Origin of the sequence: Polaromonas sp. YR568 (assembly GCF_943369675.1) — a bacterium.
Classification (GTDB): domain Bacteria; phylum Pseudomonadota; class Gammaproteobacteria; order Burkholderiales; family Burkholderiaceae_C; genus Polaromonas.
On the sequence record NZ_CALROB020000015.1, the window covers coordinates 1 to 107370 of the forward strand.

General features: G+C 65.0%; 103 protein-coding genes and 1 tRNA gene. 65 read left to right on the forward strand and 39 right to left on the reverse strand.

All coding sequences use genetic code 11. The features are described from left to right. The first annotated feature begins 56 nt into the window (after positions 1 to 56). The 11 genes from ACLV8F_RS09990 to ACLV8F_RS10040 all read left to right on the forward strand — a co-directional run bounded on the left by ACLV8F_RS09990 (position 57) and on the right by ACLV8F_RS10040 (position 12439). The gene (locus tag ACLV8F_RS09990; protein ID WP_411884072.1) at positions 57 to 542 is read left to right on the forward strand and encodes a tripartite tricarboxylate transporter TctB family protein; all 486 of its coding nucleotides are present in this window, start codon (positions 57 to 59) and stop codon (positions 540 to 542) included. A gap of 13 nt (positions 543 to 555) precedes the next feature. After that, the gene (locus tag ACLV8F_RS09995; RefSeq protein WP_411884073.1) at positions 556 to 2067 is read left to right on the forward strand and encodes a tripartite tricarboxylate transporter permease; all 1512 of its coding nucleotides are present in this window, start codon (positions 556 to 558) and stop codon (positions 2065 to 2067) included. 118 nt (positions 2068 to 2185) lie between these two features. Further along, positions 2186 to 3166: a Bug family tripartite tricarboxylate transporter substrate binding protein gene (locus ACLV8F_RS10000; protein WP_411884074.1), complete on the forward strand. Its 981-nt coding sequence runs from the start codon at positions 2186 to 2188 to the stop codon at positions 3164 to 3166. Between the two features lie 255 nt (positions 3167 to 3421). Next, positions 3422 to 5032 (forward strand): ABC transporter substrate-binding protein, encoded by a 1611-nt coding sequence (locus tag ACLV8F_RS10005; RefSeq protein WP_411884075.1) that lies wholly within the window; start codon positions 3422 to 3424, stop codon positions 5030 to 5032. 58 nt (positions 5033 to 5090) lie between these two features. After that, positions 5091 to 6056 carry an ABC transporter permease gene (locus ACLV8F_RS10010; RefSeq protein WP_411884076.1) on the forward strand — a complete coding sequence of 322 codons (966 nt, stop codon included), beginning with the start codon at positions 5091 to 5093 and terminating at the stop codon, positions 6054 to 6056. A 46-nt stretch (positions 6057 to 6102) separates the two neighbouring features. Further along, a complete protein-coding gene (locus ACLV8F_RS10015; RefSeq protein ID WP_411884077.1) occupies positions 6103 to 7017 on the forward strand; it encodes an ABC transporter permease in 915 nt (304 codons plus the stop codon). Between the two features lie 28 nt (positions 7018 to 7045). Then, on the forward strand, positions 7046 to 8137 hold the full coding sequence (locus ACLV8F_RS10020) for an ABC transporter ATP-binding protein (RefSeq protein ID WP_411884078.1): 1092 nt from the start codon (positions 7046 to 7048) through the stop codon (positions 8135 to 8137). Next, the gene (locus ACLV8F_RS10025) at positions 8134 to 9117 is read left to right on the forward strand and encodes an ABC transporter ATP-binding protein (protein WP_411884079.1); all 984 of its coding nucleotides are present in this window, start codon (positions 8134 to 8136) and stop codon (positions 9115 to 9117) included. The genes ACLV8F_RS10020 and ACLV8F_RS10025 overlap by 4 nt, the downstream gene beginning before the upstream one ends. Next, a complete protein-coding gene (locus ACLV8F_RS10030) occupies positions 9114 to 9809 on the forward strand; it encodes a GntR family transcriptional regulator (protein WP_411884080.1) in 696 nt (231 codons plus the stop codon). The genes ACLV8F_RS10025 and ACLV8F_RS10030 overlap by 4 nt, the downstream gene beginning before the upstream one ends. 73 nt (positions 9810 to 9882) lie before the next feature. Next, the gene (locus ACLV8F_RS10035; protein ID WP_411884081.1) at positions 9883 to 11493 is read left to right on the forward strand and encodes a gamma-glutamyltransferase family protein; all 1611 of its coding nucleotides are present in this window, start codon (positions 9883 to 9885) and stop codon (positions 11491 to 11493) included. 76 nt (positions 11494 to 11569) lie between these two features. Next, positions 11570 to 12439 (forward strand): DMT family transporter, encoded by an 870-nt coding sequence (locus tag ACLV8F_RS10040; RefSeq protein WP_411884166.1) that lies wholly within the window; start codon positions 11570 to 11572, stop codon positions 12437 to 12439. A 128-nt stretch (positions 12440 to 12567) separates the two neighbouring features. Here ACLV8F_RS10040 and ACLV8F_RS10045 read toward each other — a convergent pair whose 3' ends face one another. Continuing rightward, entirely contained in the window at positions 12568 to 13587 is a 1020-nt protein-coding gene (locus ACLV8F_RS10045; RefSeq protein WP_411884082.1) for a M48 family metalloprotease, read from the reverse strand. 33 nt (positions 13588 to 13620) lie between these two features. Continuing rightward, positions 13621 to 14226, reverse strand: a complete 606-nt coding sequence (locus ACLV8F_RS10050; protein ID WP_411884083.1) for an SH3 domain-containing protein — start codon at positions 14224 to 14226, stop codon at positions 13621 to 13623. Positions 14227 to 14263: 37 nt separating this feature from the next. On the opposite strand from ACLV8F_RS10050, the gene ACLV8F_RS10055 reads away from it, so the two are divergent. The 9 genes from ACLV8F_RS10055 (at position 14264) to ACLV8F_RS10095 (ending at position 23235) form a co-directional block, all read left to right on the forward strand. Further along, positions 14264 to 15058: an SDR family oxidoreductase gene (locus ACLV8F_RS10055; protein ID WP_411884084.1), complete on the forward strand. Its 795-nt coding sequence runs from the start codon at positions 14264 to 14266 to the stop codon at positions 15056 to 15058. Positions 15059 to 15076: 18 nt separating this feature from the next. Beyond that, positions 15077 to 15451: a hypothetical protein gene (locus ACLV8F_RS10060; protein ID WP_411884085.1), complete on the forward strand. Its 375-nt coding sequence runs from the start codon at positions 15077 to 15079 to the stop codon at positions 15449 to 15451. A gap of 39 nt (positions 15452 to 15490) precedes the next feature. Then, positions 15491 to 16534 (forward strand): LacI family DNA-binding transcriptional regulator, encoded by a 1044-nt coding sequence (locus ACLV8F_RS10065; protein WP_411884086.1) that lies wholly within the window; start codon positions 15491 to 15493, stop codon positions 16532 to 16534. A gap of 120 nt (positions 16535 to 16654) precedes the next feature. Next, a complete protein-coding gene (locus ACLV8F_RS10070) occupies positions 16655 to 17674 on the forward strand; it encodes a Bug family tripartite tricarboxylate transporter substrate binding protein (RefSeq protein ID WP_411884087.1) in 1020 nt (339 codons plus the stop codon). Between the two features lie 2 nt (positions 17675 to 17676). Then, entirely contained in the window at positions 17677 to 18957 is a 1281-nt protein-coding gene (locus tag ACLV8F_RS10075; RefSeq protein ID WP_411884088.1) for a glucarate dehydratase family protein, read from the forward strand. A gap of 79 nt (positions 18958 to 19036) precedes the next feature. After that, a complete protein-coding gene (locus tag ACLV8F_RS10080) occupies positions 19037 to 20212 on the forward strand; it encodes an ABC transporter substrate-binding protein (protein ID WP_411884089.1) in 1176 nt (391 codons plus the stop codon). Positions 20213 to 20382: 170 nt separating this feature from the next. Next, positions 20383 to 21477 carry an ABC transporter ATP-binding protein gene (locus tag ACLV8F_RS10085; RefSeq protein WP_411884090.1) on the forward strand — a complete coding sequence of 365 codons (1095 nt, stop codon included), beginning with the start codon at positions 20383 to 20385 and terminating at the stop codon, positions 21475 to 21477. Between the two features lies 1 nt (position 21478). Then, positions 21479 to 22369 (forward strand): ABC transporter permease, encoded by an 891-nt coding sequence (locus ACLV8F_RS10090; protein WP_411884091.1) that lies wholly within the window; start codon positions 21479 to 21481, stop codon positions 22367 to 22369. Further along, positions 22366 to 23235, forward strand: coding sequence for an ABC transporter permease (locus ACLV8F_RS10095; protein WP_411884092.1), 870 nt, complete (start codon positions 22366 to 22368; stop codon positions 23233 to 23235). Before ACLV8F_RS10090 ends, ACLV8F_RS10095 begins: the two co-directional genes overlap by 4 nt. A 308-nt stretch (positions 23236 to 23543) precedes the next feature. Here ACLV8F_RS10095 and ACLV8F_RS10100 read toward each other — a convergent pair whose 3' ends face one another. Beyond that, complete coding sequence (locus ACLV8F_RS10100; protein WP_411884093.1) at positions 23544 to 23981, reverse strand: hypothetical protein; 438 nt, start codon at positions 23979 to 23981, stop codon at positions 23544 to 23546. A gap of 150 nt (positions 23982 to 24131) precedes the next feature. Beyond that, positions 24132 to 25031, reverse strand: a complete 900-nt coding sequence (locus ACLV8F_RS10105; RefSeq protein WP_411884094.1) for a DMT family transporter — start codon at positions 25029 to 25031, stop codon at positions 24132 to 24134. Between the two features lie 130 nt (positions 25032 to 25161). Here ACLV8F_RS10105 and ACLV8F_RS10110 point away from each other — a divergent pair, with 130 nt between their 5' ends. The 4 genes from ACLV8F_RS10110 to ACLV8F_RS10125 all read left to right on the forward strand — a co-directional run bounded on the left by ACLV8F_RS10110 (position 25162) and on the right by ACLV8F_RS10125 (position 30179). Next, complete coding sequence (locus ACLV8F_RS10110; protein WP_411884095.1) at positions 25162 to 26157, forward strand: quinone oxidoreductase family protein; 996 nt, start codon at positions 25162 to 25164, stop codon at positions 26155 to 26157. A 117-nt stretch (positions 26158 to 26274) separates the two neighbouring features. Further along, positions 26275 to 27741, forward strand: a complete 1467-nt coding sequence (locus ACLV8F_RS10115; RefSeq protein WP_411884096.1) for a DUF1800 domain-containing protein — start codon at positions 26275 to 26277, stop codon at positions 27739 to 27741. 15 nt (positions 27742 to 27756) lie between these two features. Beyond that, positions 27757 to 29118, forward strand: a complete 1362-nt coding sequence (locus ACLV8F_RS10120; RefSeq protein WP_411884097.1) for a DUF1501 domain-containing protein — start codon at positions 27757 to 27759, stop codon at positions 29116 to 29118. Positions 29119 to 29360: 242 nt separating this feature from the next. After that, the gene (locus tag ACLV8F_RS10125; RefSeq protein WP_411884098.1) at positions 29361 to 30179 is read left to right on the forward strand and encodes an NUDIX hydrolase; all 819 of its coding nucleotides are present in this window, start codon (positions 29361 to 29363) and stop codon (positions 30177 to 30179) included. Between the two features lie 30 nt (positions 30180 to 30209). Here the strand turns inward: ACLV8F_RS10125 and ACLV8F_RS10130 are convergent, their stop codons facing one another. Genes ACLV8F_RS10130 through ACLV8F_RS10140 form a run of 3 tightly spaced genes read right to left on the reverse strand, consistent with a single transcriptional unit; the run spans position 30210 to position 33945 of the window. Beyond that, positions 30210 to 31868, reverse strand: coding sequence for a Na/Pi cotransporter family protein (locus ACLV8F_RS10130; RefSeq protein ID WP_411884099.1), 1659 nt, complete (start codon positions 31866 to 31868; stop codon positions 30210 to 30212). After that, on the reverse strand, positions 31865 to 33082 hold the full coding sequence (locus ACLV8F_RS10135) for an AGE family epimerase/isomerase (protein ID WP_411884100.1): 1218 nt from the start codon (positions 33080 to 33082) through the stop codon (positions 31865 to 31867). The genes ACLV8F_RS10130 and ACLV8F_RS10135 overlap by 4 nt, the downstream gene beginning before the upstream one ends. Then, positions 33082 to 33945, reverse strand: coding sequence for a hypothetical protein (locus ACLV8F_RS10140; protein ID WP_411884101.1), 864 nt, complete (start codon positions 33943 to 33945; stop codon positions 33082 to 33084). The genes ACLV8F_RS10135 and ACLV8F_RS10140 overlap by 1 nt, the downstream gene beginning before the upstream one ends. 117 nt (positions 33946 to 34062) lie before the next feature. Between ACLV8F_RS10140 and ACLV8F_RS10145 the strand changes: the two genes are divergently transcribed. The 8 genes from ACLV8F_RS10145 to ACLV8F_RS10180 all read left to right on the forward strand — a co-directional run bounded on the left by ACLV8F_RS10145 (position 34063) and on the right by ACLV8F_RS10180 (position 43351). Then, complete coding sequence (locus ACLV8F_RS10145; protein WP_411884102.1) at positions 34063 to 35106, forward strand: sugar-binding transcriptional regulator; 1044 nt, start codon at positions 34063 to 34065, stop codon at positions 35104 to 35106. A gap of 119 nt (positions 35107 to 35225) precedes the next feature. After that, positions 35226 to 36623, forward strand: coding sequence for an NAD(P)H-dependent oxidoreductase (locus tag ACLV8F_RS10150; protein WP_411884103.1), 1398 nt, complete (start codon positions 35226 to 35228; stop codon positions 36621 to 36623). Next, a complete protein-coding gene (locus ACLV8F_RS10155) occupies positions 36620 to 37645 on the forward strand; it encodes a thiamine pyrophosphate-dependent dehydrogenase E1 component subunit alpha (RefSeq protein ID WP_411884104.1) in 1026 nt (341 codons plus the stop codon). Before ACLV8F_RS10150 ends, ACLV8F_RS10155 begins: the two co-directional genes overlap by 4 nt. Next, positions 37638 to 38636 (forward strand): alpha-ketoacid dehydrogenase subunit beta, encoded by a 999-nt coding sequence (locus tag ACLV8F_RS10160; protein WP_411884105.1) that lies wholly within the window; start codon positions 37638 to 37640, stop codon positions 38634 to 38636. The genes ACLV8F_RS10155 and ACLV8F_RS10160 overlap by 8 nt, the downstream gene beginning before the upstream one ends. A gap of 2 nt (positions 38637 to 38638) precedes the next feature. Beyond that, positions 38639 to 39928 (forward strand): acetoin dehydrogenase dihydrolipoyllysine-residue acetyltransferase subunit, encoded by a 1290-nt coding sequence (locus ACLV8F_RS10165; protein ID WP_411884106.1) that lies wholly within the window; start codon positions 38639 to 38641, stop codon positions 39926 to 39928. Between the two features lie 8 nt (positions 39929 to 39936). Further along, positions 39937 to 40710, forward strand: coding sequence for a 5'/3'-nucleotidase SurE (surE, locus tag ACLV8F_RS10170; RefSeq protein ID WP_411884107.1), 774 nt, complete (start codon positions 39937 to 39939; stop codon positions 40708 to 40710). Positions 40711 to 40726: 16 nt separating this feature from the next. Then, positions 40727 to 42334, forward strand: a complete 1608-nt coding sequence (locus ACLV8F_RS10175) for an alkaline phosphatase D family protein (RefSeq protein WP_411884108.1) — start codon at positions 40727 to 40729, stop codon at positions 42332 to 42334. A 54-nt stretch (positions 42335 to 42388) separates the two neighbouring features. Then, positions 42389 to 43351 carry a tripartite tricarboxylate transporter substrate binding protein gene (locus ACLV8F_RS10180; RefSeq protein WP_411884109.1) on the forward strand — a complete coding sequence of 321 codons (963 nt, stop codon included), beginning with the start codon at positions 42389 to 42391 and terminating at the stop codon, positions 43349 to 43351. 18 nt (positions 43352 to 43369) lie between these two features. On the opposite strand, the gene ACLV8F_RS10185 is transcribed toward ACLV8F_RS10180, so the two are convergent. The 4 genes from ACLV8F_RS10185 to ACLV8F_RS10200 form a co-directional block, all read right to left on the reverse strand. Beyond that, positions 43370 to 43957 carry a hypothetical protein gene (locus tag ACLV8F_RS10185; RefSeq protein WP_411884110.1) on the reverse strand — a complete coding sequence of 196 codons (588 nt, stop codon included), beginning with the start codon at positions 43955 to 43957 and terminating at the stop codon, positions 43370 to 43372. Positions 43958 to 43970: 13 nt separating this feature from the next. Beyond that, entirely contained in the window at positions 43971 to 44474 is a 504-nt protein-coding gene (gene lspA / locus ACLV8F_RS10190) for a signal peptidase II (protein ID WP_411884111.1), read from the reverse strand. Continuing rightward, on the reverse strand, positions 44474 to 47305 hold the full coding sequence (gene ileS, locus ACLV8F_RS10195) for an isoleucine--tRNA ligase (protein ID WP_411884112.1): 2832 nt from the start codon (positions 47303 to 47305) through the stop codon (positions 44474 to 44476). Before ileS ends, lspA begins: the two co-directional genes overlap by 1 nt. 107 nt (positions 47306 to 47412) lie before the next feature. Then, positions 47413 to 48444 carry a bifunctional riboflavin kinase/FAD synthetase gene (locus tag ACLV8F_RS10200; protein ID WP_411884113.1) on the reverse strand — a complete coding sequence of 344 codons (1032 nt, stop codon included), beginning with the start codon at positions 48442 to 48444 and terminating at the stop codon, positions 47413 to 47415. 161 nt (positions 48445 to 48605) lie between these two features. Between ACLV8F_RS10200 and ACLV8F_RS10205 the strand changes: the two genes are divergently transcribed. Continuing rightward, positions 48606 to 49163, forward strand: a complete 558-nt coding sequence (locus ACLV8F_RS10205) for an HNH endonuclease (RefSeq protein ID WP_411881733.1) — start codon at positions 48606 to 48608, stop codon at positions 49161 to 49163. 119 nt (positions 49164 to 49282) lie between these two features. Here the strand turns inward: ACLV8F_RS10205 and ACLV8F_RS10210 are convergent, their stop codons facing one another. Both ACLV8F_RS10210 and ACLV8F_RS10215 read right to left on the reverse strand, forming a co-directional pair. Continuing rightward, the gene (locus ACLV8F_RS10210; RefSeq protein WP_411884114.1) at positions 49283 to 50398 is read right to left on the reverse strand and encodes an acyl-CoA dehydrogenase family protein; all 1116 of its coding nucleotides are present in this window, start codon (positions 50396 to 50398) and stop codon (positions 49283 to 49285) included. Between the two features lie 36 nt (positions 50399 to 50434). Beyond that, entirely contained in the window at positions 50435 to 51616 is a 1182-nt protein-coding gene (locus tag ACLV8F_RS10215; protein WP_411884115.1) for an acyl-CoA dehydrogenase family protein, read from the reverse strand. A 155-nt stretch (positions 51617 to 51771) separates the two neighbouring features. Between ACLV8F_RS10215 and purN the strand changes: the two genes are divergently transcribed. Both purN and ACLV8F_RS10225 read left to right on the forward strand, forming a co-directional pair. Beyond that, positions 51772 to 52368 (forward strand): phosphoribosylglycinamide formyltransferase, encoded by a 597-nt coding sequence (purN, locus tag ACLV8F_RS10220; protein WP_411884116.1) that lies wholly within the window; start codon positions 51772 to 51774, stop codon positions 52366 to 52368. A 173-nt stretch (positions 52369 to 52541) separates the two neighbouring features. After that, the gene (locus ACLV8F_RS10225) at positions 52542 to 53096 is read left to right on the forward strand and encodes a fasciclin domain-containing protein (RefSeq protein WP_411884117.1); all 555 of its coding nucleotides are present in this window, start codon (positions 52542 to 52544) and stop codon (positions 53094 to 53096) included. Positions 53097 to 53157: 61 nt separating this feature from the next. Here ACLV8F_RS10225 and mdeB read toward each other — a convergent pair whose 3' ends face one another. Continuing rightward, entirely contained in the window at positions 53158 to 55815 is a 2658-nt protein-coding gene (mdeB, locus tag ACLV8F_RS10230) for an alpha-ketoglutarate dehydrogenase (protein WP_411884118.1), read from the reverse strand. Between the two features lie 114 nt (positions 55816 to 55929). Between mdeB and ACLV8F_RS10235 the strand changes: the two genes are divergently transcribed. Continuing rightward, positions 55930 to 56397, forward strand: a complete 468-nt coding sequence (locus ACLV8F_RS10235) for an Lrp/AsnC family transcriptional regulator (RefSeq protein ID WP_411884119.1) — start codon at positions 55930 to 55932, stop codon at positions 56395 to 56397. A gap of 26 nt (positions 56398 to 56423) precedes the next feature. On the opposite strand, the gene ACLV8F_RS10240 is transcribed toward ACLV8F_RS10235, so the two are convergent. Then, the gene (locus tag ACLV8F_RS10240; RefSeq protein WP_411884120.1) at positions 56424 to 58262 is read right to left on the reverse strand and encodes a 7TM diverse intracellular signaling domain-containing protein; all 1839 of its coding nucleotides are present in this window, start codon (positions 58260 to 58262) and stop codon (positions 56424 to 56426) included. An 89-nt stretch (positions 58263 to 58351) separates the two neighbouring features. After that, on the reverse strand, positions 58352 to 58816 hold the full coding sequence (locus ACLV8F_RS10245; RefSeq protein WP_411884121.1) for an Lrp/AsnC family transcriptional regulator: 465 nt from the start codon (positions 58814 to 58816) through the stop codon (positions 58352 to 58354). Positions 58817 to 58996: 180 nt separating this feature from the next. On the opposite strand from ACLV8F_RS10245, the gene ACLV8F_RS10250 reads away from it, so the two are divergent. Both ACLV8F_RS10250 and ACLV8F_RS10255 read left to right on the forward strand, forming a co-directional pair. Beyond that, entirely contained in the window at positions 58997 to 60049 is a 1053-nt protein-coding gene (locus ACLV8F_RS10250) for a 1-aminocyclopropane-1-carboxylate deaminase (RefSeq protein WP_411884122.1), read from the forward strand. Positions 60050 to 60054: 5 nt separating this feature from the next. Next, positions 60055 to 60294 carry a hypothetical protein gene (locus tag ACLV8F_RS10255; protein ID WP_411884123.1) on the forward strand — a complete coding sequence of 80 codons (240 nt, stop codon included), beginning with the start codon at positions 60055 to 60057 and terminating at the stop codon, positions 60292 to 60294. Positions 60295 to 60362: 68 nt separating this feature from the next. On the opposite strand, the gene ACLV8F_RS10260 is transcribed toward ACLV8F_RS10255, so the two are convergent. Beyond that, positions 60363 to 60662, reverse strand: a complete 300-nt coding sequence (locus tag ACLV8F_RS10260) for a hypothetical protein (protein ID WP_411884124.1) — start codon at positions 60660 to 60662, stop codon at positions 60363 to 60365. A gap of 235 nt (positions 60663 to 60897) precedes the next feature. Between ACLV8F_RS10260 and ACLV8F_RS10265 the strand changes: the two genes are divergently transcribed. Continuing rightward, positions 60898 to 62268: an esterase-like activity of phytase family protein gene (locus ACLV8F_RS10265; protein ID WP_411884125.1), complete on the forward strand. Its 1371-nt coding sequence runs from the start codon at positions 60898 to 60900 to the stop codon at positions 62266 to 62268. A 90-nt stretch (positions 62269 to 62358) separates the two neighbouring features. Here ACLV8F_RS10265 and ACLV8F_RS10270 read toward each other — a convergent pair whose 3' ends face one another. Together ACLV8F_RS10270 and ACLV8F_RS10275 are read right to left on the reverse strand one after the other, a co-directional pair. Beyond that, positions 62359 to 63975: a peptide chain release factor 3 gene (locus tag ACLV8F_RS10270; RefSeq protein ID WP_411884126.1), complete on the reverse strand. Its 1617-nt coding sequence runs from the start codon at positions 63973 to 63975 to the stop codon at positions 62359 to 62361. 129 nt (positions 63976 to 64104) lie between these two features. After that, the gene (locus tag ACLV8F_RS10275; RefSeq protein WP_411884127.1) at positions 64105 to 64353 is read right to left on the reverse strand and encodes a DUF1653 domain-containing protein; all 249 of its coding nucleotides are present in this window, start codon (positions 64351 to 64353) and stop codon (positions 64105 to 64107) included. Positions 64354 to 64421: 68 nt separating this feature from the next. Here ACLV8F_RS10275 and ACLV8F_RS10280 point away from each other — a divergent pair, with 68 nt between their 5' ends. After that, complete coding sequence (locus tag ACLV8F_RS10280) at positions 64422 to 65675, forward strand: RsmB/NOP family class I SAM-dependent RNA methyltransferase (RefSeq protein WP_411884128.1); 1254 nt, start codon at positions 64422 to 64424, stop codon at positions 65673 to 65675. A 199-nt stretch (positions 65676 to 65874) separates the two neighbouring features. Then, the gene (locus tag ACLV8F_RS10285) at positions 65875 to 67074 is read left to right on the forward strand and encodes a fatty acid desaturase (RefSeq protein ID WP_411884129.1); all 1200 of its coding nucleotides are present in this window, start codon (positions 65875 to 65877) and stop codon (positions 67072 to 67074) included. A gap of 201 nt (positions 67075 to 67275) precedes the next feature. Here the strand turns inward: ACLV8F_RS10285 and rpmG are convergent, their stop codons facing one another. From rpmG to trxB, 3 genes are all read right to left on the reverse strand, one after another. Then, positions 67276 to 67443 carry a 50S ribosomal protein L33 gene (rpmG, locus tag ACLV8F_RS10290; protein WP_007863188.1) on the reverse strand — a complete coding sequence of 56 codons (168 nt, stop codon included), beginning with the start codon at positions 67441 to 67443 and terminating at the stop codon, positions 67276 to 67278. Between the two features lie 11 nt (positions 67444 to 67454). Beyond that, positions 67455 to 67688: a 50S ribosomal protein L28 gene (rpmB, locus tag ACLV8F_RS10295; protein WP_411881953.1), complete on the reverse strand. Its 234-nt coding sequence runs from the start codon at positions 67686 to 67688 to the stop codon at positions 67455 to 67457. A gap of 174 nt (positions 67689 to 67862) precedes the next feature. Beyond that, on the reverse strand, positions 67863 to 68807 hold the full coding sequence (trxB, locus tag ACLV8F_RS10300; protein WP_411884130.1) for a thioredoxin-disulfide reductase: 945 nt from the start codon (positions 68805 to 68807) through the stop codon (positions 67863 to 67865). A 174-nt stretch (positions 68808 to 68981) separates the two neighbouring features. On the opposite strand from trxB, the gene ACLV8F_RS10305 reads away from it, so the two are divergent. The 3 genes from ACLV8F_RS10305 to lolA all read left to right on the forward strand — a co-directional run bounded on the left by ACLV8F_RS10305 (position 68982) and on the right by lolA (position 72744). Continuing rightward, complete coding sequence (locus tag ACLV8F_RS10305; RefSeq protein WP_411884131.1) at positions 68982 to 69659, forward strand: Crp/Fnr family transcriptional regulator; 678 nt, start codon at positions 68982 to 68984, stop codon at positions 69657 to 69659. A 92-nt stretch (positions 69660 to 69751) separates the two neighbouring features. Next, positions 69752 to 72091, forward strand: coding sequence for a DNA translocase FtsK (locus ACLV8F_RS10310; RefSeq protein WP_411884132.1), 2340 nt, complete (start codon positions 69752 to 69754; stop codon positions 72089 to 72091). Positions 72092 to 72099: 8 nt separating this feature from the next. Next, a complete protein-coding gene (gene lolA, locus ACLV8F_RS10315) occupies positions 72100 to 72744 on the forward strand; it encodes an outer membrane lipoprotein chaperone LolA (protein ID WP_411884167.1) in 645 nt (214 codons plus the stop codon). Positions 72745 to 72759: 15 nt separating this feature from the next. Here lolA and ACLV8F_RS10320 read toward each other — a convergent pair whose 3' ends face one another. Continuing rightward, positions 72760 to 73140, reverse strand: coding sequence for a nuclear transport factor 2 family protein (locus ACLV8F_RS10320; RefSeq protein WP_411884133.1), 381 nt, complete (start codon positions 73138 to 73140; stop codon positions 72760 to 72762). A 122-nt stretch (positions 73141 to 73262) separates the two neighbouring features. On the opposite strand from ACLV8F_RS10320, the gene ACLV8F_RS10325 reads away from it, so the two are divergent. From ACLV8F_RS10325 to ACLV8F_RS10350, 6 genes are all read left to right on the forward strand, one after another. Then, on the forward strand, positions 73263 to 74564 hold the full coding sequence (locus tag ACLV8F_RS10325; RefSeq protein WP_411884134.1) for a replication-associated recombination protein A: 1302 nt from the start codon (positions 73263 to 73265) through the stop codon (positions 74562 to 74564). Between the two features lie 265 nt (positions 74565 to 74829). Beyond that, a complete protein-coding gene (locus ACLV8F_RS10330) occupies positions 74830 to 75759 on the forward strand; it encodes a branched-chain amino acid ABC transporter permease (protein ID WP_411879065.1) in 930 nt (309 codons plus the stop codon). Between the two features lie 32 nt (positions 75760 to 75791). Next, a complete protein-coding gene (locus ACLV8F_RS10335) occupies positions 75792 to 76910 on the forward strand; it encodes an ABC transporter permease subunit (protein WP_411884135.1) in 1119 nt (372 codons plus the stop codon). Between the two features lie 11 nt (positions 76911 to 76921). Then, positions 76922 to 77689 (forward strand): ABC transporter ATP-binding protein, encoded by a 768-nt coding sequence (locus ACLV8F_RS10340; protein WP_411884136.1) that lies wholly within the window; start codon positions 76922 to 76924, stop codon positions 77687 to 77689. A gap of 14 nt (positions 77690 to 77703) precedes the next feature. Further along, positions 77704 to 78423 (forward strand): ABC transporter ATP-binding protein, encoded by a 720-nt coding sequence (locus tag ACLV8F_RS10345; RefSeq protein ID WP_411884137.1) that lies wholly within the window; start codon positions 77704 to 77706, stop codon positions 78421 to 78423. A gap of 166 nt (positions 78424 to 78589) precedes the next feature. Beyond that, positions 78590 to 78964 carry a DUF2845 domain-containing protein gene (locus tag ACLV8F_RS10350; RefSeq protein WP_411884138.1) on the forward strand — a complete coding sequence of 125 codons (375 nt, stop codon included), beginning with the start codon at positions 78590 to 78592 and terminating at the stop codon, positions 78962 to 78964. A 169-nt stretch (positions 78965 to 79133) separates the two neighbouring features. On the opposite strand, the gene ACLV8F_RS10355 is transcribed toward ACLV8F_RS10350, so the two are convergent. After that, positions 79134 to 80072 carry a Bug family tripartite tricarboxylate transporter substrate binding protein gene (locus ACLV8F_RS10355; RefSeq protein ID WP_411884168.1) on the reverse strand — a complete coding sequence of 313 codons (939 nt, stop codon included), beginning with the start codon at positions 80070 to 80072 and terminating at the stop codon, positions 79134 to 79136. Positions 80073 to 80316: 244 nt separating this feature from the next. Beyond that, complete coding sequence (locus tag ACLV8F_RS10360; protein ID WP_411884139.1) at positions 80317 to 81369, reverse strand: CDP-6-deoxy-delta-3,4-glucoseen reductase; 1053 nt, start codon at positions 81367 to 81369, stop codon at positions 80317 to 80319. A 61-nt stretch (positions 81370 to 81430) separates the two neighbouring features. On the opposite strand from ACLV8F_RS10360, the gene ACLV8F_RS10365 reads away from it, so the two are divergent. Both ACLV8F_RS10365 and ACLV8F_RS10370 read left to right on the forward strand, forming a co-directional pair. Then, on the forward strand, positions 81431 to 82357 hold the full coding sequence (locus ACLV8F_RS10365; RefSeq protein WP_411884140.1) for an NAD-dependent epimerase/dehydratase family protein: 927 nt from the start codon (positions 81431 to 81433) through the stop codon (positions 82355 to 82357). Positions 82358 to 82507: 150 nt separating this feature from the next. Then, positions 82508 to 84097 (forward strand): methyl-accepting chemotaxis protein, encoded by a 1590-nt coding sequence (locus tag ACLV8F_RS10370; RefSeq protein WP_411884141.1) that lies wholly within the window; start codon positions 82508 to 82510, stop codon positions 84095 to 84097. Positions 84098 to 84103: 6 nt separating this feature from the next. Here the strand turns inward: ACLV8F_RS10370 and ACLV8F_RS10375 are convergent, their stop codons facing one another. Beyond that, complete coding sequence (locus ACLV8F_RS10375) at positions 84104 to 85153, reverse strand: S1C family serine protease (protein WP_411884142.1); 1050 nt, start codon at positions 85151 to 85153, stop codon at positions 84104 to 84106. A gap of 204 nt (positions 85154 to 85357) precedes the next feature. Next, a tRNA-Leu gene (locus ACLV8F_RS10380) sits at positions 85358 to 85442 on the reverse strand. Positions 85443 to 85481: 39 nt separating this feature from the next. Here ACLV8F_RS10380 and cysM point away from each other — a divergent pair. The 3 genes from cysM to ACLV8F_RS10395 all read left to right on the forward strand — a co-directional run bounded on the left by cysM (position 85482) and on the right by ACLV8F_RS10395 (position 87304). After that, positions 85482 to 86384, forward strand: coding sequence for a cysteine synthase CysM (gene cysM, locus ACLV8F_RS10385; protein ID WP_411884143.1), 903 nt, complete (start codon positions 85482 to 85484; stop codon positions 86382 to 86384). Positions 86385 to 86468: 84 nt separating this feature from the next. Then, the gene (locus ACLV8F_RS10390) at positions 86469 to 87002 is read left to right on the forward strand and encodes an NUDIX hydrolase (RefSeq protein WP_411884144.1); all 534 of its coding nucleotides are present in this window, start codon (positions 86469 to 86471) and stop codon (positions 87000 to 87002) included. Between the two features lie 74 nt (positions 87003 to 87076). Further along, entirely contained in the window at positions 87077 to 87304 is a 228-nt protein-coding gene (locus tag ACLV8F_RS10395; protein ID WP_092130867.1) for a sulfurtransferase TusA family protein, read from the forward strand. Positions 87305 to 87323: 19 nt separating this feature from the next. On the opposite strand, the gene galU is transcribed toward ACLV8F_RS10395, so the two are convergent. Beyond that, on the reverse strand, positions 87324 to 88241 hold the full coding sequence (gene galU, locus ACLV8F_RS10400; protein ID WP_411884145.1) for a UTP--glucose-1-phosphate uridylyltransferase GalU: 918 nt from the start codon (positions 88239 to 88241) through the stop codon (positions 87324 to 87326). A 125-nt stretch (positions 88242 to 88366) separates the two neighbouring features. Here galU and ACLV8F_RS10405 point away from each other — a divergent pair, with 125 nt between their 5' ends. Then, complete coding sequence (locus tag ACLV8F_RS10405) at positions 88367 to 89383, forward strand: NAD(P)-dependent oxidoreductase (RefSeq protein ID WP_411884146.1); 1017 nt, start codon at positions 88367 to 88369, stop codon at positions 89381 to 89383. Positions 89384 to 89442: 59 nt separating this feature from the next. On the opposite strand, the gene ACLV8F_RS10410 is transcribed toward ACLV8F_RS10405, so the two are convergent. From ACLV8F_RS10410 to ACLV8F_RS10420, 3 genes are all read right to left on the reverse strand, one after another. After that, the gene (locus ACLV8F_RS10410; RefSeq protein ID WP_411884147.1) at positions 89443 to 92391 is read right to left on the reverse strand and encodes a valine--tRNA ligase; all 2949 of its coding nucleotides are present in this window, start codon (positions 92389 to 92391) and stop codon (positions 89443 to 89445) included. Between the two features lie 70 nt (positions 92392 to 92461). Continuing rightward, positions 92462 to 92683, reverse strand: a complete 222-nt coding sequence (locus tag ACLV8F_RS10415; RefSeq protein ID WP_411884148.1) for a DUF2783 domain-containing protein — start codon at positions 92681 to 92683, stop codon at positions 92462 to 92464. Beyond that, the gene (locus ACLV8F_RS10420; protein WP_411884149.1) at positions 92680 to 94428 is read right to left on the reverse strand and encodes an FAD-dependent oxidoreductase; all 1749 of its coding nucleotides are present in this window, start codon (positions 94426 to 94428) and stop codon (positions 92680 to 92682) included. Before ACLV8F_RS10420 ends, ACLV8F_RS10415 begins: the two co-directional genes overlap by 4 nt. Positions 94429 to 94728: 300 nt before the next feature. On the opposite strand from ACLV8F_RS10420, the gene ACLV8F_RS10425 reads away from it, so the two are divergent. The 7 genes from ACLV8F_RS10425 (at position 94729) to queF (ending at position 100761) form a co-directional block, all read left to right on the forward strand. After that, entirely contained in the window at positions 94729 to 95151 is a 423-nt protein-coding gene (locus ACLV8F_RS10425) for a rubrerythrin family protein (RefSeq protein WP_411879083.1), read from the forward strand. A 91-nt stretch (positions 95152 to 95242) separates the two neighbouring features. Next, a complete protein-coding gene (locus ACLV8F_RS10430; protein ID WP_411884150.1) occupies positions 95243 to 96592 on the forward strand; it encodes a (Fe-S)-binding protein in 1350 nt (449 codons plus the stop codon). A 17-nt stretch (positions 96593 to 96609) separates the two neighbouring features. Further along, complete coding sequence (locus tag ACLV8F_RS10435) at positions 96610 to 97200, forward strand: DUF3501 family protein (RefSeq protein ID WP_411884151.1); 591 nt, start codon at positions 96610 to 96612, stop codon at positions 97198 to 97200. 77 nt (positions 97201 to 97277) lie between these two features. Beyond that, positions 97278 to 98054 carry a peroxide stress protein YaaA gene (gene yaaA / locus ACLV8F_RS10440; protein ID WP_411884152.1) on the forward strand — a complete coding sequence of 259 codons (777 nt, stop codon included), beginning with the start codon at positions 97278 to 97280 and terminating at the stop codon, positions 98052 to 98054. A gap of 21 nt (positions 98055 to 98075) precedes the next feature. Continuing rightward, positions 98076 to 98900: a 2OG-Fe(II) oxygenase gene (locus tag ACLV8F_RS10445; RefSeq protein WP_411884153.1), complete on the forward strand. Its 825-nt coding sequence runs from the start codon at positions 98076 to 98078 to the stop codon at positions 98898 to 98900. A 119-nt stretch (positions 98901 to 99019) separates the two neighbouring features. Further along, positions 99020 to 99916, forward strand: a complete 897-nt coding sequence (locus ACLV8F_RS10450; RefSeq protein WP_411884154.1) for an alpha/beta fold hydrolase — start codon at positions 99020 to 99022, stop codon at positions 99914 to 99916. A 17-nt stretch (positions 99917 to 99933) separates the two neighbouring features. Beyond that, entirely contained in the window at positions 99934 to 100761 is an 828-nt protein-coding gene (queF, locus tag ACLV8F_RS10455) for an NADPH-dependent 7-cyano-7-deazaguanine reductase QueF (RefSeq protein ID WP_411884155.1), read from the forward strand. Positions 100762 to 100780: 19 nt separating this feature from the next. Here queF and ACLV8F_RS10460 read toward each other — a convergent pair whose 3' ends face one another. The 8 genes from ACLV8F_RS10460 to ACLV8F_RS10495 form a co-directional block, all read right to left on the reverse strand. Beyond that, a complete protein-coding gene (locus tag ACLV8F_RS10460) occupies positions 100781 to 101641 on the reverse strand; it encodes an enoyl-CoA hydratase-related protein (RefSeq protein ID WP_411884156.1) in 861 nt (286 codons plus the stop codon). A gap of 14 nt (positions 101642 to 101655) precedes the next feature. After that, entirely contained in the window at positions 101656 to 101985 is a 330-nt protein-coding gene (locus ACLV8F_RS10465; RefSeq protein ID WP_411884157.1) for a hypothetical protein, read from the reverse strand. A gap of 92 nt (positions 101986 to 102077) precedes the next feature. Then, complete coding sequence (locus tag ACLV8F_RS10470) at positions 102078 to 102731, reverse strand: plastocyanin (RefSeq protein ID WP_411884158.1); 654 nt, start codon at positions 102729 to 102731, stop codon at positions 102078 to 102080. Between the two features lie 14 nt (positions 102732 to 102745). Further along, positions 102746 to 103123 (reverse strand): DUF6632 domain-containing protein, encoded by a 378-nt coding sequence (locus ACLV8F_RS10475; protein ID WP_411884159.1) that lies wholly within the window; start codon positions 103121 to 103123, stop codon positions 102746 to 102748. 150 nt (positions 103124 to 103273) lie between these two features. Then, complete coding sequence (locus tag ACLV8F_RS10480; RefSeq protein WP_411884160.1) at positions 103274 to 103744, reverse strand: tetratricopeptide repeat protein; 471 nt, start codon at positions 103742 to 103744, stop codon at positions 103274 to 103276. Between the two features lie 116 nt (positions 103745 to 103860). Beyond that, positions 103861 to 104613 (reverse strand): alpha/beta hydrolase, encoded by a 753-nt coding sequence (locus tag ACLV8F_RS10485; RefSeq protein WP_411884161.1) that lies wholly within the window; start codon positions 104611 to 104613, stop codon positions 103861 to 103863. Positions 104614 to 104656: 43 nt separating this feature from the next. Beyond that, positions 104657 to 105409 (reverse strand): anti-sigma factor domain-containing protein, encoded by a 753-nt coding sequence (locus tag ACLV8F_RS10490; protein ID WP_411884162.1) that lies wholly within the window; start codon positions 105407 to 105409, stop codon positions 104657 to 104659. Beyond that, on the reverse strand, positions 105406 to 106017 hold the full coding sequence (locus ACLV8F_RS10495; protein WP_411884163.1) for an RNA polymerase sigma factor: 612 nt from the start codon (positions 106015 to 106017) through the stop codon (positions 105406 to 105408). Before ACLV8F_RS10495 ends, ACLV8F_RS10490 begins: the two co-directional genes overlap by 4 nt. Positions 106018 to 106325: 308 nt before the next feature. On the opposite strand from ACLV8F_RS10495, the gene ACLV8F_RS10500 reads away from it, so the two are divergent. Further along, positions 106326 to 106898 carry a DUF3455 domain-containing protein gene (locus tag ACLV8F_RS10500; protein ID WP_411884164.1) on the forward strand — a complete coding sequence of 191 codons (573 nt, stop codon included), beginning with the start codon at positions 106326 to 106328 and terminating at the stop codon, positions 106896 to 106898. Positions 106899 to 106915: 17 nt separating this feature from the next. After that, on the forward strand, positions 106916 to 107370 hold a 455-nt coding region (locus tag ACLV8F_RS10505), incomplete at its 3' end, for a hypothetical protein (protein WP_411884165.1).

Genomic DNA, 107370 nt, shown 5'->3' on the forward strand with positions numbered 1-107370 from the left:
GGATTGAATGCACAATCCACCGATTCTTTCTTTTTAAATGTATTGAGGAGACAGCCGTGAATATCAAGAGTCAGAAAGACTTTTTCTCCGGCCTCATGTTCATGGGCGTCGGCGTGGCGTTCGCATGGGGTGCGACCACCTACAGCGTGGGCGAAGGCGCCCGCATGGGCCCGGGCTACTTCCCGCTCATGCTGGGCATCCTGATGGCCGTGCTGGGCGCCGCCATCACCTTCAAGGCGCTGGTGGTGGAAACCGTGGGCGGCGACAAGATCGGCAAGTGGGCCTGGAAACCGCTGTCCTTCATCATCCTGGCCAACCTGGTGTTCGGCGTCCTGCTGGCCGGTTTGCCCAGCATCAAGCTTCCCGCCATGGGCATGATCGTCGCGATCTATGCGCTGACCTTCATCTCCAGCATGGCCGAAACCGGCTGGAAGGTCAAAAACACCTTCATCCTGGCAACGGTGCTGGCCATCGGCAGCTACCTCGCCTTCGTCGTCCTGCTCAAGTTGCAGTTCCCGGTCTGGCCGTTCTTCATCGGCTAAGGAGATATAAAAAATGGAATTGCTTTCCCACCTGTCGATAGGCTTCGGCGTCGCGTTCACGCCCATCAACCTGCTGTACTGCCTGATCGGCTGTATCCTGGGCACGCTGATCGGCGTGCTCCCGGGCATCGGCCCCGTGGCGACCATCGCCATGCTGTTGCCCGCCACCTACGCGTTGCCGCCCGTATCGGCCCTGATCATGCTGGCCGGTATCTATTACGGCGCCCAGTACGGCGGCTCCACCACCGCCATCCTGGTGAACCTGCCGGGAGAATCCTCCTCGGTGGTCACCTGTATTGACGGCTACCAGATGGCCCGAAAAGGGCGGGCCGGGCCCGCGCTGGCCGCGGCCGGGCTGGGTTCCTTTTTCGCCGGGTGCGTGGGCACGCTGATCCTGGCCGCCTTCGCGCCGCCGCTGACCGAATTGGCCTTCAAATTCGGCCCCGCCGAATACTTCGCGCTGATGGTGCTGGGCCTGATCGGCGCCGTGGTGCTGGCTTCGGGTTCGCTGCTCAAGGCGATTGCCATGATCGTGCTGGGCCTGCTGCTGGGCCTGGTCGGCACCGACGTGAATTCCGGCGTTGCCCGCTTCAGCTTCGACATCCCCGAACTGACCGACGGCATCGGCTTCGTGACCATCGCCATGGGCGTGTTCGGTTACGGCGAAATCATCAGCAACCTGGCGCAGCCCGAGCATGAGCGCGAGGTGTTCACCGCCAAGGTTTCGGGCCTGTTCCCGACCAAGGAAGACTTCAAGAACATGGCGCCCGCCGTGCTGCGCGGCACCTTCCTGGGCTCGGCCCTGGGTATCCTGCCCGGCGGCGGCGCACTGCTGGCGGCTTTCGCCGGCTACGCGCTCGAGAAGAAGATCAAGATGAAGCCGGGCGAAGTGCCATTCGGCCAGGGCAACATCCGCGGCGTGGCCGCGCCCGAGTCGGCCAACAACGCCGGCGCGCAGACCTCCTTCATCCCGCTGCTGACGCTGGGCATTCCGCCCAACGCCGTGATGGCGCTGATGGTGGGCGCGATGACCATCCACAACATCCAGCCCGGCCCGCAGGTCATGACCAGCAACCCCGAACTGTTCTGGGGCCTGATCGCCTCGATGTGGATCGGCAACGCGATGCTGGTGATCCTGAACCTGCCGCTGATCGGCATGTGGATCAAGCTGCTGACCGTGCCTTACCGCTACCTGTTCCCGGCGATCGTGCTGTTCTGCGCGATCGGCGTGTACTCGACGAACAACAACACCTTCGACATCTGGATGGTGGGTATCTTCGGCGTGGTCGGTTACCTCTTCGTCAAGCTGGGCTGCGAACCCGCGCCGCTGCTGCTGGGTTTCATCCTGGGCCCCATGATGGAAGAAAACCTGCGCCGCGCGCTGCTGCTGTCGCGCGGCGACTGGAGCGTGTTCGTGACGCGTCCGCTGTCGGCCGGCCTGCTGGGCGCCGCCGTGCTGCTGCTGGTCATCGTGCTGCTGCCCAGCATCAAAAACAAGCGGGAAGAGGCTTTCGTCGAGGAGTGATCCCGGCGCGGCTTGCACAAAAGTGCAGGCAGGCAAACCGCAAAAGGCACCCTCGGGTGCCTTTTGTTTTGCCTGTCCGCAAACGAATGGGCAGGCAAAACCGTTGCACAATCCCTGGATGAAACGTACACATATCATTCACCTCGCGGCGGCTTTTTCGGCGGCTTTTTCCCTGGCATTCACGGCACCCGCCGCGGCCCAGAACTACCCCTCCAAACCGATCCGCATGATCGTGCCTTTCCCGGCCGGCGGCGCGACCGACATCCTGGCGCGCGCGCTGTCGCAAAAGCTCGGTGAAAAGATCGGCCAGACGGTGGTCGTCGACAACCGCCCGGGCGCGGGCGGCACCATAGGCGCCGATGCGGCCTCCAAGGCGCCGGCCGACGGCTACACGCTGCTGCTGGCCACCTCGAGCACGCACAGCATTGGCCCGGCCATCAACCCGAAAATCCCTTACAACGCCGAAACCGACTTCACCCCCATCGCCTACGTGGCGAGCTCGCCCAACGTGGTGCTGGTGCCGAATTCGTCGCCATCGAAAACCATGCGTGATTTCATCGAGCATGCGCGCAAGACCCCGGGGCGGCTGAACTACGCCTCCAGCGGCAACGGCACCATCGTCCACCTGACCAGCGAGTATTTCAAGGCGCAGTCGGGCACTTTCATCCTGCACATTCCCTACCGCGGCACGGCGCTGGCCATGCCGGACCTGATCAGCGGCAAGGTCGACGTGCTGTTCGATTCCTTCGTCACCGGCATGCCTCACGTCCGGGACGGCAAGCTGCGGGTGCTGGCCGTCACCACGCTCAAGCGCACCTCCCTGGCGCCCGACATGCCGACGGTGTCTGAAACCCTGCCGGGCTTCGAGTCGGTCACCTGGTTCGGCGTGTACGGCCCCAAGGGCATGCCGCCCGAGCTGACGGCCAAGGTCAACCAGGCCCTCAACGCTGCGCTCGCCGATGCCGACGTGAAGGACCGCTTCGCCCGGCTGGGCGCAGAACCCACGGGCAGCACGCCGGCGGCCTTCGCGGCCATGGTCAGGGCCGATACCGCCAAGTGGAAAAAAATCATCGCCGAACGGAAAATCACCGCGGATTGATGAGAAGCCGGCGCCGGGGCCTGTTAACGCCATCAATAGCGTTAACAGGCCCTCGCTGTTTGTGAAGATGCATGCACATGATCAGTGCCCGCGCACGCCGGAACGGCGCGGGCGCGCGGCAGGGCGGGGCGGTTTCAAAGTGCAAAACGGAATAAATCCAATAAAAACAGGCGCTTGAAATAAACATGCGGTAGCGGCGCCGGACTGGCACATTGCATGCATCGCAAGGTCATTCTCAACCTTGCGGAGCTTTCCATGCTTTCAGTCTTCAAGCACGTCCATCGCATCGCGCTGGCCCTTCCGCTGGCCGCGGCATTCGCCCACGGGGCCATCGCTGAAACCGTGGCCCGCTACGGGATCTCCATGGCGGACATCCCGCTGACCACCGGGCAGCCCGACCGCGGCGCGGGGGCTTACCAGTTCACCGGGCACACGATTTACGACCCGCTGGTCGCCTGGGAATCGAACATCGGCACACGTCCCGGCAAACTGGTGCCGGGCCTGGCGACCGAATGGAAGAGCGACCCCAAGGACCCGAAAAAGTGGACCTTCAGCCTGCGCAAGGGCGTGAAGTTCCATGACGGTTCGGACTTCAATGCCGATGCCGTGCTGTGGAACCTGGAGAAGGTGCTCAACGACAAATCGCCGCAGTTCGATGCGAAGCAAAGCGCCCAGGTGCGCCCGCGCATCCCGTCGATCGCCAGCTATAAAAAAACCGGCGAGCTCACGGTCGAGGTCATCACCAAGGACGTGGACGCGCTGTTTCCGTACCAGCTGCCGTGGTTCCTGATTTCCAGCCCCGCGCAGTGGGAAAAAATGGACAAGGACTGGGCCAAGGTGGCCTTCCAGCCGTCGGGCACCGGCCCCTTCAAGCTCGACAAGCTGGTGCCGCGCGAGCGCGCTGAACTGGTGAAGAACGCGGGCTACTGGGACACCAAGCGCCTGGCCAAAACCGACCGCATCATCCTGCTGCCGATTCCTGAAGCGCTGACGCGCGCCAACGCCTTGCTCAGCGGCCAGGTGGACCTGATCGAGACGCCGCCGCCCGACGTGCTGGAGCAGCTCAAGAAGGGCGGCTTCAAGGTGGTGAGCAACGTGACGCCGCACGTGTGGCCCTACCACTTCAGCACCCTGCCGGGCTCGCCGTGGACCGACATCCGCGTGCGCAAGGCCGCCAACCTGGCGATCAACCGCGACGAGGTGGTCAAGCTGCTGAACGGCCTGGCAACGCCGGCCAAGGGCCAGATCGACGCGTCCAGCCCGTGGTTCGGCAAGCCGGCCTTCGACATCAAGTACGACCTGCCGCAGGCCAAGGCGCTGATGGCGCAGGCCGGTTACTCCAAGGCCAAGCCGCTGAAGGCCAAGGTCATCATCGCGCAGGGCGGCACCGGGCAGATGCTGTCGCTGCCCATGAATGAATACATCCAGCAAAGCCTTGCGGAGATCGGCATTTCGCTGGAGTTTGAAGTGGTGGAACTGGAAAACCTCTACCTGCACTGGCGCAGCGGCGCCAAGGCCGACATGAGCGCCGGCAAGGGCATCAGCGCCATCAACCTGGGCTACGTCACGTCCGACCCGTTCTATGCGCTGACGCGCTTCGTCGACAGCCGCTACATCGCGCCCAACGGCGTGAACTGGGGCAATTTCTCCGACCCGAAAGTGGACGCGACCGTGGACAAGATCCGCACCACGTTTGACGTGAAGACGCAGGACGCCCTGCTGGCCAGCATTCACCAGACCATGGTGGACCAGGCGCTGATGCTGTGGGTGGTGCATGACGTGAACCCGCACGCGCTGTCGCCCAAGGTCAAGCAGTTCGTGCAGGCCCAGCACTGGTTCCAGGACCTGACCACCATCGGCATGTGACCGGCCCCGGCCCGGGCGCTGAAGTGCCCGGGCCGCCTCTTTCCTTTTGAAGCCCCGCATGTTCGCCTACCTGCTTCGCCGCCTTTTTTATACGCTGCCGATCGCGCTGGGCGTGACGCTGCTGTCTTTCCTGCTGGTCTACATCGCGCCCGGCGATCCGCTCAACGCGATTGCGCCGGCCGATGCGCCGGCCGAAGTCGTGACGGCGCTCAAGGCCGCCTACGGCCTGGACAAGCCCCTGCCCGTGCAGTACGGGCTGTGGCTGGCGCGCGCGGTGCGCGGCGACCTGGGCGTGTCCATCGCCTCGGGCCGGTCGGTGCGCACCGAAGTGTTGTCCGCGGTGAAAAACACCTTGATGCTGGCCGCCTTCGCCGCGCTGCTGGGCATGGTCTCGGGCGTGGTGCTGGGCGCCATTGCCGGCAACCACATAGGCGGCTGGGCCGACCGCCTGGCCAGCGGGCTGTCGGTGCTCGGGGTCAGCGTGCCGCACTACTGGCTGGGGCTGGTGCTGACGATTGTTTTTTCCGTCTGGCTCGACTGGCTGCCCGCCATGGGCGCCGGGCCGGGCAGTTCCGCCGACGGCGGCAACGGCTGGGCCTGGGACTGGGCGCACTTCAGGCACCTGGTGCTGCCCGGCGTGACGCTGTGCGTGATTCCCATGGGCATCGTGACGCGCACCGTGCGGGCCCTGGTGGCGGAGACGCTGCAGCAGGAGTTCGTGATGGCGTTGTGGGCGCGCGGCCTGGGCCGCGTGGCGGTGTTCCGGCACGTCGCCAAAAATGCCCTGCCGACGATCCTGGCGGTGGCCGGCCTGCAGCTGGGTTATTTGATGGGCGGCTCCATCCTGGTGGAGACCGTTTTTGCCTGGCCGGGCACGGGGTTTTTGCTGAACACCGCGATTTTCCAGCGCGACATTCCGCTGCTGCAGGGAACCATCCTGGTGCTGTGCATGTTTTTTGTGGCGCTCAATTTGCTGGTGGACGTGCTGCAGCCGCTGATAGACCCGCGCATGCGCCGCGCTTGAGGCGGCGCGGAATTTTGCAAGTTCTCCCCGTTTCACAAGGACCCTGATGCCGGTGACTGTTTCCCATCCCTTGCCTGCGGGCGCGGCCGCGCCGGCCTTTGTGCTGCCGCCGCAGGCGGCCAGCGCGGGCTACTGGCTGTCGGTGTGGCGGCGCCTTCGCCGCGACCCGCTGGCCATGGCGTGCGCGGCCATCCTGTTGCTTATGGTGCTGGCGGCGGTCTTTGCGCCCTGGGTCGCGCCGGCCGATCCTTTCAAGACCAGCATGCTCAAGCGACTGCTGCCGGTGGGCAGCGCGGGCAACTGGCTGGGCACCGACGAGCTGGGCCGCGATTTGCTCAGCCGCCTGATTTACGGCGGGCGGCTGTCGCTCACCATGGGCATCGTCCCGGTGGCGCTGGCCTTTGTGATCGGCACCGCCATCGGCGTGACGGCCGGCTTCCTGGGCGGCAAGGTCAACATGGCGGTCATGCGCACGCTGGATGTGTTTTATGCGTTCCCCTCGGTCCTGCTGGCGGTGGCGATCTCGGGCGCCATGGGGCCCGGCATGAGCAACAGCCTGGTGGCGCTGACCATTGTTTTCATTCCGCAGATTGCCCGGGTGGCCGAAAGCGTGACGACGCAGGTGGCCAGGCTGGACTACATCGATTCCGCGCGCATGAGCGGCGCCGGCGCGCTGACCATCATCCGCCTGCAGGTGCTGGGCAACGTGCTGGGCCCGGTGTTTGTCTATGCCACCGGCCTGATCAGCGTCTGCATGATCCTGGCGTCGGGCCTGTCCTTCCTGGGCCTGGGCGTTCGCCCGCCGGAAGCGGAATGGGGCCTGATGCTCAACACCTTGCGCTCCGCCATCTTCAACAACCCGGTGGTGGCGGCCTTGCCCGGCGCGATGATTTTTATCACCTCGATCTGCTTCAACCTGCTGGCCGACGGCATCCGCTCGGCCATGGACTTGCGCCGCTGAACCGCATGACCTTTCCAGTGACCCCCGCATGAACCTTCCCACACCACTGATGCCGGGCACGGCGCTTCTCCCGACACCCGACCGGGGCGGCCCGGCGCAGCCTTTGCTGGCGGTGCGCCACCTGGTCAAGCACTTCCCGGTGCGCGATCCCTTCTGGGTGCGCCCGCGACGCGCCGTGCATGCGGTCGACGGCGTGAGCTTTGAGGTCGCCAAAGGCGAAACGCTGGGCATCGTCGGGGAGTCGGGCTGCGGCAAGTCCACCACCGCCCGCCTGGTCGCGCGGCTGCTGGCGCCCGACGCCGGCAAGCTGGTGTTCGACGGCGAGGGCGTGGCGGAGTTCGGCGGCGTGTCCCTGCGCGACTACCGGCGCGGCCTGCAAATGGTGTTCCAGGATTCCTTTGCGTCGCTGAACCCGCGCATGACGGTGGAGGACACGATTGCCTTCGGCCCGCGCGTGCACGGCCTGGACGCCGCCGCCGCGCTGGCGCGCGCCCACGACCTGCTGGAGCGCGTGGGCCTGCGCGCCGCGCAGTTCGCGGCCCGCTACCCGCACGAGCTGTCGGGCGGCCAGCGCCAGCGTGTGAATATCGCCAGGGCGCTGGCGCTGGAGCCGCGCCTGCTGATCCTGGACGAGGCGGTCGCGGCGCTGGACAAATCCGTGCAGGCGCAGGTGCTCAACCTGCTGCAGGCGCTCAAGGCCGAGCATGGGCTGACCTACATTTTTATTTCACACGACCTGCACGTGGTGCATTACCTGTGCGACCGGGTGATGGTGATGTACCTCGGCCAGGTGGTGGAGGTCGGGCCGGTGGAGCAGATCTACGCCGCGGCGCGCCACCCTTACACGCAGGCGCTGCTGTCGGCCGTGCCGTCCATGGACCCGGCGCGCCGCACCACCCGGGCGCCGCTGGCCGGCGACCCGCCCAACCCCATCAGCCCGCCCGCCGGTTGCCGCTTTCGCGACCGCTGCCCGAAAGCCGAAGCGGTGTGTGCCAACGCGGCCCCGGTGCTGGGCGCATGGTCGGCGGCTGCAACAACGCATGAGGTCGCCTGCCACATGGCGGTGGCGGGGTCCGGGCATTCGGCCGCGCCGGCTTTGCCGGTGCAGGGGGCCTTATGACAATGCCGCCTCTCCTGTCGGTGCAGGACCTGAACGTCACCTTCAAGGGCGAGCGTACCGTGCAGGCCCTGCACGGCGTGAACCTGGAACTGGCGCAAGGCGAGACGCTGGGCCTGCTCGGCGAATCGGGCTCGGGCAAAAGCGTCACGCTGCGCACGTTGCTGCGGCTGAACCCGCCCAAAACCACGGATGTGCAAGGCCGCATCCTGGTGGACGGCCAGGACGTGCTGGCCCTGCAGGGCGCGGCGCTGAACCGCTACCGCGGCGCCGTGGTGTCCATGGTGTTCCAGGAGTCGGGCCTGGCCTTTGACCCGGTCTACACCATGGGCCAGCAGATGGTCGAGATGATCCGCGCCCACGAGGCGGTGGACACCAAAACCGCCAGCGCGCGCGCGCTGCAGATGCTGGAGCGCGTGCAGATTCCGCAGGCGGCGCGGCGCATGCAGGCCTATGCCCATGAGCTGTCGGGCGGCATGCGCCAGCGCGCCATGATCGCCCTGGCGCTGTGCTGCAAGCCCCGGCTGCTGCTGGCCGATGAACCCACCACGGCGCTGGACGCGACGGTGCAGATCCAGATATTGCTGCTGCTGCGCGAGCTGCAGCGCGAACTCGGCATGTCGGTGATTTTTGTCACCCACGACATAGGCGCGGCGGTCGAGATCTCGGACCGGCTGGCCGTCATGTACGCCGGCCGCATCGTCGAGCAGGGCCGTGTGGCCGACGTCATCGCGCGGCCCGAGCACCCTTACACCCGCGGCCTCATGGGCTCCACCGTGATGCCCGGCATGCGCGGCCGGCCGCTGCCGGCCATTGACGGCGCGCCGCCCGACCTGGCCCGGCTGCCCGCCGGCTGCGCCTTTGCGCCGCGCTGCAATGCCGGCAGCGAGGTCTGCCGCGCGCGCGCGCCTGAACTGGCGCCGCACGGCACGCACCAGGCGGCTTGCTGGCATCCGGCGACACCGGCGCCGATATTGCCATGACGGCCATGACCGCGCATCCGCTGGCGGGCCAGGGCAGCTTGTGCGAGCGGGTCTTCAGCCGCCTGGCCGATGAAATCGTGCTGGGCCAGTTGCCGCCCGGCACGCACCTGGATGAAAAAGCCATTGCCAGCCGCTGCGGCGTGTCGCGCACGCCGGTGCGCGAGGCGCTCAAGCAACTGGCCGCCACCGGTCTGGCCAACTACCGCCCGCACCGGGGCTCGGTGGTGCGCAGCCTGACCTCCGCCGACCTGGACCTGATGTTCGAGGCCATCGCCGAACTCGAGTCCTCCTGCGCGCGTTATGCCGCGCTGCGCATGACGCTGCCGGAGCGCGAGGCTTTGCGCGCCTGCCACGCGCTGGGCCGGCAGGCCGCGCGCGAGCGCGACATGGAACTGTATGACCGCGCCAACCGTGAATTCCATGCGCTGGTGTTCGCGGGCGCGCACAACCCTTTCCTGCAGGAAACCACGGGCGCCCTGCGGGACCGCGTGATGCCCTTCCGGCGCGGCCAGTTCGCGCGGCACGAGCGGCTGGAAGAATCCGTCCTTGAGCACAGCCGCGTGGTCAATGCCATCCTGGCGGGCGATGCCGAGGCGGCAGGGCAGGAGATGCGCAACCATTTGCTGTCGGCGCGCATGGCGGCCGCGCGCCTGTCGGCCGCCGCCGCGGCTGGCGCTCCCGGCGCCCTCTGACGCCTGGCCGCCCGGGCTGCCCGCGGGCCTCCCGGCGCCGTCCCTTTTGTTTTAAACCCTGGATAATCCCGCCATGAACTTCAACTTCGGCAACCCCTACACCTCCACCCGCCTGCCGCTGTTCGCGCGCAACGTCGTTTCGACCTCGCACCCGCTGGGCGCGCAGGCCGGCCTGCGCATGATGCTCAAGGGCGGCAACGCGGTCGATGCAGCCATCGCGGCGGCTGCGGCCATGACCATCGTCGAGCCCGTCAGCAACGGCCTGGGCAGCGATGCCTTCTGCATCCTGTGGGACGGCAAGGAGTTGCACGGCCTCAATGCCTCGGGCCGCGCGCCGCAGAGCTGGACACCCGAGTACTTCCAGCGCAAGTACGGCGCCGATGCACAGACGCCGCCCAAGCGCGGCATGGATTCCGTCACCGTGCCGGGCGCGGTCGCCAGCTGGATGGCGCTGAGCGAGCGCTTCGGCAAGCTGCCCTTTGCCGACCTGATGGAGCCGGCCATTGAAATCGCCGAACGCGGCTACCTGCTGCCGACCGTGGTGCAGCAGAAGTGGGCGGCCGCGACGGATGAACTGAAATCGCTGCCGGGCTTCGCGCAGTCCTTCCTGCCCTGGGGCCGGGCGCCGAATGTGGGCGAGCTGTTCCAGTTCAAGGCCGCGGCCAAAGCGCTGCGCGCGATTGCCGAGACCAAGGGCGCGGCCTATTACGGCGGCGCGATTGCCCGGGCGATTGAAAAATTCTCAGCGCAGAACGGCGGCAGCATCACCGCCAAAGACTTTGAGAACTACAAGCCCGAATGGGTCAAGCCCATAGGCCGGGACTACCGCGGCTACACCCTGCACGAGATCCCGCCCAACGGCCAGGGCATTGCCGCCTTGATCGCGCTGGGCATCCTGGACAAATTCGACGTGGCGGGCATGCCGGTCGACGGCGTGGATTCGCAGCATTTGCAGATCGAAGCCATGAAGCTGGCCTTTGCCGACGTTTACAAATATGTGGCCGAGCCCTCGTCAATGGCGGTGACGGCCGAGCAAATGCTCGATGACGCCTACCTCGCATCCCGTGCCAAACTGGTCGACATGAAAAAGGCACAGGACTTTGGCGCGGGCAACCCCGTCAAGGGCGGCACGATTTACCTCACGGCGGCCGACGAAAACGGCATGATGGTGAGCTTCATCCAGAGCAACTACATGGGCTTCGGCTCGGGTTGCGTCGAGCCCGAATTCGGCGTCAGCCTGCAAAACCGCGGCCACGGCTTCAGCCTGCAGCCGGGCGCCAACCAGGTCGCGCCGGGCAAGCGGCCTTTCCACACCATCATCCCGGCCTTTGTGAGCAAGGACGGCCAGCCGGTGATGAGCTACGGCGTGATGGGCGCCAACATGCAGCCGCAGGGCCACATGCAGACGCTGGTGCGCATGCTCGACTACGGCCAGAACCCGCAGGCCGCCTGCGACGCGCCGCGCTGGCGCTACAACGCGGGCCTGGAGATCAACGTCGAGTCCGCGATGGACGCGCGCACCGTGCAGGGCCTGGCCGAACGCGGCCACCGCATGGAAGTCATCAACGATTCCTACCAGGATTTCGGCGCGGGCCAGTTCATCTGGCGTGCCGGCAACCCCCAGACCGAAGGCTACGTGGCGGCCAGCGATGCGCGGCGCGACGGCCAGGCCGTGGGTTTTTAAGAAGCGATTTTTGAGTCCATCACCCCACACCCCCACAAGCCCGACGCTTCCCGCGACCCCGGCAGAGCCCAAAAGCCTGGTCCCCGGCCTGCTGCTGGCGACCTTCGGCGCCATCGCCTTCAGCGGCAAGGCCATCATCGTCAAGCTCGCCTACCGCTACGGCGTGGACGCGGTCACCTTGATCATGTACCGCATGCTGTTCGCGCTGCCCATCTTCGCGGTGATGGCCTGGTGGGCCAGCCGCGGCAAGGCGCCGCTCACGCGCAAGGACTGGCTGGGCGTGCTGTGGCTGGGCTTTACGGGCTATTACCTCGCGAGCTTTCTCGACTTCGCCGGGCTGGCTTTCATCAGCGCCTCGCTGGAGCGCCTGATCCTTTACCTCAACCCCACGCTGGTGCTGTTGTTGGGCCTGGTGATGTACAAGCGCCGCGTCGGCGCGGCGCAGATCATCGGCATGGCCATCAGCTACTGCGGCGTGGTGCTGGTGTTCGGCCACGAGATCACGCTGCAGGGCGCCGACGCGGCCTGGGGCGCGCTGCTGGTGTTCCTGAGCGCGGTGAGTTACGCGCTGTACCTGGTCTACAGCGGCGAGATGGTCAGGCGCCTGGGCTCGCTGCGCCTGGTGGGGCTGGCCACCACGGTGGCCTGCCTCTGTTGTCTGCTGCAATTCGTGCTGCTGCGCCCCATGAGCGCCGCCGCCGTCGCGCCCGAGGTGATCTGGCTGTCGCTGCTCAACGCCACGCTGTGCACCGCCGTGCCGGTGCTGATGGTGATGATGGCCATTGAACGCATAGGCGCCGGCATGGCCGCGCAGACCGGCATGGTGGGGCCCATGTCCACCATCCTGATGGGTGTGCTGATTCTGGGCGAGCCCTTCACGGCCTGGGTGGCGGCGGGGACGGCGCTGGTGATTGCCGGGATCTTTGTGTTTACCCGGACTAGATAGCCCCCACGGTCGCTCACTTCGTGTAGCTCCCTGCCCCCCGAGGGGGCCGCTGCGCCTGCGGCCCGGCAAAGCCGGTTCCGCGGCCCCGGCTGATATAAGCCTCCACACCTTCGCAGAGGCCGGGCTTCTTATTTTTTGGCTGGTGGCTTTGCAGGGGCCTGCGCCGTAGGCCGGCGGTTCGAAGCGCTCACACGCTGCGCCACCGTGACGGCGGGTTGCCCCGCGTAGGCGTCCAGCCGCGTGCCCATGGCCTGCTCAAGCTGGTTCAAACGGGTTTGTGCGGGCGGGTGCGTGCTCAGCGACAAGGCGAACAGCGCATCGTCGGGTGCGGCCGTGCGCAGCTGCTGCAGCACCGCGACCAGGCCGTAGGGGTCGAAGCCGGCGCGTGTGGCCAGGGCCACGCCGCTGCGGTCGGCGTCGAATTCATCCTGCTGGTCCAGGCCCTTGGTGTACATGTTGCGGCCCAGCGCCAGCAACTGCGAGGACACCAGGCCGCCCAGGTCGTTCTTGAGCTGCGAGCCGATGACCTGCGTCAGCAGGCCGGCGCGCGCGGCTTTGTTCATCGCGATCAGGTGGTGTTTGGCCGTGACGTGCGTGATCTCATGGGCCAGGATGCCGGCCAGCTCGCCCTCGTCGGCCACGCGGTCCACCAGGCCCTTGGTGACGAACACATAACCGCCCGGCGTGGCGAAGGCGTTGTAGCCGGGGTCGTCGAGGACGGCGAAGGTCCAGGGCAGGTCGGGGCGGGACGACTGCAGGCTGATCCAGCGGCCCAGCTGGTTGACGTAGCGCTGCAGCGCCATGTCGGGATACAGCGGCTTGCTGCCCAGCAGCACGGCGGCCAGTTGCTGGCCGATCTGGATTTCGCGCGGCTCGTCGATCTGGTCCAGCGACTGCGACAGCAGTTGCACCAGGTCGCCGCCCTGGGCCGGTGCGCCCGCCGGCGCCAGGCTGGCGCCCAGCAGCGCGCCGGCGATGCCGGACGGCGAGTTGGGTTGCGCCGGCTGCGCGGGCTGGTTGGGACGTATCAGCGACTGGAACAGGCCGCCCAGGGCCTTGCCCGCGTCCTGGGCGTGGGCGGCGGGGGAGGCCAGGCCGGCCAGGAGGGCCAGGGAAAGAGCCGCGCGGCCGAGGTGGTGAATAGTCATGGCAATGCCTCTGGTTTTCTTGTCGTTGCTTTTTTACCGGCCGTATTGTTCGGGCGCAGGGCCGGATGAGGCCGCCGGCGCCGCGGGCACCGGCAGGGGCTCGACCTGCCGGCTGTTCAGCGAGGCGCCGCCGGCGAACTGCCGGGCCTGCGCGGCATTCGCGCGGTTGGCGTCGGCCTGCGCCACGGCCGCCATATTGGGCTGCGCATTGGCCAGGTCTTCGGCGCCCAGGCCGCGTATGCCGACGGTGGAGGTGGAGACGCTGCTGGACGGCGCCTGCGCGCTGCCCTTGTTGAAAAAGCTTGAGAGGCTGCGCAGCGCGCCGCCGGCGGCGCCGCCCGAGGGCGCGCTGGCCGATGTGACGTCGAACATATGCACCCAGCCGCTGGTGCCGTCGGCGGTGCGCACCTTGATCCAGGCGCCCTGGCGCTCGCCCAGGCGGGTCACCGAGGTCTGCACGGGAAGCGGCGCGAGGCTGCGGGCCGAATCGCCGGGCGCGTCGCGCAATTGCGCCTCGCGCTTGATCAGCACCGCCTCGCCCTGCGGCTGGGCCTGCGCCGCGGCGCTGAAAACCAGCGAGGCGGCCATCAGGAAGGGGAAAACCACCCCCGCCCGAATATTGGATTTACTCAGTATCATCAGCCGCTCTCCCCCGTGTTGTCATCAAGGAATTATTATGGATTTGGGTATAGCAGGCAAATGGGCGCTGGTCTGCGGCGCCAGCAAGGGTCTGGGCCTGGGCTGCGCGCAGGCGCTGGTGCGCGAAGGCGCGCACGTGCTGATCGTGGCGCGCGGCGCCGAAGCGCTGCAGGCCGCCGCTGCCCAGCTGACGGCCGACAAGGGCAAACCGGCCGGTGCCAGCGTCCAGTACGTCGCCGCCGACATCACCACGGTGGAAGGCCGCGCCGCGGTGTTCGCGGTGCGCAAGGATTTCGACATCGTGGTGACCAATGCCGGCGGCCCGCCGCCCGGCGACTTCCGCGACTGGGACCGCGACGCCTGGATCAAGGCGGTGGACGCCAACATGCTGACCCCCATCGAACTCATCAAGGCCACCGTCGACGGCATGGCCGCGCGCGGCTTCGGGCGCATCGTCAACATCACCTCCAGCGCGGTCAAGGCGCCCATCGACATCCTGGGCCTGTCCAACGGCGCGCGCAGCGGCCTCACGGGTTTTGTGGCCGGCGTGGCGCGCAGCAAGCTCGCGGCCCAGGGCGTGACCCTCAACAACCTGCTGCCCGGCTCCTTCGACACCGACCGCCTGCGCGGCAACTTCAACAACATGGCCCAGAAATCGGGCCAGCCGCTGGACGCCGTCATGGATGCGCGCCGCAAGGCCATCCCCGCCCAGCGCTTCGGCACGCCCGAAGAATTCGGCAGCATCTGCGCTTTCCTGTGCAGTGTGCAGGCCGGCTACATGACCGGGCAGAACGTGCTGGCCGACGGCGGGGCCTACCAGGGTACTTACTGATACGAAGGGGGCAGTCCCATGAGCCTGCGTTACCTCAGCTTCGGATATGTTGAAGACACAGACGGCACAGGTTCGTTCGAGGCCGTGGCCTCCACCTGGCCGGAGCGCGCGCCGGCCGTGCACGCCGAAGTCGTGCGCGTGCTGGACTGGGCGCACACCCGGTTCCCGGGCCGGCGCGGCCCGCTCGATGATGGCTTTGACTGGGACTACGACCTGCAGGGCCTGCTCGAATACACGGCGCCGCAGGTGCTGCGCTACGACGAGGCGGCACGCACGGTGACGGTGCTGGCCGACCCGCCCGGCAAGCCGCGGCACACCGTCACCTTGTCGCTCAGCGGCAGCCCTGAATTTTGCGATGCCTTCAAGCGGGAGTTTGTCGAGGACGATGACTGAAATGCGCTTGCGGGCGCAAGTTAGCGTTAACATCCGGGCATGAAATCACCTTCTGAGACGCTGCGCAAAGCCAAGCGCGCCCCGCGCCCCGGAACCGGCGGCATCACCCTCAGCGACGTGGCCAGCCTGGCCGGGGTTTCGGCTATCACGGTGTCGCGCGCGCTCAACACGCCGGCGGCGGTGTCGCCTGAAACACTGGAGCGCGTGCGCGGCGCGATTTCGCGCAGCGGCTATGTGCCCAACCTGGTGGCCGGCGGCCTGGCCTCCAACCGCAGCCGACTGGTGGCGGCGCTGGTGCCCACCATCGCCGGGCCGGTGTTCCTGGAAACGATTCAGGCCCTGACCGACGCGCTGGCCGAGGCCGGCTGCCAACTGATTCTGGGCCAGAGCGGCTACAGCGGCGCGCGCGAAGACGCGTTGATCGACGCCATCGTGGGCCGCCGGCCCGACGGCATCGTGCTGACCGGCATCATGCATTCGCCGGAAGGGCGCAGGCGCCTGCTGGCCTCGGGCATTCCCATCGTCGAGACCTGGGACATCACGCCCACGCCCATCGACATGATCGTCGGGTTTTCACAGGAGAAAGCCGGCGCCGAAGTGGCCGATTACCTGTACCGCAAGGGCTACCGCAAACCGGCGCTGATCACCGCCGACGACCAGCGCGCCATGCTGCGGCGCACGGGCTTCGAACAGCGTTTCGCGGCGCTGGGCGTGCCCGCGATTCCGGCCTGCATGGTGCCCGCGCCATCGTCGCTGGCCAATGGGCGATCGGGCTTTGCGCAGCTGTGGGCCGGGCACGGGCAAACCGACGTGGTGTTCTGCGGCTCCGACGTGATCGCGCAGGGCGTGATCACCGAAATGCAGGCCATGGGCATGACGGTTCCCAAGGATGTGGCGGTCATGGGATTCGGCGACATGCCGTTTGCCGCGCACACCCATCCCTCGCTGAGTACGGTGCGCATTGACGGCACCTCCATAGGCCGCCAGGCAGCCCGTTTTATCCTGGACCGCGTCGAGGGCCTGGACCCCGGCCCCAAGGTGAGGGACCTCGGGTTTTCCATTATCGAAAGAGCCAGCGCCTGACTTGACGGCGCTGGTTTTGCTCATTAATATCCTGACTTGTTAGCGCTAACATAAGCGTCGATCAAAACCCGGAACGTCCGTCGGACGGGCAGGGGCCATAAAACATCAGGAGACAAAAAGATGAGCACTCACTTCACGCGCCGCACCGCGCTGGGCAGCCTTGGCGGCCTCGGCCTCACTGCGTTTTCCGCAGCCTTGCCGCTGCGCGCGCTGGCCGCCGCCGACGCCACCACGCCGGGCTGGCCCGCCAAACCGATTTCCTATGTCGTGCCTTTCACGCCTGGCGGCTCCACCGACGTCATAGGCCGCACGCTGTCGCAAAAACTTTCGGAAAGCCTGGGCCAGCCGGTGGTGGTCGACAACAAGCCCGGCGCGGCCGGCGCCGTGGGCGCGAGCTACGTGGCCAAGGCCAAGCCCGACGGCTACACGCTGTTCGGCGGCACCATCAGCACGCATGCCATCAATGCCAGCCTCTACAAAAACCTGCCCTACGACCCGGTGAAGGATTTCGAGCCGGTCTCGCTGGTCGCCATGCTGCCCAATGTGCTCATCGTGAATCCGGCGCTGGGCCTCAATTCGGTGGCCGACCTGGTGGCGCTGCTCAAGCGCGACCCGAGCAAACGTTATTTCGCGTCGTCGGGCGCGGGCACCTCCACCCACCTGGCCGGCGAGATGTTCGCCGAGCTGATCGGCGTGCCGCTCACGCACGTGGCTTACAAGGGCACGCCGCCCGCGATGATGGACGTGGTGGCCGGCCAGGTGCCGTTCATGTTCGACCAGATGACGGCCGCCGTCGCGCTGGTGCAGTCCGGCAAGCTCAAGCTGCTGGCCGTCACCACCGCCAAACGCATCGCGCTGGCACCCGAGCTGCCCACCATGATGGAGTCGGGCATCGCGAAGTTCGAGATGTCGTCCTGGCAGGCGGTCTACGCGCCCAAGGGCACGCCGCAGCCCATCGTGCAGCGCCTGAACGCCGAGATCACCAAAATCCTGAAGATGCCCGACGTGGTCGCCAAGCTGCACGACCAGCTCGGCATGGAAATCATCGCGAGCACCCCCAATGAACTGGCCGCCCACATGAAAAGCGAGATCACGCGCTGGGCCGAGCTGGTCAAAAAATCCGGAGCCACGGCAAGCTGACAATGAGAAAAAACGACATCCGCATCACGCACGCCCGCGTCACGCCCATCGCGTTTCGCGACGGCCCGCTGCTCAACGCCAGCGGCATCCACGAGCCCTGGGCCCTGCGCAGCATCATCGAACTCGAAACCTCCGACGGCCGTCTCGGTATCGCCGAAACTTATGGCGACGCGCCCATGCTGGCGGTGCTGGAGCAGGCGCGCGCGCTGGCCATCGGCCTCTCGCCCTTTGACCTCAACGTGATGGAGCAGCGCGTGCGCGCCAGCATCAAGCCGGGGCAGGGCGGCGGCGTGCAGTTTGAACTTGCGCCCGGTTCCCACACCGCCAAGAACGCCGAGAAGGTCATCAGCGCGCTGGAAGTCGCGATGCTCGACTTGCAGGGCCAGTTGCTCAACCTGCCCATCTGCGATTTGCTGGGCGGCGCGGTGCGTGATGCCGTGCCCTACAGCGCCTACTTGTTCTACAAGTACGCCGAGCATGCGGACAAGCCCTATGCGCCCGACGCCTGGGGCGAGGCCGTGACGCCCGCGCAGCTTGTCAAGCAGGCCCAGGCCATGGTGGACCAGTACGGTTTCAAAAGCATCAAGCTCAAGGGCGGTGTGTTCACGCCCGCTGAAGAGATTGCCGGCATCAAGGCCTTGCGCAAAGCTTTCCCAAATCATCCGCTGCGACTGGACCCGAATGCCAACTGGTCGCTGCAGACCAGCATTGACGCCGCGCCCGAGCTCGACGAGTTGCTCGAATACTACGAAGACCCGACACCGGGCCTCGAAGGCATGGCCGAGCTCGCCAAACATTGCCGCAGCCCGCTGGCCACCAACATGGTGGTCACCACCCTGGACGAGTTCCGCCGCAACGCGTCGCTGAACGCGGTGAAGATTTTGCTGTCCGACCACCATTACTGGGGCGGCTTGCGCGCCACGGCATCGCTGGCGCGCATGTGCGAGGTCTTCGGCATGGGCATGTCCATGCATTCGAATTCGCACCTGGGCATCAGCCTGATGGCCATGACGCATGCGGCCGCCGCGATTCCCAACCTCACCTATGCCTGCGACACGCACTACCCGTGGCAGGAAGAAGAAGTCATCAAGGGCGGCCGAATCCAATTTGAGCAGGGTGCTGTCAGGGTGCCGACAGCACCGGGCCTGGGTGTGGAACTCGACCCGGCCAAACTGGTCGAACTGCACCAGCAATACCTGGCTTGCGGCATACGCAACCGCAACGACCTGGCGCAGATGCGCAAGTACCAGCCGGAATTTTCCGGCGTGAGCCCGCGTTTTTAAGGGCCGGCAGAAGCCTTTCACATTTCCTGTTGACAGTTCCCCGTTCGCTTTTCACACCAACAATGAAGGAGACAAGATCATGATCAAGTTCGAGCATTTGATGTCCCGCCTGGCCCGGGGCCTGCGGGCCGCGGGCTTCCTGGCGGCGTTCGCGGGCGCGTCCGCGTTCGCACAGCCCGTGACCCTCAACGTCGTCGACGTGGCCGGCAACCTGGCGCTCACGCAGGAAGCGCTGGAGTCCTTCGCCGCGAAGAACCCGACGCTGGTCTCGCGCATCACCTTCACCAAGGCGCCGTCGCCCGAGCTGCCCGGCAAGATACGCGCGATGCAGGCCGCCGGCCGCACCGACATCGACCTGGTGCTGACCGGCACCGACGCGCTGGCCGCGGGCATTGCGCTCAACCTCTGGGAGCCGCTGCTGCCCGCGCATGCCGCGAAATTCCCCAACCTGGTCGACAACTACCTGCCGGCCGCGCGCAAGATGCAGGACCTCTCCAGCGGCCAGGGCGTCATGGTGACCTACACACCGGCCGGCCCGCTGCTCGAGTACAACCCCGACAAGGTCAAGACGCCGCCCAAGACGCCCGCTGAACTGCTGAGCTGGTGCAAGGCCAATCCCAACAAGCTGATCTATGCGCGCCCGGCCAACTCCGGCCCCGGCCGCACCTTCCTGATGGGCCTGCCCTACATGCTGGGCGACAAAAACCCCAAGGACCCGATCGCTGGCTGGGACAAGACCTGGGCTTACCTGAAAGAACTCAACAGCTGCATCGAGTACTACCCCACCGGCACAGGCGCCGTGTTCAAGGAACTCGGCGAAGGCTCGCGCGACATGACCGTGACCATGACCGGCTGGGACATCAACCCGCGCGCGCTCGGCGTGGTGCCCAAGCAGTTCAAGGTGGCGGCCTTCAGCAGCTTCACCTGGGTCGACGACGCGCACTTCATGGTCATGCCCAAGGGCCTGCCCGCCGCGCGTCAGGCCGTGGTGCTGCAGCTGATGGCCTACCTGCTGCAACCCGCGCAGCAGGCGCTGACCTATGACGCCGGCTACTTCTACCCCGGCCCGGCCGTGAAGGACGTGCCGCTGAGCGCCGCGCCGCAAAAAAGCCAGGACGTGATCAAGGAGTTCGGCCGCGCCGAGTACGCCGACTGGATCGCCAAGAACCCGCATGCGCAGCCGCTGGAAGACAAGGCGCTTGTAGCTGCTTTCAAGAAGTGGGATCAGGAAATCGGCTCGGGTAAGGCGAAGTAAGGTTTTTCTCCCTCTCCCTCTGGGAGAGGGCAGGGGTGAGGGCTAGCGGCCCTTGCATGAGGCGCGCGATATCTATCGCCGCCGGCCCTCACCCCCACCCTCTCCCAGGGGGAGAGGGGGTAATAGATAACAAGCAGACCCGCGGTGCGGGCATATAAAAGGTTTCTGACATGGTGATGCCCAACACCGCGGGACGGCCCGCGGCGAAAAACGAGTTCAGGCAGCTTCGCCTGGACGGCGTGAGCCGCAGTTTCGGCGGCGCCCACGCGCTCGAAAAACTCTCACTGACCATAGAGCGCGGCGAATTCATCGCGTTGCTGGGCCCCTCGGGCTGCGGCAAGTCGACCGCACTGAATTGCATGGCCGGCCTGATGCCGCTGTCGGACGGCAGCATCTGGCTGGACGACAGGCGCATAGACACCCTGCCGCCCGAAAAGCGCGGCTTCGGCATGGTGTTCCAGAACTACGCGCTGTTCCCGCACCTGTCGGTCAGCCGCAACGTGGGCTTCGGCCTGAAGATGCGCGGCGTGCCCTCGGCCGAAATCGACCAGCGCGTCGCCGCCGCGCTCGACACCGTGCAGCTGCAGGCGCATGCCAACAAGCTGCCCGGCCAGCTGTCGGGCGGCCAGCAGCAGCGCGTGGCGATTGCGCGCGCCATCGTGATCGAGCCGCCGCTGATCCTGATGGACGAGCCGCTGTCCAACCTGGACGCCAAGCTGCGCATCGAGATGCGCTCCGAGATACGCCGCATCCACCGCGCGCAGGGCTGCTCCACCGTCTACGTGACGCACGACCAGGACGAAGCCCTGGCCATGGCCGACCGCATCGTGGTGATGAAGCTGGGCGTGGTGCAGCAGATCGGCACGCCGCAGGAGGTGTTCGCGCGCCCGGCGACGCTGGACATCGCGCGTTTCATGGGCTACCGCAACGTGCTGCCGGTGCGCGTGGCGCAGGCCAATGGCACGGGGCTGGCATTGGAGGGCCCCGGCGGCGTGAAGCTGGCCGGCACCGCCATGCACGCGCTCACAGCCGGCACGGCGATGGCCGCGATCAGGCCCGATGAACTGGTCATAGGCGACGGCCCGCAGGCTTTCCCCGGCGTCGTCGAAACCGCCGAATACGGCGGCCGCGAATGGCTGCTGCAGGTCAGGACCTCGTTTGACGATTTGCTGTATGTGCGCTCCTCGCGCACCGTCGCGCCCGGCGACCACGTCATGCTCTCGGCCCCTGCCGAGCGCGTGCTGGTCTACGCGGGGGAAAGCTGAGATGAGCACGATGACTTTGCCGCCGCCGCAAGGCGCCGCGCGGCGCCCGCCCTTTGACCCGGCCGTCATGCTGGTGGCGCCGGCCGCCGCGCTGATGGTGATGTTTTTTGTCTACCCCTTTGCCTACGGCCTGCTGTTGTCTTTCCAGCCGCAGCAGGGCGGGATCTTCGACAACTACATCCACTTCTTCCAGACGCAGGATTTGTGGAAGACCATAGGCAACACGATGCAGCTGGCGCTGCCGGCCACCCTCATCAACGTGGCCTGCGCGCTGGGCATTGCCTACGCCACGCGCGTCAAGGGCCCTTACCAGCGTTTCCTGTCCACCCTGCTGGTGGTGCCGCTGACCCTGGGCACGGTGCTGATCGCCGAGGGCATGCTGACCTATTTCGGCCCGCAGGGCTGGCTTGCGCAGACGCTGCGCTACCTGCATCTGTACGAAGGCTCGATACGCCTGACGCACAACTACTGGGGCGTGCTGATTTCGCTGATCATCACCGGCTTTCCGTTTGCCTATTTGCTGATCCTCTCCTACATCACCGGCATAGACCCGGCGCTGCCGCGCGCCGCGGCCACGCTGGGGGCCGACGGCTGGAACCGCTTTCGCCACATCTACCTGCCGCTGCTCACGCCGGGCCTGGTCATGGCCTTTTGCCTGTGTTTTGTGCAGGCCTTCTCGGTCTTTCCATCGGCCGTGCTGCTCGGTTCGCCGGCCGGCACCACGCGCGTGATCGCGATTGCCGCCTATGAAGCCGCGTTTGAACAGTACGACTATTCGCTGGCCTCGGCCGTCGCCATGATCATGGGCCTGGTCCAGCTCGCCATCGTCGTCGCGGCGCTGGGCCTGCGCTCCTTCTTCTACCGCGGCCCGGTGGCGGGGGGCAAGGGATGAGCAGCATGAACACACAACAGATGCATGAGAAAGACCCGCTGCGCGACCGCGCCTGGCGCGCGCTGGTCTGGGGGCTGATCGCCTTCTTCCTCGTGAACGTCGGCATGATGATCATCGCCGTCGCCACCAACTCGGTCGCCACGCGCTGGCTGGGCACCTGGCTGCCCGAGGCCTACACCCTGAGCTGGTACGTCTCGGCCTGGAAGGAATTCCAGCTGGGCCATGTGCTGGTCGTCACGGTGGTGGTGGTGTTCTCGGTGGTGTTCCTCTCGCTGCTGATCGGCGTGCCCGCCGCCTACACGCTGGCGCGCAAGGACTTTCGCGGCAAGAAGCTGCTCACCCTGCTGTTCCTGCTGCCGCTGATGGTGCCGCCCATCACCTACGGGATTCCGCTGGCCACGGTGATGTACCAGCTGCACCTGGCCGGCACGCTGCCGGGCGTGATCATCGCCAACATGATTCCGGCCTTGCCCTTCGTGATTCTGGTGATGACGCCCTTCGTCGAGCAGATAGACACCAACATCGAATCCGCCGCGCGCGTCTTCGGCGCCAACACGCGGCAGATGTTCCTCTACACCCTGGTGCCGCTGCTGGCGCCCGGCGTGCTGGCAGCCGGCCTGCTGGTGCTGGTGCGCACGGTGGCGATGTTCGAACTGACCTTCCTGGTGGCCGGGCCCGACACCCAGACGCTGGTGGTGGCGCTCTATTACGCGGTGTTCGCGGCCGGCGTGCGCGCCGGCCAGTCGGTGGACGCCATGGCCATGATCTACATGGCGATCACGGTGCTGTGGCTGCTGATTGCGCTGCGTTTCGTCAACCCGACGCAACTGGTCAGCCGAGTCAAGGAGCATCCGGTCAAAGCTTGATATCTGATTAAAGGAGTCGCTCACAAAGCCCGGCAAGCGGTCTTTGTTTTACTCCCTCTCCCCCTGGGAGAGGGTTGGGGTGAGGGCCAGCGGTGGTCAATAAGCCACCGTTTTGTGCACGGGCCGCAGCCCTCACCCCCGCCCTCTCCCAGAGGGAGAGGGAGCAAGACCTGGGCAACATGCCAGGAGTGTTTTTGAGCGGCTCCAGCCAGCAAAAATTTCCGTTGGTGGAAATTGGGCACGGAAAGCAGCGCGGGCTGTTCTCCGTGCTTTTTTTTGCCCGGGCCTCTCATTCAAGCACGGAGGGATTAGACCGCTTGATCATCGATGAGCTCCAGCAAATCGGCTGCGCTCCGGGAGACCGCGCCAGTCCCCTGCGCCAGCAGCGCAACTTTGGGCCGCATCGAATGAATAAATGCCTGAAGCGTTTTTTGAACCGAGGCCCCAAGATATAGCTCATGCCCTTTTTCCGGAACGAATGACCCGCCAAGGTCGATGAGTGATTCCATTGCCGCGCGTTGAGGCCAGGGGTCACCATCACTCAGGATTTGCTGGATCTGCGGCAAGGCAGCCAGGACGACCGGATAGAAAGTGCCTGCGTGATTGTTTCCCATAGCCCACAGAAATTCGTCGCAGGCCTCTTCCGCGGACTGTTGGTCGTGGGCATTGCGAAGCGCCTCAATTGCGCTGTCAATGCTATCCACGTCATTGGACTCGGGCTGGGGGAATTGACTGAAATCTGGCATCTCGCGCTTCCGTGCTGCTTGGGTTGTCTGAGCTTATGTATGCCGCAGCATGCAATTTAATCTGGCCTCTGCAGTTTGATCTGGACATCGGGCCCATCCAAATCGGCTTGCGGGCGAACGTCAGCCACTGACCCGGCTTTGTCGCTCGCCTCAGCGCCGCGACGACACCACGATCCCACCGACGATCAGCACAAAAGCCACCGCGTGGTAGAGGTGCGGCAGCTCGCCGAGGAAAGCCGCCGAGAGCAGCGCCGCGAACAGCGGCGTGAGGTTGGAAAAGAAACCCGCGATCGCCGGGCCCACGCGCTGCACGCCCATGCCCCAGCAGCGGTAGGCGATCACTGCCGGGCCCACGGCCACGTACAGCAGCGCCGCGGCCAGCGGCCAGCCCCATTGGATGTGCGCGTCCGTCATGGCCCACTCACCCGCGGCGAAAGCGCCTGACCAGGCCAGGCCGAACGCGATTTGTGCCAGCAGGAAGGCGGCCCAGTCGCGGCGGATTTCCGGCGGCTCTTTCGGTTGCGACAGCAGCCAGCTGTAAAACGCCCAGGCCAGCGTGGCCAGCAGCACATAGAGGTCGCCGGGCACCAGGTGCACCTGCATCAGCAAGTCCCACTGGCCGCGCGACAGCACCACCAGCACGCCGGCAATCGACAGCACGGCGCCGGCGAGCTGGCGGCGCGACACGGCCTGGCCGAAGCACAGCGCGCCCACGATCAGCATCCAGATCGGCACGCTGGAAGCCACCAGCGTGACGTTGAGCGGGGCGGAGGTTTTGAGCGCCAGGTATTGCAGCGCGTTGTAGCAGCCCACGCCCAGCAGGCCCAGCACCGCGAAGCGCTTCCAGTGCGGCCACAGGCTGCTGCCTGGTTTCAGCACCTGCCAGGCCAGCGGCAGCAGGATGACAAAGGCCAGGGCCCAGCGCAGGAAGTTGAGCGTCATGGGCGGCACCAGGCCGGTGACCAGGCGGCCGACCACGGCGTTGCCGGCCCAGAGCATCGGAGGGATCACCAGCAGCGAGGCGGTGGCGGGTGTCAGGCGTTGGGTCATGCGGGGACTTTACCAAGGGTCATCGTTTGCTGCGGGCGGGCATGCCTTAGTCCCTGCGGCCTCTTTGGATTCATGGCACCATGGCGCCCACGCTTTCCGTATTTATTTCCCCTCTGCAAGGAACACCCCCATGGCCTCATACCCGTCCAAAGCCGTACGCATCAACCAGCACGGCGGCCCCGAAGAACTCACGCTGGTGGACGTGGAGGTGGGTGAGCCCGGCCCCGGCGAGATCCGCATACGCCACAAGGCCGTGGGCCTGAACTACATCGACGTCTACCAGCGCAGCGGCGTCTACCCCTTTGCCATGCCGCTGCAGCTGGGCATGGAAGCCTCCGGCATCGTCGAGGCCGTGGGCGAAGGCGTGACGCACCTGAAGGCGGGCGACCGCGCGGCCTATGCCAGCCAGCCGCCCGGCAGCTATTGCGAGCTGCGCGTGATGCCGGCCAAGTGCGTGTGCAAGCTGCCCGACGCGATTTCGTTCGAGACCGGCGCGGCCATGATGCTCAAGGGCCTGACTGCGCAGTACCTGCTGCGCCGCACGCTGCCGCAGGGCGGCCTGCAGGCCGGCGACCAGGTGCTCTTCCACGCGGCCGCCGGCGGCGTGGGCCTGATCGCCTGCCAGTGGGCCAAAGCCCTGGGCCTGCAGCTCATAGGCACGGCCGGCTCCGACGAAAAATGCGCGCTGGCCCTGTCGCAGGGCGCGGCCTTCGCCATCAACTACGCGAAGGAAGACTTCGTGGCCCGCGTCAAGGAGATCACCGGCGGCAAGGGCGTGAAGGTGGTGTACGACTCGGTCGGCAAGGACACCTTCCTCAAGTCGCTGGACTGCCTGCGCCCTTTCGGCCTGCTGGCCAACTTCGGCAATGCCTCGGGCAAGACGCCGCCGCTGGACATCGGCATGCTGGCCGCCAAGGGCTCGCTGTATGTGTCCCGGCCCACGCTGTTCACCCACATCGCCACGCGCGAGACCACGCAGGAAATGGCCGACGACCTGTTCGCCATGGTCACCAGCGGCAAGGTCCACATCCCGATCGACCAGCGCTTTGCCCTGGCCGACGTGGCCGAAGCGCACCGCGCGCTTGAAGCCCGCAAGACCACGGGCTGCACCATCCTGACGCTGTAACACGGGATCGGGCCGGGCAGGGCGTTTGGACATAGAGCGGTAAACCTGTGTAAAGCCCAGAGCCGCATTCAACGCAAGCCGCGTTGGATGCGTTACAAGGGTTGCAGGAGAAAAACCATGCCCCCAGCGAACTCCATGGCCGGCATGCTGGCGGCTGTACCGGCCTTATTGGCTTGCCTTGCCGGCTCCGCGGCACAGGCGCAAGCGCAAGCGCAAGCGCAGGACTATGCCGCGCCGTATTCGGCCAACCTGGCCGCCACCTGGCGCGCCGCCTCACGCCTGGGCTATGCGCCCACGCCGGAGTCGGCGCAGGCCGCCGCGGCCTCGCCCCGCGCCTGGGCGCTGCAGCAGCTGGACGTGGCCTACGCCGCCAGCAAACGCCCTCCCACCATCCCCGCCGAACTCGCCGGCATCAACGCGCCGCTCAAGGACATCGTGCTCGGCTTCCAGGCCGAACGCGAGGCGCGCAGGACCCTGCGCGAGACGGCCAAGCCCGGCATGCCCGCTGCCGCCAATGCCGGCGCGGGCGCGGAAAAGTTCAGCCGCGACATGGCCCAGGACGCCGCCGCCTGGCGGCTGATGTCCTGCAGCGACCCGGCGCTCGAAAACCCGCTGCTGGCGCGCATGACGGAGTTCTGGTTCAACCACCTCAATGTGTTTGTCGGCAAGGGCCCGGTGCGTCCCTTCGTCGGCCACTATGTGGTCAACGTGGTACGCGCCAATGCGCTGGGCCGCTTTGAAGACCTGCTGCTGGCCAGCGCCAGGCACCCGGCCATGCTGTTCTACCTGGACCAGGCGCAAAGCAACAGCCGCGGCCTGAACGAAAACTACGCGCGCGAATTGATGGAGCTGCACACCCTGGGCGTGAACAGCGGCTACACGCAAAAAGACGTGCGCGAACTGGCCCGTATCCTGACCGGCTGGACGGTCAACCTCAAGGACGGCGAAGGCTTCCGGTTTGCCGAGCGCCTGCACGACAAGGAAAGCAAGGTCTTGCTGGGCCGCACCTTCGGCAACGAAAACGTGGCCGAGGGCGAAGAGGCCATACGCTATTTGGCACGCCGGCCCGAGACGGCGCGGCGCGTCTCCACGCGGCTGGCGAGCTTTTTTGTCGCCGACAAACCGCCGGCCGCGCTGGTCGACAGGCTGGCCGCCACCTTCACGTCCACCCGGGGCGACATACGCGCGGTGATGCACACCCTGGTCGAGTCGCCGGAGTTCTGGGCGAAGGACAACCAGCTGTTCAAGACGCCGCTGGACTTCGCCTGCTCGGCGCTGACGGCGGCCGGCGGCGTGAAAGAGCGCCGCGATGTCGTGCAGACCCTGGGCTTTCTCGCACAGGCCGGCCAGCCCATGCACGGCTGGCAGACGCCCGACGGCTACAAGACAGACGCCGGCACCTGGCTGGCGCCCGAAGCGCTCACGCGCCGCGCCGACTACGCCATGGGCCTGGCGCAGCGCACGGCTGAGCCGGCTTACCTCAACGCGTTTTTCAGCACCGCGACACGCGAACGCATCGCGCAGGAACCGGCGCAGATGCGCACGGGCCTGATGCTGGCCAGCCCTGACTTCATGCGCAAATAACGCACAGGAACACCCATGGACTCAAACCCTTCTTCATCGGCTAATTTGCTGCAGCGCCGCGGGCTGCTGGGCCTGGGCGCGCTGTCCGCCCTGTCACTGGCCGCGCCCGGTGTGTGGGCGCAAGCCCTGCCCGGGAGCCTCAACAATGGGCGGCTTGTCGTCGTCTTCCTGCGCGGCGCCTATGACGGCCTGTCGGCTTTTGTGCCCTATGCCGACAAGGACTACTACGCGCTGCGCCCCAACATCGCCATCGCCGCGCCCGACGGTACGGGGCAAACCGCGATCAAGCTCGACACGACCTTTGCCCTGCATCCCGCGCTGGCCCCGTTGCTGCCGCTGTGGCAACAAGGCGTGCTGGGCTTTGTGCCCGCTGCGGGGTTGCCCGCGCCCAACCGTTCGCACTTCGACGCGCAGTACCAGATGGAAATCGCGCAAGGCGGCAAGACCAGCAGCGCGCCGGGCTGGCTCAACACCACGGCGGGCCTGGGCAAAGCCGCGGCGCCGGGCGCGGTCGCGCTCGGTGTCGGCGAAGCCAATCCCGCCATCCTGAACGGCCAGGCCTCCGTCGTCAGGTTGATTCCGCGCGGCCCCTCGGCCGAGCGCACCGGCGTGCTGGCCAACGAACGCACGCGCCAGGCGCTGATGGACCTGTACGCTGGCGACGACAAAGTCAGCGAAGCTTTTCGCCAGGGCGCCGGCAGCCGCATGCAGAGCGCGCAGGAACTCACCGAGCAACGAACCGCCAGGACCGAAAAAATGGCGCAGGACGCCCAGCGCATGGCCGACAAAAGCCTGGACCGCGACGGCGCGCCCGCCAATGCCCAGGCCCTGAAGGCACAAATGCTGGCAGCCAGCAACGGCGCCGCCGATCCGGTGGGCCTGCAGCTCGACGCCCAGCACCTGGGCACGCTGATGCGCAACGACCGCAAATTGCGCCTGGGCTTTTTGTCAGCCGGCGGCTGGGACACCCACGCCAACCAGGGCGCGGCCACCGGCCAGCTCGCCAACAATTTAGGCAACCTCGCGCGCGGCATTGCGCAGCTGCGCCAGGATTTTTCCGAACCCGGCGACGTGGTCGTGGTGATGAGCGAGTTCGGCCGCACCAGCGCGGAGAACGGCACCCGTGGCACCGACCACGGCTTTGGCAATGCGATGTGGCTGATGGGGAGCCGGGTTGCCGGCGGGCGCTGGCATGGGCAGTGGACGGGTCTTTCGCAGCTGAATGAAGGGCGGGATATTCCTGCGCATCATGACTATCGGGCGGTGCTGGCGCAGGTGCTGCGCGGTACCTTTGCGTTTGGGGATTCTCAGTTGGGTGATGTGTTGCCTGGGGCTAAGTGGGATAAGAGGTTGGATGGGGTGTTTCTTAAGGCCTGATTGAAGGTGGTCTTGCCCCACCACCGTTCGGGCTGAGGTATCGAAGCCTCTTTGTGTGTTTTTTTGTGCTGATGTTGTTTTGAGTTCCGGAGCCGGGGTCGCCCGGCATGCGACTCACTTTTTTTGCTTCGCCAAAAAAAGTAAGTCGCCTGCCGGGGCGAGTCCCGGCCAGCAGGAGCCAGAAGAGAATACACCCCACAGCAAGATCCCAGAAGTAAACTGCCACCACAGCCTCAAGAACCATGACAAACCCCACTTACGACCCGCAGTGGCTGCGCACGCTGAGAGCAGGCGCAATCGTGCCCCCATTGCGCCCGCGCGTCCCCCTCTGGGCCGGCGAATCCGTGATCGGCTCGGTGGAACCAGGCTTCTTCCACAAACTGGCCCTTCACGCCATGACGGACGGCCACCACCCGCTGTTGAAGGAAGAGCACCCCGACGGCCTCGGCTGGCGTTTGATGGGCGACGTGACGACCAGCCTGAACAAGATTGCGATCGCGCTGCATGAGGCCGGCCTGGCCGGCGCCTGGCGTGATGAGCAGCTCGCGGTGCCGGACCAGTTCGGCCACCGCAAGGGCACGGTGGAGCGCGCGGCGGTGCGGCCGCTGGGCATCACCACGCTGGCGGTGCACCTGGTGGGGCAGTCGCCCGACGGCCGCTACTGGGTGCAGCAGCGCGCCTTCAACAAGTCCAACGACCCGGGCCTGTGGGACACGCTGATGGGCGGCATGGTGTCGGCGGCGGACACGGTGGAAACCGCGCTGGTGCGCGAGACCTGGGAAGAAGCCGGCCTGCACACGGCCGAACTGCAGGCCATGCGTTATGGCGGGCAGCTGAGGACGCGGCGCCCGTCCACCGACGGCAAGGGCGCGGGTTATGTGGTGGAAGACATCGACTGGTATGTCTGCACCGTGCCCGAGGGGCTGGTGCCGGACAACCAGGACGGTGAGGTCGAGCAGTTCCGTTTGATGGAGACAGGGGAACTGGTCGAGGCCCTGCAGCGCGGCGAGTTCACGACCGAAGCCGCGCTGATTTTTGCCGACGCGATGGGGCTGGCCTGAGCCAGCCTCGCCCGGCTCAGCCCTCGTCGATCAACCCTCGTCTATCAGCGCTGAAGCACGCAGCCGGTTGGGCGCCAGCGCACCGGCCGAATCGAGAATCGGGTAGGCGATCGAGCAGATGTGCGAGTTGATGCGCTTGAGGTCGCTGATCAGGTCGATGTGCAGCGAGCTGGTTTCCAGGCTTTGCACCGTGTTGGCCGACAGCCGGCCCAGGTGGGTGGTGGCGTAGGCGCGTTCCAGGTCGCGAAAGCGGGCTTTTTCTTCCAGCAGTTTTTGCGCGTCGCGCACCGAGCCGTTGAGGAACACGCTCATGCTCAGGCGCAGGTTGTCGACCAGCCGGTTGTGCAGCTCCACGATCTCGGCCATGCCGGCTTCCGAGAAATTGCGGCCGGGCTTGATCTTCTTGTCCTCGATGTCGATCAGCACGCGCTCGATGATGTCGCCGATCTGCTCCATGTTGATGGTGAAACTGATGATGTCGGTCCAGCGGCGGCTTTCTTCCTCGGCCAGCGCTTCGCGCGAGATCTTGGTCAGGTAGTACTTGATCGACGAGTACAGCTGGTCGACGGAGTCGTCCATCTTGCGCAGGTCTTCGGCCAGCTTGAGGTCGTTTTTCTGGATGACTTCCAGCATGCCCAGCAGCATGCTCTCCACCACGTCGGCCTGGTGCAGCGCTTCGCGCGCGGCATTCGAAATCGCCAGCGAGGGCGTCGACAAAGCCGAGGGGTCCAGGTGGTTGGGGCGCTCGCCGCTGGTGGGCTTTTCGGCCTTGGGCAGGAGTTTTTGCGTCATGCGGGCGATGGGGTTGGTCAGGCCGATGAAGGCGATGCCGACCACCACGTTGAAGCTCAGGTGAAACAGCACGACCACGTTGGCAGGGTCGCCCAGGAAGGGGCGCACGTGCAGCAGCCACTGGCCGATGAAGGGCGCGGTCACCACCACGCCGAGCAGCTTGAAGGCCAGCGTGCCCAGGGGCACCTGCCGGGTTTCTATCGAGGACTTGGCAGTGGTCAGCACCGCCAGCAGGCCGCTGCCCAGGTTGGCGCCCAGCACCAGGCCCAGCGCCACGTCCAGCGGAATGCCGCCGGAGGACGCCAGCGTGGCGATCAGCAGGACGACGGCCAGGCTGGAATAGGAGATGACCGCCAGCACCATGCCCAGCGTGATTTCCAGCAGCAGGTCGCTGCCCACGGACGTGAACAGCGCCTTGACCGCGGGCGATTGCGTGAGCACCTCGGTGGAGGCCGTGACCAGGCGCAGCGCCAGCAGCATCAGGCCCAGGCCGATCAGGATGCGGCCTATGCGGCCGGAGGTGGAGGCCTGGCGCGGGATGAACATCACGACGCCGACAAAAATCAGCAAGGGCGACAGCCAGGACAGGTCGAAGGAGAACACCACGGCGATCAGCGCGGTGCCGATGTCCGCGCCGCGCATCACGGCCAGCGCGGCGGGCAGGCTGATCAGGCCCTGGCCGACGAAGGAAGAAGTGATGAGGGCCGTGGCCGTGCTGGACTGCACCAGCGCCGTGACGCCTATGCCCGACAGCGCAGCGGTGAAACGGTTGCCGACGCTGCGCGCCAGCACGTGGCGAAGGTTTGCGCCGAAGACCCGCAGGATGCCGGTGCGGACCAGGTGCGTGCCCCAGACCAGCAGCGCGATGGCCGCCAGGAGATTCAACAAATGCTTCATGCGGTGAGTGTCCGTTCTACATGGCCGGGGCGAAGTGCCGCGGGTGTCAGGGAATCCGGTGATGCCACCAGGCCTTCCAGGCCGGTCATCAGGTGGTACAGCGAGGAGGCCGGTGAGGGGGCGAGGTCAAAGCCGCCGTCTTCGCGCTGCCATTCGTGCCAGAGGCCGGGGATGCCGGTGGCGAGGAAACGCGTGAGGCCCGAAAAACTATCGGCCGCAGCGGCCTGGCTGTGGGCGGTGTCGCCCAGCCCTTGCGTGGCGAACAGTAGCGAGGTCCTGAGCCGTTCAGTCTGCGCCCAGAGGCGCGCTCGGCGCTCCGTGGGTTCACCGGCTTCATTGACGGCAAACAGCGCGACCTGCCGCGTGTCGTCTATGCCGAAAGAGCGCCCGAAGTTTTCGAGTGCAATGGCGTGCTTGCGCGCGGCTATGCCCAGCAAAGCTTCCGCCTGCAGCAAGAGGTAAGCCCATTCGAACTGGTGGCCGGGTTCATACAGCCGCTCCTGCGGTGCACCGAGCGGCGCCCAGCCGGCCGTGAAGAGTTCACCGACCGCGCCGTTGGCGGGGTTGATCAGGCGTGTGATGGCCAGCTCGCACAGCGCCAGCGCCGCGGCGCGGAATTCGTCCTCAGCGCCTTCAACACCCTCAACGCCCATGGCCACCCAGGCCAGCAAGGCCTCGAGCAAATGCATGAGCGGGTTGGACTTGAGGATGGGCTGGTGCGGCAGGCCGTCGTAGTAGCCGCCCTCGCCGTGCGCCAGCGCGGCGTTGATCTGCCGCAGCAGGGCTCGCGCGGTGTCCAGCAATTCCTGCGGCCGGCCTTCGGCTTCATAGGCGTGCGCCAGCGCAAACAGCACAAAGGCCTGGTCGTAGAGGTCTATGGTTTGGTCGGCGGTGTCCAGTGTGCTGCGGAACAGCCCGTCGGGCCGGCGGTAGCGCGACAGCATGAACGTGAGGCCGTGGCGCATGGCGGCTTGCCAGGGGCCGGTCCAGCCCAAGGCGCCGGCGCGGGCGTACACGTAGGTCTGCCGCGCCTGCACCCGCACGCGCACCGGTTTGCCGATGGGCTTGCCGTCCTGGCCTATCTTTTCATGGAAGCCGCCGCCTTCGTGGTCCGCGCCGCGTTCCCACCACAGGGGCAGGGCAGCCTCGAACAGCCAGTGTTGTGCGTGTCGGCGCGTGTCGGCAAGAAAAGAAGGAAAGGACTCTGGGGGCATCAAGCGTGGCGGAATAAAAAAGCGAGTTCTGCTGTCAGTTGCTGGTCGTCGGGTTGTTGCAGCGCGGCTTCCAGCAGCGGCAAGCGCGCGGTGACGAGCTGCCCGGCCAGGCGCAGGCGTTCGCCGACGTCGGGGGAGGGATTGTCGCCGCTTTTGGCCAGGCCGATCGCGACGATGACAGAGAAAAGTTCGGACAGCGCCGCCGGCGTGTCCGGCTGCTGTGCCGGCTGGCCGGCCCACGGCGGCAGGCTGGCGTCGCGCACCGGCCGCGCGGCGAGCAGCGCGCGCAGCACGGCGGCGCAGAGCGCGGCGTGGTCGCGCGGCGAGGCGCCGGTTTCCTGCGCGCGGGCGATCAGGCCCGCGTGCTGCTCCAACACCTGCCAGAAGGCTTCGTCGATGGCCTGCTGGCGCGCGATCAGTGCGGTGCCGGCCTTGCCGGCCAGCGCGTGGCGCAGCAGCCAGTAAAAGGCGTCGGTGAAAAGCTGCGAGGGGTTTTTCGCCTCGCCTTGCGCAAAGTAGGCGGCCAGCGGCTGCAGCTCAAAGTGCAGGGTGCGGTAAGCCGAGTCGGGCAGCACGGCGACGGCCGCGGCCTGCTGCGCGACCTGCAGCGTGGAGAAGGTGGCCTGGGCGGTTGAGTCGATCAGGTGGTGCAGCTTGTGCAGCGTGCCGTCCTCGTTGCGCGGCTCGACCTGCTTGACGAGGCTGCCGCCCAGGTCCTGCAGCAGCCAGTGCGCGCCGCGCTGCAGGTTGAAGCCGAAGGTGCGCAGTTCGTCCTTGAGCGCCAGCTGCACGGCGGTGCGCGCGGGCTGGAGGCTGCGGCCGGGCCGGTCGGTGGGGGCTGTGGGCAATATGTTGTGTGTCATGAAAATCCCATCAATGGTTTACGTTAGCATGACAGCCGGACGGGGAGGGCAAAGCGGGCGGCGTAAGGCCTGATTTTGCACCCCAAACCGGTCACTTCCCCAGAATCAGGAGCCGCCTTGCCCAAATCCGCGAAACCCCCAGCCGAAGGCAAAGCCGCCACGCAGCCGCCGGCCGCCGCCGAAGGGGATGCGCCGCTCGCCGGCGCGGGGCCCAGCCAGCGCAACAAGCGCATGCGTTTGCGCGTGGCATGGATGTATTTCGTCGAGGAGATGACGCAAAACGACATCGCGCAGCGGCTGGGCATAGGCCGGGTCACCGTGGTGCGGCTGCTGTCGGATTTGCGCGAGCGCAACGAGATCAAGTTCAGCATAGAGACCGGCGTGCCCGAGTGCATCGCGCTGGAGCGCGAACTCGAAAAACTCTTCGGCCTCGGAGAGGCGGTGGTGGCGCCGGTGTCCGATGCGGACGTTGACGCCACCGTGCCCATCGCCGCGGCCACCGGCCAGTACATGTCCGGCCTGCTGCGCCCAGGTATGCGTGTCGGCGTGGGCTGGGGGCGCACGCTGCACGAGTCGCTGCGCTTCATGAGCGAGGCGCCGGTCGCCGACCTCGGCGTGATTTCACTGCTGGGCGGCATCACCAAGGTCAGGCGCTTCAACCCGTCCGAGTTCGCCTGGCGGTTTTCCAGCCTGTTCCAGGCCGAGTGTTATTTGATGACGGCGCCCGCCGTCGTCGATTCGCCGCAGACGCGGCAGACGCTCATCGACCATTGCGGCCTGGGCGACGTGTTTGACAACGCCAAGTCGCTGGACGCGGTGCTGGTGAGCGTGGGCGACGTGTCGCCCGAGGGCACGGCCTACCGTTATGGCGTGATGCCCGAAGAGCTGCGCCGCCGCGTCGTCAAGATGGGCGCGGTGGGCGACCTGCTGTTTCACTATTACGACAGCAAGGGTGAACTCATCAATGACCCTATCCAGGGCCGCGTGATGTCGGTGCCCGTCGAGACCCTCAAGGCCGTGCCGCAGCGCATCCTGGCCTCGGGCGGCGTCGGCAAGGCCGGGGCCCTGCTGGGCGCGCTGCGCCTGATCAAGCCCACCACCCTGATCACCGATGAGCACGCCGCCAGGGCGCTGATCAAACTCGCCGGTCAGGCTGGCTAAAACGCCGGCCAGCATTCCTCCCACGTCTCGGGAATTACCCCTAAATCGCGGCTGATTTGCGTTCAGCCCGTGGTTTTTGCTTGCGCTCATGATGTACATAAGTATAAGATTAAGATCAAATGTACACAAGCGCGGAGTTTGAACCGGCTGTGGATCCGGCTTCTTACATCGACGAAATGGGGTATTGGATGAATGGTTTTACGCCCAGCGGCCTGGCCGCTGACCTGCTCAAGCTCGAGGCTTCGGGCAAACCGGTGCGCATCGGCCTGATCGGCTCGGGAATGATGGGCACTGACATCGTGACCCAGGTGCTGCAGATGCGCGGCATCGTCGTCGCGGCGATTGCCGACATCAATGTGCCGGCCGCCGTTGCCGCGCTGGCCGCCGCAGGCCACGCGCCCGACGCGCACCGCGTGGTCAATACGGCCAGCGCGCTGGAGCAGGCCATCCGCGAGCGCCGCATCGCGATCACGCCGGACGCGCAGCTGGTCTGCCGCTGCGACCTGATCGACGTGGTGGTCGACGCGACCGGCAAGCCCGCCGTCGGCGCGCAGATCGGCCTGACCGCGATGGAGCACGGCAAACACCTGGTGATGATGAACGTCGAGGCCGACGTCACCATAGGTGCCTACCTCAAACATGAAGCCGACCGCCTGGGCGTGATCTATTCGCTGGGCGCGGGCGACGAACCGAGCGCGGCCATCGAGCTGATCAACTTCGTCTCGGCGCTGGGCTACCCGGTCATCGCCGCCGGCAAGGGCAAGAACAACCCGCTCAACATCGACGCCACGCCCGACGACTACACCGAGGAAGCGCTCGGCAAGGGCCTGAACCCGCGCATGCTGGTCGAGTTCGTCGACGGCTCCAAGACCGCCGTCGAGATGTCGGCGATTGCCAACGCGACCGGCCTGGTGCCCGACATCGCCGGCATGCACGGCCCCAACGCTTCGCTGGAAGATTTGCACAAGGTGCTGTGCCCTATCGCCGACGGCGGCATCCTGACGCGCAAGGGCGTGGTCGACTACACCATCGGCAAAGGCGTGGCGCCCGGCGTGTTCGTGGTCGCCGAAATGGCGCACCCGCGGCTGAGGGAGCGCATGGACTACCTCAAGCTGGGCACCGGCCCTTACTACACCTTCTACCGGCCATACCACCTCTGCAGCCTGGAAGTGCCGCTGACCTGCGCGCGTGCCGTGCTCTACGGCCGCGCCGACATGGCGCCGCTGCCCAAACCCTCGGCCGAGGTCTGCGCGCTGGCCAAGTGCGACCTGAAACCCGGCGACCGGCTGGACGCGATCGGCGAATACACCTACCGCGCCTGGGCCATGGCGGCCGGCGATGCGAGGGCGAAGAACGCCGTGCCCTGCGGCCTGGTGGAGCGCGGCACGGTGACGGCACACATCCGCAAGGGCGAGTTGCTGACCTATGCCAACGTCGCGGTCGACCCGGAGTCGCGCATCGTCGAGTTGCGCCGGCGCCAGGACGAGCTGGTCTACGGCGTGCTGGAGCACGCATGAACGCCGTGCTCAAACCCACCGTCCCCGAGGCCTACACCCGCTTGGGCAAGGCCGCCCTGCACAAGGCCCTGCGCCAGATGGTGCTGATCCGCCGCTTTGAAGAAGGCGCCGAGCAGGCTTACATGCGCGGCCTGGTGCACGGCACCATGCATTTGTCGATAGGCCAGGAGGCCAGCGCCGTCGGCGTCGGCATCAACCTGGGCACCGAGGACTGCATCACCTCCACGCACCGCGGCCACGGCCACTGCATCGCCAAGGGCGCGGAGCCCAAATACATGTTCGCCGAATTCTTCGGCAAGGACACCGGCTACTGCCGCGGCCGCGGCGGCTCCATGCACATCGCCGACGTGGCGGGCGGCAACCTGGGCGCCAACGGCATTGTCGGCGGCGGCATCCCGATCGCGGTCGGTGCGGCGCTGGCGCTCAAGCAGATGAAAAAGCCCAACGTGGTCGTCTGCTTTTTCGGCGACGGCGCCAACAACGAAGGTGCTTTTCATGAGGGCCTGAACATGGCGGCGATCTGGAAGCTGCCCGTGGTGTTTGTCTGCGAGAACAACAAGTACGGCATGTCGACCTCGACCGAGCGCTCCACCGCCGTGAAGACGATTGCCACGCGCGCGCTGGCCTACGACATGCCCGGCCTCACGATTGACGGCAACAATTTTGCCGACGTCGCCGAAGCGGCGCACACGGCGATTGAACGCGCGCGCGCCGGCGGCGGCCCGACCCTGATCGAATGCCTGACCTACCGGCACCGCGGCCACTCCAAGAGCGACCGCAACCGCTACCGGACCAAGGAAGAGATCGAGTCCTGGGTCGAGCGCGACCCCATCGTGCTGTTCGAGCAGGACTTGCTCAGGCAAGGAATGATTGAACAGAATGAAGTGGATGAACTGGTGAAGAGCGTTGAAAAGGAAATCGAGGACTCCATCGAGTTCGCCAAGGACAGCCCGGCGCCCGACGTCGCCAGCCTGACCGACTTCGTCTACGCCTCACCCGTGGCGGAGGCCGCCCATGGCTGAAGCGGTGCGTGAACTGACTTACTCGCAGGCCATCCAGGAAGCCCTGGGCATCGCGATGGAACGCGACGAGCGCGTCTTCCTGATGGGCGAGGACATCGGCGTCTACGGCGGCGCCTTCCAGGTCACCGGCGACCTGGTGCAGCGCTTCGGCGAAGACCGCGTGATGGACACGCCGATTTCCGAACTCGGCGGCGCGGGCGTCGCGGTGGGCGCGGCGCTGATGGGGCGCCGGCCGGTGTATGAATTCCAGTTTTCCGATTTCGCCTCGCTGGCGATGGAGCAGATCGTCAACCAGGCCGCCAAGATGCGTTTCATGCTGGGCGGCAAGGCTTCGGTGCCGCTGGTCATGCGTTTCCCGAGCGGTTCCGGCACCGGCGCCGCGGCCCAGCACAGCCAGAGCCTGGAAGCCTGGTTCGCCCACGTGCCCGGCCTCAAGGTGGTGCAACCCTCGACGCCGCACGACGCCAAGGGCATGCTGCTGGCCGCCATCGAGGACCCGGACCCGGTGATGTTTTTCGAGCACAAGCTGCTCTACAAAATGAAGGGCCCTGTCCCCGAAGGCTATTACACCGAGCCGCTGCATGAGGCGCGGGTGCGCCGCGAAGGCACGGATGTGACGATTGCCGCGACCGCCATCATGGTGCACCGCTCGCTGGAGGCCGCCGAGCAGCTCGCGGCCCAGGGCATTTCGGCCGAGGTGGTGGATTTGCGTTCGCTGCGGCCGCTGGACCATTCCACCCTGATCAGGAGCGTGAGCAAGACCACGCGCCTGATCTGCGTCTACGAAGGCACCAAGCAGCTGGGCATAGGCGCCGAGGTCAGCGCGATGATCGCCGAGAGTTCGGCCTTCGACCGGCTGGACGCGCCCATCATCCGGCTGGGCGGCGCGGACTGCCCCTTGCCCTACAACCCCGAGCTTGAAAAAGCCGCGGTGCCCCAGGTGCCCGACATCGTCGCGGCCGCGCGCCGTTCGCTGTTGGTGAGGGCCTAGGCATGGCGGTGGAACTGATACTGCCGCGCGTCGACATGGACATGAGCGAAGGCAAGATCGCGCACTGGTATGTGAAGAACGGCGACACCGTCACCAAGGGCCAGGTCGTCTTCGAGATCGAGACCGACAAGGCGACCATGGAAATCGACGCGGCCGCCGACGGCATCGTCCAGGGCATAGACGGGGTGGTCGGTGTGACCATGCCGGTCGGCCAGATCGTTGGCTGGATCCTGCAGCCGGGTGAGGCGATTCCCGCTGCCGGTGTAGCGCCTGATGCGCCGCAGGCTGTGGCTGAAGCCCCCGCGCCCGTCGCCGTTGCCGCCGCGCCTGAAGTGACTACCGCAAGCAAACAAACCCTGCTGCGCGCCACACCGCTGGCCCGCAGCCTGGCGCGCGAGCGCGGCATTGACTTGAACAAGGTCAGCGGCTCGGGCCCCGACGGCCGCGTGCTGGCCGCCGACTTGGCGGGCACACAACGCGCCGCGGCGCCCGCTTCCATAGGCGCACTCAACCTGAACTGGTTTTCACGCCACGAGGGCGCGCCGCTGGTGCTGCTGCACGGTTTCGGTACCTCGCAAGGGTCGTGGCGTGTGCTGGCCGACCAGCTGCGCGACCTCCCGGTGCTGGGCATAGACCTGCCCAACCACGGCAAGTCGCCGCGCGCCGAGGTGCCCAATTTCGCCGCCGCCGCGCAGGCCGTGCTGGACCGGCTGGACAGCGAAGGCATCAACGAAGTTCACCTGCTGGGCCATTCCATGGGCGGCGGCACGGCGCTGGCGCTCACCGGCCTGCTCGGTTCGCGCCTGCGTTCCCTGACCTTGTTGGCGCCGGCCGGCCTGGGCCCCGAGATCAACGGTGCTTTTATTGACGGCATACTGCGCGCCAACAGCGAAGCCAGCCTGCGCCCCTGGCTGGTGCAGCTGTTCGGCGATGCCTCGCGCCTGAGCGGATCCTTTGTCGCGACGGCCCTGCAGGAACTTGGCAACGACACCAAGCGAGCGGGCCTGGCCGCCATGGCGGCCAGCCTCTTGCCCGACGGCACGCAGGCTGAATTGCTGCGCGGCCGCCTGGAGGGGCTTGTCATACCCGTGAAACTGCTTTGGGGTACGCTGGACCGCGTACTGCCGATCCACCAGGCGGCAGGCCTGCCCGCCAATGTGGCGCTGCATACACTGGCCGGCACAGGCCACCTTCCGCAAATCGAGGCGGCCCCGCTGGTGGCAGCCCTGGTGCGGCAGCAGCTGGGCGCCTCGGTTTTCTCTTCTTCTTCTTCTTCCCTCCAAGCCACATGACGTCAAGCATGCGAATTCTGGTCAGCAACGACGACGGCCACTTCTCGCCGGGGCTGGCCGCGCTGGAGCGCGCCGCCAACAGCCTGAGCGACGACGTCTGGGTGGTCGCGCCGCAGGACAAACGCAGCAGCATGGGCCACAGCATTTCGCTGCATGCACCGTTCACCATGACGCGGCTGGGCGTGCGGCGTTATGCCTGCTCGGGCACGCCGGCCGACTGCGCCATCGCGGCCTTTGCGTGGCTGTTCGCCGACTCGCCCAAACCCACGCTGGTGCTCTCGGGCATCAACGACGGCCGCAACATCGGCGAAGACATCGCCTACTCGGGCACCATGGCGATTGCGCGCGAGGCCAGCTTCTGGGGCGTGCCGGCCATCGGTTTTTCCGCGCCCAACGGCAGCGACTTTGAATCGCCCGAGGTCGCCGCCTGGCTGGCGCGCCTGGTGCGCCACTTCGGCGAATCCATTGAAGGCTGGCACCAGCCCGACACCTGGCTCAGCATCAACCTGCCGGCCGTGCTGCCCGCGGCGCTGCGCCACGCGGCGCCGGGCCGGGCCAAGATCGCCGCCACCATCACGGCCGAAAAAGCCGGGCCCGACACCACGGTGCTGCGTTACGACAAGGGCCGTTTCGGCAACCCTTCGGCGGGCGATGAACAATCGCAGCTCGATGCAGGGTTTGCGACGGTTTACCGGCTGCGCTGGAATGGCTACGCTAGCCTGGAAGACGCACTGCTGGACGGCATCAACAACGCCGCCCTGACATCCACCACCCACTCCTGACGAGATCGCTTTGGCCATGAACCCTTTCGACTTGCCCCTCAAGGTTTTGCGCAACCTGCCAAGCCCGCTCGACCTGCCGCTGGCGCTCAAGGAGCTCTCCGACGGCATGCGGGCCCGCACCATGCCGCGGCCGTCGGTCACCACGAAGAAGCAGTTGCCGCTGGTCGACGACAGCCAGGTCAGCGGCATACAGATAGGCGAGGTCAGCGGCGACGCGGCCATCGTCTGGGCGCGCCTGCCGTATGCGGCCGACGTTGAGATTGCCTGGAGCGCGGACGGTGACGCCGGCCCCTGGAACACGCTGCGCGCGCCGCAGGCGCTCGACGTGACCGACTACACCACCCGCATCCAGCTTTCCGGCCTGCCGCGCAATGCGACGATTTCGCTCGTCGTCACCGCCCACGGCCTGGAGGCCGCGCATGCCGAGGCCTGGGTGCGTCGTTCCAGCTTCCGTTCCGCGCCCGACGCGGCCCGGCCCATCCGTTTTGCCTGGTCGGCCGACGTCAACGGCCAGGGCTTCGGCATCAACCCCGAGTGGGGCGGGCTGAAGATGTTCGACACCATACGCCGGCGCGAGCTCGATTTCTTCGTGCACTGCGGCGACACGATTTACGCCGACCACCCGCTGCAGCACAAGGTCGACGACGAGCGCGGCCGCAGCTGGACCAATGTGGTGACGCTGGCCAAGACACGGGTCGCCGAGACGATTGAGGACTACCGCGGCAACTTCCGCTACAACTGGCTGGACCCGCACTTCACGAAGTTCTGCGCCGAGGTGCCGCAAATCATCATGTGGGACGACCATGAGGTCGTTAACAACTGGTCGCCCTCGCTGGACCTGATGCGCGACAAGCGCTACGTGATCAAGGACCTCAAGCTGCTGGCCGCGACGGCCGCGCGCGCCTTCCGTGAATATTCGCCCATGCCGCTGGAAGGCTTCGGCGGCGCCGGCCTGCTGTACCGGCGTGTGCAGTACGGGCCGCTGCTCGACGTGTTCGTCGTCGACATGCAGACGCACCGCGGGCCGAACTCGCACAACACGCAGACCGAAGGCCCGGGCACGGCTTTCCTCGGCGAGGCGCAAGTGAAATGGCTGCAGCAGGAACTGCTCGCGTCCACCGCGCAATGGAAGGTCATCGCGGCGGGCATGCCCATAGGCACCAACGTCGCCGACGGCCATGACGCCGAAGGCCGGGTCAAATGGCAGGGCGTGGCCAATGGCGACGACGGCGAGCCCAGCGGCCGCGAGATCGAGCTGGCCGGCCTGCTGTCCTTCATCAAGGCCAATGCCATCCACAACATCGTCTGGCTGTGCGCCGACGTGCATTACACGGCCGCGCATTATTTCGATCCCGAGCAGGCGGTGTTCAAGGACTTTTTGCCTTTCTGGGAGTTTGTCTCGGGGCCGCTGCACGCGGGCTCTTACGGCCCCTTCAACCCCGATGCCACCTTCGGCAACCAGGTGCGTTACTCGCGCGCTTCGCCGGTGCGCGGCGCCAGCCCGGCCGCCGGCTACCAGTTTTTCGGCGAGGTCGAGATAGACCCCGCTTCGCGCTGCCTCACGGTCAAGTTGTGCGACCTGGAGGGGGCGGTGTTGCATACAGAGGTCATCGCACCCCAATAGATCCGGTTTTTCGTGACAGCATTTGATAACTAAATAGACAGCTAGGAGACAAACATGAAACGACGTTCCCTGATCCAGGCGGCCGGTGGGCTTGCCGCGTATTGCGCCGTGGCGCAGCTGCGGGCCCAGCCCTCGGCGATTTCCAAAATCATCGTGCCTTTCGCGCCCGGCGCGGGCAGCGATGCGATGGCGAGGTTTTTCGGTTCCGAACTGAGCAAGTCCATGGGCCGGCAGTTCGTCATCGACAACCGGACCGGCGCCGGCGGCGCGGTGGGCGCCGACCTGGTGGCCAAGGCACCGCCCGACGGGCAAACCCTGCTGTTCATCGCCTCGCCCTTCACCACGGTGGCGGCCTCGGGCGGTACGCCCAAATACGACCCGACGCAGTTTGCGCCCGTGGCCATCATGGGCGCGGGCCCGCTGCTGTTTGCCTCGCACCCCAGTCTTCCGGGCAACAACCTGCGCGAGACCATTGAGCACATCAAGACCAACCCCGGCAAGTACAACTACGGCTCGGCCGGCAGCGGCAGCATCAACCACCTGGTGGTCGAGCTGCTCAAGCAGCGCACCGGCACCTCGATTGTTCACATCCCTTACCGCGGCATCGCCTTTGCGACCACCGACCTGCTGGCCGGCCAGCTCCAGTTCATGACGGGCAGCGTGCCGGCCCTGATGCCTTACATCAAGGACGGCAAGATCAAGGCGCTGGCGTTGACCTCCAAAGACCGCGCGCCCAGCGTGCCCGGCGTTCCGGGCATGGAAGAGCTCGGCTTCAAGGACTTCGACGTCAACAACTACTGGGGTTTGATGGCGCCCCCGGGCACGCCGGCAGCGATCACATCCGAGCTCAACGCCGCGATCAACAAGCTGATCGCGCAACCGGCCGTTACCGCCCGGCTGCGCCAGGATGCGACCGAGCCGACTTCACTCGAAGGCGCGGCGATCACGGCCTATGTGGCGGCCGACTACCAGCGCTGGAAGCACCTGATCACTTCGACCAACATGAAGCTGGGCTGAAGTCCGCGTTGCAGGAATTCAGGAGCGCTGGCGCGCAAGTGCCAGCGCTTTTTGCATGGCGGGCCGGTGCTCTATCAGCGAGCGGCTTTGCCAGGCCGGCTGCAGGCCCGTCATCTGGTCGAGAAAGCAGGGCGCGGTCGAGGCGTCTTCGGCGACGTTTTCGACATAGCTGGCCCAGCGCGGGCCCCTGAGCGAGGCTGCATCCAGCGTGAGCGCGGCCGAGCCGGCGTTTTTGTGCAATGCCTGTAGCAGGGTCAGCACAAAGCTGGTGAGGGGAACGGCGGCCGCCGCAGCGGGAACATCGCGCAGCACGGGTGGCTGCGCCTCTATCAACTTTTGCAGCAGCAGGCCCAGGATGAAGTGCCGGAAGTCGGCGCCGTCCAGCGCCTCATAGGGCGTGTACAGCTCCACCAGCTCGGCCCAGGCAAAAAACGCCTTGGCCAGGCTTTCTTCATCGACCGCCCAGCTTGAAGAAGGCGCCACCGCATGGCTTTGCAGCGCCTGGCCGAATGCCTGCCGGAACCAGCTCCAGCTTTGCGCCCTGGAGTGCAGGGTGGGCTCGGCGGCCCAGTCCGCCGCCAGTGCGTCAAGGATGGAAGCTGTCATGGCTTGCCGGCGCTCAGCTGGTGCGGCGTACCCGCAGCAACTCGTCCAGGATCAGGCAGACCGCGCCCACGGTGATGGCGGCGTCGGCGATGTTGAACGAGGGGAAGTACCAGCCGGCCCAGTGGAACTGCAGGAAGTCCACGACGTAGCCGTGCATGGTGCGGTCTATGACGTTGCCCAGCGCGCCGCCCAGGATGCAGGCCAGCGCGAACGAGAACAGCTTTTGGCCGGGGTGCGAGCGCAGCATCCACAAAATGAACAGCGCCGCGGCGATGCCGATGGCGGTGAAGAACCAGCGCTGCCAGCCCGACGCCGTCGCCAGGAAGGAAAACGCCGCGCCGGTGTTGTGCACCCGGACCACGTTGAAGAAGCTGGTCACGTAAGTGGAGTCGCCCAGGTTGTAGTAACCCAGGATCAGCACCTTGGTGAACTGGTCGGCGATCAGGATGATCAGCGCCAGGCCCAGCCAGGGCAGCAGGGAGCTGGAAGATCGGGTGAAAGTGGTGGTTCTTGCCATTACGCGAATTTCCTGTCTTCACCGGCGCCGAACAGGTTGCTGGTGCAGCGGCCGCAAATCGTCGGGTGGGCCGGGTCGTGCCCCACGTCGGCGCGGTAGTGCCAGCAGCGGTCGCATTTGGCGTCGGTGCTGGGGGTTACCTTGGTCGACACAGCGCTTCCTGCCGCCGCTTCGATGGCGGAGGTGATGAAGACGAACTTCAAATCGTCACCGAGGCTGCTCAGCAGCGCGAGGTCGTCGGCCGGCACTTCCAGCGCCACGTTGGCTTGCAGGGAGGAGCCCACCTTGCCGTCGGCGCGCAGGGTTTCGATGTCCTTGTTGACGGCATCGCGCAGCTCGCGGATGCGCGACCACCTGGCCAGCAGCGCCGTGTCGGGCGCGGGGAATTCGGCATAGGTTTCCATGAAGATGGACTCGGACTTTCCGAACACCTTCCAGGCCTCTTCGGCCGTGAAACTCAGGAAGGGCGCCATCCAGCGCAGCATGGCGTGCGTGATCTGCCAGAGCGCGGTCTGCGCGCTGCGACGCGCCAGCGATTTGGGGCCGGTGGTGTAGAGCCGGTCTTTCAGGATGTCGAGGTAGAAGGAGCCCAGGTCTTCGCTGCAATAGATCTGCAGCTTGGAGACCACCGGGTGGAATTCATAGACCTCGTAGTGCGCCAGGATGTCGGCCTGCAGCTGCGACGCGCGGCTCAGCGCGTAGCGGTCGATTTCCAGCATCTGCTCAAACGGCACGGCGTCCTTGGCCGGGTCGAAGTCGCTGACGTTGGCCATCAGGAAGCGCAGCGTGTTGCGGATGCGGCGGTAGGCGTCGACCACGCGGGCCAGGATCTTGTCGTCGATGCCCAGGTCGCCCGAGTAGTCGGTCGATGCGCACCAGAGGCGGATGATCTCGGCGCCCAGCTTGTCGCTGACTTCCTGCGGCACCACGACGTTGCCTTCGCTCTTGCTCATCTTGCGGCCCTTGCCGTCCACGGTGAAGCCGTGCGTCAGCAGGCCCTTGTAGGGCGCGCGGTCGTACATCGCGCAGGCGGTGAGCAGCGAGGAGTGGAACCAGCCGCGGTGCTGGTCGTGGCCTTCAAGGTACAGGTCGGCCGGCCAGGTCGACTGCGCGGCGTGGCTGTGGCGCAGCACGTGGTCGTGCGTGGTGCCGGAGTCGAACCAGACGTCGAGGATGTCGGTGCTCTTGATGTAGTCGGCGGCTTCGGCGCCCAGGATGGATTCGGCCGTGGCCTTGCTCCAGGCCTCGATGCCGCCGGCCTCCACCATGCGGGCGGCCTGGTCCATGATTTCCATGGTGCGCGGGTGCAGCTCGCCGGTGGCGGTGTGGATGAAGAAGGGCAGGGGCACGCCCCAGTTGCGCTGGCGGCTGATGCACCAGTCGGGCCGCCCGGCGATCATGTCGCGCAGGCGCACCTTGCCGTTTTCGGGATAGAAGCTGGTTTCCTCGATGGCGGCCAGGGCCAGCTCGCGCAGGGTCTTGCCGGCCTTGTCGCTGGCGAACACGCCCTGGGTGCCGGCGGTTTCGCCGTCCATGCGGATGAACCACTGGGCCGCCGCGCGGTAGATCACCGGCGTCTTGTGGCGCCAGCAGTGCGGGTAGCTGTGCAGGATGTCGTGCGTGGCGAAGAGGCGGCCGTGCTCGCGCAGCTTCTCGATGACCAGCGGCGCGGCCTTCCAGATGTTGAGGCCGCCGAACAGCGGCAGCTCGTCGACGTAGCGGCCGTTGCCCTGCACCGGGTTCAGGATGTCGTCATAGGCGATGCCGTTGGCCACGCAGGAGTTAAAGTCTTCCACGCCGTAGGCGGGCGAGGAGTGCACGATACCCGTGCCGTCGTCGGCGGTGGCGTAGTCGGCCAGGAACACCGGGCTGAAACGTTTGTAGCCGGGGTCAACGTCGTAGAACGGATGCTCGAAGTTGATGTTCGCGAGGTTTTCGCCCTTGGTGACGGCGATGACGCGGCCTTCCAGCTGGTAGCGCTCCAGGCATTTTTCGACCAGCACCGAGGCCAGCACCAGCAGGCCGCGCTCGGTGTCCACCAGCGAGTATTCGAGGTCCGGGTTCAGGTTCAGTGCCTGGTTGGCCGGGATGGTCCACGCGGTCGTCGTCCAGATGACCGCGAAGGCATCCTTGCGCAGCGCGGCCTGGCCGAAAGCCAGCGCCAGCTTTTGCGGCTCGGCGCATTTGAAGCCGACGTCCAGCGTGCTGGATTTTTTGTCGGCGTATTCGATTTCAAATTCGGCCAGGGAAGAGCCGCAGTCAAAGCACCAGTACACCGGCTTCAGGCCGCGGTAGACAAAGCCGCGCTCCATGATGCGTTTGAGCGCGCGGATTTCATTGGCCTCGTTGCCGAAGTCCATGGTGCGGTACGGGTTGTCCCATTCGCCGAGCACGCCCAGGCGCTTGAAGTCGGCCCGCTGGCCCTCGATCTGCTCGGTGGCGAAGGCGCGGCTTTTGGCCTGCACCTCGTCGCGCGGCAGGTTGCGGCCGTGCAGTTTTTCGATCGCGTTTTCGATCGGCAGGCCGTGACAGTCCCAGCCGGGCACGTAGATGGCGTCCAGGCCCTTGAGCTGGCGCGCCTTGACGATCATGTCTTTCAGGACCTTGTTGACGGCGTGGCCGATGTGGATCTTGCCGTTGGCGTAGGGCGGGCCGTCGTGCAGCACGAACCTGGGCTTGCCGGCGCGCACGTCGCGCAGTTTTTTGTAAATGCCTTTTTCATCCCATTCCTGGGTCCATCCGGCCTCGCGCTTGGGCAGGTCGCCGCGCATGGGGAAGGGGGTGTCGGGCAGGTTCAGGGTGCTGCGGTAATCGGTTTTGGTCTCGGACATGGGATGCTTTTGTTAAGGCGGCCTGGGAAGGCGGGACGCCGGCAATACGGTGGGGAGGAAAGCCATTCGCCGTGACAGCAGGGCGAGGCCAGAGGCGACGAGATCGTCTAAATTCGGTCGCGCGTGGTCTGGCGGCTGGTTTCCGTGTGCATGGCGGCCGAAAACGACTGCGGCTGGGCAAAAAACGCCCGCGCCTCGTCGCAGTCCTTGGCGATGCCTGTTTTCAGGCTCTCCAGGCTGTCGTATTTCAGTTCGTCATGCAGTTTGTGCAGCAGTTCCACGCGGATGATTTTACCGTATGCCCCCTCGGGCCCAAGGGCGGCGGGCCATTCGAGGCAATGCGTCTCCAGCAGCACCCGCCCGCCGTTGACGTCGGCCGGGTCCAGCGAGGGCCGTATGCCCAGGTTGGCCACGCCCGGGATGGGCTTTTCGCCCAGGCCGTGCACCCGCACCGCAAAAATCCCGCTGGCGGCCGGTTTCCAGTGCGAAAATCGCAGGTTCAGCGTGCGAAAACCCAGGTCGCGCCCCAGCTTGCGGCCGTGCACCACATGGCCCGAGACGCTGTAGGGCCGGCCCAGCAGGCCGGCGACGCGGTCCATGCGGCCTTGTGCCAGCGCTTCTCGGACGGCTGAGCTGGAGACGCGCGTGCCGTGCACTTCGTAGCTGTTCATGCGGGCGACGTCAAAGCCCAGGCGCTCGCCGGCGGCGTCCAGCATGGCGTAGTCGCCCACACGTTTGGCGCCGAAGCGGAAATCGTCGCCCACCAGCACGTATTTCACGCCCAGGCCGCGCACCAGCACGTCCTGGATAAAGGACTCGGCCGGCTGGGCGGCCAGCGCGGCATTGAAGGGCAGGACCACGCACTGGTCTATGCCGCAGCGTGCCAGTTCGGTCAGTTTGTCGCGCAGCGTGGCGATGCGGGCCGGCGCCAGTTCGGGCTTGCGCGCGGCCTTGGCGAAGTAGTCGCGCGGATGGGGTTCGAAGCTCATCACGCAGCTGGGCACCCCGCGGTGCTGGGCTTCGTTTTTCAGCAGCGCCAGCATGGCCTGGTGTCCGCGGTGCACGCCGTCGAAGTTGCCGATCGTCAGCGCGCAGTGCGCGGCCTGCTGGGGATGTTGGTAGCCACGGAAAACTTTCATGGGGCAATTATCGTTTTTGTAGCGCCGGAGCACGGTTGAACGGGGCCTGAACGTGGTTAATGGGGGATTTGAAGGTGTTTTTCATGATTTCACTGTATATTGATACACAGCCAGCCGAGCACCGTGTTTCCCAGCGTCGTCCACCTTGATGGAGGTTCGTTTTGAAGGTCTTGAAGCTCTCAGCCCAGGGATTGCCACAGTCGTGGATCAGCCTTGAACAAGCCGTGTTGCATTACGCGGCTGACGAGGTGCGCTGGGAGATGGGCGCGCGGGTGGTGACCTTCCATGGCGGCCACAACGCCGTCACGGGCCAGCAGTCCATCATCACGGTCAACAGCATCATCGGCACCAAGGGCGTGCCCAACATCAACCCCTTCGACCTCAAACCGGGCCTGACCAACGGCAAGCTCTTCGCCCGCGACCGCAACGTCTGCGCCTACTGCGGCGGGCATTTCCACGAGGAAGACCTGACGCGCGAGCACATCATCCCCTTCGCGCAGAACGGCATAGACACCTGGATGAACGTGGTGACGGCCTGCCGCGCCTGCAACCACCGCAAAAGCAGCCGCACGCCCGAGCAGGCCCACATGCCGCTGCTCTACACGCCTTACGTGCCCAGCCTCTGGGAAGACTTCATCCTGCGCAACCGCCGCATCCTGGCGGACCAGATGGAGTTTTTGATGGCGCATATTCCCAAAACCTCACGCCTGCACGCGTAACTCTCTTGATGGGTTAGCGCGGCCAGGCCAAGTGCCACCGCAGAACCGGCTTTGCCGGGCCGCAGGTGGCGCCCCCTTGAGGGGGAGGCGGCCGCAGGCAGCTTCGGGGGGCGTTACTTTTAGGCAAATACCCCGGCCGTCTCCTGCATGTTCGCCGACACCTCGCCCAGGTGGTGCAGCGTGTCGCCGAAGGTCATTTCCAGCTGGGTCAGCTTCTTGAAGTAGTGGCTCACGATGTACTCGTCGGTCACGCCGATGCCACCGTGCAACTGCACCGCCTGCTGGCCGACAAAACGCATGGACACGCCGAGCTGGTATTTGGCGCGGGCCAGCGCGCGGCCGCGCTCGTCGGCCGGGGCGTTGAGTTTGAGCGAGGCGTAATAACTCATGGAGCGGGCCAGCTCCAGCTGCATCTTCATGTCGGCCACGCGATGGCGCAGCGCCTGGAAGCTGCTGATGGCCACGCCGAACTGCTTGCGCGTGTTCATGTACTCGACGGTGATGGCCAGGGTCTTGTCCATCACGCCCACGGCTTCGGCGCAGGTCGCGGCGATGCCGACGTCGACGGCCTGGGCCAGGGCGGTGAGACCGTCCAGCGTCACCAGTGCGGCGGGCGCGTTCTTCAATATGACTTCGGCGGCGCGGCCGCCGTCCTGCGTGCCGTAGCCGCGCGTCGTGACGCCGGGTGCCGCGCGTTCGACCAGGAACAGCGCAAGCTTGCCTTTGGCGAGGGCGGGCACGATGAAGGCATCGGCCTGGTCGCCGGCGGGGACTATGCTTTTGGTGCCGCTCAGCGTCCAGGCATCGCCGGCCGCTGTGACCGTGGCTTCGCATTTTTCGAAATCGTAGCGGGCCGCGCGTTCCTGGTAGGCCAGCACCACCAGGCTTTCGCCTGAGGCGATGCTGGGCAGCCAGGCGGCCTTGAGGGCGGCGGGCGCGTAGCCGGCGAGCACGGCACCGGCGATCAGCGCCTGGGCAAAGGGCTCGAGCACGATGCCGCGGCCCAGCTCTTCCATCACGACCATGCCCTCGATGGGCCCCATGCCCAGGCCGCCGTCGGCTTCGGGGATATAGAGGCCGGTCAGGCCCAGTTCGGCGATCTGGCCGTAGGCCTCGCGCGAGAAACCGCCGGCTTTGGCGATGCCGCGGCGGCGCTCGAAGTCGTAGCCCTTGTCCACCCATTTGCGCACGGCGTCGCGCAGCTGTTCCTGGTCGTCGGTGAAATCGAAATCCATGGTGTGTTTCCTGTTTTCTTTTCTTGCGCGGCCGTGTCAGCCGAGAACGACTTGCGAGACGATGTTTCGTTGCACCTCGTTGGAGCCGCCGTAAATCGTGGTCTTGCGCATGTTGAAGTAGGTGGACGCCAGCGGCGCGTCGCCGGCCAGGCCGCCGGGGAAGTCACCCTGCCAGCCGGCCTCCATGGCTTCTTCAATAAAGGGCAGGCTGAAAGGGCCGGCGGCCAGCATCATGAGTTCGCTGTAGCGCTGCTGGATCTCGCTGCCGCGGATTTTGAGCAGGCCCGCGATGTCCAGCGAGTTCTTGCCGGATTTTTCCGCCGACAGCACGCGCAGCACCAGCATTTCGAGCGCCACCACGTCGATCTCGAGCTTGGCAATCTCGTCGCGAAAGCGGAGGTCGTCATACACGCCTTCGGCCTTGGCGATGCGTTTCAGGCGTTCGAGTTCGCGCTTGGCGCGGTTCACGTCGGCGATGTTGGTACGCTCGTGGCTCAGCAGGTGCTTGGCGTAAGTCCAGCCCTTATTCTCTTCGCCGATCAGGTTTTCGGCCGGCACTTCGACGTTGTCGAACCAGACTTCGTTGACCTCGGCCTCGCCATCCAGCAGCACGATGGGGCGCACCGTCACGCCGGGCGACTTCATGTCGATCAGCAAAAAGGAAATGCCGGTCTGCGGCTTGCCTTCGGTGCTGGTGCGCACCAGGCAAAAAATCCACTCGCCGTACTGGCCCAGCGTGGTCCAGGTCTTCTGGCCGTTGACGATGTATGTGTCGCCCTGGCGCTCGGCGCGGCATTTGACCGATGCGAGGTCCGAGCCCGAGCCCGGCTCGCTGTAACCCTGGCTCCACCAGACTTCGCCGCTGGCGATGCCGGGCAGGAAGCGCTGTTGCTGCTCGGGGCTGCCGAAGGCCATGATGACGGGCGCCACCATCACCGGACCGAAGGGCACGACGCGCGGCGCACCGGCCAGCGCGCATTCTTCTTCAAACAAATGCTTTTGCACCGCGTTCCAGCCCGGGCCGCCGAATTCCTTGGGCCAGCCGTGGCCCAGCCAGCCTTTTTTGCCGAGGATTTTGGCCCAGCGCTGCATGTCGTCTCGCGTCAGCCGCAGGGCGTTGTGCACCTTGTGCGAAATGTCGGCCGGCAGGTTGGCGTGAACCCAGGCGCGTATCTCATCGCGAAACGCCTGTTCTTCAGGGGTGAAAGCTAAATCCATGGCGGGATGTCTCCAGGTTGTCGGGGTGCCCGCAGCCGGTCGCCTGCGGGTGATTTCTTATTTTTAGCACGGTCGTTCGCAATTTTATGTCTCAGTTGGGACATGGGCCTGGAAGCGCGAAGGCAGGCACCTGCCGCGTTCTAAACTAGCGGGCTATGGCAAGTGCGCAAAAAAACATCGTCATCCTGATTTCGGGCAGCGGCTCCAACATGGCCGCCATCGCCCGGGCCGCGGACAAAGAAGGCTGGCATGGCAAGTGGGGCGCGCAGGTGGCCGCCGTCATCAGCAACCGGGCGGACGCTGTGGGCCTGGAGCTGGCGCAAAGCCTGGGCATCGCCACCGCCGTGGTGCCGCACAAGGATTTTGCGTCGCGCGAGGCCTTTGACGCTGAATTGATGGCGCGCATTGACGCCCACGCGCCGGCGCTCGTGGTGCTGGCCGGTTTCATGCGCATCCTGACGCCAGGCTTTGTGCAGCACTATGCGGGGCGGCTCATCAACATCCACCCCTCGCTGCTGCCGGCCTTCACCGGCCTCAACACACACCAGCGCGCAATTGACGCCGGCTGCAAGGTGGCGGGCGCGACGGTGCACGAGGTGACGGCCGAACTCGACCATGGCGCCACCCTGGCGCAGGCCGTGGTGCCGGTGCTGCCCGGCGACACGGCAGAGACCCTGGCCGCGCGCGTGCTCACGCAGGAGCACCTGATCTTTCCGCAGGCCGTGCGTGGTTTTTTTGAACGCAAGGCCTGAGGCTTGGCGGCTCGCCGACTGCGGGCTTACTTCTTGTTGCCAGTGATGGTCTTGGAAAAAAGTTGAAACCGAATCTGTTTTGAATCCAGCGAGGCCTGCGCCCCGTATTCATTACAGCCGCTTGAATCATTGTGATTTCGGCTCCTGGCTCAACTTCTTTCAAAGGACTTCACATGCAGACCCAACACAAACTCGCTTCCATCGGCCTCGCGCTGGCACTCTCGCTCACCGCAATTCCTTCGTTCGCGCAAGTCATGGTGGGCGGCGCGCCCATGCTGGCCAGCAAGGACATCATCGACAACGCCGTCAACTCCAAAGACCACACCACCCTGGTCGCGGCGGTCAAGGCTGCGGGCCTGGTCGACACGCTCAAGGGCCCGGGCCCGTTCACGGTGTTCGCGCCCACCAACGCGGCTTTCGCCGCGCTGCCCGCCGGCACGGTGGACACCCTGCTCAAGCCCGAGAACAAAGGCATGCTGACCGGCATCCTGACCTACCACGTGGTGGCCGGAAAATGGGACGCCGCGGCCATCAGCAAGATGATCGCCGACGGCAAGGGCATGGCTTCCATCAAGACGGTGGCCGGCGGCACGCTGGTGGCGAAGTCAGCCGGGGGCAAGGTCACGGTGACCGATGAAAAAGGCGGCGTGGCCACCGTCACCATCGCCGACGTCTACCAGTCCAACGGCGTGATCCACGTCGTCGACAAGGTGCTGCTGCCCAAGTAAAAGGACAGACCTTTTCAGACCCGTGCGCGGCGAGGCCGTGCACGGACTTTGGTGCGTTCGCTCAGCCCTGCTTGAGCAGGTGCAGCGCGGCCTTCACGATGCTGTTGGCATCGACGCTGAAAAACTCGCGCAGCGCGGCGCGTGTGTCGCTGCGGCCGAAGCCGTCGGTGCCCAGGGTCAGGTAGCGCCGGCCTTCCGGCAGGAAGGCGCGGATGCTTTCGGGCACGGCGCGCACATAGTCGGTGGCGGCGACGATGGGGCCGCTGCTGCCCTGCAACTGCTGCGCGACGAAGGCGCCGGCATGCGCTTTGCCTTCAAGCGAATCGTGCTGGCAGGCCGCGCCGTCGCGCGCGAGTTCGCTCCAGCTGGTCACGCTGTACACCGTCGCGGCAATGCCTTGCTGCGTGAGTTGCCGCGCGGCCTTGATGACTTCGGTGAGGATGGCGCCCGAACCCATCAGGGTCACCTCGGCGATTGCCTTCTTGCCGTCGGGCAGGAAGCTGTCGAAGCGGTAGCAGCCGCGGATGATATCGGCCTCCACGCCCGGCCGCAGGTCGGGTTGGGCGTAGTTCTCGTTCATCAGCGTGACGTAATAGAAGACGTCTTTCTGCTCGACCATCATCTCGCGCATGCCGCGATCCAGGATCACGGCGAGCTCGCCGGCGAAGGCCGGATCGTAGGCCTTGCAGTTCGGGATGGTGGCCGCGATCAGGTGGCTGCTGCCGTCCTGGTGCTGCAAGCCTTCGCCGCCCAACGTGGTGCGGCCTGACGTGGCGCCCAGCAGGAAGCCGCGCGCGCGCTGGTCGGCGGCGGCCCAGATCTGGTCGCCCACGCGCTGGAAGCCGAACATGGAGTAATAGATATAGAAGGGCAGCATGGCCAGGCCGTGCACGCTGTAGCTGGTGGCGGCGGCCGTCCAGCTGGCGAGCGCGCCGGCTTCGCTGATGCCTTCTTCGAGGATCTGGCCGTCGAGTGCCTCGCGGTAGCTCAGCACCGAGCCGATGTCTTCGGGCGCATAGCGCTGGCCCACGCTGGAATAAATGCCGACCTGCTTGAACAGGTTGGCCATGCCGAAGGTGCGCGCCTCGTCGGCAACGATGGGCACGATCTTCGGGCCCAGTGCAGCATCTTTGAGCAGGCCGCCCAGCATGCGCACAAAGGCCATGGTGGTGCTCATCTCCTTGCCGTCGGCGGCCAGCGCGAACTGGGCGTAGGAGGGCAGGGCCGGAATGTCCACGACCTCGGCCGCCGTTTCGCGGCGCGGCAGGTAGCCGCCCAGCGCGCTGCGCCTGGCGTGCATGTACTGCATCTCGGCGCTGTCGGCGGCGGGTTTGTAGAAGGCCAGGTTCCTGGCCTGCTCGTCGCTCAGGGGCAGGTTGAAGCGGTTGCGGAATTCGATGAGGTCCTCGCCGTCGAATTTTTTCTGCGAATGCGTGGTCATGCGACCCTGGCCGGCGCTGCCCATGCCGTAGCCTTTTTTGGTGTGCGCCAGGATCACGGTGGGCTGGCCCTGGTGGTTGGCGGCTGCGGCATAAGCGGCGTGGATTTTCACCAGGTCGTGGCCGCCGCGTTTCAAACGGTCGATCTGCTCATCCGTCATGCCCTGGGCCAGCCGCGCCAACTCGGCGTTCTGGCCGAAAAAGTTGTCGCGGTTGAAGCGGCCGTCTTTGGCGGCAAAGGTCTGCATCTGGCCGTCCACCGTCTGCGCAAAAGCCTGCGTCAGCGCGCCGGTGAGGTCGCGCGCGAAGAGGCCGTCCCAGTCGCTGCCCCAGACCAGCTTGATGACGTTCCAGCCGGCGCCGGCAAACAGTTTTTCCAGCTCGTCGATGATGCGGCCGTTGCCGCGCACCGGGCCGTCCAGGCGTTGCAGGTTGCAGTTGACGACCCAGACCATGTTGTCCAGGCCCTCGCGCGCGGCCAGGGTCAGCGCGCTCATGGATTCGGGCTCGTCCATCTCGCCGTCGCCGAACACGCCCCAGACCTTGCGGCCCGTGCAGTCCAGCAAACGCCGGTGCGTGAGGTAGCGCATGAAGCGCGCGTGGTAGATGGAGCTGATGGGGCCTATGCCCATGGAGCCGGTCGGGAACTGCCAGAAGTCCGGCATCAGGTAAGGGTGCGGATAGCTGCACAGGCCTTGCGCGCCCTGGCTGGGCGCCGTGAGTTCCTGGCGGTAAAAGCCCAGGTCTTTTTCGCCGAGGCGGCCTTCGAGGTAGGCGCGCGCATACACACCGGGCGCGCTGTGCGGCTGGAAGAACACCAGGTCGCCGCGGTGCTGGCCTTCGGCCACGCCTTCACGCGCGCGGAAAAAATGGTTGAAGCCGGTCTCAAACAAATCGGCCGCGCTGGCGTAGCTGGCGATGTGGCCGCCGAGCTCGGCCGAGCCGCCGGTTTCGGCCTGGTTGGCGCGCACCACCATGGCCAGCGCATTCCAGCGCATCAGCGAGGCCAGGCGCTCTTCCATCGCGAGGTCGCCGGGGAACACCGGCTGCTCGTCCACGGCGATGGTGTTCATATAGGGCGTGGCCAGCTCGGGCTGCCAGCCTATGCGCTGCTTGCGGGCGACGCGGCTCAGTTCATGGAGCATGTGCCGCGCGCGGGCCGGGCCGTGGGTCAGGGCCAGCGCCTCAAAGGCTTCACGCCATTCGGCGGTTTCCTGCGGGTCGGGATCGGCCGGCGTGGCGGCCTGCATCAGCAAATGGTGGGGGGTGGAATCGTTCATGGCAGAACCACTGTACGCAGCTTTGCCCGGAAGGTGTTGCCTCAATATCGGGTTTTCAGGGGATTCAAAAGCATAAAATGCCGTGAAAATACGATTTAACAGATTAAAAACATGATGAACCTCGACAGCCTTGATTTAAAGATCCTGGATGAATTGCAGCGCGACGGCTCGCTGTCTAACGTCGAGCTGTCGCGGCGCGTGCACCTGAGCCCGTCGCCGTGCCTGGCGCGCGTCAAGGCGCTGGAGGCCGGCGGCGTCATAGACCGCTACGTGGCGATTGCCAATGCCGCCGCCTTGGGTTTGGGCCTCAACGTGTTCATCTCGATCAGCCTGCGCACGCAAAGCAAGGAGTCGCTGGCCGACTTTGAGCGCCGCATTGCCGAGCACGACCAGGTGATGGAGTGCTATTTGATGTCGGGCGACAGCGACTATTTGATTCGCGTGGCGGTGGCCGACATAGGCGCGCTGGAAAAATTCATCCTTGAGCAGCTGTCGCCGATTTCCGGCATCGAGAAAATCCGCTCGAGTTTTGCGCTCAAGCAGGTCAGGTACAAGACGGCCCTGCCCTTGCCTGTGCGCTGACCGGGCTGTCAGCGCCCCGGGGAGGGTCAGGATGTGCCCTGTTCGCGGGCCAATGAGGGATGCGAGATTTCAATCGCATTGATTTTGGCCAGCAGGTCTTCGCGCCGGCTGCCGTCTTCCCCCGCGCTGCTGCCGGGCTCCAGCGGCGAATCAACAAACTGCACCGGTTTTTTGGTTCCGGAGGCCATGTGGTGCAGGCGGATTTTCAGCGCGTCGGTCACTTCCGCGGGCGCCTGCTCGCGGGGCGTGTCGTGCCAGATGGCGATGTGCAGGATGAAGGCGTTCGCATCGCCGAGTTTTTCAGAGGCGCGAATGCAGTCGGCCAGGATTTTGGTGGCCACCTCGGAGAGCGCGGCGCGGCTGATGGGGCCTTCGACCAGCATCATGAAGTGGTTTTCGTCACAGCGCGCTACAGTGTCCACGTCGCGCGCGGCCCGGCGCAGGATTTCGCCGATGCGCGACAGCGCGGCGCCGCGTTTCTGGTCGCCCGGCTCGTCATGGCTGGGGGCCTGGTTGAGCCAGTGCAGCATCAGCACGCCGCAGGCCGACTTCTGCCGGCGGGCGCGCAGCAGCGTCAGCGGCAGCCGGGCTTCGATGATGCGTGGCAGCATCAGGCCGCTGGCCGCGTCATAGGTCGCCAATGCGGCGCCCCGGTGGTTGGAAAACAGCGCGGCCCGGCTGCGCCATGCGAGCACCCCGAAAATCCAGAGCAGGCCGACCATGGCCGACAGCACCCCGCCGGCCTGGGCCGATTCGACGTTCAGCACCCAGCCCGCGTTGTAGGAAAGCCGCGCCAGCGCGGCCAGCCCGATGGGCGCCGCGCCCAGCAGCAACAGCAGGTTCCAGGTCTGGCCGCGCAGCGACATCCACAGCAGGCTGACCAGGATGGTCACGGTGGAAAACGCCAGCCACAGGTTGCGCAGCTCGCGCGGCACGAATTCCAGGCTGACCATCATCACGGCGGTCATTAGCAAACTGCCCGCCGCGACCACGGCCAGCAGCCGGTAGATGCGCGGGTGGCCGTCCCGGGCGTAAACGGCCTGGGCGCAGAACCAGGCGGCGGCCGCCATGGTCAAGGTGGAGGCGACCCAGCCCATGACCTGGTTGAGGTGCACGCTGTAGGGCCAGATCCGCCAGCCGCCGTAGCCGATCAGCACCAGCTGCGTGAACATCAGCGTGACCACCACGGCGCCGAACCACAGGAACACCTTGTTGCGCGCCATGACGAACGCGGCCAGGCACAGCACGGCCAGCACGCTGAACATGCCCCACATCAGGCCTATGACCACGCCGACCCGCGAGGCGCCGTCGATGTATTCGATGGGCGTGAGCAGCATGGGCCGCTCGGTGATGGGCCGGCGGTGTTCGAAGCGCAGGTAATAGGCCTGCGGCTGGTCGGCGTGCGATTGCAGCTCAAAGCTCGGCACACGGGTGCGCAAGGCCCAGTGGGCGGGGGCTACGGCTTCGCCTGCGAACTGGGCCTGCCAGTTTCCTTGCGCGTCGCGCGCGTAAAGACTCACCTTGAAGATCGCCTGGGCGGGCAGCCGGATGTACCAAGTCTGCAGGTTGTCGGTGACCGGGAGGGCAAAGCTGGCCCAGACTTCCTGCTTGTCGGAGGTGGGAAGAATAGTGTCGTCGGTATAGGGCTGGAAAGCCTGCTTGGCGGCGGCCGCGAATTCGGCGGTGCTGAAGGCGTCGGGCGAAGTGACCGAATCCTTGGGGACCGCGATCCATTGCAACGGCTGGGCCAGCGTGATATTGGGGCTGTTTTCGTACAGGCGGTCAAACACCTGTGCATGGCTTGCGCCAAGAAAGGCGCAGAGCACGATGAAGAAGAAGCCGTGCAGGCTTGCTTTGAGGGACATGGGCATAGCTTATGGCAAAAGGGCGCGCGCCCCCGGCCGGCGGCTTCGCAATTCAGGCAATTTGTTCCGTGGACAGCTTTCCAGGCTTCCTAGACCGGGATCACCGTGGTCTCGAACACCTCCTTGAGGCAGACAAAGGTGCGGATCTGCCGCACGCCCGGCAGGCCGATCAGCTGCGCCGCGTGCAGTTCGTTGAAGGAGTCGATGCTCTGGATGCGCAGCTTCACGAAGTAATCGAACTCGCCGGTGACCAGTTGCACTTCCAGGCAGCCGGTGAGGCCGGCCACGGCTTTTTCGAAGGCCGCGAAGGAATCTGTGGTGGAGCGGTCCAGCACCACACCGATGATGACCAGCCCGTTGTAGCCCAGCGCGCGCGGGTTCGCCAGTGCCACCATCTTGCGGATCAACCCGGCTTCCTTGAGCCTGGCCACGCGCCGCGAACAGGCAGGCGGGCTGAGGCTGGTTTTTTCCGCCAGCTCGATGTTGGGCAGGGATGCGTCCTGCTGCAGCAGCTTGAGGAGCTTGCGGTCTATGCGGTCCAGGGTGTTTTCCATTGAGGGATTGTACAAATATTGTTCAAAAATCAGAATTTATGGAATTTATTAGAGAATTCACCGAAAGGAGGATTTTTAAAGCCAATTAATGAAATAAGTAAGCAACTCATTGCAGGAGTGCCTGGCTACGATTTGATGCACGAAAGCTTCAAATCTTCACCTCAACCGGAACCATTGCCCATGTCCACCTCGCTCCAGCACCCCCTCCAATATCCGCTCCAGCTCCAGAAATTCCCCCGGCATTCGCTGACGTTCGGCCCCACGCCCATCCAGCCGCTCAAGCGCCTGAGCGCCCACCTGGGCGGCAAGGTCGAGCTGTATGCCAAGCGCGAGGACTGCAACAGCGGCCTGGCTTTCGGCGGCAACAAGACGCGCAAGCTGGAATACCTGATTCCCGAAGCGCTGGCGCAGGGCTGCGACACGCTGGTGTCCATAGGCGGCATCCAGTCCAACCAGACGCGGCAGGTGGCGGCCGTGGCCGCGCACCTGGGCATGAAGTGTGTGCTGGTGCAGGAGAACTGGGTCAATTATTCGGATGCGGTGTACGACCGCGTCGGCAACATCGAGATGTCGCGCATCATGGGCGCCGACGTGCGACTGGACGCCGCCGGTTTCGACATCGGCATACGCCCCAGCTGGGAGCAGGCCATGGACGACGTGCGCGAGGCCGGCGGCAAGCCCTTCCCGATTCCCGCGGGGTGCTCGGAGCATCCGTACGGCGGCCTGGGTTTTGTCGGCTTTGCCGAGGAAGTGCGCGCGCAGGAGGCCGAACTCGGCTTCCAGTTCGACTACATCGTGGTCTGTTCCGTCACGGGCAGCACGCAGGCCGGCATGGTTGTGGGCTTCGCGGCCGACGGCCGGGCCGACCGGGTGATCGGCATAGACGCTTCGGCCAAGCCCGAAAAAACCAGCGCGCAAATTTTGCGCATCGCGCAGAACACCGCGAAGCTGGTAGAGCTGGGCAGGGCCATCACCGACAAAGACATCGTGCTCGACACACGCTACGGCGGCCCCGAATACGGCCTGCCCAATGAGGGCACGCTGGAGGCGATACGCCTGTGCGCGCGCCAGGAGGGCATGCTGACCGACCCGGTGTACGAGGGCAAGTCCATGCACGGCATGATCGACAAAGTCCGGCGCGGCGAGTTTCCGGCCGGCTCGCGTGTGCTGTATGCGCACCTGGGCGGCGTGCCGGCGCTCAATGCCTACAGTTTTATCTTCCGCAACGGTTGAATGCGATGGCCGCACCCGTATTGCCGCTTGCATTGGGCCCGGACTTCAGCGCCGGCCTGCAGGCGCTGGTTCTGGCGGCCGCGCAGGACGGCCAAGCTGGCCCGCTGAAATCAGCCCTGGACGACCCGGCGGTGCACACGCTGGTGCTGGCACTGCGACTGGGTGACCCGCCGGCGGCAGTGCTGGCCGCTTGCCTCACCGCGCCGGGCGCGTTTGCGCAGTGGCTTGACCTGTCTTGCATATAGAGAGATCCATGCTGCGGCCATGAAAAAAGCCCGGCGAGAACCGGGCTTTGTTGCGGGCGCCTGGAAACTCAAGGCTTGTTTTTGCTCATCCAGTCCGCCTGGAAGGCGTCCTTGGCGATTTTGTATTTCTTGCAGTAAGGGCCTGCCTTGGCATCCAGCTTCACGGACGCGACGGCCTTGCCGTCAAGCAGCGGGGCGGCGCAATCCTGCCAGACCTTTTTGCCGGCGGGCGCGTCCTTGGCCTGTGAGAAACCCGCGGCTTCACAGGCGATAAAGACCGGCGCGCAGGGATCGGGCGTGTCATAGGCGTGGCCGAGGACAGGCGCGAGGGCGGCGGAAAAAGCGATGAGGGTGCTGAGCAATTTCATGGTCTGTGAACCTGGAAGTGGAAGCCCCACTATAAAGTTGGCGCGGTATTTTGTAATGACTTCTGGTTAACTTTTCGTCGGGGTTTTCCCAACATTCCCGCCTCCCGCAGGATAAAACGCCGGGCTCGCGATATCGCCATGTCATGGCGGCGTCACATCGGCTGGCGACCATGCGTCTTCCTTCAACCACGGGTGACACATGTTTTCTTCTGACACGACCGGCACTGCCTGCGCTATGCCGAAGCGCAAAACCGGCCTGCTTTCTTCCCTCGTGCTGGCCTTGCTGGCTTCTCATGTTGCGGTGCTCGCGCAGGTGCCCGCAGCCGGCGTATTTCCCGCCACCCTGGCCGGTCATGTCGTGATGCCCGCCAAGTCCTTCGTCGCCGCGCCCAAGGACGCTCCGCAAGACCTGCAGGTCAGCGGCAAGTTCAGCAACGGCCAGCGCACCGAGGCGCTGGGCACGGTGGAAGGCATGTCGGCCGGCCGCCCGACCGGCGTGTCGCTGCCCTTCAAGGGCCAGCCGCTGCAAGGCCATTCAGGCATCAAGAAGATGGCCGACGGCAGCTTCTGGATACTCACAGACAACGGCTTCGGCGCCAAGGCGAACTCGCCCGACTCCATGCTCTACCTGAACCACTACAAGGTGGATTTCAAGGCCGGCACCATGAAGAAGCTGGAAACGGTTTTCCTGCATGACCCGGACAAAAAGGTGCCGTTTCGCGTCGTCCACGAGGGCACGAAAAAGCGCTACCTGACGGGCAGCGACTTTGACACCGAAAGCTTCCAGTTCGCCGGCGGTTCGCTGTGGATAGGCGACGAGTTCGGCCCCTACCTGATCAAGGCCGACCTTAAAGGCAAAGTGCAGGCGGTGTTTGAAACCCTGGTGGACGGCAAGGTCGTGCGTTCGCCCGACCATCCCGCAGTGACCACGCCCGGCGCCCCCGGCGGCGCGGTCGACTTCCAGGTCAAGCGCTCCAAGGGTTTTGAAGGCATGGCCTCGTCGAAGGACGGCAGCAAGCTCTACGCCCTGCTCGAAGGCCCGGTGTGGAATGCCGAGGCCAAAGACTATGAACGTGTGGCCGGCAAGGAAGCCCTGCGCGTGCTGGAGTTCGACGTGCAGGCCGGCAAATGGAGCGGCCGCTCGTGGATGTACCCGCTGGAAGCCAACGGCAACGCCATCGGTGACTTCAACATGATCGACGCCACCACGGGCCTGATCATCGAACGCGACAACGGCGAAGGCACGGCCGACAAGGCCTGCCCGGAAGGCCAGAAGCGCACCGACTGCTTCCACGACATCGCCAAATTCAAGCGCGTCTACAAGATTGAAATGACGGACGCCAACGTGGGCGGGCCGGTGCGCAAGGTGGGTTACATCGACCTGCTGAACATCGCCGACCCGCAGAAGCTGGCGCGCAAGCCGCTGAACGAGGGCGTGCTCAAGTTCCCCTTCTTCACGATTGAAAACGTGGACGTGGTGGACGCGACGCACATCGTGGTCGGCAACGACAACAACCTGCCGTTTTCCAGCAGCCGCGAGCCCAACAAGGCCGACGACAACGAACTGATCCTGCTGGAAGTCGGCGAGCTTCTGAACGCCAAATAAATCGGCACAAAAAATTACGGGCGTCAGTCGCTATCCAGGGGATAGCTTCTGACGCCCGTTTTGCGTCTGGATGGGCGAGAGAGGCGCCGCTTACATCTTGGACTGGAACACCAGGCCCGCGTGCTCACGCAGCGCGTGGAACTTGATCTTGGGCCATTGCTGTTCCACGGCGCGCAGGGTGGCGCTGTGGTCCACCAACAGCGTGGGCGCATCGACGGCGTCCAGCGCCACGCGGTGGGCGTTGGCATCCATGAATTTCTTCAGTTCATTCGGGTCTTCCGACGTGACCCAGCGCGCCAGGTTGAAGTTGCTGGCCATGATGCGGGCCTTCACGCCGTATTCGTGTTCGAGGCGGTGAGCGACCACTTCAAACTGCAGCTGGCCGACCGCGCCCAGCAGCAGCAGGGAGCCGGCAATCGGGCGGAACACCTGGATCGCGCCTTCTTCGCCGAGCTGCGTGAGGCCGGCGCGCAGCTGCTTGCTGCGCAGCGGGTCGGCCACCTCGACGGCACGGAACATCTCGGGCGCGAAAAAGGGCAAGCCGGTGAACTGCAGCGCTTCACCTTCGGTCAGCGTGTCGCCCAGCTGCAGCACGCCGTGGTTGGGGATGCCGATGATGTCGCCGGCAAAGGCGGTGTCCAGCAGTTCGCGGCGCTGGCTCATGAAACTCACCACGGTGTTGGGCCGCAGTTCCTTGCCGCTGCGCACCACCTTCAGGCGCATGCCGCGGGTGAATTCGCCGCTGGCCACGCGCAGGAAGGCGATGCGGTCGCGGTGGGCCGGGTCCATATTGGCCTGGATCTTGAACACCACGCCGGAGAATTTTTTCTCCTCGGGGTGCACCACGCGCTGGATGGCTTCGCGGTCGGAAGGCGCGGGCGCCAGGTCGACCAGCGCGTCCAGCACTTCCTGCACGCCGAAGTTGTTGATGGCTGAGCCGAAGAACATGGGCGTCTGCTTGCCGGCCAGGAATTCGGCGCGGTTGAATTCGGGCGTGGCGCCGGCCACCAGTTCGATCTCGCCCTGGGCCTGCGTGTATTCGGCGCCGAAGCGTTTGGCGGCTTCGGCGTTGTCCAGTCCTGCGAGGATTTCATCGTCGCCGCCGGCTTTTTCCTCGCCGGGGCTGAAGACGCGCATGCGGTCTTCGCGCCTGTCGTAGACGCCGTGGAACAGCTTGCCCATGCCGACCGGCCAGGTGAAGGGAATGACCGTCATGCCGAGTTCGCGCTCGATCTCGTCCATCACGCTCATCGGGTCCTGCACCTCGCGGTCCATCTTGTTGACGAAAGTCAGGATGGGCGTGTTGCGCGCGCGGCAGACCTGCAGCAGGCGGCGAGTCTGCGGTTCGACGCCGTTGGCCGCGTCGATCACCATCAGCGCCGCGTCCACGGCGGTCAGCACGCGGTAGGTGTCTTCCGAGAAATCCTGGTGGCCGGGGGTGTCAAGCAGGTTGATGACGCAGTCGCGGTATTCCATCTGCATGACCGAGCTGGCGACCGAGATGCCGCGCTGCTTTTCGATTTCCATCCAGTCGGAGGTGGCGTGGCGCGCAGCCTTGCGCGCCTTGACGCTGCCGGCGATCTGGATCGCACCCGAGAACAGCAGCAGTTTTTCGGTCAGCGTGGTTTTACCCGCGTCGGGGTGGGAGATGATGGCAAACGTGCGGCGGCGTTTGACTTGCTTTTCAATTTCGGTGGGTTCGGACATAACCCACGATTATCGGTGAGATGGCCCCCACGCTCCGCCGCTACGCGGGTCGCTGCCCCCCGAGGGGGCTGGCCTTGCTTGGGGCGGCCCGGCGCTGCGGCCGCTGCTTACCGTGGATGTCCGCCGTGCTTAACTGGGCTGCCGCGCGAAACGCGGCTGTTTTATGCCATCGATGACCACCTCTTCATTGAACATGGCGGCGGGCCGCACCCACAGGCCTTTTTCGCCGTAGAGCGCGCGGTACAGCGTCATCGGCTCCAGGCTTTCGCTGTGGCGCACGGTGCCCACCACTTCGTAAAGCATGCCTTTGTAGTGGCGGTACAGGCCGGGCGGGGTTTCTATCAGGGGCGGCAGGGCTTCTGCGGGGGGGGCGGACATAGATCGATGGCTGCGGTGAAGGGGCTTTAAAAAGGCTGCGGCGGAACCGGAGTGGGACAATGGGGGCTATGCATCCTAAAGCCTTACTCGACAGTTGTTCCGAGCTTCTCAAGCAGGTCCTCAAATTTGATCACCCCGCCGACATGGTGGTGTCGCGCTTTTTCCGCGACTACCGACTGGGCCCGCGCGAGCGCGCCACCGTCGCAGAAACCATTTACGGCGTGCTGCGCAAGAAAAACCTCTATACCTATCTGGCCCAGCACGGCAGCGGCCCGCCGGAGCGACGCCTGGCCATCCTCGGCTTTGCCACGGACCGCGACTTCCTGCTGGGCGCGCTGACTGACCAGGAAAAAGACTGGCTGTCGCGTTGCGACCAAGTCAAGCCGACGGACCTGATGGAATTGCACTGCCACAACCTGCCGCAATGGCTGGTCGATCCGCTCAAGGAGCAGCTCGGCGAGGACTTCTGGCCGCTGGTCGAAAGCCTCAATGCGCCGGCCGGGCTGGATTTGCGCGTCAACACGCTCAAGGACAAGCGGGCCGAGGTCCAGAAAGAACTCTCCAAAGCCGGCATCAAGACCGTCGCCACGCCGTTTTCGCCCTGGGGCTTGCGCATAGACGGCAAACCCCAGCTGGCCAAACTCGACGCTTTCATGCGCGGCGCCATTGAAGTGCAGGACGAGGGCTCGCAGCTACTGGCTCTGCTGGTTGACGCCAAGCGCGGTGAAATGGTGGTTGATTTTTGCGCCGGCGCCGGCGGCAAGACGCTGGCTCTGGGCGCATCCATGCGCAACACCGGCCGGCTGTATGCCTTCGACACCTCCGGCCACAGGCTGGATGCGCTCAAACCCCGGCTGGCCCGCAGCGGCCTGTCGAATGTGCATCCTGTCGCCATCGCCCATGAGCGTGATGACCGCATCAAGCGCCTTGCCGGCAAGATAGACCGGGTGCTGGTCGATGCGCCATGCTCGGGCCTGGGCACCTTGCGGCGCAATCCCGACCTCAAATGGCGGCAAAGCCCCAAGGCCATTGAAGAGCTCACCGCCAAGCAAACCGCGATTTTGCAGAGCGCCGCGCGGCTGTTAAAGCCCGGCGGCCGGCTGGTTTATGCCACCTGCAGCGTCTTGCGCGAAGAAAACGAGGCCATCGCCGAAGCCTTCAGCGCGGCCAATAAAGAGTTCAACGTCCTTGAAACCGGGCCTTTGTTGACCCATCTGGGGGTGGAACATGCGGAAAAACTTTGCCGCGGGCCCTATCTGCGCCTCTGGCCATACCTGCACCAGACGGACGGCTTTTTCGCCGCAGTATGGCAAAAGTCCTGATATTTTTGCCAGCAAAAGACGACAGATAAGCGACGGTTACATATTTATTCGTGATTTTTCGCACTGAATTGACCCTTCGCCGTGTCGCCCAAGCGGCTTGGTATTTACAGGGTATCGCCTTACAATAATGTGTTGTCTGGTGCAGCGCCTGGAGACAGATTTGGATAGGCGACTGGTGCAGATTGTTTAAAGGACTTCTATGATCTTTTTTGATGCCGCCCTCGACTGGCTGGCTAACGGATTGCTCGCCGCCAGCTGGTGGCAAATCGTGCTGTACACCCTGGTGACCACCCACATCACCATCGCCAGCGTGACGATTTACCTGCACCGCCACCAGGCGCACCGAGCCATGGACCTGCACGCCATCCCCTCGCATTTCTTCCGTTTCTGGCTCTGGCTGGGCACGGGCCAGGTGACCAAGGAATGGGTGTCCATCCACCGCAAGCACCACGCCAAATGCGAAACCATTGAAGATCCGCACAGCCCCCAGGCCCACGGCATCAAAAAGGTGTTCTGGGAAGGCGCCGAACTGTATCGCGCCGAAAGCAAGAACAAGGAAACCATGACCAAGTACGGCCATGGCACGCCGAACGACTGGGTGGAGCGCAATGTCTACACCCGCTACAGCTGGCAAGGCGTGGGCCTGATGATGATCATCGACCTGGCTTTCTTCGGCGTGGCCGGCCTCGCGGTCTGGGCTGTCCAGATGGCCTGGATTCCCGTGACGGCAGCCGGCATCATCAACGGCATCGGCCACTACTGGGGCTATCGCAATTTTGAAGCTCAAGACGCCAGCACCAATATTTCGCCCTGGGGCATCATGATCGGCGGCGAAGAGCTGCATAACAACCATCACACCTACCCGACGTCGGCCAAGTTCTCGGTCAAGCCCTATGAATTCGACATCGGCTGGGTTTACATCCGCGCCCTGGAAAAGGTAGGCCTGGCTTCCGTGAAGAAGGTCCCGCCCAAGCTGCAACTGGGTTCCATCCAGCCTGTGGCTGACGAGAAAACGCTGGAAGCGCTGATTGCCCACCGCTACGAAGTGATGGCCGGTTTCGCGCGCGAACTGCGCCGTGCCGGCAAGGCTGAAATCGAAGTGCTGAAGGCCAAAAAAGCCGATGTGTCCGTGCTGCGCGCGGCCAACCGCTGGCTGCACCGTGACGACGACAAGGTGCCGGCGGCCGCCAAGCCGCAGTTGGCCCAGGCCCGTGCCGAACACCCCGTGCTCGACAAGATGGTCACCATGCGCGAAGAGCTTCGCCAGATGTGGATGAGCACCTCGGCCTCCCGCGAACAGCTGGCGACCGACCTGCAGGCCTGGTGCCACCGCGCGGAAGAAAGCGGCATTGCCGCCCTGCGCGAGTTCTCCATGAAGCTGCGCGCTGCACGTACCTGATTAACGCGTCCGCCGGCTCCGGCCGGCGTACCGATTCCTCAAAACGCCCCCGTGTTCATTCACGGGGGCGTTTTTGTTTGGGCTCCTGAATTTCGATACCCACGGCACGGGCGCGCAAGAGTGCCGAAAGACAACGAGAAAACCAGCCGTCCATAAAAAAACCCGCCGGGTCAGGGCGGGTTCTTTGAAGGAGACGCTGAATTACTTCAGCTTGATTTCCTTGTATTCCACGTGCTTGCGTGCCTTGGGATCAAACTTCATGATCAGCATCTTGTCGGGCGTGGTTTTCTTGTTCTTGGTGGTCGTGTAGAAGTGACCGGTGCCGGCAGTGGATTCCAGCTTGATTTTTTCGCGTGCGCCTTTTGCCATGATGGTGCTCCTTAAGCTTGGCCGCGTGCGCGCAGGTCTGCGAGCACGGTATCAATACCCTTCTTGTCGATCAGGCGCAGTGCAGCGCTCGAAACGCGCAGACGGATCCAGCGGTTTTCGGTCTCGACCCAGAAGCGGCGGTATTGCAGGTTCACGAGGAACCGGCGCTTGGTTTTGTTGTTGGCGTGGGAAACATTGTTTCCGACCATTGGGCCTTTGCCCGTTACTTCACATACGCGTGCCATGTGCACTCCAGTATTTTTACAGCAGTCATGTCGCAAGGCCTTTGCTGCCCGTCGTCATTCCTGCCTCACCTCGCCAGAATAGGGTGGCGGTAACCCGAGACTGCCAAACCCGGCCCTCTTATCGAAATTAGAGGGCGAATTTAGCAAAGCCTTGAATTATAAGGGATTTTTGGCTTACTCTGCCTGTTCCAGGAAACGCTGGGCGTCTAGCGCCGCCATGCAGCCGGTTCCGGCGCTGGTGATGGCCTGGCGGTAGACGTGGTCCTGCACGTCGCCAGCGGCGAACACGCCCGGTACGCTGGTCATCGTGGCAAAGCCCTGCAGCCCGGTTTTGGTGATGATGTAGCCGTCTTTCATGTCCAGCTGGCCGGCAAAGATGTCGGTGTTGGGCTGGTGGCCGATGGCGATGAAGCAGCCTTTGAGCGTAAGGTCTTGAGTCGCGCCGTTCTGGGCGCTTTTGAGCCGCACGCCGGTCACGCCCGAAGCGTCGCCGAGCACCTGGTCCAGCGTATGGTGCAGCTTCAGTTCGATCTTGCCGGCCGCGACCTTGTCGTGCAGTTTGTCGATCAGGATGGCCTCGGCCTTGAACTTGTCGCGGCGGTGCACCAGCGTGACCTTGCTGGCGATGTTGGACAGGTAGAGCGCTTCTTCTACGGCCGTATTGCCGCCGCCCACCACGCAGACTTCCTCGCCGCGATAAAAGAACCCGTCGCAGGTGGCGCAACCGGAAACGCCGCGGCCCATGAAGGCGCTTTCGGATTCCAGCCCCAGGTATTTGGCGGAGGCGCCGGTGGCGATGATCAGCGAATCGCAGGTGTAGGTGCCGCTGTCACCGGTCAGCGTGAAGGGGCGCTTGCTGAAATCGACCTTGTTGATATGGTCGAAAATAATTTCGGTCTTGAAACGTTCGGCATGTTCCAGGAAGCGCTGCATGAGGTCAGGCCCCTGCACGCCGTGCACGTCGGCCGGCCAGTTGTCGACATCGGTGGTGGTCATGAGCTGGCCGCCCTGCGCGATGCCGGTGATCAGCACCGGGTTGAGGTTGGCGCGCGCCGCGTAGACGGCAGCGGTATAGCCCGCGGGCCCTGAACCGAGGATGAGGACTCTGGAATGTTTCATGTTGAAAAACTGATTGGGAAAGTGTAAGAACTCGGGTAGAGTCATGCCGCATAAGCGCAGCGTAAGGTAAAAACTGCCGGCCAGTGCTTTTTGGGCAGCTGGTTTTGTAAATCAACTGCCATTGTAAGAACTCACGCGACTTGCCGTTGACTGTGAGGTTGGGAGATATCTGATATGACGACCATGGTGTCCAACCTGGAATTGATTCGCCGGGTGCCTCTTTTTTCTGTGTTGACGGCCGCCCAGGCCGCATCGGTCGCCGATACGGTGGTCAAGCGCCGCTTCAAGCGCGGCGAGCCCATCGTCGAACAGGGCAAAAAATCCAATGCCCTGTCCATCATCCTGACGGGTCGCGCCCGCGTGGTCACCACCGATGCGCGCGGCCGCGAAGTCATTTTGGCGACCATGCACCCCGGCGACTACGTTGGCGAGATGAGCCTGATCGACAACGAACCCCATTCGGCCACGGTGCGAGCCGAAATCCAGACCGATGCCCTGATCCTGGGCCGGCTTGAGTTCGCGCGTTGCCTGCCCGAAAACAGCTCCATGGCCTACGCCGTGCTCAAGGGCCTTGTGCAGCGCCTGCGCCACGCCGACCGCCAGATCGAGTCGCTGGCCTTGATGGACGTTTACGGCCGTGTGGCGAGGGCCCTGCTGGAATTCGCCAGCGACGACGGCGCCGGCAATACCGTGATCCGCGACAAGGTGTCGCGCCAGGACCTGGCCAAGATGGTCGGCGCTTCGCGCGAGATGGTCAGCCGTGTCATGAAAGACCTGGAAGAGCGCGGCTTCATCGAAACCCGGGACGACGGCTCTGTCCTGGTGAAAGAACGCTTGCACACCCTGGGTTAGCATTCCTCCGCTGACCGCCCGCCCGCCATCTGTTCTGGCGCCCGTGGCCCTTCAAAGCGCCCATCCAACTGCGGTAAGCTTAGCGACGGGCCATGACTTACTCACTCGACACACTGAACTCCAGAAATTCCCCCGCCACGGGCGCGCCCGGCGGCATCAAACGCTTTGCCCATGAAGTCAGCCTGATCCTGGGCCTGCTCGGCCTGGTTTTCTGGTTGGCCGCCTTGCTCAGTTATTCGCCTCAGGATGCGGCCTGGTCGACGTCCGGCACCGCGCAAGCCGTGGCTGGCGGCCACGCCGCAACCCTCAACTGGGGCGGGCGCCTGGGCGCCTGGCTGGCCGACGCCAGCTATTACCTGCTCGGCTTCTCGGTCTGGTGGGCGCTGGCCGCCGGCGGCCAGGCCTGGTTGAGGTCGCTGGCGCGCTGGTTGCGCGGCGAACCGGTGGCGGACGGGGAGTCCCACCGTATCCGTTTCTGGCTCAGCCTGGTGCTGCTGCTGGTTGCGTGCACGGCGCTGGAATGGTCGCGGCTTTACCGCTTTGAATTCAAGTTGCCCGGCCATGCGGGCGGGGCGCTGGGCTACCTGGTCGGCGCGATGGGCGAGAAGTGGCTGGGATTTGCGGGCTCCGGCCTGGTGTTCATCGCGCTCGGCGTGATCGCCGTGTCGGCGGTGTTCGGTTTTTCGTGGGCGCATGTGGCGCTGCGCGTCGGCGCCTGGATAGACAACCTGATTGACTCCCGCCGCGAAAAGCGCGAGATCGCCGAAGACCTGGCCTTCGGCAAGCTGGCCGCCCGCGAGCGTGAGGAAACGCTGATCGACGAGCGCATCGAAATCGAGGAGCACCACCCGGTGCCGGTGTTGATCGAGCCGGTGCTGGTCGACATTCCCAAAAGCGAACGCGTAGCCAAGGAGCGGCAAAAACCGCTCTTCAGCGAAATGCCCGACTCCAAGCTGCCGCAGGTCGACCTGCTCGACGGCGCATTGAGCCGCCAGGAAACCGTGGCGCCCGAGACGCTGGAGATGACTTCGCGCCTGATCGAGAAAAAGCTCAAGGATTTCGGCGTCGAGGTGCGGGTGGTGGCCGCCGCGCCCGGCCCGGTGATCACGCGCTATGAGATCGAGCCGGCCACGGGCGTAAAGGGTTCGCAGGTCGTCAACCTGGCCAAGGACCTGGCCCGCGCGCTGAGTTTGGTGTCGATCCGCGTGATTGAAACCATTCCCGGTAAAAACTACATGGCGCTGGAATTGCCCAACGCCAAACGCCAGTCCATCAAGCTCAGCGAAATCCTGGGCTCGCAGGTCTACAACGAAGCCAAGTCGCTGCTCACCATAGGTTTGGGCAAGGACATCAGCGGCGCCGCCGTGGTGGCCGACCTGGCCAAGATGCCGCACTGCCTGGTGGCCGGCACCACGGGCTCGGGCAAGTCGGTCGGCATCAACGCCATGATCTTGAGCCTGCTCTACAAGGCCGATGCGCGCGACGTGCGCCTGCTGCTGATAGACCCGAAGATGCTGGAGATGAGCGTCTACGAAGGCATTCCGCACCTGCTGGCCCCGGTGGTCACCGACATGCGCCAGGCCGCCCACGGCCTGAACTGGTGCGTGGCTGAAATGGAAAAGCGCTACAAGCTCATGAGCAAACTGGGCGTGCGCAACCTGGCCGGCTACAACACCAAGATCGACGAAGCCAAGGCCAAGGGCGAATTCATCTACAACCCCTTCAGCCTCACACCCGAGCAGCCCGAGCCGCTGGAGCGCCTGCCCTACATCGTGGTGGTGATCGACGAGCTGGCCGACCTGATGATGGTGGTCGGCAAGAAAATCGAGGAACTGATCGCCCGCCTGGCGCAAAAAGCACGCGCCGCCGGCATCCACCTGGTGCTGGCCACCCAGCGGCCCAGCGTGGACGTCATCACCGGCCTGATCAAGGCCAACATCCCGACCCGCCTGTCCTTCCAGGTCAGCAGCAAGATCGACAGCCGCACCATCCTGGACCAGATGGGCGCCGAGGCCTTGCTGGGAATGGGTGACATGCTTTACATGCCGAGTGGTACAGGCTTTCCAATCCGGGTGCATGGTGCGTTTGTGAGTGATGACGAAGTGCACCGCGTGGTGGCTTACCTCAAGCAGCAGGGCGAACCCAATTACATCGACGGCGTGCTTGAAGGCGGCACGGTCGACGGTGAAGACGGCGACTTGCTCGGCGACGGCGGCAATGGCGGAGGCGGCGAGAAAGACCCGATGTACGACCAGGCCGTGGAAGTCGTGCTGAAAAACCGCAAGGCCAGCATTTCGCTGGTGCAGCGTCACCTCAAGATCGGCTACAACCGCGCCGCGCGGCTGGTCGAAGATATGGAAAAAGCCGGGCTGGTCAGCGCCATGAGCGGCAGCGGCCAGCGCGAAATCCTGGTGCCCGCAAGGGCGGAGTGACGATCATGATGAAAAAATATGTTGCGATGATTCTGACGGCGGCTTGCGCGCATTCCGCCTGGGCCAACGGCCTTGAAAGCCTGGAGGCTTTCGTGAAGACCGTGAGCAGCGGCCGCGCCGAGTTCAGCCAGGTCGTCACCGCGCCGGCCAGGGACGGGCAGGCCGCGCGCAGCAAGACCTCCACCGGCACCTTTGAGTTTTCGCGGCCCAACCGCTTTCGTTTCATTTATAAAAAGCCGTTTGAGCAAAGCATCGTGGCCGACGGCCAGACGCTGTGGCTGTATGACACGGACCTGAACCAGGTCACCTCGCGCAAGCAGTCCAGCGCGCTGGGCTCCACGCCTGCGGCCCTGATTGCGGCCGCGCCTGATTTGCGCGCCCTGCAGGCGGACTTCGCCCTGGCTGCGGCACCGGACGCCGACGGCCTGCAATGGGTGGTGGCCACGCCCAAGACCAAAGACGGCCAGCTGCAGTCGGTGCGCGTGGGTTTTCGCCCTGGTGAAAAATCCTCGGGCCTGGCCGCGCTCGAGATCACCGACAGCTTCGGCCAGCGCTCCGTGCTGACCTTCAGCAAGGTGGAGGTCAATCCCAACCTGCCGGCCGACACCTTTCGCTTCACGCCGCCCAAGGGCGCGGACGTGATCCGGCAGTAAGCCGGATCAGGGCGTTCAGGCCACCGGGGGCTTGGGAAGCCGCTGCGCCGGGTCGTAGAAGAACGTCTCTTCCGCGATGCGCTCGCCTTCCCAGCGTTGCCAGGCGAGCTCTTCCATCTCGGTGCGGCTGCCGTCCTGCCATTCAAAGCGGAAGATCCACCGAATCACCACATGGTCGCCCTGCAGCAAGGCGGGGCGCACGCAGGTCGAGGTCAGCGATTTCGCTCTTTCCATCACCTTTTGCTCGCCCAGCACCAGCTTGTCGCGACCGACGCGCGGAGCGCCCTGGTTTTCCTGCATGGATGCGTTCTCGGTGTAGAACTCCTCAATGGCTTCGGCATGGGCGTTTTGCTCCACGCGCGCGATAAATCGTTCCAGTGTTTCGGGGCTAGGCATGGAGTTCTTTCGGGAGGATGTGATGGGGTTGTACACGACTTGACCCGACCCTGCAGCCGGCCGGGCGCGTGGCTTAGACTCATGGCATCCCAGTTCATCATCCCCTGATCTCCAGCCCTCTCGTGAAAGCCGCGCCCTCCACCCACCAGCCCCTGGCCGAACGCCTGCGCCCGCAAAACCTCGGCGAAGTCATAGGCCAGCAGCATTTGCTGGGCGAGGGCATGCCGCTGCGCATCGCCTTCGAGTCCGGCCAGCCGCACAGCTGCATTCTCTGGGGGCCGCCCGGCGTCGGCAAGACCACCATTGCGCGGCTCATGGCCAGCAGCTTTGACGCGCACTTCATCACCATCTCGGCCGTGCTGGGCGGCGTCAAGGACATCCGCGAGGCGGTGGAGCAGGCGAGCATCTGGCAGGCGCAAAGCGGGCGCCGCACCATCGTGTTCGTCGACGAGGTGCACCGTTTCAACAAAAGCCAGCAGGACGCGTTTTTGCCGCATGTGGAGAGCGGCCTTTTCACCTTCATAGGCGCCACCACCGAAAACCCCTCCTTCGAGGTGAACTCGGCCTTGCTGTCGCGCGCCGTGGTCTACGTGCTGCAGCCGCTGGGCGAGGCGGACTTGAAGCAGATCGTGGCCAAGGTCCTGGCGGAAAAAGCGCTGCCGGCGATTGCATCCATCGCCGATGAAGCCGCCGACCGCCTCGTAGCCTATGCCGACGGCGACGCCCGGCGCCTGCTCAACACGCTGGAATCGCTCAGCGTCGCGGCCAAGGCCGAAAAAGTCACCGACGTCAGCGACGCCTGGCTGCTGAAAGTGCTGGGCGAGCGCCTGCGCCGCTACGACAAGGGCGGCGAGCAGTTCTACGACACCATTTCGGCCCTGCACAAGTCGGTGCGCGGCTCCGACCCCGATGCCGCGCTCTACTGGTTCATGCGCATGCTGGACGGCGGCGCCGAGCCGCGCTACATGGCGCGCCGGCTGGTCCGCATGGCCAGCGAAGACATAGGCCTGGCCGACCCGCGGGCGCTGCGCATGGCGCTGGACGCCGCCGAGGTCTATGAGCGCCTGGGCTCCCCGGAGGGCGAGCTCGCGCTGGCCCAGTGCGTGATTTACCTGGCGGTGGCGCCCAAGTCCAACGCGGTCTACAAGGCCTTCAACGAAGCCAAGGCCTTCATCAGCAAGGACGGCACCCGCCCGGTGCCTTTGCATTTGCGCAATGCACCAACAAAGCTCATGAAGCAACTCGATTACGGCAAAAACTACCGTTACGCCCACGACGAGGAAGACGGCTTTGCCGCCGGGGAAAACTACTTTCCCGAGGGCATGGCGCCCCCCGGCTTCTACCGGCCCGTCAACCGGGGGCTGGAGATACGCATTGCTGATAAGCTGAATGAGCTGAAATTAAAGAACAATAAGAACGACTAATAAAAAACAAAAGCCGCTGATAAAGGCTGATTCGGCCCGGAAAATTCACTTTCTCAAGGGTAAACCCCGCGTAAAGCGCGGCGCTGGCTCGATTCTCGCTAGAGACGCTTGGCTACAATTTGCGGATTAGCTCGCCAACTTCACCAGCCATCCGGCTTTGATAGGCGGGCTTTTTGTTAACTCGCGCCAGCCGCCGGTGATCCCGGCGTAAGGCGGCCGCCAGGCGGAGTTCACAATTTCAATCAATCGGACGGGAGAGTGAGTTATGGAAGTATTGCTACAGCAGATCATCAACGGTCTGGTCCTGGGCAGCATGTATGCCCTGATCGCGCTGGGCTACACGATGGTGTACGGCATCATCAACCTGATCAATTTTGCGCACGGCGAGGTTTTGATGGTGGGCGCGCTCACCAGCTGGACCATCATCGGTCTGATGCAGAGTTCCATGCCGGGAACGCCCGGCTGGCTGATCCTGCTGATATCGCTGCTGATCGCCTTTGTCGTCTGCGGCGCCCTGAATTTCGCGATTGAAAAAATCGCCTACCGGCCGCTGCGAAATTCCCCCAAACTGGCCCCGCTGATCACCGCCATCGGCATGTCGCTGCTGCTGCAGACGCTGGCCATGATGATCTGGAAGCCCAATTACAAGCCTTATCCCACCCTGCTGCCTAGCGAGCCCTTCCAGGTCGCCGGCGCCGTCATCACGGTGACCCAGCTCTTTATCCTGGGTGCCACGGTTGTATCCCTTTCCATCCTCATGTGGCTGGTCCATTACACCAAGCTGGGCCGCGCCATGCGGGCCACCGCCGAAAACCCGCGCGTGGCGGCGCTCATGGGCGTCAAGCCCGACACCGTCATTTCGGCCACCTTCATCATCGGCGCCGTGCTGGCGGCGCTGGCCGGCGTCATGTACGCCTCCAACTACGGCACGGTGCAGCACACCATGGGTTTCCTGCCCGGCCTGAAAGCCTTCACGGCGGCCGTTTTCGGCGGCATCGGCAACCTGGGCGGCGCGGTGCTGGGCGGCATCCTGCTGGGCCTCATCGAATCGATTGGCGCGGGCTACATCGGTCCGTTGACGGGCGGCGTGCTGGGTAGCCAGTACTCCGACATCTTCGCCTTTATCGTGCTGATTTTTGTCCTCACGCTGCGGCCTTCAGGCCTGCTCGGTGAGCGTGTAGCGGACCGGGCGTAAGGCCTGTCCATCCGTACACAAGGAGAACATTCATGAATACCACGCAATCCAAAAAACTGGTGACCTTCCTGGTCGTCGCGGCGGCGCTGCTGGTGCTGCCCCTGATCCTGCAACAGGGCGGCAACGCCTGGGTGCGCATCGTCGACATGGCGCTGCTTTACGTGCTGCTGGCCCTGGGCCTGAACATCGTGGTCGGCTACGCCGGCTTGCTGGACCTCGGCTACGTCGCCTTCTTCGCCGTCGGCGCCTACCTGTTCGCGCTGCTGGGTTCGCCCCACCTGGCCGAAGCCTTCCCCTGGATCGCCAAGGACTTCCCGAACGGGCTGCACCTGCCGATCTGGGCCATCATTCCGGCCGCCGCGGCGCTCGCCGGTTTCTTCGGCGTGATGCTGGGCGCCCCGACGCTCAAGCTGCGCGGCGACTACCTGGCCATCGTGACGCTGGGTTTCGGTGAAATCATCCGCGTGTTCCTGAACAACCTGGACCGCCCGATCAACCTGACCAACGGCCCCAAAGGCATCAACCAGATCGACTCGATGAAGTTCTTTGGCTTCGACCTGGGCAAGCCGCATGAGTTCTTCGGCTTCGAGGTCAACTCGGTGTCGATGTACTACTACCTGTTCCTGGTGCTGGTGATCGTCTCGGTCGTCATCTGCCACCGCCTGGAAAACTCCCGCATCGGCCGCGCCTGGATGGCCATCCGCGAAGACGAAATCGCCGCCAAGGCCATGGGCATCAACACCCGCAACCTGAAGCTGCTGGCCTTCGGCATGGGCGCCACCTTCGGCGGCGTGTCCGGCTCGATGTTCGCCGCCTTCCAGGGTTTCGTCTCGCCCGAATCCTTCAGCCTGATGGAGTCCGTCATGATCGTCGCCATGGTGGTGCTGGGTGGCATCGGCCACCTGCCCGGCGTCATCCTGGGCGCCTTGCTGCTGGCCGCATTGCCTGAAGTGCTGCGCCACGTCGCCGGCCCGCTGCAGGCCATGACCGACGGCCGCCTCGACTCCGCCATCCTGCGCCAGCTGCTGATCGCGCTGGCCATGATCACCATCATGCTGATGCGGCCGCGCGGCCTCTGGCCTTCGTCGGAGCACGGCAAGTCGCTCAACAAGGCTGTCGGCAAAGATCCCATCCAGTCAATCAATCCCTAAGGAGAATGGACATGAGCGAAACCATTCTTAAAGTCTCCGGTGTTTCCAAGCGCTTCGGCGGTTTACAGGCCCTGAGCGACGTCGGCATCCACATCCAGCGCGGTCAGGTTTACGGCCTGATCGGCCCCAACGGCGCCGGCAAGACCACCTTCTTCAACGTGCTGACCGGCCTTTACACGCCCGACAGCGGCACCTTCGAGCTCGCCGGCAAGGCCTACAAGCCGACCGCCGTGCACGAAGTGGCCAAGGCCGGCATTGCCCGCACCTTCCAGAACATCCGCCTCTTCGCCGACATGACGGCGCTGGAAAACGTGATGGTCGGCCGCCACATCCGTACCAAGTCCGGCCTCATGGGCGCCGTGCTCCGCACGCCCGGCTTCAAGCAGGAAGAAGCGGCGATTGCCAAGCGTTCGCAGGAACTGCTCGACTACGTCGGTATCGGCAAATACGCCGACTTCAAGGCGCGCACCCTGAGCTACGGCGACCAGCGCCGCCTGGAAATCGCCCGGGCCCTGGCCACCGACCCGCAACTGATCGCGCTCGACGAACCGGCCGCCGGCATGAACGCCACCGAAAAAGTGCAACTGCGCGAACTGATAGACCGTATCCGCAAGGACAACCGCACCATTTTGCTGATCGAGCATGACGTCAAGCTGGTCATGGGCCTGTGCGACCGCGTCACCGTGCTCGACTACGGCAAGCAGATCGCCGAAGGCGCGCCCGCCGACGTACAAAAAGACGAAAAAGTGATCACCGCCTATCTGGGCACCGGTCATTGAAGGAAAGCAAGAACATGGCAGCAAACACACTCCTCAAAGTGACCGGCCTGAAGGTCGCCTACGGCGGCATCCAGGCGGTCAAGGGCGTTGACTTCGAAGTCCACGACGGCGAACTGGTCACGCTGATCGGCTCCAACGGCGCCGGCAAGACCACCACCATGAAGGCCATCACCGGCACCCTGCCGATGCTGGACGGCGACATCGAATACCTGGGTAAAAGCATCAAGGGCCGCGGCGCCTGGGACCTGGTCAAGGAAGGCCTGGCCATGGTGCCGGAAGGCCGCGGCGTGTTCACCCGCATGACGATCACCGAAAACCTGCAGATGGGTGCCTACATCCGCAGCGACAAGGCCGGCATCGCCGAAGACATCGAGAAGATGTTCGTGCTGTTCCCGCGCCTGCGCGAGCGCAAGGACCAGCTGGCCGGCACCATGTCCGGCGGCGAACAGCAGATGCTGGCCATGGGCCGCGCGCTGATGAGCCGTCCCAAGGTGCTGCTGCTGGACGAGCCGTCCATGGGGCTGTCGCCCATCATGGTCGACAAGATCTTCGAAGTCGTGAAAGACGTCTCGTCCCGCGGCGTGACGGTGCTGCTGGTCGAGCAGAACGCCAGCCGCGCGCTGGGCATCGCCAACCGCGGCTACGTCATGGAGTCGGGCAACGTCACCATGAACGGCGACGCGAAAGAACTGCTCAACGACCCGCGTGTCCGGGCCGCCTACCTCGGCGAATAACCTGAAGTACCCCGCATGCCGGATGGCGCTGCGGGCCCCTTATTACAGCCGTAACCGTGGCGAAGCGGCGCGGGGGTACAAATCCCTTGTGACGCCAAATCTTTGGGCATAGAGTTCAAAAGGTGCGCACCAGGCGCACCTTTTTTCCGAACTCTGGGAGCTGAATATGAACCCATCCATTGTCCGTACCGCCGCCGTGATCCTGGCCTTTCTGGCCTCGTCCCTGTTCACGGGCGCTTCCGCCCAGTCCCTGCGCTGCAAGGGCGACCTGGCGCAGATCGGCAACTCAAAAGGGACCATCCTGCAAAAATGCGGCGAGCCCGTCATGAAAGACAGCTTCTGCAAACCCGCGCAGGAAACGGTGACCGGCGCGCCCATCATCTCCGGCAACAGCAGCAACGTCACCAACATCACCGTCAATAGCTGCGTGCAGGTCGAAGAGTGGACTTACAACCCGGGTTACGGGCAGTTCATGACCATGCTGCTGTTTGAGGGCGGTTCGCTTGCGAGCATCCGGTATGGTGAGCGTGTAACTAGATAAGCCCCCACGCTTTTCACTTCGTGTAATGCGCTCCCCCCGAGGGGGCCGCTGCGCCTGCGGCCCCTGCTTGAAAAGGCAGGGCATACGGCGGTGCGCAATTAAAAAAAGGCCGGCCCTTTGCGGGAGCCGGCCTTTTTTAATGGACGCCGGATCTGGTCCGGGCCCCGGTTCAGTCCACCTTCGCGCCGGAGGCCTTCACCACTTTTTCATACTTGGCGAGTTCGCTTTTCATGAAGGCGCCGAACTGCTCGGGTGTGCTGGCCACGGGCTCGGCCATCAGTGTGGCGAAGCGGGTCTTGGCTTCGGGGGAGTTCAGCGCGGCGACAAAGGCCTGGTTGAGTTTGGCCACCACGTCTTTCGGCGTGCCGGCGGGCGCCACGAGGCCCCACCAGGTGTCGATCTCGAAGCCCTTGAGCGTTTCGGCGACCGTGGGCACGTCGGGCAGCAGGGCGCTGCGCTGGGCCGTCGTCACCGCCAGCGCCTTGAGCTTGCCGGCCTTGATGTTGGCCGAGGCGGTGGCGAGGTTGTCGAAGTTGAAATCCACCTGGCCGCTGAGCAGCGCCAGCTGCGCGGGGTTGCCGCCGTTGTAGGGAATGTGCAGCGCAAAAATGCCGGCCCGCGCCTTGAACATCTCGCCGGCCAGGTGGCCCGCGCTGCCGTTGCCGCCGCTGGCGTAGTTGAGTTTGGCCGGGTTGGCCTTGGCGTACTTGATGAGGTCGGCCAGCGTGTGGATGCTCAGGCGCTGCGCGGTCTCGGCGTTGATCACCAGCACATTGGGCACGCGCACCATCTGCGTGATGGGTGCGAAATCGGTGGCCGCGTTGTAGGGCATCTTGCTGTAAAGCCAGGGGTTGATGGCATGCGTGGCCACCGCGGAAATGCCGATCGTGAGCCCGTCGGGCGGCGCCTTGGCGATCGCGTCGACACCGATGTTGCCGCCGCCGCCCGGCTTGTTTTCAATGATGACGGTGCCCAGCGAGTCTTTCACGCGCTCGGCCATCAGGCGGGCTGTCACGTCGATGGGGCCGCCGGCGGCGTACGGCACGATGATGCGCATGACCTTGGACTGGGCCAGCGCCGCGGGCGACGACAGGGCCGCGCCGGCCATGAAAAGTACGGCCAGGCTTTTGGCGAGCAGGGAGGGCAGGGTAGACATGGTGAGGGTGGGGCGGGTGTTCATGGCCTCTATTGTTGCAAAAAACCGCGCGGCGCCGCTGCCGGGCGCTTCACCCGGATTCTTGCCCGGATCGGGCGCCTATTAAAAAAGCCCCGGCTGACGAATCAGCCGGGGCGTTTCTTGTTCTTCTTCTTTATTCTTCTTGTTTGTCGGGGCGTGCCACCGGGGTTTAGGCTCAGGTCTCCGCGGGCACGGTAGCCTGTGCCTTTTCCTTCTCGGTCACAAAAGAGTCGGCATAAAACTCGTCGTCCGGCAGGCCGGCGGCAATGTAGGCGGCCTGGGCCGAGTCCACCACGATGGGCGCGCCGCAGGCATAGACCTGGTGGCCCGACAGGTCGGCAAAATCCTCGAGCACAGCCTGGTGGACAAAGCCGGTCCGGCCCGTCCAGTTGTCCTCGGGCAGGGCGTTGGAGACCACCGGCACATAAGTCAGATTCGGCATTTCGGCCGTCTTGGCCTTGACCCACTCGTCCATGTACAGGTCGGCCGGGCGGCGACCGCCCCAGTAGAGCACGGCCGGGCGTGTGATGCCCTTGAACTGCAGGTGCTCGATCAGCGCCTTGATGGGCGCAAAGCCGGTGCCCGAGGCCAGCAGCACCATGGGCTTGCCGCTGTCTTCACGCAGGTAGAAGCTGCCGAAAGGGCCTTCGATGCGCAGGATTTCCTTTTCCTTCATCGGACCGAACACGTGCTCGGTGAACTTGCCGCCCGGCATGTGGCGGATGTGCAGTTCCACGCCCGGGTTCTCGGCCTGGGTGTGCGGCGCATTGCCCATGGAATAGGCGCGGCGGTCGCCGTCGCGCAGCAAAAACTCCACATACTGGCCGGCGTGGTATTTAAAGACGTCGCTGGCCGGCAACTGCAGGCGCACCAGCATCACGTCGTGCGAGGCCTTGGCCAGGCTGTTGATGCGCACCGGCATCTTTTTGACCGGGAAGGCGCTTTCGTCGGTGACGTGGCGCGATTCGATGACCACGTCGGAGTGCGCCGTGGCGCAGCAGGTGAGGATGAAGCCGGCGGCTTCTTCCTCGGGCGACAGGGCTTTGACCTGGTGGGCGCCGTGGGTCACCGTGCCTTCGAGCTTTTTCGATTTGCAGGAGCCGCAGGCGCCGTCCTTGCAGCCGTAGGGCAGGCCTATGCCCTGGCGGATGGCGGCGGCCAGCAGGGCTTCGTCCACCTGGGCAATGAAAGTCCGGCCGCTGGGCTGCACGGTCACGTTAAAGCTCATATTCGGTATCCTTGCGGTATCTGTTCTCGACCTGGCCGGTTTTTCCCGGCAACCCCCAATTTTGCCCTCAAATCTGACCCCCCTAGGTGCATTGCCTTTTCGCTTCCGCCGGGAGCGGATTTTGATCGTCGGCTGCGGCGACGTGGGCCTGCGCGCGGCCCGGCAATTGCCGCGCAATGCCCGGCTTTTGGCGCTCACCTCGTCGGCCGCGCGCGTGCCCGAATTGCGGGCCAGCCGCATCACGCCGCTGCAGGGCAACCTGGACGACGGCGCCTCGCTGCGCCGCCTGGCCGGGCTGGCCACCCGGGTGCTGCACCTGGCGCCGCCGCCCAACGACAAGCCCGACTGGCGCTGTGACCCGCGCACGCTGGCCCTGCTGCGCGCCCTGCGCCTGCGCAGCCTGCCGCGGTCCCTGGTCTACGCCTCCACCAGCGGGGTCTACGGCGACTGCGGCGGTGAATGGGTGCGCGAAACCCGGCCGCTGAACCCGCATACGCCGCGCGCCCAGCGCCGCGTGCATGCGGAGACGCACCTGCGCCTCTTCGGCCGCGCCACCGGCGCCCGCGTGCACCTGCTGCGCATCCCGGGCATTTACGCGCCCGACCGCGATGGCGGCACGCCGCGCGGCCGTCTGCTCAAAGGCACGCCGGTGCTGCGCGCCGAAGACGACGTCTACACCAACCACATCCACGCCGACGACCTGGCCCGCGCCTGCCTGGCGGCGCTGTGGCGCGGCAAGCCGCAGCGCGCCAGCAACGCCAGCGACGACACCGAACTCAAGATGGGCGACTACTTCGACCTGGCCGCCGGCCTCTACGGCCTGCCGCGCCCGCCGCGCCTGGCGCGCGACACGGCCCAGGACGAGCTTCCGCTGATGCTGTTGAGCTTCATGAGCGAGTCGCGCCGGCTGGACAACACGCGTCTCAAAAAGGAATTGCGGGTGCAACTGCACTATCCGACGGTGGCCCAGGGGCTGGTGGCGGGATAAACGCCTGCCTCAATTCAGGGCCGTCAATTCGTCGAATAGAGGCCTTTTTCCCCCGTTCCTCTCCGGGATGGCCCCGCGTTTTGTTGCTACCGTGCTTGAGCCAGTCTCTCCCGCATCTTGAGACGGAAGAGGCTGGCTGGAGACAACACCATGCAATTGGACAACTTGAAGGTCAGCACGCGGCTTGGGATGGGCTTCGGCCTGGTATTGCTGCTGACGGCCGGCCTGATGGCCGTGGGCCTGACCCACATGGCCGGCGCCGAGGGCGGTGACGGTTGGTCGCGCGCGGGGGCCGCGGCGACGCTCGGCACCTGGTCACAGGCCAACGCGCGCGCGACCCTGGAGCTGTCCCTGGCAGGCGATGCCGCACAGGCGGCCGCCCTGCGCCAGCAAATCGCGGCCGGCGAAAAAGCCGCAGCGGATGCGCTGGCGGCACTCGACGGTGGCGTGCCGCCTGCCGAAGAGAAAGCCTTGCTCGCGCGCGTGCGCGGCGCGCAGGCGTCCCATGCGCAGGCCCTGGGAAAAATCAACAAACAATTCGAAGCCGGCGACCGTGAGGGCGCTGCCCGCGCTTGGACGGGCGAAGCGCGCCCCACGCTGGACCGGCTGCAGCAGGAGCTGGCCGCGTTGACGGCTTTGCAGGCACGCCAGGCCCAGTCCGGTATCGCATCGGCGCAGCGCTGGATGGTAGCGCTCGGCCTGGCCGCCCTGCTGGTCGGCTGCGTGGCGGCCTGGCGCCTGGGCCGCGGCATTGCGCAGCCGCTCAATGAAGCCATTTATATCGCCGAAACCGTGGCGGCCGGCGACCTGAGCCAGGAATTCGCCACCGAACGCGGCGGCGATTTCGGCCGCCTGCTGGGCGCCCTGGGTGACATGGAAGACACGCTGACCGACCTGGTCAGCCGCATCAAGGGCTCGACCGACTCCATCACCATGGCGTCGCGCGACATTGCTGCCGGCAACGCCGACCTGTCGCGCCGCACCGAAGAGCAGGCCGCGTCGCTGGAAGAAACCGTCTCCAGCATGGAAGAACTGACCTCCACCGTCAGGCTCAACGCCGAGCACGCGCGCTCGGCCAGCGGGCTGGCGGCCAACGCCTCGGGCACGGCAGAACGCGGCGGCGCGGTGGTGGCCCAGGTGGTCGACACCATGGCGGCCATCAGCGGCAGCTCCAAAAAAATCGTGGACATCATTGCCGTCATCGAAGGCATCGCCTTCCAGACCAACATCCTGGCGCTCAACGCGGCGGTGGAAGCCGCCCGCGCGGGCGAGCAGGGCCGCGGCTTCGCGGTCGTGGCCAGCGAAGTGCGCGGCCTCGCGCAGCGCAGCGCCGAAGCGGCACGCGAGATCAAGACGCTGATCGCCGACTCCGTGGCCCACGTCGAGAACGGCTCCGAGCTCGTCGGCCAGGCCGGCCGCACCATGCAGGACATCGTGCAGGCCGTCAAGCGCGTGAGCAGCCTGCTTGAGCAGATATCCGCCGCGTCGGTCGAGCAGAGCAACGGCATCGAGCACGTGAACCAGGCCATGGTGCTGATGGACAAGGCGACGCAGCAAAACGCGGCGCTGGTCGAGCAGGCCTCCACGGCTGCCGCGTCATTGGCCGAGCAGACGCTGCAGCTGCAGGCGGCGGTCGATGAGTTCAAGCTGGACGCCGAGCCCGAAGCCGCGCCGTCGGCCGCGCTGCATTTCCAGGCGATAGGCAGGGACCTGCACCGCACGGCGCCCGTCCCGGCCTGAAGCCGTTCAGATACCCGGCGGTTTTTTCAGCGTCAGCATGCGGTCCTGGCCGCGCAGCACGATGGTCTTGATCTCCGCGCCCTGCAGCACCGTCAGGCGAATTTCCGCGTCGGGCGCGGCGTGGTCCCAGAGCTTTTTGTAAAACGCCTCCAGCGTCGCGACCTTCGCGTCGTCCACCGCCAGCACCACGTCGCCCGCCTCCAGCCCGGCCAGGTCCGCCGGGCTTTCCTTGCTCACGCGCAGGATCTGGATGCGCCCGCCCTGGTCGTTGGAGGTGATGCCCAGCCAGGGCCTGCGGCTCTTGGCGCTGTAGCCCGCGCGCTGCAGTTCGGCGAGGATGGGGCGCAGCAAATCCACCGGAACAAACATGTTGCCCGGCAACCGGCGGTTTTCGCCCGTCGCATCCGACACGAACAGCGAGCCTATGCCCATCAGCTCGCCCCGCTGGTTGAAGAGCGGCGCGCCGCTGTGGTTGCCACCGCTGGCCATCACCGGCGGGCTGGTGAACAGCGCCGATTCGATGTGGTATTCCCAGCTGCCTGAAAACGCGCGCCGGCTCACCAGCCGCGTCATGCTCACGTCGCCGTCATCGTCCGCCTGCGGGCCGGTCACCGCCATCAGCGGCTCGCCCGGCTGCAAATCCCGGCTGCTGCCCAATGACGCCACCGCTACGCCGCGCAGCGGCAGCAGCGGGCGCACCAGCCCGAAGCCCGTGGCCAGGTCGTAGGCCACGGCGCGGGCCGGCAGCGTTTTGTTGTCCTGGGTGACGACCTCGATCTGCTCGGCCTCCAGCATCAGGTAGCCGATGGTCAGGATCAGCCCGTCCTGGCTGATCAGCACGCCCGAGCCGGCGCGCCGCAGGCCCAGGGTTTCAGCCGACCGCGCGCCCTCCGTCGCCGTGACCTTGACGCCGACCACGGACGTCGTGGCTCGGGTCAGCGCATCGATCATGGCCTGCGCCGCCGGCGGCGGTGGCGTGGCCGCGTGGGCCGTGCCCAGCAGCAGGGTGCTGGAGAGGAGGAGACAGAGCCAATGACGCAAACGCAAGCTGCACATGACGGACTCCAGACGCGGCAAGAGGGCGCAGGCAAAGAGGAGAGGCCAGCCGCGTCTCAAGAATGCGCCTTATTAAATGGCGTTGCAAGCGGCAGGGTCAAAAAATCCGGCGGTAAAAAGTAACAGCCTTGGGCTGCCCGCCGCCGGGAATGAAAAAACAAAAAAGCCGTCCATGAGCAAGGTCATGAGACGGCTTTCGGGATGTGGTGCCCGGGGCCGGAATCGAACCGGCACGCCTTGCGGCGGGGGATTTTGAGTCCCCTGCGTCTACCAATTTCACCACCCGGGCTGGAATGAGCGAAGCCTCAAATTATGGCACAGTGTGGTCATGAACTATCCAACCATTGAAGACGCGATTGGCAAAACGCCATTGGTCGCGCTGCAAAGAATTTACGCCGCGGAGAACGCCGCACGCGGCAATGTCATCCTCGGAAAGCTCGAAGGCAACAACCCCGCCGGCTCGGTGAAAGACCGGCCGGCGCTGTCCATGATCAAGCGCGCCGAGGAGCGCGGCGACATCAAACCAGGCGACACGCTGATCGAAGCCACTTCGGGTAATACGGGTATTGCCCTGGCCATGGCGGCGGCGATCAAGGGCTACAAGATGGTCCTGATCATGCCCGAGGACCTGAGCATCGAGCGCGCCCAGACCATGAAGGCCTTTGGCGCCGAACTGATCCTGACGCCCAAAAGCGCCGGCATCGAATATTCCCGCGACCTGGCCGACCAGATGCAAAAAGAAGGCAAGGGCCGGGTGCTGGACCAGTTCGCCAATGCCGACAACCCGCGCATCCATTACGAGACCACCGGCCCCGAAATATGGACAGATACGTCAGGCAAGGTGACACATTTTGTCAGTGCCATGGGGACAACGGGCACGATCACCGGCGTTTCGCGCTACCTGAAGGAGAAAAACCCGGCCATCAAGATCATTGGCGCGCAACCCAGCGAGGGTTCGCGCATTCCCGGCATCCGCAAATGGCCGCAGGAATACCTGCCGAAGATTTACGACGCCAGCAAGGTCGACGAGCTGGTGCTGGTCAGCCAGGCCGACGCTGAAGACATGTGCCGGCGCATGGCGCGCGAGGAAGGCATTTTTGCCGGCATTTCGGCCGCCGGGGCCCTTTGGGTAGCTCAGGAAATTGCCAAGATCGTGAAGGATGCGGTGATCGTGTTTGTGGTCTGCGACCGCGGCGACCGTTACCTGTCCACCGGCGTGTTTCCGGCTTGAACCTCAACTGATATGCGTCCGCTGCTATTGAAGAAATAGCACGCGGCACGGTTTCTCCCGTTTTTTTCATCCTGAGCCGCCACCATGACCCACGAATTCCGGTTTTGCCCGAACTGCGCGACGCCGCTGGCCATGGTGTCCCAGATGGAGGACGGCGGCGAAAAGGCCAGGCTGCGCTGCCCGGCCTGCGGCTTCACCCACTGGAACAATCCCACGCCGGTACTGGCCGCGGTGATCGAATACCACGGCCAGGTGCTGCTGGCCCGCAACGCGGCCTGGACGGGCAAGATGTATGCGCTGATCACCGGCTTCATGGAAGCCGGCGAGACGCCGCAGGGCGGGATTGAGCGGGAAATCAAGGAAGAAACCAACCTGGATACGAGCTCGCTGGACCTGATCGGTGTCTACGATTTCCAGCGCATGAACCAGGTCATCATCGCCTACCACGCGGTTTGCACGGGGGACGTCAGCCTGTCGCCGGAACTGGTGGATTACCGGCTCTATGACCTCGACAAGATCAAATGCTGGCCGGCGGGCACGGGCTACGCGCTGGCCGACTGGCTGCGCACGCGCGGGCACGAGCCCGAGTTTGTGGAATGGGCCAAGCGAACCGAATAAGAAGGCCGCATGGGGTTAAGCCCGGTGAAGGGGCTTTGCGCTTTGCTTAAAATCGCGGCAACCCAAGGATTTCCATGAACATCGACAAAGAACTCGACACCCGCGGCCTGAACTGCCCGCTGCCCATCCTGAAAGCGAAAAAAGCGCTGACCGAAATGCTCAGCGGCCAGCTCTTGCGTGTGGTGTCCACCGATTCGGGCTCGACCCGGGATTTCCAGGCCTTTGCCAAACAGACCGGCAATGAACTCGTCGAGCAGCAGGTCGCCGGCAGCGACTTCATCCATGTGCTGAAACGGCGCTAAGCCGTCCAGCGCAGGGCCGTCAGGCCTGCTTGCGGCGTTCCCGGCCCGACCAGCCGATCTGCAGGTTTTCCAGGTAGTTCCTGAAATGAGCGCCCACTTCGGGGTGGTCCAGGGCCAGCTCGACCGTGGCTTCCAGAAAGCCTTCCTTGCTGCCGCAGTCGTAGCGTTTGCCCTCGTACTGCAGGGCGTAGACCGTCTCTTTGTCCAGCAGGCTTGAAATGCCGTCAGTGAGTTGCAGTTCGCCGCCCACACCGGCCTTCTGGCCGCGAATGTGCTCAAAAATCGCCGGCGTCAGGATGTAACGCCCGGCCACGCCCATGCGCGACGGCGCCATTTCAGGCGCAGGCTTTTCGACGATTTTCCGGACCTTCATCAGGCCTTTGCTGGCGCCGTCGGTGGCGACGATGCCGTAGCGGCGGGTCTGGTCCTGCGGCACTTCCTGCACCGCCAGAATGGACTGCTGCAATTCGTTGAACTGCTCGGCCATCTGGGCCAACACCGGCTTGCCGCCTTTGGGGCCGACCATCAGGTCATCGGCCAGCAAGACCGCGAAAGCTTCCTCGCCGACCAGGTGTTCGGCGCACAGAACAGCATGGCCCAGGCCCAGGGAACGAGGCTGGCGGACGTAAGAAAAATTCATGTCGTCCGGCTGGACGGAGCGCACCAAGGCCAGCAAAGCGTGCTTTTGCGCTACTTCCAGTTCATTCTCAAGCTCGTAAGCAGTATCAAAGTGATCTTCGATGGCCCGTTTATTGCGTCCTGTCACAAAAATCATGTGGCGGATGCCTGCCGCGTAAGCCTCTTCGACCGCGTACTGGATCAAGGGCTTGTCGACGACGGGGAGCATTTCTTTGGGCTGGGCCTTGGTGGCCGGGAGAAACCGGGTGCCGAGACCGGCTACCGGGAACACTGCTTTGTGTAATGTAAATTTTTGCATCGACTTTGATCGGGGAAAAGATTAGAGTGTTGCGTTGTTGAGACAATGGCAGGCGTCGGACAAACGCTTTACTTGACGTGGTCCGACGGCGCAATCTGCAGTCTGCAGGAAAAAGGACTCACTGGGTGGACATCTTACTTCTTGACGCACTCGTGCCGGAGGCCATGGCGTGGCTCGAGACCCGGCACAGCGTGGGATACCATCCCGAGCTCGCCGACGACCTGACCTCACTGCGCAAGATTGCCTACAAAACCAAGGGCATCGTCTTTCCCCGCCAGACCGTCGTCACGCGCGAATTCCTCGACTTCCTGCCCAAAATCCGGGCCGTGGGCCGCCTGCATGTGGGCACCGACAACACCGACCTCGAAGCCTGCAAGGAGCGCGACATCAAGGTCGTGCATGCCAGCAGCGCCAACGTGCGCTCCAACGCCGAATACCTGTTGAGCAGCCTGTTGCTGCTTTACCGCCGCGGCCTGGTGTCGGCCCTGATGGGGCGGCGCCACCCGACGACGCAGATGGGCCGCGAACTGCACGGCAGCACCGTGGGCATCCTGGGCCTGGCCCCGACGGCGCACACGCTGGCCGGCATGCTGAGCGGCCTGGGCGTGCGCCTGATCGGATACGACCCGGCGGTGCACCACACGGCGCCCATCTGGGAGCGCCTGCGCATACAACCGGTGTCATTGCCCGAGCTCGTGAGCCAGGCCGACGCGGTGTCGGTGCAGATGCTGTACGCCACGCGCTTTCGCGGTTTCGTGAATGAAAAACTGCTGGCGGGCTGCAAGCGCAACCAGCTGTGGGTGGGCATCAGCCGCAGCGAACTGTTCGACGAAACCGCGCTGGCCGCCGCGCTGTGCGACGGCCGCATCGAGGCCTGCATCCTCGACGGCGCCGAGGCCAGCTTCCTGGGCGACACCTCGCCGCTCAAGGGGCTGAAGAATTTGTTCGTCACGCCGCGCCTGGGTTCGCACACGCGCGAGGCGCGTCTGCGCTCGAGCTGGTATGTGGCGCACCGCATGCATGAAGCCATAGGCGCGGCGCAGCACAGCGGCATGGACCAGCTGTCCAGTGGGCCCATGGACCTGGAGCCCGGTGGGGTTTCCCCCTCCCAGTGGTCAGAGCCCGAATTCATGATCCGGTGACCACGCAGCCATAAAAAAAGCCCCGTTGATCGGGGCTTTTTTACGGGCGGCGTTTGCGCTTACTTCAACCGGGCCAGCTGCTCGCGGATCTTGTTCAGGGCTGCCTGGTTGTCCGCGAGACGCTTGCGTTCCTGTTCCAGCACCGCGGGCGGCACTTTGCTGACAAAAGCCTCGTTGGCAAGCTTGGCTTCGGACTTGGCGATCTCTGAGGTCAGGCGGGTCTCTTCTTTTTGCAGGCGAATTTTTTCCGCAGCCAGGTCGACCTCCATGTAAAGGCAGACGCGGGCTTCGCCCACGATGGCGACGGGCGCGGACTGCGCGGCCGCGGCCCATCCGGTTTCGCTGTCAAACACCTTGACGTCGCTGAGCTTGGCGAGCGATTTGAGCAAGGGCGCGACGCCGGTCATGAAGGCGCTGTCGCCCACCACGAAGAGCGGCAGGCGCGTGGCCGGCGAGACCTTCATCTCGCCGCGCAGGTTGCGGCAGGCGTCGACCAGGGTCTTGAGTTTGGTGACGTGGGCCTCGGCCTTCTCGTCGATCTTCTCGGGCTGGCTTTGCGGATAAGGCGCGACGCCGATGAACTTGCCGCTCTTGCCGGCGATGGGCGCCACGGTTTGCCACAGCTCTTCCGTGATGAAAGGAATCACCGGGTGCGCCAGGCGCAGGATGGCCTCCAGCGTGCGGATCAGCGTGCGGCGCGTGGCGCGCTTTTGCGCGTCGTTGCCCGTCTGTATCTGCACCTTGGCGATTTCCAGGTACCAGTCGCAGAACTCGTCCCAGACAAACTGGTAGATGCTGCCGGCGACGTTGTCGAGGCGGTACTCGGCAAAGCCCTTGGCCACGTCGGCTTCCACGCGCTGCATGGTCGATGAAATCCAGCGGTCGGCCTGCGAGAAGCTCAGGTAGTTGTGGAACTCGCCGCCGGGCGCGCATTGTTCCTTGGTGTGCTCTTCGAGCCCGCAGTCTTGCCCTTCGCAATTCATCAAGGTGAAGCGCGTGGCGTTCCAGAGCTTGTTGCAAAAGTTGCGGTAGCCCTCGCAGCGCTTGCTGTCGAAGTTGATGCTGCGGCCCAGGCTGGCGAGCGCGGCAAAGGTGAAACGCAGCGCGTCGGCGCCGTAGCCCGGAATGCCCGTGGGGAATTCTTTCTCGGTGTTCTTGCGCACCTGCGGCGCGGTCTCGGGCTTGCGCAGGCCTTGCGAGCGTTTTTCGAGCAAAGGCGCCAGCTCGATGCCGTCGATCAGGTCGACCGGGTCCAGCACATTGCCTTCGGACTTGCTCATCTTCTTGCCCTGGGCGTCCTTCACCAGGCCGTGGATGTACACGTCCTTGAAGGGCACCTGGCCGGTGAAGTGCGTGGTCATCATGATCATCCGGGTGACCCAGAAGAAGATGATGTCGTAGCCGGTGACCAGCACGCTGGAGGGCAGGAAGAGCGACAGCTCTTTGGTCTTCTCGGGCCAGCCGAGCGACGAAAAAGGCACCAGCGCCGATGAATACCAGGTGTCCAGCACGTCTTCATCGCGCGTGAGTTTTTTGCCGGGCGCCTGCTTTTGCGCTTCTTCTTCATTGGTGGCGACGTAGACCTTGCCGTCTTCGTCATACCAGGCCGGGATCTGGTGGCCCCACCAGAGCTGGCGCGAGATGCACCAGTCCTGGATGTTGTTCATCCACTGGTTGTAGGTGTTGACCCACTGTTCGGGCACAAACTTCACTTCGCCGCTGCTCACGGCGTCGCGCGCCTTCTGCGCAATCGACTTGCCGGTCGGGTCCTGGTCGCTGACCTTGCTGAGCGCGACAAACCACTGGTCGGTCAGCATGGGCTCGACCACCGCGCCGGTGCGCGCGCAGACCGGCACCATGTTTTTGTGCGGCACGGCTTTTTCGAGGAAGCCTTGGTCCTCCAGGTCCTTGAGCACGGCCTTGCGGCAGTCGTAGCGGTCCAGGCCCTGGTATTGCGCCGGGCCGTTTTCGTTGATCTTCGCGTCCAGCGTGAAGATGGTGATCAGCGGCAGGTTATGGCGCAGGGCGACCTGGTAATCGTTGAAGTCGTGCGCGCCGGTGATTTTCACGACGCCGCTGCCGAAGGCCGGGTCGACGTAGTCGTCGGTGATCACCGGGATCTTGCGGTCGCACAGTGGCAGGTCGACCATCTTGCCGACCAGGTGCTTGTAGCGCTCGTCGTCAGGGTGCACCGCCAGCGCGCCGTCGGCCAGCATGGTTTCGGGCCGCGTGGTGGCGATGTGCATGCCGCGCAGCGGCGAGCCGTCGGCGGCTTTCTGCGGGCCGTCGCTGAACGGGTATTCGATGTGCCACATGAAGCTGTCGCGCTCTTCGTTCTCGACTTCCAGGTCGGACACGGCGGACTTGAGGATCGGGTCCCAGTTCACCAGGCGCTTGCCGCGGTAGATCAGGCCCTGTTCATAGAGCTTCACAAAGGTCGAGGTCACCACTGTGGACATCTTCGGGTCCATGGTGAAGTATTCGTGCTTCCAGGCCACCGAGTCGCCCATGCGGCGCATCTGGCGCGTGATGGTGGTGCCGGACTCTTCCTTCCACTCCCACACTTTCGCAACGAAGTTCTTGCGGCCCAGGTCGTGGCGGCTTTTGCCTTCGCCCTGCAGCTTGCGTTCCACCACGATCTGCGTGGCGATGCCGGCGTGGTCGGTGCCGGGCACCCACAGCGTGTTGTGGCCGCGCATGCGGTGGTAACGCGTGAGCGAATCCATGATGGTCTGGTTGAAGGCGTGGCCCATGTGCAGCGTGCCCGTCACGTTGGGCGGCGGCAGCTGGATGGAGAAAGACGGCTTGGCCGCGTCCAGCGTGGGTTCGTACTGGCCGCTTTGCTCCCACTCGGGGCCCCAGCGGCTTTCAATGGCGGCCGGCTCGAAGGATTTGGCCAGGCTGTCCAGCCCCGGTGTCGGGACTTTGACGGCCTCCGCGGCGGGGGTGGCGGTATCGGCAAGGGCGGGGGCGGCAGCGTTGGTCATGGGGGCAATGAAAAACGGCATCGAGGGGATGCCGCCTTGGGTTGGGTGAAACTTCCTTGATTTTATTCGACTGAGCGACCCGGGGCCCGTTTCAGCCAGTCTGGCCCGGCCCAGCCGCGGTCTTTGCGGCGGCAATACAGGCCTTCAGCACGGCGGTGTCGCCCAGCTGGTTGGCCATCAGCAGGATCAGCCGGGCATTGAGCAGCTCGGATTCCTCGCGGCTCAGGCCCTGGTGGGCGTCCAGCAGGCATTCGTAGAAGGCATCGGCGTCCTGGAAATGCAGGCGCGTATTCAAAGGGCTGTCGGGTTTCATGCGGCTTCCTTTAGGCTGTGCGCGCCCAGTGCGGCGGCCACGGCGTGGACCAGCGAGGCGTCCACACTCTCACCGGCGGCTGCAATGTGGCCGTCGGGCCGCAGCAGCGCCCAGGCGTGGCCGAAGACGTGGCAGGTCGCCTGCAGGTGACCGTCGTGGTCGACCACGTGCTCCACGGCCAGGGCTTTTTCACCGGGGCCCACCACCTGCACGCAAAGTACCCCGGTCTCGGTGGACAGCGCCGCCAGGCGCGCCAGCGCGGCGGCGGAAACGTCACCAAAGGCCAGCAGCAGCAAACGGCCCTGCGCCCAGGCCAGCAGGTCCAGCAGCTCGCCGGGGCGGCCGCCGGGCCAGCTGAAGCCCACGTTCTGCGTCGCGCGCCCGCCCGACGGGCCGCAGGCCCAGGAGCGTGTGTAGTGGTTGGGCGTCGACATGCGGCCGGTGTTGACGAGTTGCCGCGCAAAGACGTGCTCGCGCGCCAGGCCCAGCGCCGCGGTGCGGAACAGCCGCTCCGCGCCGTCGGCCGGCCGCAAAAAGCGCGCCGTGCGGTTGGTCACCAGCACGTTGTGCGTGGCCGCCTCGTGCCGCTCATGGTGGTAGCTGTCCAGCAGCGCGGGCACAGCCCGGCCCTGCAGCACGGCGGCCAGCTTCCAGGCCAGGTTGTCGGCGTCCTGCACGCCCGAGTTGCCGCCGCGCGCGCCGAAGGGGCTCATCACGTGGGCCGCGTCGCCGGCAAAGAACACGCGGCCGTGGCGCAGGCTGTCCAGGCACTCGCTGCGGTAGGCATAGGGGCCGACCCAGACGATTTCGTAGTCGGCGTCGTCCAGCACTGTGCCCGACTGGCTTTTGAATTGCGCCTTCAACCGGGCGCGCACCACGTCTTCACGGCTGACCTCCTCGGGTTTGGCCTGCGGCGGCATCTGGTAGTCGATGCGCCAGACGCCGTCGGCCATCAGGTGCTGCCAGACGGCGCGGCCCTCGTTGAAGGGCGCCTCAATCCAGGTGTGGCGCTCCACCGGTGGCGGGTTCTTGAAGCGCACGTCGGCGATGCACCAGCGGTCGTCGCCCTGCTGCGCGGTCACCGTCGCGCCGCACCAGGCGCGAAACGGGCTGCGCGAGCCGCTGCAGTCAATCACGTGCTCCGCCTCCAGGGTGTACGAACCGGCCGGCGTTTCCAGCTGCAGCGTGGCAAAGTCCCGGGTTTGTTCGAAGCTGGTGACGCGGTGGCTCCAGCGGATGTCGACCAGCCTCTCCTCCGGTGCGGGCGCGCACAACTGCTCGACGAGGAATCCCTCGACATAAAACTGCTGGATGTTGATGAAGGGCGGCTGCCGGCTCAATGAGTGCGTTTGCTGCTGCCGCAGGTCAAAGGCGTAGACCTCGTCGCTGCCCGCGAAGGTGCGGCCCACGCTCCACTGCACGCCCCGGGCGGCGATGCGTTCGTAAATGCCCAGGCGCTTGAAGATTTCCAGCGTTTTTTGCGCATAGCAGATGCCGCGCGAGGAGGCGCCCTTGACGCCCACGGTGTTGTCTTCATCGAGCAGCACGGCCTTCACGCCGTACAGCGCCAGCGCGCAGGCCAGCGTCAGGCCCGTGATGCCGCCACCCACGATGACGACGGCGTGGCGTTTGACTTCTCCGGTGCGCAGCTCCGGCGGCTCGACAAACGGGTATTCCGGCAGGGTGTAGCCCGCGCCCTGGGCGAACTCGTAGCCGTTGGTGAAGGCGGTGTTTGTCTCCGGCATGGATGCGTCCTGCGGGTTGTATTTACTTATTCGTAATCAATTTACCATACCGTAATTGAGGCAAAGCCGTCCGCGATGGCCTCCGCGCAAAGGCTATGAGGTGCCTCCAATTAATAAAAAATGCTTATTAGTGGGCTTCGTTGAATAGCTTTCGCTAATTCACCAGATTGATTCCGGCAACTAGACGAAGCAGTCCGGGAGGTCTATCGTGTTCTGGTCTTCGGCTGCTCGTGGCCTTGAAGTGCGCGGCGTTGAAGCATTGGTGATTTGTTCATCCATCAACCCACGAAGGAGATTTCCATGGCTGCTCTCAAAGGCTCCAGGACGGAAGAGAACCTGAAGGCCGCATTTGCCGGCGAATCACAGGCCAACCGCCGCTACCTCTATTTTGCGAACAAGGCCGACGTTGAAGGCCAGCCCGATGTTGCGGCGCTGTTCCGCTCCACCGCGGAAGGTGAAACCGGCCATGCCCACGGCCACCTCGAATGGCTGGAACAGTGCGGCGACCCCGCCACCGGGATGCCCTTCGGCGCCACGCGCGACAACCTCGCGTCCGCCGTGGCCGGAGAAACCCACGAGTACACCGACATGTACCCCGGCATGGCCAAGACCGCGCGCGATGAAGGCCATGACGAAGTGGCCGACTGGTTTGAAACCCTGGCAAAAGCCGAGCGCTCGCACGCCAACCGCTACACCAAAGCTTTGGCTGAACTCGTCGATTGATCGATCGCTCGCTGCGCCGCAAGGCGCGGCGGGTTTTGGAAAGGGCTCCGCACGAGAGCCTTTCCCCAAACCCCCACAAAAAGAGGCAATCATGGCCACAGAAGGCAACCTCCAGGCGCCCACGCGCCATGCGATCGACTGGCGGAACCCGGACTTCTACAACGAGGACGCGGCCCTCCACGAGATGGAGCGCATCTTCGACATCTGCCACGGCTGCCGCCGCTGTGTGAGTTTGTGCGGCGCCTTCCCCACGCTGTTCGACCTGGTCGACGAAAGCAGGACCGGCGAGGTTGATGGCGTGGACAAAAAGGACTACATGAAAGTGGTCGACCAGTGCTATATGTGCGACCTCTGCTACATGACCAAGTGCCCCTATGTGCCGCCGCACGAGTTCAACCTCGACTTCCCGCACACCATGCTGCGCGCCAAGGCTATCAAGTTCAAAAAGGGCGAGGTGGGTGCGGCTGAAAAGTTTTTGTCGTCGACCGACGTGCACGGCCAGTTCGCCGGCATCCCCATCGTGGTCCAGGTGGCCAATGCGGTCAACAAGACAAAGCCGGCGCGCGCCGTGATGCAGAAGGTGCTGGGCGTGGACAAGAACGCCTGGCTGCCGGAACTGGCCACGAAGAAGTTCCGCTCCGGCGCGCCCGGATCGCCGCCGCATGCCGTCAAGGACGGCGCCAAGACGCCTGGCAAGGTGGTGATCTACTCCACCTGCTATATCAACTACAACGAGCCGGGCATAGGCCACGACCTGCTCAAGGTGCTGGACCATAACGAGGTGCCCTATGTGCTGGTCGAAAAGGAAAAATGCTGCGGCATGCCCAAGCTGGAACTCGGCGACCTGGCCTCGGTCAACGCCAGCAAGGAGGCCAACATCCCGGTGCTGGTGAAGTACGCGAAAGACGGCTACGCCATCCTGAGCGCCGTGCCCAGCTGCACCCTGATGTTCAAGCAGGAACTACCCTTGATGTACCCCGGTGACGCCGACGTGCAGCTCGTCAAGGAGCATATGTGGGACCCGTTTGAATACCTGATGGCGCGCAAACGCGACGGCCTGCTCAAGACCGAATTCAGCACGCCGCTGGGCAAAATCAGCTACCAGATCCCCTGCCACGGCCGCGTGCAGAACATCGGCAAGAAGACCGAGGAAATGCTGAAAATGGTGCCTGGCACCAGCGTGCACACGCATGAGCGCTGCTCGGGCCACGCCGGCACTTTCGGCGTGAAAGTGCCCTACCACCAGCAGGCCCTGAAAATCGGCAAGCCGCTGTTCAAGGCCATGGCCAGCCACAAGGACGGCGGCCTGCCCGACGTCATCAGCAGCGACTGCCCGCTGGGCGGCCACCACATCGCCCAGGGCTTCGAGGTCAACAGCCTGGGCGCGCCGCCGCAAAAGCATCCGCTCACGCTGATACGCACGGCCTACGGCCTCAAGTAAAAAACCAGGACGCCGCCATGAAGCCCACCGCAAAGATCACGCGCGAATCCCTGATGACCCTGGAGGCCTACAGCCAATACCGCAAGGAAAACAAGCCGGCCATCATCGCCCACCGCAAGCTGCGCAGCGTGCGCCTGGGCGAGCACATCAACCTGCAGTTTGAAAGCGAGACCAGCATCCGCTACCAGATCCAGGAAATGCTGCGCATCGAAAAAATCTTTGAGGAAGAGGGCATAGAGCAGGAGATAGAGGCCTATGCGCCGCTGATGCCCGACGGCGGCAACTGGAAGGGCACGCTGATGCTGGAGTACCCCGACGTCAACGAGCGCAAGCGCGAACTGGCGCGGCTGATAGGGGTGGAAGACCGCATGTTCGTGGAAGTTGAAGGCCATGCCCGCGTTTACGCGATTGCCGACGAGGACATGGACCGCGAAAACGACGAAAAAACCTCGGCGGTGCATTTTGTGCGTTTCGAGCTGGATCCGGCCATGTGCGCGGCCGTCAAGGCCGGCGCCGGCGTCAAGCTGGGCTGCGACCACACGCATTACCCGGCGCATACGACGATCACGGCGGAGACATTGGCGTCATTGGCCAGCGATTTGCATTAGGGTTTTGCGGGCTGCGAGTCGTGCTGTAACCCGGCTGTCGTAAAGTGGGGGTTTCGCCTTATCCAATAACTCCAAGCATGCTGTTTCTCATCTCGCCGGCCAAGTCGCTGGACTACGACACGCCGCCGCACGTAGACACCCACACCCAACCCCTGTTCACGCGCCAGTCGGCGCAGCTGATCGAAGTGCTCAAAACCCAGACCCCGCAGCAGATCAGCACGCTGATGAAGCTGTCGGACGCGCTGGCGGGCCTGAACGTCGCGCGCTACCAGGCCTGGTCGCCCAAATTCACCGCGAAAAATTCCAAACAGGCCGCGCTGGCCTTTGACGGCGACGTCTACGGCGGCCTGGCCGCCAAAACCCTGAGCGCGGCGCAGCTGGCCTGGGCGCAGGAGCACCTCTGCATCCTGAGCGGCCTCTACGGCGTGCTGCGCCCGCTGGACCGCATGCAGCCTTACCGGCTGGAAATGGGTACCGCGCTGGCCACGCCGCAGGGAAAAAACCTCTACCAGTTCTGGGGCTCGCAAATCTCGGCCTACCTCAACGAGCGCGCGGCCGCCGACACCTCGCCCGTCATCGTCAACCTGGCCAGCGAGGAGTACTTCAAGGCCGTGGACCGCAAGGCGCTGAAACCCCGCGTGGTGAACTGCGTGTTTGAAGAGTTCAAGGGAGGCCATTACAAGGTCATCAGCTTTTTCGCCAAGCGCGCCCGCGGCCTGATGGCGCGCTATGCGATCGAGAAGAAGCTGGCCACGGTCAAAAAACTCGAAGCCTTTGATGTCGAAGGCTACCGTTTCGACCCCAAGGTCTCCGCGCCCGACCGGCTTGTGTTCCGGCGCAAGCAGGCCGCCTGAGCGGCAAACACCCCGCACGCCATGCCCGCCCAGCTCATCACTCGCGAGATGCAGGACTGGGTGGCGCAGCAACTGGCGGCCGGCCACGCGAAGGAGGAGATTTTCCAGGCGCTGCTCGAAGCCGGCTGGCAAGCGGCCGCTGCCGGCGAGGCGCTGGGCCTGCCGGCAGCCGGTGCGCCGCCGCCCGCGCTGGCCGTGCCATGGGTCAAGGCCGATGCCTCCGGCACCATGGTGGACGCCGGCGACAAATGGGTGGAAGTGCGCGAACACCGCAGCGCACCCGACCTCTGGGTCTTCAGCAACCTGCTCAGCGCCGCCGAATGTGAGGCGCTTATTGAAACAGCCGCGCCGCGGCTGGAACGCTCGCTGACCGTGGACACCCGCACCGGCGGCGAAGAGCTCAACCATGACCGCACCAGCCACGGCATGTTTTACACACGCGGCGAAACCGAGATCGTGCGCCGTATCGAAACGCGCATCGCCAAACTGCTGAACTGGCCGCTGCAAAACGGCGAGGGCCTGCAGGTGCTGCGTTACCGGCGCGGCGCGCAGTACAAACCGCATTACGACTACTTCGACCCCGGCGAGCCCGGCACCCCGGCCATCCTGCGGCGCGGCGGCCAGCGCGTGGCCAGCCTCATCATGTATTTGCAGGAACCCGAAGAGGGCGGCGCCACGGTCTTCCCCGACATCGGCCTCAAGGTGCGGCCGCAGCGCGGCAGCGCGGTGTTTTTCAGTTATGCGCTGGCGCATCCCGCGAGCTTGACGCTGCATGGCGGTGAGCCGGTGAAAAGCGGTGAAAAGTGGATCGCCACCAAATGGCTGCGCGAAAGAGAATTTGTGTAACCTCAAGTGGGGGCCGCGGAACTGGCTTTGCCAGGCCGCAGGCGCCCGTCCCCTGCAAGGGGAGAGGAGGCTACACGAAGTGAGCCTCAACAGGGGTGTGCATAAATACATAATCCATCATGAAAATCAAAGCCAACCAGATCGATATTGAAATCGAAGACACCCACCCCGGTGACACCACCGGCCGGCCCGTGGTGCTTCTCATCATGGGTCTGGGCATGCAGCTCATTGCCTGGCCGCCGGCCATGGTGCAGGCCATCGCCGACGCGGGCTTTCGTGTCGTGCGCTTTGACAACCGCGACATCGGCCTGTCGCAACACTTTGACCATCTGGGCAAGCCCAGCCTGCTGTGGGAAGGCCTCAAGTTCCGCCTGGGCTGGCGCATACGCCCGCCTTACAGCGTCGAAGACATGGCCGCCGACACCGTCGGCGTGCTGGATGCGCTGGAGATCGCCCAGGCCCACGTCGTGGGCGTCAGCATGGGCGGCATGGTCGCGCAGCGCGTGGCGGTGCTCGCGCCTGGACGGCTGCTCAGCCTCTCCAGCATCATGAGTTCCAGCGGCGCGCGCGGCCTGCCCGAAGCCAGCCCCGCCGTCACGCGCGTGCTGCTGAGCCGCCCCGGCAAGGGCGTGCAGGCGGCCATTGACCACACGGCCAGGCTGCTCAAGGCCATAGGCAGCCCCGGCTTTCCCACCCCCGAAGCCGAGCTGCGCGAGAAAGTCGCCGCCGCGGCGCAGCGCAGCTTCCACCCGCAAGGCGTGCTGCGCCAGATGGTGGCCATCGCCGCCGACAGCACGCGCGCTGCGGCGCTGGCCAAGGTGACGGCCCCTACGCTGGTGCTGCACGGCAAGGCCGACCCGCTGGTGCCCATGGCTTGCGGCCAGGACACGGCCAGACGCATTCCCGGCGCGCGTTTTGAAAGCATTGAGGGCATGGGCCATGATTTGCCGCCGGGGGTGGTGGATCGCCTGCTGGCACTCTTGATTCCACACTTCAAAGCCGCAACTGCAAGCTAGAAGACAATTGAGCCCACATGAACACCCCTGAACAATCCCAACTCGGCAAAAGCTCCGCCTACATCGACCAGTACGACGCCTCGCTGCTGTTTCCCATCCCTCGCGAAGGCAAGCGCGCCGAAATCGGCGTCACCGGCACGCCGCCTTTTTTCGGCGCCGACCTGTGGACGGCCTATGAACTGAGCTGGCTCAACCTGCGCGGCAAGCCCCAGGTGGCGCTGGCGCAGGTCACCGTGCCCTGCGAGTCTCCCAACATCGTCGAGAGCAAGTCCTTCAAGCTTTACCTCAACAGCTTCAACAACACGCGTTTTGCCGATGCGCGCGACGTGCGTGAACGTATTCGCGCCGACCTGAACGCCGTGGTGGGCATGGGCGTGGGCATCAAGACCCTGGGCCCCGAGCTGTTCGACCGCGAGCCGGTGCACGAGCTCGACGGCCTTAACCTGGACCGCCTCGACGTCGAATGCATCCACTTCACGCCCGCGCCCGAACTGCTTTTCGCCGAGTTCGACGAGCCGCCGATTGAGGAGACGCTGACCAGCAACCTGCTCAAAAGCAACTGCCTGGTCACCGGCCAGCCCGACTGGGGCAGCGTGCAGATCCGTTATTCGGGTCCGCAGATCAACCAGGAAGGCCTGCTGCAATACCTGGTGAGTTTTCGCAACCACAACGAGTTCCATGAGCAGTGCGTCGAGCGCATCTTCATGGACATCTGGACGCGCTGCAAACCCATGAAGCTTTCGGTTTACGCGCGCTACACGCGCCGCGGCGGGCTGGACATCAACCCCTTCCGCACCAGCCATCCGCAGGCCTTGCCGCCCGCGGTGCGCACCGCGCGCCAGTAGGCTTCTTAAACTTCTTCGCTTACTGCCCGAACTCGTTGAAGCTCTTGATAGGCGCAAGCCCCGGGAACTGCCCCGCGCGTTTTTCCTTCATGGCCGTCACCGACTCGCGCACATGCGCGTTGCTCCAGATCGCGCCCTGCAGCCAGCCCATCTGCTTGAGCGCGTCGTCCACCGAATGGTCGCGTGTGTAGTGGATGGCTTGTTTGGTGCCCCAGATGGCCACCGGCGGCTTGGCGGCGATTTCGTTGGCGCACTGCATCGCGGCCGCCAGCATGGCTTCGCTTGACTCAAAGACCTCGTTGACCAGGCCGTAGCCCAGCGCTTTGGCGGCCGGCAGGCGGCGCCCGGTGTAGGCCAGTTCCTTGGCGACGGCCAGCGGCACCAGCTTGGGCAGGCGCTGCAAGGTGCCCACGTCGGCCACCATGCCGATGTTGATTTCCTGGATGCAGAAAAACGCGTCGGCCGTGGCATAACGAAGGCAGCAGGCCGTCACCATGTCGACCGCGCCGCCTATGCAGCCGCCCTGGATGGCCGCGATCACCGGGATGCGCAGGGTCTCCAGTTTGGTGAAGGTGGCCTGCATGTCTCCCAGCATGTCGAAGATGGCCGCGCGGCCTTCGGGGCTCCGGTCGTCCAGTGCGATGTCGCTGCCAAAGGTTTCCAGCGCCATGCCGGCGCTGAAGTGTTTGCCGGTGCTGGAGATCACCAGCACGCGCGCCTCGCCGGTTTTGTGGATGTGCGTGAGCGCCGCGTCCAGTTCGCGCCAGAACGTCGGGTGCATGGTGTTCATCGCCTCGGGGCGGTTGAGCACCAGGTGGGCGACGTGGCCGGTGGTCGTGAGGGTGAAGCAGCTGAGGGAGGGTGGGGTGGAGGCGTTCATGCCTCCACTCTAGTTCAGCCGACCAGTTCCAGCCAGTCACACCTGAGACGCTGCGCAATATGCGCCCGCGCCCTCGCATAGACATAAATCCGCGGCGCCAGGATGCCCAACGCGCACAGCGGGTAGGCCCAGGCCATCTCAAACACATAGGCCGGCAGCCAGCCTGTCCAGCCCATCACCCAGGCCGTCAGCACTGCTTCCCACACCTGGCATTCCAGCGGGTGCGCCGCTCGCTGCGCCTCGCGCCAGTCTTTGAGGCGCTTGAACTGGGCCAGCGTGATGGGGTGCCAGTGCGGCGGCCCGGCGGGTGTGGGTGTGTTGGACGGGTCAGAGGGATCAGCCATAAAGCCTCCGTGCGGAAGCTTCAATGTAAGTTTCGTGAAAGCTTCTGTCAACGCCCGAAGTTGCGCTTCAAACGAGAAAAGCGTCAAAACGTTCAAATCCGGCGGCGGCGCGGCACCACGCTCAGTTGCAGCGTGAGCTTGCTCGGCGAAGCGGCCACGGTATAGGCCTGCGGCGCGATGTCTATCAGCTGGTCGGCGTGCCAGACCTTGATCTGCGCGGCGCCTTCGGGCAGTTGCTCGATGTGCGCCACGCCCTCCGCATTCGTCAGAACGGCCCAAGGCGATTCGCTCACGTAGACATGGCCGCGCATGGAGGCGTGGATGTGGCAGCCCAGCAGCACTGCGCCCGCCTTGGTGAAAGCCGCATCGGCGGTTTTGGCCGGCTTGCCTTCGGGCTTGCCGTCCAGGCGCAATTCAAAACCGTCACCGGCTGCGGCATTGAACTGCGCGACACCGGCGGAGGAGGCGCGCACGTGGTGTTCCCACGGGTCGTTGTTGACGAACTGGGCTTTGGCGCCCAGCGCGACGACGCTGACGGCCGGCACAAAACGCATCTTTTCCTGGTAGATCGTCACCTGGCCGGGCAGCGGTATTTTGGGTGCGCCGGTTTTGGCCGAGGGCACGACGACGACCACGGCGTCAGGCGCCGGCTTGCCCTCCTTGTCGAGCACCAGCACGGAAAGGTCTGCGGCGGCGGCCCAGCTTGAAAGGGCGAGGCCGGCGATGAATAACAGGGTGTGTCTCATGGCATTCCTTCCGCCTAGGCGTCGTGCGGCATCAGCCATGCCAGCAGGCCCGCCACCACGAACAGCGCCAGCACGTCGCCCCAGAGATGGCCCATGGTGTGGTGGCCGCTGAAGGACTGCACGGCCATGATCCCGCCGTGCACGACGCTGGACCAGACGGTGAACCAGATCAGGCTGCCGTGTACCAGGGGGTTGCGCGCCGCCAGCATCAGGAAGACGCCCAGCGTTGCGTACAGGCCGAGGATCATCTCGAGGTAGTGCGAACGGCCCTCCGTGTGCCAGGCCCAGCCCGAAGGCCAGAGGACGGTGAGCGGCCACAGGCCGAAAGTGAAAATCAGCCCTGTCACCACAAGAGCGATGCGCAGGTATTTGATGCGGTCCGCTTTAACCATTGTTGTTTCCTTCGGGTCATCCAGAGGGTCGCGCGCTTCAGAGCCTGCCTTCCTGCAGCGGAAGGCAGACACCCTTCAGGCTTGGGCTGAAGGTGGGCGGCGGCAAAAAGGCCATGGCGCGCGGCGCGCTGCAATGGCCTTGGGTTCGGCTTACTTGGCGGCGGGCTTGTATTCCGCCACGGCCTTGGCGAGGTCACGCGTTTCTTCGCAGCCGGCGCAAATCGCCTGCAGCTTCACCAGCTGCGCGTCGGCCTTGGCTTTCTGGTGGGTCTTCAGGTAGGCGACGCCCGAATACTCCAGCGCGCCCTTGTGCTTGGGGTCCAGCGCCAGCGCCTTGTCGTAGGCGGCAAAGGCCTCGTCATAGCGGCCCAGCCAGCGGTTGGAATAACCGAGGTAGTTGTAGGCGTCGGCGTTCTTCGGGTTCTTGGCCACGACCTTGTTGAAGCTGCTCACGGCCTCGGACCAGTTTTTGGCGTCAATGGCCTTTTTGCCGGCCGCGAAGTCGTCGATCTGCGCGTTCTGCACCGGCGTGGTCTGGATGTCGGCCGCCATGGCGGCGCCGGCCAGGGCCAGGGCGACAAGGGGCAGGGCGATGAAATTGCGGAGGGGAAAAGCGTTCATGTCGGACTCCTTGAAATGTTGGTCATTGAAATGCGCCGCAACAGCGAGCACCTTATACAAACGGCATGACAGGGAAATCGGATGCGCTGGAAATCGTATTTATTTGTAATCGCAAATCACAGCATGGACTGAAACAGCGCCAGGTACTGCGGGTGCTGCAACACCGTGTTGTGCGAAGTCCCCGGCAACATCTTGAGCACGGCCGTGCCGGGCTTGAAGCGCGTATACAGCTGGGCGGTGCTGGCCGCCGGGATGAGTTCGTCGTGCTCGGCGGAAATCAGCAGTGTGGGCGCCGTGACCTGTGGCGCATATTTCCAGGATTCAAACTTGTCGAGCATCAGCCAGGAGACCGGGAAGTAAGGGTAGCGCTGAGCCGCCAGCTCCAGGATGCTGTTGTAGGGCGTGACCAGGATCAGGCGCGACACCGGCCGCTGGCTGGCGACCCGGACAGCCACGCCCGAGCCAAGGCTGCGACCCACAACCGTAACGTCCGCGTGCGTTTTGCTGACATGGTCGAACAAGGCCAGCGCATCGCCTTGCAGCGCCGCTTCGCTGGGGCTGCCGCTGCTGCCGCCGTAACCGCGGTAGTGCAGCAGGTAAATGGCATGGCCGGGGAAGGCTTGCGAAAAAGACGGCAGGTTGGCCGAGACGTCTTCGGCATTGCCGCCGAAGTAAATAAGGGCCTTGCTTCCCGCCATGGGCCGCGCGGTGAGCACCAGCTCCGCGTCGCCGACCTTGAGCTGCAGTGTGCTGGCCGGGCTGCCTTCCAGGCGCGGCTGGGGGAAATAAATCATCGAACGCTGGTACGCAAACAGCGCCGCGCACAGGGCCACGTAGGCCAGCAGCAGGATTGCCAGAAAAATCGTCACTGAGCGCGCCATGGAAGTGTGTGCATAAGAATAGGGAGCAGGCTCACCACAGCTTGGCGCAGTTGCCGCTGAACACCACGGTCTCACCAGGTTTGGAGGGATGGGTTTCGGTTTCCAGCGTCACCACCAGCTTGCCGACTTTGGACAGCAGCTTTTCCGAGGTGTCGGGCAGCATGGACACCGCCGAGCCGCTGCTAGGCACCGCGCCCAGCGAGAAGGCCGGGCCGTTGGCCGGCACGGCCCATAGCACCAGCTTTCCGGTGGCAGGCGGCGTGATCGGTCCTATGACCTTGACCGTCATGGTTTTGCCGTGGCGCAGCGAGCTGACCAGCAGCTTGCCGTTGCCCTGGGCATCGGTGAGCAGGCCCACATAACTTTGCGGCAGCCTTTCACCCGAGCGCATGGCAAGCTGGTCGCTGGACATGAACAGGGTGGGCATGGCGACAAACAAGGCGCTGGCCGCGATCACACCGGCCGCCAGGCCGCCGAATCCAAAACCCGCCGGTCCGAGCGAACCCACCCAGCCCAGCCAGCCGGCTTTTGCCCGCGGCGCGTGCCGTGGCTTTACCGGCTGCGTGCGCGCCGCGATCGCGGCCCACACCCTGGGTGAAGGTTGGTGCGCCGGCACCGACACGGCCAGCTGGCCCAGCCGCGCCTCCCATTGCGCGACGCGGGCACGCACGTCTGCGCGGTCGCGTTGCAGGCGTTCAAAGCGGCGGCGCGCGCCGTTGCCCAGCGTGCCCAGTACATACGCGGATGCCAGGTGTTCAAGCAGTTCAGGGCTGGTATATCTCACGCCACCACCCCCTGCGCGGCCAGGCAGCCTTTGAGCTTTTCCAGCCCGCGCCGTATCCAGGCCTTCACCGAACCCAGCGGCGCGCCCATGTGCGCGGCCACCTCGGTGTGCGACAGGCCCTGGTAATAGGCCAGCGCGAGGCTTTGCCGGTAGCTGCCGTCCAGCGCGTTCATGCAGCCTTCGATGTGCAGCGCCTGCGTGGCCTGTTCCAGCAGCTGCATTGCGCTGGGTGCGGGCACGGCGCTGCTTTCGGTGTCTTCTTCATCCACTTCACCGGAACCGGGCAATTCGCTTTCCTTGCGGCGCGCACGCGCGCGGTAGGCATCCAGCGCCTTGTTGCGGACGATGGCGATCAGCCAGGTCATGGCCTGAATGGATTGGCCGTCCACCTCGCTGCGGTAGCCGGCTGCGTTTTTCCAGATGCTCACATACGCCTCTTGCAGCACGTCTTCGGCCGCCTGTCCTTGTCCCAATATACGAACGGCGACGCCAAACAGATGCGTGTGGGTGCGCTCGTAGATGCCGGCAAAGCAGGCATGGTCGCCTTGCGCCGCGCCGGCGATCAGGGCCTGCAGGCTGTGGTTGTCCGTCTCGGGGGCCAGCTTCATAGCGGCTGAGTATAGGGAGTTACGCCCAGGCGGCAAACCACCGCGGCAATGGCATTTTTTCCCAAACACCTGCATCCGTTTTGCCGTTTGCGGCGTTTGTGCCTTTTGCAGGGGCCTGCCGGCCGGGACGCTGTTTCAGGGGTTTTTCCAAAAAAGCTGCATCCGCTTTTGCCATCCCGGCGTTTGTCCCTGGGTGGGAAGGCGGCGCGCCGGCCCACCCTTGCGGCTGTATGGCTGTTGGGGCTTTTTTACTTTCTTTTAACCCGGAGACCTGTCAATATTTGCAGGGCTCCTTCCAGGAGATCGCCATGACACTGATTGCTACCGCCACCCAACCCAGGTTCCGCACCGGCCTTGCGGCGGCCTTGTGCGCCGCGCTGCTGGGCGCCTGCGCTTCCGGCCCCATGGCGACTATCAATGGCAGGCCCGTGCCCGCCACTCTCAAGTCGGCCGACGGCGAACGCGCGGCCTTCACCTGGCACGCGGTGGGCTCGCAGGTCTATGAATGCCGCGCCGGCGACCAGGGCGGCTGGGCCTGGGTGTTCGTGGCGCCCGAAGCCGACCTCTTCAACCAGAAAGACGAAAAAGTCGGAACGCACGGCGCCGGCCCGTACTGGGCGGCGCTGGACGGCAGCCGCATCGTGGGCACGGTGAAGGCCAGGGCCGACGGCGAGCGTCCCGCCGACATTCCGCTTTTGCTGCTGACGGCCAAATCCGCCGGCGCCCCGGGCAGGATGGCGGCCGTCACCAGCGTGCAGCGCCTGAACACCGAAGGCGGCAATGCGCCGGCGTCAGGCTGCGCCACGCCGGCCGACGCGGGCAAACGCGTGAAGGAAGGCTATAGCGCCGACTACGTGTTTTTCACCGCCAGGAACACCTGAAAAAAGTGAGGCCTGAGATGTCCGTGCTCAAAAACCTTTTCAGCGCCAGCAAGAGCCCCAGGCACGACGCCAACGGGCCTGAGACCGGCCCGGTCAAGATGAACCTGGACGAGCGCATGGAGTTCAGGCGCGAGATGCTGTTCGAGGCCATCCGGGTGACCATGCAGGCCCACGGCATCCTGTCGGCCAGCTACAAGTTCCGCGTGGTGCGCAATGACAAGCGGGGCCACCAGTACTTCGTGCTGGTGGATCTTTCCACCGACTTCCTGGACAGCCGGGAAGGCGCGCCCGCCCGGCTGGTCGAGGTGGGGGCGGCCATCGCCAAAAATGCCGCCATGCGTTACCACCTGCTGGTCAGCGGCGTGTACTGGCAGGTCAATGAGCAGATCCAGGGCTTCTCGGCCAGCCGGCCGCCCACCTTGCGCGCGGGCCAGGACGCGGCCGGCCCGCAGCCGCCGGCACGGCGCCGGGA

Bases quoted from the DNA above. Each gene is read 5' to 3' on its own strand.
- ACLV8F_RS09995 (WP_411884073.1), top strand. From the start codon at position 556: ATGGAATTGCTTTCCCACCTGTCGATAGGCTTCGGCGTCGCGTTCACG.
- ACLV8F_RS10000 (WP_411884074.1), top strand. From the start codon at position 2,186: ATGAAACGTACACATATCATTCACCTCGCGGCGGCTTTTTCGGCGGCT.
- ACLV8F_RS10005 (WP_411884075.1), top strand. From the start codon at position 3,422: ATGCTTTCAGTCTTCAAGCACGTCCATCGCATCGCGCTGGCCCTTCCG.
- ACLV8F_RS10010 (WP_411884076.1), top strand. From the start codon at position 5,091: ATGTTCGCCTACCTGCTTCGCCGCCTTTTTTATACGCTGCCGATCGCG.
- ACLV8F_RS10015 (WP_411884077.1), top strand. From the start codon at position 6,103: ATGCCGGTGACTGTTTCCCATCCCTTGCCTGCGGGCGCGGCCGCGCCG.
- ACLV8F_RS10020 (WP_411884078.1), top strand. From the start codon at position 7,046: ATGAACCTTCCCACACCACTGATGCCGGGCACGGCGCTTCTCCCGACA.
- ACLV8F_RS10025 (WP_411884079.1), top strand. From the start codon at position 8,134: ATGACAATGCCGCCTCTCCTGTCGGTGCAGGACCTGAACGTCACCTTC.
- ACLV8F_RS10030 (WP_411884080.1), top strand. From the start codon at position 9,114: ATGACGGCCATGACCGCGCATCCGCTGGCGGGCCAGGGCAGCTTGTGC.
- ACLV8F_RS10035 (WP_411884081.1), top strand. From the start codon at position 9,883: ATGAACTTCAACTTCGGCAACCCCTACACCTCCACCCGCCTGCCGCTG.
- ACLV8F_RS10045 (WP_411884082.1), bottom strand. From the start codon at position 13,587: ATGACTATTCACCACCTCGGCCGCGCGGCTCTTTCCCTGGCCCTCCTG.
- ACLV8F_RS10050 (WP_411884083.1), bottom strand. From the start codon at position 14,226: ATGATACTGAGTAAATCCAATATTCGGGCGGGGGTGGTTTTCCCCTTC.
- ACLV8F_RS10055 (WP_411884084.1), top strand. From the start codon at position 14,264: ATGGATTTGGGTATAGCAGGCAAATGGGCGCTGGTCTGCGGCGCCAGC.
- ACLV8F_RS10060 (WP_411884085.1), top strand. From the start codon at position 15,077: ATGAGCCTGCGTTACCTCAGCTTCGGATATGTTGAAGACACAGACGGC.
- ACLV8F_RS10065 (WP_411884086.1), top strand. From the start codon at position 15,491: ATGAAATCACCTTCTGAGACGCTGCGCAAAGCCAAGCGCGCCCCGCGC.
- ACLV8F_RS10070 (WP_411884087.1), top strand. From the start codon at position 16,655: ATGAGCACTCACTTCACGCGCCGCACCGCGCTGGGCAGCCTTGGCGGC.
- ACLV8F_RS10075 (WP_411884088.1), top strand. From the start codon at position 17,677: ATGAGAAAAAACGACATCCGCATCACGCACGCCCGCGTCACGCCCATC.
- ACLV8F_RS10080 (WP_411884089.1), top strand. From the start codon at position 19,037: ATGATCAAGTTCGAGCATTTGATGTCCCGCCTGGCCCGGGGCCTGCGG.
- ACLV8F_RS10085 (WP_411884090.1), top strand. From the start codon at position 20,383: ATGGTGATGCCCAACACCGCGGGACGGCCCGCGGCGAAAAACGAGTTC.
- ACLV8F_RS10090 (WP_411884091.1), top strand. From the start codon at position 21,479: ATGAGCACGATGACTTTGCCGCCGCCGCAAGGCGCCGCGCGGCGCCCG.
- ACLV8F_RS10095 (WP_411884092.1), top strand. From the start codon at position 22,366: ATGAGCAGCATGAACACACAACAGATGCATGAGAAAGACCCGCTGCGC.
- ACLV8F_RS10100 (WP_411884093.1), bottom strand. From the start codon at position 23,981: ATGCCAGATTTCAGTCAATTCCCCCAGCCCGAGTCCAATGACGTGGAT.
- ACLV8F_RS10105 (WP_411884094.1), bottom strand. From the start codon at position 25,031: ATGACCCAACGCCTGACACCCGCCACCGCCTCGCTGCTGGTGATCCCT.
- ACLV8F_RS10110 (WP_411884095.1), top strand. From the start codon at position 25,162: ATGGCCTCATACCCGTCCAAAGCCGTACGCATCAACCAGCACGGCGGC.
- ACLV8F_RS10115 (WP_411884096.1), top strand. From the start codon at position 26,275: ATGCCCCCAGCGAACTCCATGGCCGGCATGCTGGCGGCTGTACCGGCC.
- ACLV8F_RS10120 (WP_411884097.1), top strand. From the start codon at position 27,757: ATGGACTCAAACCCTTCTTCATCGGCTAATTTGCTGCAGCGCCGCGGG.
- ACLV8F_RS10125 (WP_411884098.1), top strand. From the start codon at position 29,361: ATGACAAACCCCACTTACGACCCGCAGTGGCTGCGCACGCTGAGAGCA.
- ACLV8F_RS10130 (WP_411884099.1), bottom strand. From the start codon at position 31,868: ATGAAGCATTTGTTGAATCTCCTGGCGGCCATCGCGCTGCTGGTCTGG.
- ACLV8F_RS10135 (WP_411884100.1), bottom strand. From the start codon at position 33,082: ATGCCCCCAGAGTCCTTTCCTTCTTTTCTTGCCGACACGCGCCGACAC.
- ACLV8F_RS10140 (WP_411884101.1), bottom strand. From the start codon at position 33,945: ATGACACACAACATATTGCCCACAGCCCCCACCGACCGGCCCGGCCGC.
- ACLV8F_RS10150 (WP_411884103.1), top strand. From the start codon at position 35,226: ATGTACACAAGCGCGGAGTTTGAACCGGCTGTGGATCCGGCTTCTTAC.
- ACLV8F_RS10155 (WP_411884104.1), top strand. From the start codon at position 36,620: ATGAACGCCGTGCTCAAACCCACCGTCCCCGAGGCCTACACCCGCTTG.
- ACLV8F_RS10160 (WP_411884105.1), top strand. From the start codon at position 37,638: ATGGCTGAAGCGGTGCGTGAACTGACTTACTCGCAGGCCATCCAGGAA.
- ACLV8F_RS10165 (WP_411884106.1), top strand. From the start codon at position 38,639: ATGGCGGTGGAACTGATACTGCCGCGCGTCGACATGGACATGAGCGAA.
- surE (WP_411884107.1), top strand. From the start codon at position 39,937: ATGCGAATTCTGGTCAGCAACGACGACGGCCACTTCTCGCCGGGGCTG.
- ACLV8F_RS10175 (WP_411884108.1), top strand. From the start codon at position 40,727: ATGAACCCTTTCGACTTGCCCCTCAAGGTTTTGCGCAACCTGCCAAGC.
- ACLV8F_RS10180 (WP_411884109.1), top strand. From the start codon at position 42,389: ATGAAACGACGTTCCCTGATCCAGGCGGCCGGTGGGCTTGCCGCGTAT.
- ACLV8F_RS10185 (WP_411884110.1), bottom strand. From the start codon at position 43,957: ATGACAGCTTCCATCCTTGACGCACTGGCGGCGGACTGGGCCGCCGAG.
- lspA (WP_411884111.1), bottom strand. From the start codon at position 44,474: ATGGCAAGAACCACCACTTTCACCCGATCTTCCAGCTCCCTGCTGCCC.
- ileS (WP_411884112.1), bottom strand. From the start codon at position 47,305: ATGTCCGAGACCAAAACCGATTACCGCAGCACCCTGAACCTGCCCGAC.
- ACLV8F_RS10200 (WP_411884113.1), bottom strand. From the start codon at position 48,444: ATGAAAGTTTTCCGTGGCTACCAACATCCCCAGCAGGCCGCGCACTGC.
- ACLV8F_RS10210 (WP_411884114.1), bottom strand. From the start codon at position 50,398: ATGGATTTCGATTTCACCGACGACCAGGAACAGCTGCGCGACGCCGTG.
- ACLV8F_RS10215 (WP_411884115.1), bottom strand. From the start codon at position 51,616: ATGGATTTAGCTTTCACCCCTGAAGAACAGGCGTTTCGCGATGAGATA.
- purN (WP_411884116.1), top strand. From the start codon at position 51,772: ATGGCAAGTGCGCAAAAAAACATCGTCATCCTGATTTCGGGCAGCGGC.
- ACLV8F_RS10225 (WP_411884117.1), top strand. From the start codon at position 52,542: ATGCAGACCCAACACAAACTCGCTTCCATCGGCCTCGCGCTGGCACTC.
- mdeB (WP_411884118.1), bottom strand. From the start codon at position 55,815: ATGAACGATTCCACCCCCCACCATTTGCTGATGCAGGCCGCCACGCCG.
- ACLV8F_RS10235 (WP_411884119.1), top strand. From the start codon at position 55,930: ATGAACCTCGACAGCCTTGATTTAAAGATCCTGGATGAATTGCAGCGC.
- ACLV8F_RS10240 (WP_411884120.1), bottom strand. From the start codon at position 58,262: ATGTCCCTCAAAGCAAGCCTGCACGGCTTCTTCTTCATCGTGCTCTGC.
- ACLV8F_RS10245 (WP_411884121.1), bottom strand. From the start codon at position 58,816: ATGGAAAACACCCTGGACCGCATAGACCGCAAGCTCCTCAAGCTGCTG.
- ACLV8F_RS10250 (WP_411884122.1), top strand. From the start codon at position 58,997: ATGTCCACCTCGCTCCAGCACCCCCTCCAATATCCGCTCCAGCTCCAG.
- ACLV8F_RS10255 (WP_411884123.1), top strand. From the start codon at position 60,055: ATGGCCGCACCCGTATTGCCGCTTGCATTGGGCCCGGACTTCAGCGCC.
- ACLV8F_RS10260 (WP_411884124.1), bottom strand. From the start codon at position 60,662: ATGAAATTGCTCAGCACCCTCATCGCTTTTTCCGCCGCCCTCGCGCCT.
- ACLV8F_RS10265 (WP_411884125.1), top strand. From the start codon at position 60,898: ATGCCGAAGCGCAAAACCGGCCTGCTTTCTTCCCTCGTGCTGGCCTTG.
- ACLV8F_RS10270 (WP_411884126.1), bottom strand. From the start codon at position 63,975: ATGTCCGAACCCACCGAAATTGAAAAGCAAGTCAAACGCCGCCGCACG.
- ACLV8F_RS10275 (WP_411884127.1), bottom strand. From the start codon at position 64,353: ATGTCCGCCCCCCCCGCAGAAGCCCTGCCGCCCCTGATAGAAACCCCG.
- ACLV8F_RS10280 (WP_411884128.1), top strand. From the start codon at position 64,422: ATGCATCCTAAAGCCTTACTCGACAGTTGTTCCGAGCTTCTCAAGCAG.
- ACLV8F_RS10285 (WP_411884129.1), top strand. From the start codon at position 65,875: ATGATCTTTTTTGATGCCGCCCTCGACTGGCTGGCTAACGGATTGCTC.
- rpmG (WP_007863188.1), bottom strand. From the start codon at position 67,443: ATGGCAAAAGGCGCACGCGAAAAAATCAAGCTGGAATCCACTGCCGGC.
- rpmB (WP_411881953.1), bottom strand. From the start codon at position 67,688: ATGGCACGCGTATGTGAAGTAACGGGCAAAGGCCCAATGGTCGGAAAC.
- trxB (WP_411884130.1), bottom strand. From the start codon at position 68,807: ATGAAACATTCCAGAGTCCTCATCCTCGGTTCAGGGCCCGCGGGCTAT.
- ACLV8F_RS10305 (WP_411884131.1), top strand. From the start codon at position 68,982: ATGACGACCATGGTGTCCAACCTGGAATTGATTCGCCGGGTGCCTCTT.
- ACLV8F_RS10310 (WP_411884132.1), top strand. From the start codon at position 69,752: ATGACTTACTCACTCGACACACTGAACTCCAGAAATTCCCCCGCCACG.
- lolA (WP_411884167.1), top strand. From the start codon at position 72,100: ATGAAAAAATATGTTGCGATGATTCTGACGGCGGCTTGCGCGCATTCC.
- ACLV8F_RS10320 (WP_411884133.1), bottom strand. From the start codon at position 73,140: ATGCCTAGCCCCGAAACACTGGAACGATTTATCGCGCGCGTGGAGCAA.
- ACLV8F_RS10330 (WP_411879065.1), top strand. From the start codon at position 74,830: ATGGAAGTATTGCTACAGCAGATCATCAACGGTCTGGTCCTGGGCAGC.
- ACLV8F_RS10335 (WP_411884135.1), top strand. From the start codon at position 75,792: ATGAATACCACGCAATCCAAAAAACTGGTGACCTTCCTGGTCGTCGCG.
- ACLV8F_RS10340 (WP_411884136.1), top strand. From the start codon at position 76,922: ATGAGCGAAACCATTCTTAAAGTCTCCGGTGTTTCCAAGCGCTTCGGC.
- ACLV8F_RS10345 (WP_411884137.1), top strand. From the start codon at position 77,704: ATGGCAGCAAACACACTCCTCAAAGTGACCGGCCTGAAGGTCGCCTAC.
- ACLV8F_RS10350 (WP_411884138.1), top strand. From the start codon at position 78,590: ATGAACCCATCCATTGTCCGTACCGCCGCCGTGATCCTGGCCTTTCTG.
- ACLV8F_RS10355 (WP_411884168.1), bottom strand. From the start codon at position 80,072: ATGGCCGGCGCGGCCCTGTCGTCGCCCGCGGCGCTGGCCCAGTCCAAG.
- ACLV8F_RS10360 (WP_411884139.1), bottom strand. From the start codon at position 81,369: ATGAGCTTTAACGTGACCGTGCAGCCCAGCGGCCGGACTTTCATTGCC.
- ACLV8F_RS10370 (WP_411884141.1), top strand. From the start codon at position 82,508: ATGCAATTGGACAACTTGAAGGTCAGCACGCGGCTTGGGATGGGCTTC.
- ACLV8F_RS10375 (WP_411884142.1), bottom strand. From the start codon at position 85,153: ATGTGCAGCTTGCGTTTGCGTCATTGGCTCTGTCTCCTCCTCTCCAGC.
- cysM (WP_411884143.1), top strand. From the start codon at position 85,482: ATGAACTATCCAACCATTGAAGACGCGATTGGCAAAACGCCATTGGTC.
- ACLV8F_RS10390 (WP_411884144.1), top strand. From the start codon at position 86,469: ATGACCCACGAATTCCGGTTTTGCCCGAACTGCGCGACGCCGCTGGCC.
- ACLV8F_RS10395 (WP_092130867.1), top strand. From the start codon at position 87,077: ATGAACATCGACAAAGAACTCGACACCCGCGGCCTGAACTGCCCGCTG.
- galU (WP_411884145.1), bottom strand. From the start codon at position 88,241: ATGCAAAAATTTACATTACACAAAGCAGTGTTCCCGGTAGCCGGTCTC.
- ACLV8F_RS10410 (WP_411884147.1), bottom strand. From the start codon at position 92,391: ATGCCGTTTTTCATTGCCCCCATGACCAACGCTGCCGCCCCCGCCCTT.
- ACLV8F_RS10415 (WP_411884148.1), bottom strand. From the start codon at position 92,683: ATGAAACCCGACAGCCCTTTGAATACGCGCCTGCATTTCCAGGACGCC.
- ACLV8F_RS10420 (WP_411884149.1), bottom strand. From the start codon at position 94,428: ATGCCGGAGACAAACACCGCCTTCACCAACGGCTACGAGTTCGCCCAG.
- ACLV8F_RS10425 (WP_411879083.1), top strand. From the start codon at position 94,729: ATGGCTGCTCTCAAAGGCTCCAGGACGGAAGAGAACCTGAAGGCCGCA.
- ACLV8F_RS10430 (WP_411884150.1), top strand. From the start codon at position 95,243: ATGGCCACAGAAGGCAACCTCCAGGCGCCCACGCGCCATGCGATCGAC.
- ACLV8F_RS10435 (WP_411884151.1), top strand. From the start codon at position 96,610: ATGAAGCCCACCGCAAAGATCACGCGCGAATCCCTGATGACCCTGGAG.
- yaaA (WP_411884152.1), top strand. From the start codon at position 97,278: ATGCTGTTTCTCATCTCGCCGGCCAAGTCGCTGGACTACGACACGCCG.
- ACLV8F_RS10445 (WP_411884153.1), top strand. From the start codon at position 98,076: ATGCCCGCCCAGCTCATCACTCGCGAGATGCAGGACTGGGTGGCGCAG.
- ACLV8F_RS10450 (WP_411884154.1), top strand. From the start codon at position 99,020: ATGAAAATCAAAGCCAACCAGATCGATATTGAAATCGAAGACACCCAC.
- queF (WP_411884155.1), top strand. From the start codon at position 99,934: ATGAACACCCCTGAACAATCCCAACTCGGCAAAAGCTCCGCCTACATC.
- ACLV8F_RS10460 (WP_411884156.1), bottom strand. From the start codon at position 101,641: ATGAACGCCTCCACCCCACCCTCCCTCAGCTGCTTCACCCTCACGACC.
- ACLV8F_RS10465 (WP_411884157.1), bottom strand. From the start codon at position 101,985: ATGGCTGATCCCTCTGACCCGTCCAACACACCCACACCCGCCGGGCCG.
- ACLV8F_RS10470 (WP_411884158.1), bottom strand. From the start codon at position 102,731: ATGAGACACACCCTGTTATTCATCGCCGGCCTCGCCCTTTCAAGCTGG.
- ACLV8F_RS10475 (WP_411884159.1), bottom strand. From the start codon at position 103,123: ATGGTTAAAGCGGACCGCATCAAATACCTGCGCATCGCTCTTGTGGTG.
- ACLV8F_RS10480 (WP_411884160.1), bottom strand. From the start codon at position 103,744: ATGAACGCTTTTCCCCTCCGCAATTTCATCGCCCTGCCCCTTGTCGCC.
- ACLV8F_RS10495 (WP_411884163.1), bottom strand. From the start codon at position 106,017: ATGAAGCTGGCCCCCGAGACGGACAACCACAGCCTGCAGGCCCTGATC.
- ACLV8F_RS10500 (WP_411884164.1), top strand. From the start codon at position 106,326: ATGACACTGATTGCTACCGCCACCCAACCCAGGTTCCGCACCGGCCTT.